Raw genomic sequence first — 114666 nt, 5'->3', positions numbered from 1 at the left:
CACGGTCATGGCGCTGGCCGGCCATTGCGGTACATAGCCGAAGGTCGGCTTTATGCCGAAGGTGCCGGTAAAGGCGCAGGGGATGCGAATCGAGCCACCGGCATCGCTACCTTGGTGCAGCACCCCCAGGTTCAGCGCAGCGGCTGCCGCAGCACCACCCGACGAGCCGCCAGCGGTCAGCCGGGTATCCCAAGGGTTGCGGGTGATGCCGTACAGCGGGTTGTCGGTCACGCCTTTCCAGCCGAACTCCGGCGTTGTGGTCTTACCCACCAGCACGGCACCGGCTTTACGCATGAACGCGCTGAAGGGCGCATCGATGTCCCATGGCCCGGCGCTCGACGTGGTGCGTGAGCCCTTGCGCGTGGGCATACCACAGGTCAGGGTCAGGTCCTTGATCGAGGCGGGTACGCCATCCAGGCGGCCACACGGCTCGCCACGTTGCCAGCGTTGTTCGCTGGCGTGGGCGGCGGCGCGTGCACCTTCGCCGTCGACATGGCAGTAGGCGTTGACCGCCGGGTTGTGCAGGTCGATGCGCGCGAGCACATCGTCGACCACCTCGACAGGTGACAGTTGGCGGCACTGGTACAGCTCGAGCAGTTCGACGGCGGTGAACTCGCTAATCGCGGTTTTCTGGGGCATCTCAACGGGCTCCCGGGTTGGCGGCCTGGAACATGGCGCGCAACAGTACGTCGCAGCCGTCGGCCAGGTCTTGCGGCGCGGCATTTTCGATTTCGTTGTGGCTGATGCCACCTTCGCACGGTACGAAGATCATCCCTGCCGGGCCCAGCTCGGCGAGGAAGATTGCGTCGTGGCCGGCGCCGCTGACGATATCCATATGGCTCAGGCCCAGTTCGCGCGCACCCTGGCGCACGGCGTCCACACACTGCTCGGCGAAATACAGCGGCGGGAAGTCGGCGGTCGGCGTCAGCGCGTAGCTCAGCCCGTGCTTCGCGGTGCTGGTTTCGATGGCTGCACGCACCTCATTGACCATGGCGGCGAGGTGCTCGGGGTCGAGGTGGCGCAGGTCGATGGTCATCTGTACCTGGCCGGGGATGACGTTGCGCGAGCCCGGGTGCAGGGTCAGGCAGCCGACCGTGCCGCAGGCGTGCGGCTGGTGGGCATGAGCCGTGCGGTTGACCGCAGCTACCACCTCGGCGGCGCCGACCAGGGCGTCCTTGCGCAGGTGCATGGGCGTGGGGCCGGCATGTGCCTCGACGCCAGTCAGCACCAGGTCGAACCATTTCTGGCCCAGGCAGCCCTGCACCACGCCGATGGTGGTGCGCTGGTCTTCCAGCACCGGGCCCTGTTCGATGTGCGCTTCAAAGTAGGCACCTACGGCATGCCCGGTGGGCACGCGTGGGCCGGCATAACCGATGCGCTGCAGCTCGGCACCGACCGACATGCCCTGGTCGTCGAGCTTGTCCAGGGTTTCCTGCAGGCCGAACTTACCGGCGAACACGCCCGAGCCCATCATGCAAGGCGGGAAGCGCGAGCCTTCTTCGTTGGTCCACACCACCACTTCCAGCGGGGCTTCGGTGGTCAGGTTCAAGTCGTTGAGCGTGCGCACGACCTCGAGGCCGGCCATCACCCCGTAGCAGCCGTCGAACTTGCCGCCGGTGGGCTGGGTGTCGATATGGCTGCCGGTCATTACCGGTGGCAACGACGGGTTACGCCCTGGGCGGCGGGCGAAGATGTTGCCAATGGCGTCGATGCTGACTGTGCAGCCGGCCTCTTCGCACCAGCGCACGAACAGGTCGCGGGCCTGGCGGTCGAGGTCGGTGAGGGCTAGCCGGCACACGCCACCCTTGGCGGTGGCGCCGAGCCTGGCCAGGTCCATCAGCGATTGCCAAAGGCGCTCGCCGCTGACCAGTGCGCCTTGGCCGAGCAGGTGCTGCGAGGGATCGATTCGGGTGTTCATGGGCGTTCTCCTTTCAGGCGCTCAGGGCCAGGTAACGGTTCTTGATGCTCGGGTCCTCGCGGAATTGCGTCGCGCTGCCCTGATAGGCGACGCGGCCCTGTTCCAGCACGTAATGGCGGTCGGCGAGGGCATCGCAGACCATCAGGTTCTGTTCCACCAGCAGGATCGACAGGCCTTCTTCCTTGATGCGCCGCAGGATCTTCACCAGTTCGTCGACGATCACCGGGGCCAGGCCTTCGGTAGGTTCATCGAGGATCAGCAGCTTGGGGCCGTTGAGCAGGGCGCGGGCGATGGCCAGCATCTGCTGCTCACCGCCAGACAGCGCAAAGCCACCGTTGCGCCGCCGTTCCTTGAGGCGCGGGAACATGGCGTACACATCCTCAAGCTGCCAGCGGCTACCCTTGCGTGCGGCGATCTTGAGGTTTTCTTCCACGCTGAGCTGGCGGAAGATGCCGCGGTGCTCCGGCACCAGGGCAATGCCGAGCCGGGCAATATCGAAGATTTCGCGCCCCACCAGCTGCTGGCCGTTGAAGCTGATCTGCCCTTGGCGTGGGCGGACAATGCCCAGGATGCTGCGCAGGGTGGTGGTCTTGCCGGCACCGTTGCGCCCGAGCAAGGTCACCAGCTCGCCGGCTTCGACCTTGAGCGAGACACCTTCGAGCACATGGCTCTTGTCGTAGTAGGAGTGGATCGAATCGACGTTGAGCATCAGGCGGCCTCTCCAAGGTAGGCGGTGCGTACGCGTTCGTCGTTGCGCACCTGTTCAGGGGTACCCTCGACCAGGATCTGGCCGTGGCTCATCACCGTAATGCGCTGGCTGATCGACATGACGATGCTCATGTTGTGCTCGATCAGCAGCACGGTGTGGTCGCGGCCAAGGTCGCTGATGAGGTCGGTCATCACCGGGATGTCGTCGATACCCATGCCCGAAGTGGGTTCGTCGAGCATCAGCAGGGTGGGCTTGGCGCAGATCGACATGCCCACTTCCAATACGCGTTGCTGGCCGTGCGAGAGCTCGCCGGCCAGCGTATCGGCGCGGGTGCTCAGCTTCAGGCGCTCCAGCACCTGGTCTGCGGTGTCCCAGTGGCTGCGCTTGTGCTCGACACTGCGCCAGAAGTTCAGCGCACCCAGGCCATCACGGCCTTGGGCTGCCAGGCGCAGGTTCTCGCGTACCGAGAGGTTCTGGAACAGGCTGGTGAGCTGGAACGAACGCGCCATGCCCAGCGCCACGCGCCCGTGGGAGGGCTTGCGGATGATGTCCTGGCCGTTGAACAGGATCTTGCCCGCAGTGGCCTGGCGTTCACCGGTCAGGCAATGGAACAGGCTGGTCTTGCCGGCGCCGTTGGGGCCGATAACGGTGTGGATGGTGCCGGCGCGGACCTTCAGGTCGACGCCCGCGACCGCCTTGAACGGCCCGTAGGCCAACTCCAGCTGGCGGGTTTCCAGAAGGTAGTCGCTCATCACAGGGTCTCCTTGGTCTTGGCCTGGGGCTTGTCATTGGCGTTGCGGGTGGCCAGCAGGCGCTTGCCCAAATCGGCCAGTCCGCCCCACAGGCCGCCACGCATGAACACCACCACCAGAATCAGGATTACCCCCAGCAGCATCAGCCAGCGTGGCCACAGCTCCGACAGCACGTCGCCCAGCAGCACGATGGCACCTGCGCCCAGCAACGAGCCGAACAGCGAGCCGGTGCCACCGACGATGGTCATGATCAGGATGTTTTCGCTCATCATCAGGTCGATGTTCGACAGCGGCGCAAAGTGCAGCAGCATGGCGTACAGCGCCCCGGCGATTCCGGTGATGGCACCCGACAGCATGAACACCACGATCTTGAAATGGCGGGTGTCGTAGCCAATGGCCGCGGCGCGGGTTTCGTTTTCGCGGATGGCCAGCAGGGTGCTGCCGAACGGCGAGCGGATTACCCGCAGGGCACCGGCGAAGATCAGCAGGAACAGCACCGCGACGAACGCGTAGAAGTGCCGCGGGTCGGCCAGGTCCACCAGTACATGGCCGGCAATTTCGATGTTCGGGCGTGGCACTTCGAGCAGGCCGTTGTCGCCGCCGGTCCAGCCGCTGAGTGTGTAGGCCAGGAAGTAGGCCATCTGGCTGAACGCCAGGGTCAGCATGACGAAGTAGATGCCCGTGCGGCGGATCGCCAGAGCGCCCACCAGCAGCGCCAGGAAGGCGCCGAACACGGCCGCGCCAAGCAGCGCGGCGAACATGCCCCACTGCAGGTGGATCATCAGCAGCGCCGCGCCGTAGGCGCCCACGCCGAAGAAGATCCCCTGGCCGAACGACAGCAGGCCGGTGTAGCCGAGCAGCAGGTTGCAGGCCAGCGCAGCCAGCGCAAAAATCAGGATCTCGGTGGCCAGGGTGGCCGACGGCAGCAGCAGTGGCAGCGCCACCAGGCTGGCGACGACCAATAACAGCAGGGCCGGTGCGCGGCCTTTGGCGATGGGTAACGGGTTTTTCTCGCTCATGTCAGGCTCTCCCGAACAGGCCATAGGGACGGACCAGGATGACCGCAGCCATGGCGCCGTAGATCATCAGGCTGGCGCCTTGCGGCCAGAGGCTGGCCATCATGCTTTGCACCACACCCACCAGCAGGCCGCCGACCAGAGCACCGCCGAATGAGCCCATGCCGCCAATCACCACCACCACGAAGGCGATGCCGAGGATTTCCGGGCCGACGAAGGGTTGGGCGCCACGCAGCGGTGCGAACAACACACCCGCCACACCGGCCAGGCCTACGCCCAGGGCGAATGTCAGCGAGAACAGGCGGAAGATATTGGTGCCCAGCAGCGATACGGTTTCGGTGCTTTCGCTGCCGGCCCGCACCAGTGCACCAAAGCGGGTGCGCTCCAGCAGTAGCCACAAGCCCAAGCCGATCAGTGCGGCGAAGCCGATCAGGAACAGGCGGTAGTAGGGGTAGATGAAGTCACCCAGGATCAGCACTCCGCGCAGCTCCGGTGGCACGGCGATGCTTTTGCCCACCGGGCCCCAGATCAGCACCGAAGCTTCCTGGATGATCAGTGCGATGCCGAGCGTGACGAGGATCTGGAAGGTGTGCGGCAGGTGGTAGATACGCTTGATCAACAGGCGCTCTACCGCCCAGGCCAGCGCGGCCACCACCAGTGGCGCGATCAGCAGCGCCAGCCAGAAGTTGCCGGTAATGGCTACGGCGGTGTAGCACAGGTAGGCGCCAAGCAAGAAGAACGCGCCGTGGGCGAAGTTGACGAAGTTGAGCAAGCCGAAAATGATCGTCAGGCCTACGGCGATGAGGAAGTAGATCATCCCCAGGCCCAGGCCGTTGAGCAGTTGGAACAGGTACAAATCGAGCATGAGCGTGCCCTCGACAGCGCGCGGTGCGGCTGCCTGTACGAGTGTTTGTGACTAACGCCGCGGCTTCAGGCCAAGGCGCAACCGGTGTGGTCGACCTCGACGAACGAGCGGCCCGAGCTGATGACTTCAGCCAGGTCGTCCTCGTCGCGCATCTGCCCCTGGGGCTTGCCGCGCAACAGGTAGTAATCCTTGAGAACCTGATGGTCGCCCGGGCGGATCAGCTCGTCGCCGGTCGGGCCCTGGAAGCGCATGCCCTGCAACGCCGCAGACACGGCGGCGCCGTCCAGGCTGCCGGCCTTGATGATGGCCTCAAGCATGACCTTGGTGCCGATGTAGTCCGCGGCCAGGGGGTAGTTGGGGTTGATGCCATAGGCCTTGCGGGTGGCGGCGACCAGTTGCTTGTTCAGCGGTGTATCGACCTGGTGCCAGTACTGCGCACCCAGGTACACACCTTCGAGTACGTCGCTGCCCAGCTCCTGGAACTGGTCGAGGCCGGCAGACCACACCATCAGTACTTTCATCCGGTCCTTGATGCCAAAGTTCACGGCCTGGCGCAGGGCGTTGGAAGCCTGGCTGCCGAAGTTGAGCAGAACCAGCACGTCAGGCTTGGCGGCGATGGCGTTGGTCAGGTAGCCGGAAAACTCCTGCTCCTGAAGCGAGTGGTAGCTGTTGCCGATGTGTTCCACGCCGAGCTCGGCGAACACCTTGCGGGCGTTGTCCAGCAGGGCATCGCCGAACACGTATTGCGGGGTAATGGTGTACCAGCGTTTTGCCTGGGGCAGTTGGCTGATCATCGGCACCAGCGTTTCGCGGATAGCGCCATACGTGGGCACCGACCAGCGGAATGTCGAGGCGTTGCAGTCTTTGCCGGTGATTTCGTCGGCGCCCACAGGCGTCATGAACACGCCGCCTGCCTTGTGGATTTCCTTCGACACCGCCAGTGCCGAGGACGACAGGGTGCAACCCTGGAAAAAGCGTGCGCCATCCTGGCCGATGGCTTCCTGCACCTTGCGCACTGCCTTGCCGGCGTTGCCCTCGGTATCGATGACCTTGTACTTGAGCGGGTGGCCGAGTAGCTGCGGGTACTCGGCGATGGCCAGGCGCGAGCCCATGTCGGCGTACTTGCCGTAGCTGGCGAAGGCGCCAGACATGGATTTGAGCCCATAGAAGGTCAACGGTTGGTCGGCGAATGCCCGGTGCGCTCCCAGCGGGAGGCTACCTAGGGCACCCAGGGCAAGGCCTGCCTTGAGCAGGGTACGTCTTTGCATGAGTAACTCCTTGGTTGTGGTTATTTGGCAGGAGTGGCAATGACAAAGCGGGTACGGCCGGGCCTGTGTGCAGGCCTCTTTCCAGGCGCATCAGTGGTGGTGGTTGAACTCCAGCAGGAAGTTGCGGGCAACCTCGCCTTCCAGCGCGGTCATGTGGTGTTCGGCGTCGCACATGTGTTCATGCATCAGCCGGCGTACAGCGGGCTCGTCGCTGGCGCGCAGGGCGCTCAGCAATCGCTTGTGGTAGTCGATGTTGGCTGCGGCGAACTGCTGGCGCTTGGGCAGGTAGGCCTTTTTCAGTACCACCAGGTCGCGCAGCAGGTCGTTGAGGAACACGGCCATGAACCGCAGCAATGGGTTGGGGCAGCGGTCGGCCAGCAGGGTGTGGAACTCAAGCTCGGCCAGGCGCTGCTCCCGCTGGCCTTCTTCGCTGTCTTCCGGCGCGCTGCAAAAGTCGATATTGGCCTGCAGCGCGGCGTAGTCGGCTTCGCTCAGCTTGCCCATCACCGACACCGCCAGTTCGACCTCGATGACTTTGCGCAGCTGATAAACCTGCTCGCCGTCCAGGTGCTGGAAGTGCAGATAGTTGCGTAACGCACGGCTGGCCGGCTCGGTGCCTACTTCGTTCAGGTAGGCGCCGCCTGTCGGGCCGGTGCGGGTGCTGACCAGGCCCTCGACCTCCAGCGCCTTGAGTGCTTCGCGTGCGGTGCCTTTGGAACATTCGAAGTGCTCCATCAACTCTCGCTCGGTGGGCAGACGATCGCCGGGGTGCAGTGCCTCGGTGACGATCGAGCGCTTGACCGATTCGACGATCACATCGGACAGCTTCTGGCGCTTGCGTTTGGGTTTGAGCATTTCGCTATTTTTCATATTTATGCGGATAAATAGGATTTAGCGAGTTTTGCCAGGGCGGGTCAATGCTGGTGGCGCAGGAGGGGTCGTAAATGGTGTGAAAGGGTCGGGGAGGGATACGTGTCGACGCGCCTATCGAGTGTAGGAGCGCCCCTGCAAGGCCGCTCCTACAAAGGCTTTGTGTTCAGCCCTGGCGGCCTGGGCCTTGCTGCAGGTGCGCCTGGCTGCAATACCACTCTTTGCCCTGCTGCAGCGCCCGGTCGTTGGGCAGGTGCACGCCGCAATGGGCGCAGCGCACCATTTGCAGTGGCGCATCCAGTTTCGCCTCGGGGTGCGACTGTTGGCTGACTTTGAACTTGCGCCACAGCCAGAACGCGGCGGCGATCAGGGCGATCCAGAAAAGTAGGCGAACCATGGTGACCAGCTTGTCGATTGAAGAAGCTGACAGTCTAGGACGCGGCCAATAAAAAAGGGAGGCCCAAGGCCTCCCTTTCATTTACCGCCGTGTGTCAGTCGAACAGACCAAAGGTCATGTAGCTGAACAAGGAACGGTCTTTTTCGGCTTCTTTCGGGCCTTCCGGCACGATCGGGTCACCGTTTTCGTCTTTCGGCAGCAGCTCTTGCGGCATCTCGTCACGCGCGTCCTGGAACTGCTTGACCACGTCCTGGTTGGCGCGGGTTTCGCCTGGCGGCAGCGGGGTGTCGGTTTCGATCAGGCCCAGGGTGGCCTTGGACAGCCAGCCGCGCCCGTCAGACTCGGTCTGCTTGGGCTGGAACTCGCCGTCAACCAGGCTCGGGTGGTCCGGGTAGTTGAGCTTGAGGGTTTCCAGGCTGCTGGCGGCCAGCTCGTCCAGGTGCATCTTCTGGTACGACTCGACCATCACCGCCAGGCCGTCGCCGACCGATGGGGTTTCCTGGAAGTTCTCTACCACGTAGCGGCCACGGTTGGCGGCGGCCACATAAGCCTGGCGGCCCAGGTAGTAGTCGGCCACGTGGATTTCGTACGAGGCCAGCAGGTTGCGCAGGTAGATCATGCGCTGCTTGGCGTCGGGCGAGTAGCGGCTGGTAGGGAAGCGGCTGGTCAGCTGGGCGAACTCGTTGTACGAGTCGCGGGCGGCACCCGGGTCACGCTTGGTCATGTCCAGCGGCAGGAAGCGCGCCAGCAGGCCACGGTCCTGGTCGAACGAGGTCAGGCCTTTCAGGTAGTAGGCGTAGTCGACGTTCGGGTGCTGCGGGTGCAGGCGGATGAAGCGCTCGGCAGCCGACTTGGCAGCCTCGGGCTCGGAGTTCTTGTAGTTGGCGTAGATCAGCTCGAGCTGCGCCTGGTCGGCATAGCGGCCGAACGGGTAGCGCGATTCCAGGGCCTTGAGCTTGTTCACGGCGCTGGTGTAGCTGGAGTTGTCCAGGTCAGCTTGCGCCTGCTGGTACAGCTCGGCTTCGCTGAGGTTCTCGTCAATGACCTCTTTATTAGAGGAACAGGCCGCGGTAAGCCCGAGGATGGCGATCAGCAGCAGGTGTTTCACTTGCATGGCGGCTTGCGTCCCTTTGACGGCCGCTGTCTTGGGCGGTGCCGTCCTGTTATGATGAGCGCCCCGGCCAACCCCGGGACAAAAGAAGCCGTATTTAACCACAAGCTCGCAGCCGAAACCAAAGGCTGTGCGCCCGCCGAATCGAGCATGTCCGAGATCATTCAACTTAGCGCAGAGGTACCGTCCGAACTGGGCGGCCAACGCCTCGACCAGGTCGCCGCCCAATTGTTCGCTGAGTACTCGCGTTCGCGGCTTACTTCGTGGATCAAAGAGGGCCGCCTGACGGTCGATGGCGCCGTTGTGCGCCCTCGAGACACCGTCTATGGTGGCTCGCTGCTAGCACTGCAGGCCGAGCAAGAGGCCCAGGGCGAGTGGATCGCAGAAGATATCGAACTGGATATCGTCTACGAAGACGACCACATCATGGTGATCAACAAGCCTGCCGGGCTGGTTGTGCACCCAGCCGCCGGTCATGCCAGCGGTACGCTGCTCAATGCGCTGCTGCACCACGTGCCAGACATCGTCAACGTACCGCGCGCCGGTATCGTTCACCGGCTGGATAAAGACACCACCGGCCTGATGGTGGTGGCCAAGACCTTGCAAGCGCAGACCCGACTGGTCGAGCAGATGCAAAGCCGCAAAGTCAGCCGCATCTACGAGTGCATCGTGATTGGTGTGGTCACTTCCGGTGGCAAGATCGATGCCCCGATCGGCCGCCACGGCGGTATGCGCCAGCGCATGGCAGTCACTGACGGCGGCAAGCCGGCGGTCAGCCACTACCGTGTGCTCAAGCGCTTCCGCTCGCACACCCACGTGCGGGTGAAGCTGGAAACCGGCCGTACCCACCAGATTCGTGTGCACATGGCCCACGTTGGCTTCCCGCTGGTCGGCGACCAGACGTACGGTGGGCGCTTCCGCATTCCACCGGCAGCCAGCCCAACCATGGTCGAGGCGGTGAAAACCTTCCCGCGCCAGGCGCTGCATGCGCGCTTCCTGGCGTTGGCTCACCCGATCACCGGTGAAATCATGAAGTGGGAATCGCCACTGCCTGATGACTTCCTCTGGTTGCTGTCGCTGCTGAACGAAGACCGCGAGAGCTTTATCGGATGAGTGGCCTGACGCAGTCGCTGCTGTTTCCCGACTGGCCGGCCCCGGCCTCGGTTCGCGCCTGTGTCACCACCCGTCAGGGCGGCGTCAGCCTGCCGCCTTACGAAACCTTCAACCTTGGCGACCACGTAGGGGATGACCCTGCTGCGGTTGCCGAGAACCGCCGTCGCCTCAGCGACACGTTCGCCATCCAGCCGGCCTGGCTCAAGCAGGTGCATGGGCTGGTGGTGGCGGATGCCGACCCGGCCGTGGTGGCCGAGGCCGATGCCAGCTGGACCGACCAGCCTGGTATTGCCTGTACCGTGATGACCGCCGATTGCCTGCCTGCGCTGTTCTGCGACCGGGCCGGTAATCGCGTGGCGGCGGCGCATGCAGGCTGGCGCGGGTTGGCTGGTGGCGTGCTGGAAGCCACCTTGGACCGCCTGGCGGTGCCGCCTGAAGAGGTGCTGGTGTGGTTGGGGCCGGCCATCGGGCCACAGGCTTTCGAAGTGGGGCTGGAAGTGCGTGATGCCTTTACCGCCCTGCACCCGCAAGCCGCCCGGGCATTTGTCGACGGCGAACGGCCAGGCAAGCTGATGGCGGATATCTACGAGCTGGCGCGCATTCGCCTGGCTGCCTGTGGGGTAACTGCCGTGTATGGCGGCGGCTTGTGCACGGTCAGTGATGCGCGGTTCTTCTCCTATCGCCGTACCCCGCAGGGTGGGCGGTTTGCCTCGTTGGTCTGGCTGGATCCTCGCTAGCCTGTACCGGCCTCTTCGCGGGTGAACCCGCTCCCACAGGTACTGCACCGTTCTCAAAACCGTTGAAATCCCTGTGGGAGCGGGTTTACCCGCGAATGCCCCAGCACCAATCCAACAGGTTGACCCCGGTCAACCCCGCTACGCTTGAATCTTCCAGAATCAGCCTTATCTATAAGGTCATCTCAGGCAGGTTTCTTCATAAACAGGCGCTGTCCATCGCTCCGACCTGCCCTTTAAAGGAAGGTACACCATGCGAATAGACCGTTTGACCAGCAAGCTGCAATTAGCAATATCCGATGCTCAATCCCTGGCCGTTGGCATGGACCACCCAGCCATCGAGCCCGTGCACCTGATGCAGGCACTGCTTGAACAGCAGGGCGGTTCGATCAAGCCGCTGCTGATGCAGGTTGGCTTCGACATCAACACCCTGCGCCAGGCACTGGTGAAAGAGCTCGACCAGCTCCCGAAAATCCAGAACCCCACCGGCGACGTGAACATGTCGCAGGACCTGGCGCGGCTGCTTAACCAGGCCGACCGCCTGGCCCAGCAGAAGGGCGACCAGTTCATTTCCAGCGAACTGGTGTTGCTGGCTGCCATGGACGAGAACAGCAAGCTCGGCAAGCTGCTGTTGAGCCAGGGCGTGAGCAAGAAGGCCCTGGAAAACGCCATCACCAACCTGCGTGGCGGTGAGGCAGTGAATGACCCCAACGCCGAAGAGTCGCGCCAGGCGCTGGACAAGTACACCATCGACCTCACCAAGCGTGCCGAAGAAGGCAAGCTGGACCCGGTGATTGGCCGTGACGACGAAATCCGCCGTACCGTGCAGGTGCTGCAACGCCGTACCAAGAACAACCCGGTGCTGATCGGTGAGCCTGGCGTGGGTAAAACCGCCATCGCCGAAGGCCTGGCCCAGCGCATCATCAATGGTGAAGTGCCTGACGGCCTCAAGGGCAAGCGCCTGCTGGCGCTGGACATGGGCGCGCTGATTGCCGGTGCCAAGTACCGCGGCGAGTTCGAAGAGCGCCTCAAATCGCTGCTGAACGAGCTGTCCAAGCAGGAAGGCCAGATCATCCTGTTCATCGATGAGCTGCACACCATGGTCGGCGCCGGTAAAGGCGAAGGCGCCATGGACGCCGGCAACATGCTCAAGCCAGCCTTGGCACGCGGCGAGCTGCACTGCGTTGGCGCCACCACGCTGAACGAGTACCGCCAGTACATCGAGAAGGACGCCGCCCTGGAGCGCCGCTTCCAGAAGGTGCTGGTAGAGGAGCCGAGCGAGGAAGACACCATCGCGATCCTGCGTGGCCTGAAAGAGCGCTACGAAGTGCACCACAAGGTGGCCATCACCGACGGTGCCATTATCGCAGCGGCCAAGCTCAGCCACCGCTACATTACCGACCGCCAGCTGCCGGATAAGGCGATTGACCTGATCGACGAAGCGGCCAGCCGCATCCGCATGGAGATCGACTCCAAGCCGGAAGTGCTCGACCGCCTTGATCGCCGCCTGATCCAGCTGAAGGTGGAATCGCAGGCGCTGAAGAAGGAAGAAGACGAAGCGGCGAAAAAACGCCTCGAGAAGCTGACTGAAGAAATCGAGCGGCTGGAGCGTGAATATTCCGACCTGGAAGAAATCTGGGCATCGGAAAAGGCCGAAGTGCAGGGCTCTGCGCAGATCCAGCAAAAGATCGAGCAGGCCCGCCAGGAACTGGAAGCCGCCCGTCGCAAAGGCGACCTGAGCCGCATGGCCGAGCTGCAGTACGGGGTAATTCCCGACCTGGAGCGCAGCCTGCAGATGGTCGACCAGCACGGCAAGACCGAAAACCAGTTGCTGCGCAACAAGGTGACTGAGGAAGAAATTGCCGAGGTTGTGTCGAAGTGGACCGGTATTCCGGTGTCCAAGATGCTGGAAGGCGAGCGCGAGAAGCTGCTGAAAATGGAAGCGCTGCTGCACCAGCGCGTGATCGGCCAGAACGAGGCGGTAACCGCTGTGGCCAATGCCGTGCGCCGCTCGCGTGCCGGGCTGTCCGACCCGAGCCGGCCAAGCGGTTCGTTCCTGTTCCTCGGCCCTACCGGTGTGGGCAAGACCGAACTGTGCAAGGCGCTGGCCGAGTTCCTGTTCGACACCGAAGAGGCGATGGTGCGCATCGACATGTCCGAGTTCATGGAGAAACACTCCGTGGCTCGCCTGATCGGTGCACCACCAGGGTATGTAGGGTATGAAGAGGGCGGTTACCTGACCGAGGCCGTACGGCGCAAGCCCTACTCGGTGGTGCTGCTGGACGAGGTGGAGAAAGCCCACCCGGATGTGTTCAACGTGCTGCTGCAGGTGCTGGAAGACGGCCGCCTGACCGACAGCCACGGGCGCACCGTGGACTTCCGCAACACCGTGATCGTGATGACCTCCAACCTGGGCTCGGCGCAGATCCAGGAACTGGTAGGCGACCGCGAGGCACAACGTGCGGCGGTGATGGATGCAGTGGGCGCGCACTTCCGTCCGGAATTCATCAACCGTATCGACGAAGTGGTGGTGTTCGAGCCACTGGGCCGCGAGCAGATCGCCGGCATTACCGAGATCCAGCTGGGCCGCCTGCGCAGCCGTCTGCTGGAGCGCGAACTGTCGCTGAGCCTGAGCCCGGAGGCGTTGGACAAGCTGATTGCCGTGGGTTACGACCCGGTGTACGGCGCACGGCCGCTGAAGCGGGCTATCCAGCGCTGGATCGAAAACCCGCTGGCGCAGCTGATTCTGGCTGGCCAGTTTGTACCGGGCACGTCGATTACCGCCACGGTGGAAGGCGACGAAATCGTCTTCGGGTAATGTGCTTCACCATGAGCCCCGCTTTTGCGGGGCTTTTTTTTGCGTTCTCACAGGCGCTTTGGGGCCCCTGTGGGAGCGGGTTTACCCGCGAAGAGGCCAGCACAGCCCAGTAAAACCGGGGCTTTCGGGGAATTCAGGATAACTTGCTGAAATTTTTGAAATTTTTGCTTGCATCAAAATTCGAGTGACCCTAATATACGCCGCGTTGTCAGGCACTAAGCGAATCACCAGCAACACCGGTGACCGCAAAACAACTTACAAATCAGTAAGTTGAATGAAAAAAAGTGGTTGACAAGCAAAACGAAGAATGTAGAATAGCCGGCCTCAGCAGCGACAAAGCGAAAGCAGCGAAGCTAAAGAGTCCGAAGCGAACACAGCCTTCGGAGTAGCACATCGGTAAGTTGTACCGAAGTTCAGTTCCGCGATAGCTCAGTCGGTAGAGCAAATGACTGTTAATCATTGGGTCCCTGGTTCGAGTCCAGGTCGCGGAGCCATCTCGGGGTGTAGCGCAGTCCGGTAGCGCGCCTGCTTTGGGAGCAGGATGTCAGGAGTTCGAATCCCCTCACCCCGACCATTTTCCGGGTCGTTAGCTCAGTTGGTAGAGCAGTTGGCTTTTAACCAATTGGTCGTAGGTTCGAATCCTACACGACCCACCATGTAAAGAAGGGCATCTCCAAGAGATGCCCTTTTTTTTGAAAGACCCGGGGTGTAGCGCAGTCCGGTAGCGCGCCTGCTTTGGGAGCAGGATGTCAGGAGTTCGAATCCCCTCACCCCGACCATTTTTAGGGTCGTTAGCTCAGTTGGTAGAGCAGTTGGCTTTTAACCAATTGGTCGTAGGTTCGAATCCTACACGACCCACCATGAATAAAGGGCATCTCGAAAGAGATGCCCTTTTTCTTTTGCCTCAAATTTAACCCGCCTCTTACTGCAACACAGGCCCTTGTAGGAGCAGCCTTGTGCTGCGAAAGGGCCGGTACGGCAAAAGATTTTCTCTGCTGGTAATGGCCTCTTCGCAGCACAAGGCTGCTCCTACAGGTCAGTGCATTGCCTGCAGGAGCGGGTACCTGTCAGTGCAGCTTCAGGCGTGGCTCGGTACCCCGGCCTATCTTGCTCCCCAGCATCATCAACGCCGTACGGAAGAACCCATACAACGCCATCTGGTGCATGCGGTACAGCGACACATAAAACATCCGCGCCAACCAGCCTTCCAGCTTCACGCTGCCCATCAGGTTACCCATCAGGTTGCCCACCGCCGAGAAGCGCGACAGCGACACCAGCGAGCCATAGTCCTTGTACTCGTAGGTCGGCAGCGTCTTGTTCTCCAACCGCGCCTTCAGGCTCTGCGCTAGCATCGAAGCCTGCTGGTGCGCCGCCTGGGCACGTGGCGGCACATTGCGGTCGCTACCCGGTTGCGGGCAGGCGGCGCAGTCACCGAAGGCGAAGATGTTGTCGTCGCGGGTGGTTTGCAGGGTAGGGCGCACCACCAGCTGGTTGATGCGGTTGGTTTCCAGCCCATCGATATCCTTCAGGAAGCCCGGCGCACGGATACCCGCCGCCCACACTTTCAGGCTGGCCTGGATCACTTCGCCGTCCTTGGTTTTCAGGCCGTCCTCGGTCACTTCACTGACCGCCGCGTTGGTCATCACCTTCACCCCGAGCTTTTCCAGGGTCTTGTGCACCGGCACGCTGATGCGTTCCGGCAGCGCCGGCAACACCCGCGGGCCTGCCTCGATGATGGTGATGTGCATGTCCTTGGGCTGGATGCGGTCCAGGCCATAGGCCGCCAGTTCGTGGGCCGCGTGGTGCAGCTCGGCCGCCAGTTCAACACCGGTGGCACCGGCGCCGACGATGGCTACGCTGATCTGCTCGCTGGCCACGTCGCCGGCGTGGGCGCGCAGGTAGTGGTTGAGCAACTGCTGGTGGAAACGCTCGGCCTGCTTGCGCGTGTCGAGGAACAGGCAATGCTGCGCCGCGCCCAAGGTGCCGAAGTCGTTGGTGTTGGAACCCACGGCAATGACCAGCGTGTCGTAGCCCAGGGTGCGCGCAGGCAGCAGCTCGCGGCCCTCATCATCGAGGGTGGCGGCCAGTTGAATCTGCTTGCCTTCACGGTCCAGGCCGCTCATGCGCCCCAGCTGGAAGTTGAAGTGGTTCCACTTGGCCTGGGCCACGTAGTTCAGTTCGTCTTCCGAGGAGTTCAGCGAGCCGGCGGCCACTTCGTGCAGCAGTGGCTTCCAGATGTGCGTGAGGTTGGCGTCGACCAGGGTGATTTCGGCCTGCTTGCGCTTGCCCAGGCTTTTACCCAGGCGGGTCGCCAGTTCCAGGCCGCCGGCGCCGCCGCCGACAATCACGATGCGATGAGTCATGGGGATATCTCATAAGGTTTACGGAATTCGTGGCCCTGGGGGGCGGCCGCAAACTGCACGAGGGGAGGGCGAGCGCGAAGCAGCTCATAGCACCAGTCCACTCAGCAGGCGGCTGATGAGACCCAACCCGATGGTCACGGCCAGCACCAGCGCAAGGAGCAGCCACGGCCGGAAGGGCCTGCGCTCGACTTGGTGCTGGGGGGCTCGCAGATACTCATCGACACGACGCTGATCTTCTGGATTCAGGCGGCTGGTCATGGTGGGCCTCGTCAGGTAGACGTATGTGACTGCGCAAACGCTACAGCGTTCGTGCAGGCGCTTTGAACAAATGATAATGCTTTCTATCTCTGGCGCCGAGTGTACGCCATCGCAAACACTCGCTGCACTGGATCAAAGACTGATGCCCACATCAAAAACAATGCTGCGCCCCAGGTTGCCACGCAGGAAGTCCGGCGCGTCGGGGTGGGCGAACAACACCCGGGCGAACGTCGGCCCCACCAGCGACAACGAGCGCCAGCCCTGGCGCAGGTATTCGGTGGGCGGCGGGAAGTGGGTGTTGAGGTCCAGCACTTCGCGCTTGAGGCTGGAGAAGGCGATGATGTCCAGCTCGTTCAGCTCCAGCCCGCGTTCCCGGTAGTTGTGCGCCTTCTTGCGCAAGGTCGGCGCCAGGCGCGCCAGCAGCTCGGTGGCACTGATGCGCCGCGGCCGCGCTTCACGGCGCACCAGTTGTGCCAGGGAAAACGCACTGCGCCGGCGCTGCAGCTCTTCGCGCCACTCATCATTCAGCCGGCGGCCCTCATCGAGCACAAAAAACACCTCGAAGGCCGCATCGCGGAACAGCACATCTGGCGGCTCTTGCCCGGCCGGGGTGAAGTCCTCGCTGCGATAGGGGATGTTCAACCCCTGCAACAGTCGCTGGCACACCCAACGCTCCCGCTCCCACTTGCGGGCGTTGGAGAGAAAGGCATTGGCTTGTTCGGCCTGGATGGTAAGCAGGCGCAGGTAGTCTGAGTCATCCATGCAGACAAGCTTAGCCGGTAAACCATGACGATAAGGTGCTGAATTTGAATGGTGTAAACTTGTTTTATCCACAGCAATGACAGGGGTATACCTCAGGTGATCAGCGCGCAGGTGTTGTCCGGCACCACCCTTACCCTGGGCTGGCTGGGTTTTGTGCCGTTGCTGATCTGGGCGGTAAGCCGGGTGCGCTGGGTTGAACTGTTCACCGACCGGCGCCGCCAGCATTTGCTGTTTGGCACGGTGTTCTGCCTGTTTGCGCTGTGGTTGGTGAGGCGTGATTTCGATACCGGGGTGTCGTACCACTTCATTGGCATGACCGCGGTCACCCTGTTGCTGGACTGGCCGCTGGCGGTGCTGGGCGGCTTCATGGCCCAACTTGGCTTGCTGGCGCTGGGGCGCCAGGACTTGGCAGCGCTGGGGGTGAATGGCTTGTTGCTGATTGGCTTGCCGGTGCTGATTACCGAGGTATGCGCGATAGTGGTCGAGCGCGCCCAGCCGCGAAACCTGTTTGTTTATATCTTCTGTTCGGGGTTCTTCCCGGCAGCGCTGACCGTACTGGTTTGCGTGCCTGCGGCGCTGGGGTTGTTGTGGCTGGATGGGCGTTTTGCCCTGCCGGAGTGGCTCAGCGACTTTGTCGGCTACCTGTGGCTGATGATGTTCCCCGAGGCGTTCATCAACGGCATGGTGATCAGTGCGCTGGTGGTGTTTTGCCCGGAGTGGCTGGAAACCTTCAACCGCACACGGTACCTGCAGGCGCCCTGGAAGGAAGATGAGCGATGAGCATGCGGCGGCTCTGCCATCACATCTAAAACCTGACACGGTCTTTGTAGGAGCAGCCTTGTGCTGCGAAGAGGCCATTGCAGCCGACGACAATCTTTAGCCTTACCGGCCTCTTCGCAGCACAAGGCTGCTCCTACACGGGATGCGCCAGCCTGAGTGATGGTGCACGACAGTTGCTTCCACATGACCCGGCGTAGCCTTGAAGACGGCGGATTTAACTCAGTGCCGCGGCTCCAGATCCCCCGAATACAGCTCATCTTCGGACTCTTCCGACCCCGCAATCTTGTGCTCCTCGGCCGCCCAGGCCCCCAGGTCGATCAGCTTGCAGCGGTCCGAACAAAACGGCCGGAACGCGCTTTTCTCAGCCCATTCCACTGGTGCGCCACAAGTAGGGCAATCGACGGTCAACGGCTGGCTCATGGCTGGCCTCCTTTCAAAGTCAGGTAAAAGTGGTGCAGGCGGTCAATCTGCTCATGCAGCGCGGCCAGGTCGCCGTCGTTGACCACCACATCATCGGCATGGCGCAGGCGTTCCTCGCGGGCCAGCTGGGCCTGCAAAATAGCCTGCACCTGTTCGGCACTGGTGTTGTCCCGCGCCAGGGTACGGGCTATTTGCAGCTCCTGCGGCGCGTCGATCACCAGCACGCGCTGGGTTTTTTGATCCTGGCCCGACTCGATCAGCAGCGGCGACACATACACCGCATACGGTGACTGCGCCTTGGCCAGGTAGCTGAAAATCTCCTGCCCGATCAGCGGGTGCAGCAGTTGCTCCAGCCATTTGCGCTGCGCCGGGTCGGCGAAGATCAGCTGGCGCAGGGCGGCGCGATCAAGCTGGCCGTCGGCCTGCAGCACACCCGGGCCGAAGCGCTCGACGATGCTGGCCAAGGCCGGGCGGCCAGGTTCGACAACCCAGCGCGCCGCCTGGTCGGCGTCGACCAGGTGCACGCCAAGCTCGACGAAGCGCTCGGCAGCAGCGCTCTTGCCGCTACCAATGCCGCCGGTCAGGCCGAGAATCCAGGGGGTAAAGGCTGCAGTGGCCATCAGTATCCAAGCAGTTGCATGTAAGAGGCGTATATTTCATCACCCCAGAGCACAGCAATCCACCCCGCAATCGCCAGATAAGGGCCAAACGGTATCGCCGTACCCATCGCATGCCGGCGCAAACGCAGCAGGCACAGGCCCACCACCGCCCCCACCACCGACGACAGCAGCAGCGTCAACGGCAGCACCTGCCAACCGCCCCAGGCGCCGATCAGCGCCATCAGCTTGAAGTCGCCATAGCCCATGCCTTCCTTGCCGGTGACCAGCTTGAATACCCAGTACACCGTCCACAGGCTGAGGTACCCGGCCACCGCGCCCCACAGCGCCTCGGCCAGTGGCACATACAGGCCAAAGTCGTTCACGATCAGCCCAAGCCACAGCATCGGCAGCACCAGCGCATCCGGCAGCAACTGGTGGTCCGCATCGATCAGGCTCAGGGCCAGCAGGCACCAGGTCAGCGGCAGTGCCAGCAAGGCCTCGGCCGACGCGCCAAAGCGCCAGGCCACCACCAGCGACAGCAGCGCGCTGGCCACCTCCACCAGCGGGTAGCGTGGGCTGATACGGGCCTTGCAGGATGAACAACGCCCGCGCAACGCCAGGTAGCTGAGCACCGGAATGTTCTCCCACGCGCGAATCTGATGCGCGCAATGCGGGCAGCGGGAGGCCGGCAGGCACAGGTCGAAGCGTTCGTGCTGCGCAACCGGCAGCCCCAATACCTCTTGCGCTTCACGCTGCCATTGCCGCTCCAGCATGATCGGCAGGCGATACACCAGCACGTTGAGAAAGCTACCCACCAGCAGGCCGAGCACCGTGGCCAGGGTGAGGAAGTACGCGGGCTGCTCAGCCAGCAAAGTCCATAAAGTCATGTTCAGATCAAGCTACCCAACTGGAAGATCGGCAGGTACATCGCCACCACCAGGCCACCCACCAGCAGGCCCAGGATCAGCACGATGGCCGGCTCCAGCAGGCTGGTCAACTGGTCCAGCGCCTGGCTGACCTGTTCCTCGTAATGGCTGGCGGCTTTATCCAGCATCCGGTCCAGCGTGCCGCTGGACTCCCCGATGGCCGTCAGCTGCACCAGCAGCGGTGGAAACAGCGGCTCGCCCGCCATCGCCTGGTTCAGCCCCTGCCCATTGGCCATGCCCTGGCGCAGCCGCAACACCGCCTGCTCATGCAGCTCGCCCCCGGTTACCCGGGCCACCGTGCCCAGCGCATCCAGCAACGGCACCCCGGCGCCGTACGACGTTGCCAGGCTACGCGCAAACCGCGCCAGCGCCGCCTCCCGCAGCAGCTTGCCGAACACCGGCAAGCCCAGCACCCGCCGAGATATCCACAGGCGCGCTGGCGCATGCTGCCGGTACAGCTGGCGCACGGCCAAACCCAGCACCACCCCTATCACCAGCAACAGCGGCGCAAACCGGCTCAGCCCTGTGGACAAGTCGATCACCCACTGGGTAAATGCCGGCAACGCCGCGCCCATGCCCGCGAACATGCTTTCGAACTTCGGGATCACCTCCAGCAACAAGATCGCCGATACCCCCAACCCCGTCAGCAACAGCAGCAGTGGATAGACCATCGCCTTGCGCACCTTCTTGTGCAGCACCCGATGCTGTTCCAGCATGCCCGCCAGTTGCTCCAGCTGCCGGTCCAGCGTGCCGGACTGCTCGCCCACCCGTACCAGGTTGCAGTACAACGCATCAAACCATGCCGGGTGACGTTGCAACGCATCCGCCAGCCCCAGGCCCGACGCCACATCCTGTTTCAATCTACCCAGCAACGCCGCCTGCGCCGCATCGCAACCACTGCGCCCCATTACCTCGAACGCCTGCAACAGCGGCACCCCGGCCTTGAGCAGCGTCGCCAACTGCCGGCTGAACCCCGCCGGGTCCGCCGTCGCCCGCCGCTTCGGCAAACTGAACGCCAGCCCGCTGGCCGGCCGCAAACTGGCCACCGTGATGCCCTGGCGAATCAGCCCGGCGCGTACATAAGCCGGGCTGCGCCCAGGCGTTTGGCCGCTGACCGGCGTGCCATTGGCATCGGTGCCGTGCCAGCGGTAAAGCAGTGAAGTCGAAGCCATGCAAAGGTCCTTTTATTGCCCCGGCGACAAGCCTGGAAACAGCTTGCCGCGTCCATGCAAGGGCGCGCGTCCGTGATGCTCACTAGAGTAGTTCAGCGAAGATGACGCCCAAGCGGGCAGGGGTGACAAAAGGTGTCTGTTCAGGCCTACTGCGCCGCTGCCGGTTGGGGCGCAACTGACCTCAATGTGTAAGCGAATCAAAAAGGAACTACGTTCATGAAAGGGCAACGCGGTATCACCCTGATCGAACTGATGATCGTTGTCGCGATCATCGGCATTCTGGCGACCATCGCCTTACCGATGTACACCAACCACCAGGCCCGCTCCAAGGCTGCGGCCGGGTTGCTGGAAATCAGCGCGCTGAAAACGCCGATGGATTTGCGGTTGAATGACGGGAAGGACGTAGCGGGCGTGGCCGAACTGGGTGGCCAGCCGGCGACGGCGCATTGTGCGATCACGGCCGAGGGCAAGGCGGCGGATGGCAGCGGGAAGATTGCCTGCACGCTGGTGGATGCACCGGCCAATGTGGTGGGCAAGGCACTGACCCTGACGCGCTCGGCCAGCGGCTGGGCGTGCACCACCGACATCGAGGAAGACCTGGCGCCCAAGGGGTGCAAGGGGGCTTGAGGGCAGGGCAATAAACTAGCGGAAACAGGGGTTTGCGTTGCGGGTGTGAGCAGTGGTACGTTGCGCTACACGCCGGTGTAGCTCAGTCGGTAGAGCAGCGCACTCGTAACGCGAAGGTCGCAGGTTCGATTCCTGTCTCCGGCACCAGTTCAGGTTCCAGCGAAGGCTACCAAAATCTCTGGAACCCCCGTAAAACCCGCCTTCTGGCGGGTTTTTTCGTTATGGCGTTCCGTCGGATTCCGACAGCTGCCAGCCGATTTAGGGGTAACGTTTGGGATAATGTCGATTCGATAAAGGGGTTTACCCTTATGGCTCGTACTACTGTTCCCCTGACTGACACCGCCTGCCGCTCGGCCAAGCCTACTGACCGCCCATACAAGCTTTTTGACGGTGACGGTCTTTACCTCCTCGTTTACCCCAATGGACGCAAAGGCTGGCGCTTCCGGTATGTGAAACCGGATGGGCGAGAGGGGCTGACCTCGTTTGGCAACTACCCCGTCATCGGTCTCGCAGATGCTCGACAGAAGCGTCTGGAGACTAAGCGGATGCTGGCTGAGGGCATTGATCCGATTGCGTCCAAGCAGCAGGCCAAGGCCGAGGCGGTTGTCAGAGGCCACACATTCGAACGCGTTGCCTTGGACTGGCATAAGGAAATGTCGGTGAAGTGGGCGCCTGGCCATTCGAGGACCGTGCTGAGTCGTTTGAAGACTCACGTATTCCCGCTGCTCGGCGCACGGGCCATCGTTGATCTGGATACCTTCGACCTCATGCAGCCGCTTGAGGCGATCAAGACGCGCGGCACGATTGATGTGGCTTTGAGGGTACAAAACTACCTGCAGAGCATCATGCGTGAGGCGAAGCGGCTACGGCTGATCAAGGTGAACCCTGCATATGACCTTGAGGGCTTCATCAGCGCGCCACGGGTTACGCATCGGCCTGCACTCCCGCTCTCTCGTTTGCCTGAGTTGATGGACCGCATCGAGAACTACAAGGGACGTGCGCTCACTCGGCTGACCGTCATGCTGTCGCTGCATGTGTTCGTGCGCTCTAGCGAATTGCGCTTCGCACGTTGGAGCGAGTTCGACCTGAAGCGCGGTATCTGGGAAATACCTGACACGCGGCCCGCTTTGGATGGCGTCCCGTATTCGACCAGAGGCACGAAGATGGCGGGCGACATCTGGTCCCGCTTTCGCCGCAAGCGGTGGCGTTGCTCGAACAGATTCATGGGATCACGGGGTACTTCGATCTGGTGTTCACCAGTGACGCTCGCTCGTGGAAGCCAATGTCCGAGAACACGGTCAATAGCGCTTTGCGGAACATGGGCTACGACACCAAGACCGAAATTTGCGGGCATGGCTTTCGCTCCATGCCCTGCAGTGCCTTGGTCGAATCCGGGCTGTGGTCAGAGACGGCTATCGAACGGCAGATGAGCCACAGGGAACGCAACAATGTTCGGGCGGCGTATATCCACAAGGCCGAGTTCCTGGAGGAACGGCGAATGATCATGAGTTGGTGGAGTCGTTATCTCGAAGCCAACAGGCGAGAGCATATCTCGCCGCATGAGTTCGCGAATCAGACTGGGGCAAACGTTTCTAGCCTAAGAGCAAGGCGTGGCGCAGTCGAGTGAGTGCACGGCTTTGAAGTTTCGATGATCCGGTTTCCATGCGGGTCCATCCAAACAGGGCTGCAAAGCCGCCCTGTTTGGATGGACCTCACCTAAAAAATTAAAAGCACCCAATCGGCCACTGGAAACCACGGGATTCCGTACACGCCCCATGCCATTTTCAACTGCAAAATCCGGCGGGCGAGTCGCTTGACCCTCCCGGATTGCGGGCGTAGAAAAGACAGTGCAAAGGCTGTCGTTGACAGCACCTCAGGTGACCAGAGCCTTCAAGGTCACGCCGCTCTCGCGGTGGTTCTCCCCAAGGGCGATTCGCATCCGGCAGCTCGCCCGCTCACTACCCATGTGATGGATGCTCTTACACATATAGCGCTCATGCGCCAGATACACCGTACCTCGCTGCCCTGCAGCAACCTATCCGCTTGGCCGAATCTTGCGCCAACTGGTGCCCGTCTCTTTTCCTGAAAAGAGACGGGCACTTCTACAGCTGCTGCAGCCCTGATCGCACAAGGCTTTGCGGCATTCCCCCTCGTGACAATTGGCGTGACAAACGCCGATATCACCAGCAACAGCCATGTAGATGATGGTGCCGCAGACCAAGGAATGGACTGCACCTGACTGACAGTCAGGCATGCCCCGGTCATCGCATTGCTGCGTTCACCCGGCTCAGGATCTTCAGACGTTGGTCTAGTCAGCCAGTGCTGCCTCCACCCGCCCACCGGCAACGGTGTTCAGGAGGCCAGATCATGAGATGCCCTTGCTCCCGGACGTAAGGAGCCGCCAGTCCCGCGCTAGAGGACATCCCCACAGGTCGCAGGGGCCTTGATCCCTGATAACACTCAGCATTCTTGGCGGGATGACGTGGGGCGAGGACTGGAGAGCAGAAGATGAGGTGACCAATATGGCATTGGTGGGTAGACGCGATGGCCGCAATTTCGGCTATGGCAGACAATTGAGCTATGCAGGGCCGCAGGCGCTGAAAGATATGTTCGGCGGCAGCCACTACGGCACGGTGAGCTCCCTCTGATGAGGGGGAAGCTCCTTGGTGGCAAGAATACGTAACCGGACTCTCACTCCGCTGTGGGTCGAAAGCGGCACCTGCTCCTCAGGCTAGGCAGAGCTCGGCCCTACGACGCTCGTGACTAAGGTTAGTGTTGGATCAATAGACGGGCAGAAGTCTGTGGTGGCATGCTCCAGTTTAGATGTATCACTGTGATGGCCTCACCAGAAGGGACGCCAGCACCTAACTCAAGCGCTGCGCGAGCGCGTACTTTAAGTCTTCGCGAAATACGGTGCACAATCAAATCAAACAGGGAGTTAAGATCTGAATGACAAAAAATAATGATCCACAATCATTGTTGGTAACTGTACATGAGCCTTTATCGCTTGATTGGAATGAAGACAAGCTAGTTATCGAAAAAGCCGCTGGGCAGCCTACGCCGGCTGATGAGTACTATAATCTTGCGAGGGCAATTCACGCATTGTTCGATAATCTCACCTACGGCACTGCAGCGCAGCCAAAGCACCCCCAGAGGAAAGGTCTGCTGCGGAAGGTCCACGATGAGCTTTATCCCATCGCTCATTTCGCGAACCTCTATTTCAAAATTCCGAAAAATGTTGTCATCCAATGGGTCGACGGTAATCAGCAGCATGATGCCATAGTTAAATATATGGGAGAGGGATCAAATCAATCCGATATTCGATTTCTCGAGGTCACTACGCTTCAGGGGAAAGAAGATTTCGACGAACTAAAAGAACTATCGGAAAACCCCAATTTAACGATGATGGTCAACGGATCAGCCCAAGAAAAACATAGTAAAAAGATTGAGCAGTTGACTAGGGTTCTAAAGAAAAAATCAAAAATTCATTATCCGGAAAACACCGCTCTTTTGGTCTATACGGACGAAGAAAGATTTCGGCAGTTTTATTTTGGGGTCTCACCGCCAACGATCGATAAAAAATCAGATTACCAAGCAGCCTTTCACGCCTTGGCACCATCGCTTAAAAACTTTTCTCACGTCTTTATTTTTAGTAAAAGTGAAATCTATTCTGCATGGACATCGGGCTCGTAATTTTAGGAACGCACCGACGGATAAATGTAACCGATGCTTAACTAGTCAGGGTCGAGTTGGAATCCACTAAAGACGTGTAAGGGAATGGCTTTTTCTAGTGGGGAGAGGTTTCGTTCTGCTTCTAATAGTGCGCGTCGAGTGATTATTTGCGACAATATTCTCACCTGTGTATCTCTGTTTGGAGTAAGTATGCGAGTGTTATCTAAGTATCAAGTGCCATCGAATTTTAGTGAAAAGCAAATTGAAGCAGATTTAGCTACTTTTTTTGGATTATGTAGTCTTGGTGAAGAGGAGCCGCCATTTAGGCTGTTGGATGTAGACGAGCAAATTTTCGGAGCGGATAAAAAATTTGATGGTGTTATCCCTATCTTCATGCAGTTCAAAAAATCTACTGGATTGCTATCCCCACTAGAGTACCCAGTCTCCCAAAAAAAAGGGCGAAGCCGCTTAGAAGATATACGAGAGTGGCGTCATGCCCAAGGGTTTGACGAGTGCCGGTCTCTCTATTTCAAACTACATGAGAAGGCCAAAACAGCAACTGAATATCAGCACAATGTTTTACTTTCGTATGAGCGCCCACCCAAGACTAGGGCAATTTACGTGGCGCCGCTGTCACTTGATAGTGATACATATTTCACTCAATTAACTGAGTCCGCACGAGGCATGATGTGGCCATATTACCATCGTTTTGCCTATGAGGTTAGACAAGGGAAGGAGCTAGTATATTTTTTTGAAGTTCCATTTCTGAGAGCACATATTTCTATACCTCCTCATGAACGAGTAGAAGATGCAAATCACTTTTATTCATTTTCTGAAACAGCAACCAATGTGTCTTGGCACTCTCCGCTTCTAATAAGTGATGGACCATCTAGGTTGTCTGATTATCTAGGGCGTATGATCAGAGAAATATTGTTAGGCCCTGAGAACGACACATCACTTGAAAGCGCTGCAAAACACGTTGCGGATGTTGCTGAGAGCTATGGTTTTGGTGAATCATCCGGAAGATTCGAAAGCCCTCTGGAAATGTTGAAGCAGCATGGGAGATGGATTAACAAAACATTTGGCATAAAACAGTTTTTGTTTTGTTATAAGAAGGATCATCGGCACCTACAGGGCCGCATCAACTAGATATTTCTGGCGCTAAGTATGCATTCCCTTCCATGGCTGCTTCCGCGAAGTGACTTGGGAACCGATTAAGCCGAAAGATGCACGGAGGGGGCTTGCTAGAGTTGGTTGGATTGCTCCTGGCTCGCTTGGGTCCTCAACTCGAAGCATCGCCCCCTTTTAGGTTTGTGCGCAATACGATTTCACTCTATGGCCCGGCAGTTTCATTTTGGGGAGATGGGCAATCAAACTTACGGACAGCCGTTTGCGAACTACCTGACAGGTGATTCACATCGACTTTAGTCCAAGCGAAGGCTGCCCATTTCCGAATGCAAGTCCCTTGACGACGCAATTGGTAATCGGTATGAATCGACCCAGATCGGTCACCGATTAAATAAAAATCCTGCTTCTATCGGCCTATTTAAAAATTTATTTATGCCTGTAAATCACTTGTTCTCCTGTTTTCGGGGCGGTAGATTAGCGAATTGTTCGCGCAAGCCTCTAGCTGTATATCGCAAAACTTCCAATATTTCTAAATTCCGATATTTTTATTTCGGTATTATGAATTGTTTCACATACTGGGTTGAATGACTCTCCAAAAGACATTACACGCTCCAGTATAGATGCGTTTGACTCTTTGAGAACGCTATAAGTTTCTCTAACTGCCTCGGCAGCACTCAAGCCCTGTAAGAATTTAAGTAGAAGCGCTCCTGAAATATAAGCGTAAAGTGGCCGGACTGGCCAAAGATGAGAAATAATAATTTGGTTTCCGTGAGCCAAGGCTGCTGATATTCCACTGTTATATGGATTGAAGCTTAGTTCTGCGGTTGCGCCATCACAGATATTAAGATATATGGTTCTTCTATGGTTGGCTGTGTTGGTTGCTGATTTTAGATCTGCCAAATATATTTTTCGAGTTTCTGAAAAGTGGATGTGTGCTGTTTCAGGGTTCCAGTGATCATAATTACCATGGGCTGATATGTAAAAATGAGTATTTGTTCGGTCTTTAAAAAGCGCTAGAAATTCTTTCGTTTTTGGATCGATGACGATATTGGCATTATCGCCAAATTGACTTTCTATAAAGGTTTTTTCACGCTCAAAGGTGAATGTTGACGATGAAAGCATGAATACAAATTTCTTATTTTCAGGCTCATCTAAAAGGTTTTCCATGCTGACGGAAATTATTGGTGGTGTGATGTTTAGAGAGCATAAGGCACTTTGGATAGGATGATTATGCGAAGGTATGAGTGTCATCAGGTTAAATTCTTCGTAGATGCCGTTATCCAACGCGTAGTGATCAATCACAGAGTTGCGAAGTTCATCCAAGCTATCCCCGATTATGGGGCACCCAAATCGATCTAACTCGATGTTGGTAGTAAGGTTGTCCTCCCCTAGTAAAGATATAGATATTGCGTTTAAGCGATTTGTAGCGTTGATTAGCTCCTTATAGCTTTGTGCGTTATCAGCTTTAGGTAATGTGATTTTGTCAGAATTTGATAGCGCCACAACAGCACTAGGCGTATTAGGGAAAAGAAATGCATGGCTGCACCAAAAATTTCCAAAGTCAAAATTTGACTTGAGGATTCTTATAAGAGCCAGTAGGTCGGTATAGTTGTTTTCATTAATCAGCTTTAAGATAACGGGTTGAAGAAGACCCATTTTGGTTTTGCGATACTTTGATAGCTCGTTCCAATTTAGTATGGAGAGTATGTTGTTTAGGGTTTTGCGCGATGAGTTTACTTCGGCGTAGTAGTTGATGTGTGTTTGAAGTTTTAGGAAGGGATGGAATATATCGCTATTGTAGTAAGCGTATTCTACATTGTATATGAGGTCGGAGTTGCCTTTATTTATGGCGCCAGACAAAAATAGTGCTCGCACTACTCGATCATATTTTTTATGCAGGTGCATATTTTTTATATGGTTTAGTGACAGCTCTTTGAATTCTGGGTCGTAGAAATTTGCCCAGCTAGCCATTTGTATTTTTGCATTTAGGCTCCGTTCATTTAAGGGGTCGCAAAGATTTAAAATATGCCAACATGGCAACCATATCTGAGCTGCAAGATGCGGGCATGCCGCCATTTCGCGAAAATAGAAAAAAATTATCTCAATCCAATAGAGCAGTATGGCTGGCTCCCGACTTATCTGACGGTGTAACCTTGAATCAAGAAGCATGTGGATGTGGTCTGGATTGAGTTCGGCGGATTTAGCAGCTACTTCGTTCCCTGAAAAGAATGAAAATATGGGGTCGCTCAGTGCTGATATTTTTGAGTCGCCCCAAAGTTTGATTGTTTTTTTTATTTGTTTTACGTAAAAATCCGGTGGTGAATATGAGGTTTCTAAAATATCTTTTTCCTGCTCCTGCATCATGCTCGTCACTTCTATTTTAATGGTTGAGTTTTTTGTCTGGCTGCATAGTGAAATCCAGTTTGGGCCAGAGTTATGAAAAATCAGGATATCGCTGGTGGTGTTTTGCGCCCGCTGGTCAGTGAAAAAACAAAAACAAAAGTAAATGGCCCTTCATATTTTATTGTTTATCTTTTCATGGGTGGATTTTACACTTTTGGGAATGCACTATTCAATGGAGAGTCCTGCTTTCGGGTTTTATCGAACGCCAACTTCTGGCCGGTAGCCGCCTTTCGAAGGGCAGCAACATGGTGGCAGCTACCACCCTCAAGAAGAGCCAGAGGCTAGGCTCTGTATGTAAAGTATTGAGACGAAGGTCAGACAAGGCGAAAACAGCCGAGGCATGCTCGGAGTCGCGCTCGACTCTACGGTTGTAAATGATCATTCCGAGGCTGTTCGTAGTGGTCAACTCATTCCGGACACAGTTTTGAGTTTTTCTTCAGCTTTCGCCGGAGCCAGTCCATCGTTGAATTGATGGGGGCGAATCCAGTTGTAGTGGCTCATCAGGTACTGGCTAATGTCTCGTTGGGCTTGCTGCCCGGTCAGGTAGCCCGTGGTCGGTATCCACTCTGACTTCAAGCTGCGAAAGACTCGCTCCATCGGCGCGTTATCCCAGCAGTTTCCTCGGCGGCTCATGCTCTGGCGCATGCGATAGCGCCACAATCTCTGGCGGAATTGACGGCTGCCATATTGCGACCCCTGGTCGGAATGGAACAGTAGCCCTTGAGGCTTACCGCGTTGTTCGTAAGCCACGTCCAGCGCTTTGACCACGAGGTCTGCGTTCGGTTTTTCTGACAGGGCCCAGCCCACGACTCTGCGTGCATAGAGATCCAAGACAACTGCCAGGTAGTGCCATTTGCCCTGCGCCCACACGTAAGTGATGTCGCCACACCAGACCTGATTTGGCGCTTCGACATCAAACGCCCGGTTCAAAATATTCGGAATGTCTGGCCACTCCACTGTGGCCTTTTTGTACGTATGCGACCCTGGCTGCTTGCTGACCAACGCCAGCTCACGCATCAGACTGCGCACCTTGAATCTCCCGATCTCCTCACCCTCATCTCGCATCATCATCTTGATACTGCGACTGCCGGGCGCACTTCGTCCCTGCGTGAACAGTTCATTCACTCGACTGCGCAACCTCAGTCGCTCAACGTCTGGTGTTCGCCTTCTATGGCGATGTGCGTAGTAACTTGAGCGAGTGACTCCGAACACTTCGCACAACCAATCAACGGGCTCATGGGCGCTGAACTGACGGATCAGCGAATACGCTCGAGATCTTCCGACATCAAGAGCGCGGTAGCCTTTTTTAGTATCGATTTCTCGCGTTCGAAGCGCGTTATCCGAGCTTCGAGCTCTTGGATTTTTTGCTGCTTTGGCGTCAACGCTTTGCTGGCCGGCGTGATGCCGCCACGCTCCTGCTGAAGCTGGTTAACCCAACGGCGTAGGGCAGACTCGACCAAGCCAAGCGAACGGGCAGCTTCGGCATGACTGTAACCTGATCGAGCACCAGGCAGGCAGCTTCGCGCTTGAATTCAGGGGTAAAGGTACGGCGTTGCTTGGGCATCAGACACCTCTCTGTGGCGAGCATTCTCGCCTAAATGGGTGTCCGGTTTCATTAGACCACTACAAAGCTATATGCAGTTAAGCGCTATCTGGGTCGAGAAGGAATGGCTTTTCATCGCTTTCATGTGCGTGGTCAAGTAGATCGTCACAGCCAATGGGATGAAATGAAGCTAGCTGCGATGAGCTACAATTGTTCCCCTGCTCAAATTGTAGATGTCGAGATTTAAAATTTTTTGCAGAGCAGCGAAGCGAAGTAAATAAATTAAGAAATTCAAGTTGGCTGCAGTGCGTAACTTTCCGCACGATAAACTGAGATTTAAGCTCTGAGGCGAAGGGGTTGGTGTTCACTTGGTGAAAGTGGACACCGTTCATCCTAGCTATCCAGGCTTTTAATCGCCTAAATATCCTGCTAGTAAAAAAATCTAAATTTGCAGGGTGCGTAGGCTGCAGGTTTAATGATTAAGTTAATTAAGTGGTGGCTTATTTCACAGTTCACGAATCACTTGCTCTGGAGCGATGTCATTACCACTTGCGTCGCAAAGGGGGAAAATCTTCTTACAAGGCTTACAGTAGTAGCCCCTTCCTGATTGATAATCGCCATAACCGGAGATAGGTATCCTGCAGCTCGGGCAATGCGGGTTTTTGCTGTCATCCCAATAGATTCCGTATTTCAGTACGAGATCCGGCTTACGATTAAAAGCCCAAAAAATGATAACCAAAATTATGTTTAATGCGAGTGATGCCAGCAGTAGGGAGACTAAGGTGGATTGTGGTACGCTCGTTTCTAAAGCTGGAATGACCACTGGAGCTAGCTGGATTCCAGCCCAAATAATTATCGCGCTAGCTGACAGCGCGAGTCCTTCAGCGGTTTTGGATACAATGGATTCTTTAATTTTCTCGGCAATTTTCATGTGTTGGTCTTGTAAATGGTAGACTTGATTAGTTCTGAACTTCAATGCGGGGTCGTCTTACTCAAATGCCACTGCCCATCGTTCGAAGTTTGGTTTGAAGTCACCATTTTTCAACATTTTCATCTCGGCCTTTAAAAGTTGTTGATCAAGAAGGTTAAGGTTCAGATTCAGCCAGTTACAGGCTTGGTGGAAGTCATTGATTTCCTTTTCTCCGATATTTATCTCTAGCCCCGTGTTGGTGTATATTGGGTAGTTCTTTGATTTTATAGATAGTAATACGTCTTCGATGTGACTAAGTAAGGTTGTGCCTGAGAATGGAGATAGGCCAAGCAAGTCATGGCGAAGTTCATAATCTCGCCTCGTGCGCTTGGGGTGGGACCAATATCTCGCGTGTAGTAGTTTTAACCTTGCTTCGTAATGTTTTATTACTTCCGTGTTTACAAAGTCTTTAGTGGATTCTTTGAGCTCTTCAAAATTTGCTAGCGTGATGTTGGTGTTTTTCACGCTGTTAATGGCACCTTTCTGGAATCCCTTATTTGAAATTATGAAGCCCCTATCAGCGCCTAAATCTTGCACGATGCTTAGCAAGGCCATTACTTTTTCTTTTGGAACATTAGTAGACCAGTCCTTTGCTTCTACAATCCAAATCATATCTTTTCCAAGAAACTTTGGATTTACTAACACGTCAATATCATGGCTTGCACGTGCTCCTTGGATTTTTATGTTTGTGCGGGCATTTGCCCCTAGAGATTCGAAGTGTTCCTTGATTTGTTCTTGAAATTTATGCCACTTGGCGTCCTCTCTTGCTTTTCTCATGTGTAATTTGATCCTATTATATCTATCATGAATTATCTGGGCGTGCTTCAGTAAGTAATAAGTCCGACTGCGTTAGAGAACAGTCTGGCTAAAATTTTTAGTTAGGGTCATAATTGAACAAGCAAGCTGCGAGTAGTTCGGTCGGTGTATAGACGCCGTACCTTCCTTTCTGTCGTCCTGACTCCGAAATCAAGTGAAGATTTTTACGCGCACGGGAGCTCAATACATAGAGGAGCTTGCTTGCAGCGACATGTCCGTTCACTTCATTGAAGTGCGGTACCATGCCCTCCAATAAGCCAAAGGCGATGACGACGTCGAACTCGGCGCCCTTGACACCATGGATGGTGGATACCGTGATGCCGGTTCGCTCACGAAAAACTTTTTTGAAGAATGATACTTGATTGATGTACGTTGCCCCTTCCTTCTGTAGCCTATCTATTCGCGCTGCTGAGCTGCTGAAAAATGCCTCTCGGTGGGCCAATAGCGTAGGATGGATCTCCAGTGAGATATCGAGCCTCTCGAGCAGCTCGTTGAAGGCCTGGTCCAAGTAGCGAAGTCCGTCCGTTTCATCGACTGTGAGTGCGTTACTCTCCCGCAGCAAACTGCGGGGAGTCAGTGTTTTGGTGTCGATGCCGAAACTATCGAGGTCTTTGATGATGTCGTTTGCCCAGCGCATGCGCTTAACGAGGAGCGTGGGGGAGGAGTCCGTCAGTAAAATCTTGGAGACTTTGAACCAGAAATTATCGAAGTTGTTACTGAAAGGGACGAGGCCTGGGCCATCAAATTGTTGGTCAGGCAACATCGTCACTAGTTTTCGGGTCGTGGAGGCAAGTAAAACCCACTGTGGAGCGAGAACGCATATGTTTTCGGGGGAGTGACCGTTGGCGAGACTCGCCCGAATCAACCTGACAATCTCGTCATGCACATCGCTGCGTGTCACGTTTTGATTGTATGTAACCTGGCTGGGAAACTTGGCATATTTGCCAGCGCCGTTGATTTTTGTTGCGTGTACGCTGTAGTTCGAGAAGTAGCTGATAATTCGATCACTGGAGCGGTAGTTTAGGCTGAGTGCCAACTCTTTAATAGGAATCCCGGCGCGAGTACGAAATTCTTGCGCCTGCATAGCGTAGCCACCCAGTGAGCCATAGATAGCTTGATTCGGATCCCCAACGATGAGTGTTTTGGTCTGTCCGCGTCCAGCGCGGAGTATGGAAGTCACAAGAGTGTACTGGATCTGTTTGGTGTCCTGATACTCATCTACAAGGATGTAGGAAAACACTCGCGAGAGCAGTACTGCAATGTGGGCTCTGTCCTGCATCAAATTGTGGGCATGCCAAAGGATTAGTTCGAAATCGATCTGTCGGTTCGTTGAAAGCTCATCGAAATACGCTTTCAGAATTTTATGAATGATATGGTGTTTTCCCGGGTCTACACAGCCAAGCTGATACCCCGTCTCAGTAACGTAGTAATCGCAATCCCAATGAGTGATACCTTTATACGGAGCACACAGCCTCTCCAGTAGACGTTCACGATCATGTGGGTCGATCACGCGGTAACCGTGCGCAAGTTCAGGAGAATAGATGCCGTATGGCTTGAGGATCCACTCTAGACAGAACGCATGGATCGTACCGATCCATAAACCCGAAGTGTCGACTCCTAAGTCCTCGATACGCTCTTGAATCTCATCGGCAGCGCGGTGGGTGTAGGTAATAGCTACGACAATCCGCTTGTCAGTCCGACGAGATAGTTCGTAGGCAATTTTGTAGGTCAGGGTGCGGGTTTTACCACTGCCAGGGCAAGCGATCAAAAATATGCTCGACGGCTCGATCACTGCCGCCGCCTGCTCAGGATTGAGGTCTCTTGGGTCCCAGGCGAACATCACGGCATCTCCGCTAAGAATGCATCAATGGCGTCTCCCGGTAGCATGAGTGCGATTGCTATTCTGAGTTCTGCCAAGCCTATATCCCTTTGCGCAAAACGCTCAACTTCAATAAGAAATGCCTGCTTCGCTGGCGAATTTAATATATCCGAACCGAATCGATATTCGGCACGATGTTGAAGAATTCTGGCGAGAAGGGGGAGAGGAAATGTGCCATGAGCAAAATGAATGGCCTGCATGATGTAGGCTGGAATCTGGACTTGGGGGGTGAGGTACTCAGCGAGCAAGAGGGCGAACCACCCCTTGCCCTCTTGCTTGGCCATGGTCAGCGTGCGACGGCCCATTTGTTCAAGGTCTTCGGATTGGAGTTGCTGCTTCGCCTCCTCCTTAGTTCCCTCGTCCTTGTAGATTTTTGGAATAGTTTCAACAACGGCCTCATGGTTACCGGCTGCGACAAAGTCGACCTCGAAGGTGTGTTTGGCGTAGAAGGTTGCAAGCCATGGGTTTTCTGTAGTGAACTTGGTCAGATCGGCCTGGCGTTCTAAACCGGCTTTCTGTGACCCAGCGGCTTTGGCCTTTATCTTTGCTATACCTTCCGTATCAGTTGTCTGTACGGTGATGTCAAAGAAAGCCTGGTCCAAATCAGTGACGATGGCACATCGTTTTTTAATGCGGAGATTATGGAAGAGGACCGCAACATTTTTGAAGCCTGTGCTGCGAATGTTGATGACACTGATGCCCAACTCGTCAACGCTTACTCCCAGTACCTGCTTAAGGAGGATTGGTATCAGAATTTCCTCTACATCACCCTCGACAAGTATCACACTTTTGGCGAAAAGCAGATTGCTGCGCACCGCATCCAGGTAACGCTGGATACTGTTGATTTGGGTGGGCTCAAGCCCCCTGGCAGGCTGATAGGCCTCGCAGAACGAACCATGACGGCCCAAGATATTGACATTGCTTACATTGCTGACTTCGGAAATGTGAGTGGAGTGAGTGGTGTAGATGATCTGCGCATCACTGTATGCGATGCGGTCGAACAGGGTTTTTTGAATGTGTGTATGGATGTGCGCTTCCGGCTCCTCGATCAGGAGGAAATTGGCCATGGCCAGCTTTTCGCGCTGGTACTTGAACTCCAGAAGTTTGAGCGTCAGATAGATGAGGTTAGCTCCGCCAAGGCTCAGCTCATGAATTGCACCTTCGTACCCTTCTTCTGACTCACCCACGAAAAGTCGAAGAGACTGAAAAAGCTTATCGGCTTCTTCTGGCAGATCGGATTTGATCGAGAGTGACGCTGGCGAGTAGGTTTCACCCGCGGCGTCTTTGATGGTCTCGCGAATGTGGTTGCGAACTGACTGAACGTCCTCTAGGCCTTCGATCGAGGTATTGAGTTCGCGGACCATCTCGGTGATTGGTTCCATCGTCGAGGGATTGATTTCTCCACTCTTGCTCTTGAGCAGGGTGAGTAATGGGTTAGTGCGGTTGTTGTGGAACTCAGAAACTACATCGCGCAAGGCTTGGATGAAGGTCAGCGATACCTCTTTCGTGACGGAAAGGAAGCCGGGCACCTTCGCCCCGATTTCTGGAAACTCCGTCTCTGATGAGAAATCGCACATATCGAAATCGCCGACGATACCTTTGTATACCGCAGGATTGCCAAAGTCGGCCCAGCTCCGCCCTGTGAAAATCGTTTCGTAATCATCTATCGTGATTGCGTCACGGATCTCCGAGAGTTTCCCATATTCAAACGTTCCCAAGGCTGCGAGCTTCAACCTGATTTCTTTCTTAGGCCGGAAAATCAGGTTATAGGTGGCCTTATGAATCGGCCCATCATCCACAGGAGCGGTTCCATGGAGGAAGAGTGCTTGGACGGATTCATCGGTGGTGATCTCCTCGAACTCCATGCTGATGATGATCCAGTGGCCCTGCCATTGGTCGAGTGAACGGCTAAAATCAGACTCATCTAGGCGATAGGCAGCACGCACCATGGTGTCGTCGAGCAGAAGGCGGATAGCTCGCAGAATGTTAGATTTACCGGAGCCGTTTTCCCCGATAATGGTGTTCACTCCCTTGTGAAACCGAAGAGACGTATTCTTGAAGTTTCTGTAGTTGACCAGGGTCAGTTTGGAAATATGCATATTTCTCCGGCCTGCCGCTCCTTGAGCAGCCTTAGGTTTTTGCCCTCGATCGTAGCGCAGCTGCTGCATAACTGCGACTGGCGAATGGCCATCTATTACAGAAAGACGGCCTGGCACGATCGTCCGCCATGGTGGACAGCTGTCGGTCGCGCTGACCGCCTAAGGCCCACTGTTGCCCCTCGTATGAGCCGTCCGAATCCACTAATTAGCGGCTTGGCTATACCTTTTACCGTATTGGATGAGGACGGCACTCACGACGGAGCAGCAACACCGTTACACTCCCCGCTCAATCGCTACATGTACTGAGCTGCACATTGTGCTCATAAAAAGTGCATATAAATCAATGCATTATGTCTAGTGAAACACTTGATACACTTGTAACCCTCCCAAAGCTCCAGCAGTAATCTAACCCCTCGCCCGGTCAATGGCAGAACCTCCAGCGTGGATCGGTTCTGAAGACTGGTTGTGGGATTGGCTCGTGCTATGCCGGGGGGACCCTGTGTTAACCCCTGCGATACGGGGCAGGAAACCCGCAGCTCTTTGCTAGCGGCAGGTCCTTCAGCTTAGTGAACTGGTGAACTAGGTGAACTCGACCGATGACAGGATCCCCTGTGGCTTTCAGGTTCTTACCACAGGAAGGCGAGATCGCAAAGGTCGTGGTCTAACGATCATCGGGGGGGTTGGATCCGTGCGATTACCATGGTAAAGGGTGTGACCGCAAAGGTTGTTGCGACAGAATCCCCACACCTCTGGACCCACAAAAAATATGGACATAATGCTTCGCGACGTGCTGTATCGGATCGACCACCCAGCGCTTTCTGGCGTCACGTTGTTGGGTGGCTTAATTGACCGTGGTGCTGGGTTTATTGGGATCAAGGGTAGTGGTCCGAAGCTACAAGGGACTCTCTACTTCAGCCCATGGCCTCGCGACCTTCCTCAGCAGTATCGAGATCAGATAACGGTCAAAGGTATGATGGTTCAGTTTCCAGATGGTACTGAATACCCAATCTACAAGGCTGATGCTGAAAGGCCTTCGAAGAAAGCCGAACGCGATCAAATGGCCCGGCACTACCGTCATCAGTTCAGCGCTAAGGCCGAGGAGATCTCTGGAGTTATTACGGCTGCCCTTGGTGACAGGTCCAGCCCGACAGCTGAAAAGATTTTGGCCGGCTACCTAAGCAATCTCCAGCGCAACCCGGAGCGTGATATGAGAATGCCTGAGGTGATGGGATACCTGCGCGGCTTGGAGGCTGCGTCGATCCTGAGTGATCAGCAGCGAACCGAACTCAGTGCTGCGTTTAAGGAGCTTGCGGCTTTTGGCGCTTCTTGGAACAGCTTCAGTGACTCGCGCTGACGGCAATCATGGCACTATCACGAATGATCCATAGCAGAGATCAGCTGGGTGCATTTGTGGCTCGATCCGCACTCCAGATTGATGATGCTTTATTGTTTTTTTCAAAGTTCTGCTTAATTGGAGAGAAGTGAATGGCTTGGACAATTGAAGATGCCCTTAACGATGAGAACCTTGACGATGTTGAAAGAACTCAGAGAGGTTATTCATTCAGACTGAAGGGGATATCGACAACGATTCATGTGGTTCTTTATGTGAATGCCCAGAAGGGTGGCTTTAATTTTCACCTAAGCCATCTCATCAAAGCACCTGGGCAAGCTACGGTGTATACACCCAATGGGCTTCGAGGGGAGTACGAAGCCTACACCTTGCACTCGGCAATAAGCGCACTAACTGCTTTCTACAGTGTTGCAGTGAAGGAGGGGCATGAACCTTCTGAGAGCTGGTTGGTTGAAAACGACAAGGGGATATGACGGACGTCTGCCTGGTGAAAGAGGGGTGTAGGGCTGCTCAGCGGTGGATTTTTATTTAGGGATACGTTTAGGGATACGGATGGGTTTTTGAAACCAAAAGGTCCCTATTTTTATGGTATTTATGCCCTATATTCGATTCCTGTCTCCGCAACACATTTCTGCAGAAGTCATCCTTCAAATTGATCGTGACATCAGCCCGCGCACCCCGACTTTTCCTACGATATCCAGCGGCTATTCGCATAGCCTTGAACCTTGCATTGCAACCCCCGGAGCGATACCGTACCCCTGTCGCGGCCAATTCCGCGACCGGGTTTGGCGACCCGAACGAAAAGGCGCATCGGCGCCCCCGACCACGATTGCAGGCGCTTTTTTTGCGTCCGCAGTTTCGTGTAATGGCGGCTGTGCGTGGGAGACCTTCGGGTCTGCCGAGTTCCTTTTCCTCGGTTCGCCAACCTGCGTACAGCTGCCACCCTAATCGTTTGGCGACGGTTAGCGTGGTGCTTCAATCGAAAAGGACCGCATGCATGCTCATCTCAAGTCCGTTCAGGATCCTCGCATTCGTTCTCCACCGTTGTTCCTCGACGGTCCTCAGCTATTTCACCGTCAGCCAATCCCGCTGGGTCTCCGTCCAATCGGAGGTGCGTCATGACTGACCAAGAACGCCTGTCCAACATCCAAAGCTACGCCTGGACCCTCGAACTGCTAGGCGAGGCCTTGGTCCAGCACGATGAAATGCTGGAGTGCGAACACAACCCGCAACTGAGCTTTCGCAACACGGCCGGGATCCATCAGGCTATTCGGATCATCAGCCGGTTGGCCAGTGAGCAGTGTGGGAAGGTGATGGAGCGAAACGGCCATGAGCTGGAGGGTTAGGCGAGGTTGTTAATGAGGGGTGGGCCAGATATCTGGGATGCAGATGGCCCCCTCTGTTGAAGGCCGCTGGTAGGTTATGCCTGCCAGGTCGGGGTATGGGGCTGCTGGGCAGCCCATCGCAGGCAAGCCAGCTCCTACACGGACCGCATAAGTCCTAGAATGCGTGCGTTATCTGTGGCGAGCCATTTCCTACGAAACGCGCAGTCCTTTCGTACCCTCGAAAACTTGCGAAAACAGCCACCCGGGAATAAAGTCCTCCCGTCGCCGAAGCATCGGTGACGCGACCTTGGCCGGTCGGAATCGAAAGGCGCATCAGCGCCCAGTCTTCATCGCAGGCGCTTTTTTTGTGCCCGCGATGTCGTGTTATGGCGGTGGTGCGCGGGACACCTTCGGGTGTGCCGGGCTCCTTTCGTCCCGGTCGGCCAACCCGCGTACTGCTGCCACCTTAACTTGCTTGGCCGCGAGCGGTGGCAGTTCCATCACGAAAGGAACTCATGCATGACCACCGTAAATCCGTTACAGACCCTCGCATTCGTTCTCCTCCGTCGTTCATCGACGACCCTCAGATATTTCACCGTCAGCCAATCCTGCTTCGTCTCCGCACAATCGGAGGTGTGCCATGACTGACCAAGAGCGCCTGTCCACCATCCAAAGCTACGCCTGGACCCTCGAACTGCTAGGCGAGGCCCTGGTCCAGCACGACGAAATGCTGGAGTGCGAACACAACCCGCAACTGAGCTTTCGCAACACGGCCGGGATCCATCAGGCGATTCGGATTATCAGCCGGTTGGCCAGTGAGCAGTGTGGGAAGGTGATGGAGCAGAATGATGAGGATCCAGCCGGTTAGCCGGAGCCGCGGGAGGGGAGCCGAGCAGTATCGCGAATAGGTGCGTTACGGCTGAAATCGTGGGGCCGCGTTGCGGCCCTTTCGCGACACAAGGCCACTCCCACAAGTACTGCATAAGCCTGAAGCCTGGGTGGTCCCTGTGGGAGCGGGCATGCCTGCGAAGAACCCAGCGCGGTGGATGGCACCGGCTTCGCCGGTGTTCGCGGCTAAAGCCACTCCCACATGTACTGCATAAGCCTGAAACCTGGGCAGTCCCTGTGGGAGCGGGTTCACCCGCGAAGAACCCAGCGTGGTGGATGGCACCGGCGAAGCCGGTGTTCGCGGCGGTTCGGCGCTCCGACACGCCCGCTCCCACAGTGATCGCGCAAACTCTTAGATTTTGAACAAGTGCCCGTGTCTGGGCCTGGAAAAACTGCAGGGTCGTAGGCCGCGATTTTTCCAGGCCGGCGCTAGCCTCAGAAGTCCCAGCGGGTAGTGAACATGACGTTGCGTGGTTCACCGTAGATAGCCGAGTTATAGAACCCGACGTTGGTGTAGTAATACTTGTCGAAGATGTTGTTGAGGTTGACCGTCGCCGACAGGTTCGGGGTGATCTGGTAGCCGGTCATCAAGTCCACCACCCAGTAGGATTCCTGGACAACGTCCTCGTTTCTTCCCTTGGGGCTGTTCCAGATTTGCTGCCAGGCTTTGTTCTGCCAACGCGCACCGCCGCCGATGGTGACTTTGTCCAGGTCGCCGGTGAGCTTGTAGGTGGTGTAGAAGCTCAGTTGGTCTTCAGGCTCGAAGGTGGACAGCTTCACGTCGTTGCTGTCGCGCACCACCTTGTGGGTATAGCCGCCCTGCACCTGCCAGCCGGGGGCCAGTTCGCCGGACACTTCCAGCTCGTAGCCCTTGGTGGTGGCCTTGCTGCCCTTGAACGCGTAGTTGGGTGGGGTAGGGGACTGGTTGTTGAAGGCGTCGTCGGGCACCGAGCGGTTGGTTTCCTTGACCTCGAAGTAGGCCAGGCTGGCGTTCAGGCCGCCGTCGAAAAACTCGCCCTTGATGCCGATTTCGTAGTTTTCGCCTTCATCCGGCTCGATCAGTTTGTTGTCGCGGTCGCGGTTGTAGTTTTCCTGGGGCATGAACACGTCGGTGTAGCTGGCGTAGACCGAGAAGTTTTCGTTCAGGTCGTAGATGGCGCCGGCGTAGGGAATGAAGCGCCCGGACTCGGTGTAGGTCGGGGTCAGGCCGGTCAGGCTGTAGTTGACCACGCGGCCGCCCAGCAGCACTTTCAGGTCGTCGGTGACGTTCAGGCGGGTGGTGAGGTACACGCCGGTCTGGCGGATGACGTCGTCGGTGTACTGCGACACTGGCCCCCAGTCGGGCTTGGGCAGGTTGCCGTGCCAGTTGTTGTAGTCCACGCGGTTCGGTACCGAGAAGGTTTCGTCCCAGTAACCCTTGCCCTTCCAGTGGGCCTTGCTGATCGAGCCGCCCAGCACCAGGTCGTGCTCGCGGCCCAGCATGCTGAACGGGCCGCTCACGTACAGGTCGGCGGAGTCGCTGGTGGTGTCGCCCTTGTAGCGCTGCGCGTTGATTTCGGCGCTGCCGTCAGTCTGCGGCTGGTCGAACTGGATGGCGCCCATCTGCGCATCGTAGCCATTGTACTTGTGGTCCAGTTGCAGCTTGGTCACCCAGCCGTCGCCCAGGTCGTGTTCCAGGGTGGCGAACACGGTGCGGGTGTACTGCTGCCAGCTGCTCCAGTCGGTCGAGTTGCTGAACGAGCGCTTGGCGTCGTTGCGCTCGCCCCTGGAGTTGAGCAGCGGAAAGCTGCCGGACCAGGTGGAGCCCTTGGGGTCGTTGTCCTGGTAGTCGGCGCCCACGGTCAGCAGGGTGTCGGGGGACAGGTCGAACTCGAGGATGCCGTAAAACACCGAGCTCTGGCTGGAGTAGCGGTCGATGAACGAGTGCCTGTCCTGGTAGGCAGCCACGGCCCGGCCGCGCACGTTGCCGGTTTCGGTCAGCGGGCCGCTCACGTCCAGTTCGCTGCGGTAGTTGTCCCAGGAGCCCGCGCCCAGGGTGACGTGGCCGTGGAAGTCGGCTGTCGGCTTCTTGCGCACCAGGTTGATGGTGCCGCCCAGTGAGCCTGCGCCGCTGAGCAGGCCGGATGCGCCCTTGAGCACTTCGATGCGGTCGTAGATCGCCATGTCGCTCAGGGTGTTGCCCGCCGAGTAGGCGACGTTGCGCACGGCGGAGGGGATGCCGTCGTACTGGAAGTTGTTGATCGAGAAACCGCGCGAATAGTAGTTGGTGCGGTCGGTGTCGTAGGCCGACACGGTGATGCCCGGGGTGTGGCGCATCACGGCGTCGACACTGTTCAGGGCAAAGTCATCCATGTGCTGGCGGGTGACCACGCTGATCGACTGCGGGGTTTCCTTAGGCTTGAGTACCAGGCGGGTGGCCGTGGCGATGGTGCCAGGCGTGTAAGAGCCTGTGCCCTCGGTGACGGTGCCCAGTTGGTTGCTGACGATATTGGTCGCGCTCAACTCCATGGCACCACCGATATCGGCGTCGGTTTCCAGCGTGTAGTTGCCACCGCTGTTGAGGGCCCGAAGGCCAGTGCCGGACAGCAGCAGGGCTAGGCCATCTTCAACGGAATAGCTGCCGTTCAGCCCGGCGCTGCGCTTGCCGGCGGTGAGCTGGGCATCGGCCGAAAGCAGGATGCCGGCCTCGCTCGCGAAGCGGTTCAGCGCCTGGTCCAGGCCACCGGCAGGGATGGCGTAGGTGTGTGATTGCTCGCTGGCGCCAGCCGGCGTTGCGGCCAGGGCAAGCAGCAGGGGCCCGCCGCAGAGCAAGCCGGCAAACAGGGCGTGACGAACCGCATGGCTCAATCGAGAACGGGAAGGTGTGGGCAGATACGGCATTCTGAATGTTCCTCTTGAGAATGCTTCTTGGTTGAATTCAAGAGGTATCCCGAACGAGTTGGCAAAACCGACAATGGGCAGCAGTAATTTTTTTCATTCAGACCGGCCGGTGCCTGCGACGCCTGTTACGCGGGGCTGATCGTGGTCCAGAAGCGTGTCAGCCTGTGCACTTTTACCGGCAGCGACTGCTCAAGTGCCGTCAGTACGCGGTCGGTGTCCGCCAGGGGGAAAACGCCCGTCAGTGGCAGGGCGGCGACGGCGGGGTCGCAGCGCAGCCTGCCGGGGCGATGGCGGGACAGTTCTGCGATGAACTGCCCCAGTGGCATGCGCTCGGCGATCAGCCGGCCATCGTGCCAGGCGATGGCGTTGAGGTTGGCTGGCGCGATGTCGCCGAACCGGGTTGCGGAAAACCAGCAGCCTTGTCCGGCTTGCAGCCGTTTGGCACGTGCCTGACGCGGGCGCAGTTCCAGTTCGCCCTCGAACAGGTCGACCTGAATGTCATTGTCACGTTGGTACACGCAAAAGCGCGTGCCCAGCGCCTGAATTTCCCCGGCAGCGGTGTCCACGATCAAGGGGCGTTGCGCCGGGTCATGGCCGCTGTCGAGCAGTAACTCCCCGGTGAGCAGGCGAATGCGCCGCTCGCTGGCGCTGAACAGGACATCCACCGCGCTACCGCTGTTCAGGCTAAGCCGGCTGCCATCGGCCAGCGTGCGCTGCAGGCGTTCGCCAGTGCCGCTGCGCAGGTCGGCCATGGCCTCGCGCCAGGGGAGCTGTGATTGCATCAGATAGCTGCCCCCGCCCGCCAACAGCAGCGCGCCCAGCAGCTTCAGCGTCTGACGGCGGCGTGCATCGGGCTGCTCGCGCAGCACGGCAAGCGCGGTCTCCGCTGGCACACCGCTCAGGGTGCTTTGCAGATGCTCCAGGCGTTGCCACGCCCGATCATGTTCCGGGTTTTCAGCGCGCCATTGCGCGAAGCGACGCTGTTGATCTTGGTCCAGTTCACCACTCCAGCGCAGCATCAGCCAATGGCTGGCCTGCTCGACAATGGCTGCGGCGATGGGCGCTTCGCTGGCGTTTTTCATTCGGCGTACAGCACCTGATAGCAGGCGGTGATGGCCCGCAGCATGTACTTTTGCACCGAGCTGACACTGACTTCGAGGCGTTCAGCGATCTGGGGGTAGGTCAGCCCTTCGAACTGCGACAGCAAAAACGCCTTGCGCACCTTCGCTGGCATGCTGTCGAGCATGGCGTCGATCTGCATCAGGGTTTCGATCACGATGGCGCGGGTTTCCAGCGACGGGCTTTCCGGCTCGGGCAGGGCGGCGAGGCTTTCCAGGTAAGCCTGTTTGATCCGTTGTCGGCGCCATTGGTCGATGACCAGGTTGCGGGCGATCTGGGCCAGGAACCGGCGCCCATCGTTCTGCTCCGGCAGGCGCCGTGTTACCAGCAGGCGCAGGAACGTGTCCTGGGCAATGTCCGCCGCCCGTTCACGATCACCCAGGCGCAGACGCAGCCAGCCTTGCAGCCAGCCGTGGTGGTCGCGATAAAGGCTATCGAGGGGTTGCAAAGGCGCGTCGGTGGGCACTTTCCTCTTCCCATGAATTAGGTGCAGATAGGAATCAGTTGCAATTGTAGAGTGGACAAGGTGCTTTTGGAAGCAGCCGAGGAGGAATGGGCTAAACGTCGCCGTCGCCGCCAGGCGGGGCGTTCCTTGCCAGGCATCACCTTCGGGTGGCCTTTTCGCCTCACCGGGCAATACTTCTCTGTATATGCAGGCGTGTTCCTGGTGGCGCGCGCCGCTGGGAGGTGTCAGGTGAACAAACTTTCAATCGTGGGCGCCGGCTTGGTCGGCGAGGCGGCGGCGCAGATCATCGCCCGGGACGAGTTGTGCCGTGAGCTGGTGCTGATGGATGTGCAGGGTGAGCTGGCGCAGGGCAAGGCGCTGGACGTGTGGCAGGCCGCCGTGGAATCAGGCTCCGATACCCGGGTGTACGGCGGGGCCAAAGCCGACATGCTGGAGGGCTCCGAGCTGGTGGTGATTACCGCAGGCGTGCCGCGCAAGCCCGGCCAGTCGCGCCAGGATGTACTGAGCATCAACCTGCCCATTCTCGACAGCATCATGGCCGACATCAAACAGCATGCGCCGGCAGCGACGGTGCTGGTGGTGTCCAACCCGGTCGACGTGCTCACCTACCGCGCCTGGAGCGTCAGCGGCCTTGGCCGCGACAAGGTGTTCGGGCAGGCGGGGGTGCTGGATACCGCGCGCATGAAGTGTTTCATCGCCGAACAAACCGGGTTTTCTGCCCGGGATATCACCGCGCTGGTGCTGGGCGGGCATGGCGACAGCATGGTGCCGCTGATGCGCTATTGCCAGATCGGCTCGGTGCCGCTGTCGCACTTCCTGTCCAGTGAACAGATCGAGCAGATCGTCGAGCGCACGCGCAAGGGTGGCGGCGAGATTCTGGGCTTGAAGAAGCTGGGCAGCGCCTGCGATGCGCCGGGCGTGGCCATCGCGCAGATGGTGGATGCCATCGCCAATGGGCGAAACCGCATCTTGCCGGCGGTGGCGATTCTGGAGGGTGAATACGGGCGCACGGACATTGCCATGGGCGTGCCCTGTGTACTGGCAGAGGCAGGCCTTACGCGGGTGATCGAGTTGCCGCTGGATGCGCAGGAGCAGACGATGTTCGACCATTCTGCAGATCAGGTGACGCGGGATATTGCCGAGATGAAGGCGTTGTAAGTGAGGGGCGCGGTTTCAGCGCGTTCGCCACAACGTTTTTAGCGCCTGTGCGATCGAGCGCCGCCCGCGCGGCGCATCGCGAGCTACGCTCGCTCCTACGTTTGTTTCGGGCCAGTAACGCCCGTGGCAGGCGCGCGCGACCGCCTTGTTCGTACGACACGATATCCCGCCATGCGCCAAGGCGTACGCGCGCAAATCCCCCAGGAAAAATTGGCCAGAAACAAACGTAGGAGCGAGCGTAGCTCGCGATGCGCCGCGCGGGCGGCGCTCGATTCATGCCCCCCTGAAAAACTCAAGGGAAACCCCAGAACAGTTGGCCTCGCCCCCAATTGCTCATATCCATTCATCCAAGCTACCATTGCTAATAATTCCTATTAGCATAATGGCGTCTCCCATGAATGCCCCGTCCAGCCCCCCAGCCCCTGGTTTCGAACTGGAGCAACTCTACCGTTCCCACCACGGCTGGATCCGCCAGTGGCTGCAGCGCAAGCTGGGCAATGCCCACGATGCGGCGGAGTTGGCGCAGGATGTGTTCGTGCGGCTGCTGACCAAACCACGTGCCTTCAATGACCACGAGCACGCCCGTGCGTACCTGGGGCGCATGTCGCGCAATGCGTGTGTGGACTTCTGGCGGCGGCGGCGGGTGGAGCAGGCTTATCTGGAAGTGCTGGCAGCCCAGCCCGAGCAACTGGCGCCTTCGCTGGAGCACCAGGCAGTCATCCTTGAAACCCTTGGGCAACTGCAGGCCATGTTCGAGCGCATGCCCAAGCGGGTGGCCGAGGCGTTTTCCATGGCGCAGTTGCAGGGCATGAAGCAGCGCGAAATCGCCGAGCAGTTGGGCGTGAGCGAGCGCACCGTGAACAGTTACCTGGCGCAGGCCATGTACCAATGCCTGCTGCTGGAAGCCGAACTGGATGACTCGCTGGCATGAGCCGGGTGCCACTCGACCATGCCGTGCTGCAGGCGGCTGCGGGATGGTTCGCGCGGTTGCACGCGGCGCAGCATGACGCCGCAACCCAAGAGCAATGGCATGCCTGGCTAAGCGAGGATGCGCGCCATCGCCTGGCCTGGTCCTACGTAGAAAACATCAACCAGCGCTTCGGCAACCTCGACGGCCAGGCAGAGCAGGCGCGGCAGGTATTCGACAGCGTTCGCCGTGGCCAGCAGTCGCGCCGGGCCGTGCTTGGCAGCCTGTGTGTGGCAGGTACTGCGGGGCTGTTGGGGTGGGGCGGCTGGCAGCGCGGTTGGGTGGACTCACCGCGTGCCTGGTTCGCCACTTACCGCACCGGCCTGGGTGAGGTGCGGCCGCTCACGCTGGCCGATGGCAGCCAGCTGTGGCTGAACAGTGGGACGGCGCTGGATGTGCAGTTCGATGAAGGCGTACGGCAATTGCGCCTCTACCGCGGCGAAATCCTGATTGAAACCGGCAGCGACCCTCGGCCCTTTGCCGTCGTCACGCAGGCAGGGCGCATGCAGCCGCTTGGCACACGGTTCAGCGTTCGGGATCAGGGGCTGGCAACTACCTTGAACGTGTTTGAAGGCGCGGTGCAGGTAACCTGTTCCGGCAGTGGTGTGCAAACCACCCTGGGCGCCGGGCAAAGGGTGGTGTTCGACGCACAGCAGGCTGGCGCGTCGACGGTTGCACAAGCCCTGCGCCAGGACTGGAGCCGCGGTGTGCTGGTGGCCGAAGACATGCCATTGGGCCAGGTAATCGACGTTCTGCGCGACTACCGCCATGGCCATCTGGGCATGGACCCTGCGCTGGGCAACTTGCGTGCAGTGGGTACCTTCCCGTTGCTGGAAACGGACCGCACCTTGGCCATGCTCGAGCGTGCGTTGCCCATTCAGGTGGTGCGCACCTTGCCTTGGTGGGTTTCCATCGAGGCCCGCTGAAAAATTTTCAAAATTCTTTTTCTGGTTTTGCGACGCTCATGCGCTTGGTGGGATGACGCTACTTCATCCTGCTGACGGAAGGACCCCTTTCATGCTGCTTCGCGACACTGCTTTCTCACGCCATCATCCCCTGGCGCTGGCCATTCTCCTTGCCCTTGGCAGTCATGTAGCTTGCGCCCAGGCCGACAGCAGTGCGGCGGCCCAGGGCGTGGTGTTCGACATCCCGGCCGGGCCGCTGGCACGGCAACTGAACCTGCTGGCCAGCCAGGCCGGGCTGCTGATCGGCGGTGATGCCACGCTCACCGCCAACAAGCAGAGCCAGGGGGTGCACGCCACCAGTGTGGAGCAGGCGCTGGCGCAGATGCTGGCTGGCAGCGGTGTGGAGGCGGTGCGCACGGGCGAGCGGGAATTTCAGCTGGTGCGTCAGGCCGAGGGCGCAGCCGGGGCCGTGACCCTGGGCAGCACCACCATCTCCGGTCAGGGCCTGGGCGACTTGACGGAGGGCACTGGGGCCTACGCTACCGGGCGTTCGTCCACCGCCACCAAGCTGGCGATGAGCCTGCGCGAAACGCCGCAGTCGGTCACTGTGGTCACCCGCCAGCGGATGGATGACCAGAACATGAAAAACCTCGACGACGTCATGCGTAACGCCACCGGCATCACCATCATCAAGAACGGCAGCGAGCGCTCGTTGTACCAGGCCCGTGGGCAGACGGTCGAAAACCTGCAGATTGACGGTGTGCCGACCAACATCGGCAACCCCTACTCGATGGACACCATTTCCAAGCCCAACACCGACATCTACGACCGCGTCGAAGTGGTGCGGGGCGCCACCGGCCTGATGGAAGGCGCGGGTAACCCGTCGGCTTCCATCAACCTCGTCCGCAAGCGGCCCACGGCCGAACGCCAGGCGTTGATCGAAACCTCGGTCGGCTCATGGGACGACTACAAGACCATGGTCGACCTGTCTGCACCGCTGAACGAAGCCGGCACCCTGCGAGGCCGCTCGGTCATCACGTACAACAACGCCAACAGCTACCTGGACACTGCCCAGAAAGAAAACCAGCTGTTCTACGGCATCATCGAGGCCGACCTGGATGAGTCGACCCTGGCCACCTTCGGGTTTAGCTACCAGAAAGACCGCAACTCCGGCTATGACTGGTCGGGCCTGCCCAGCCAGGAGAGCGGCGCGTTCTACCCGGTTTCGCGCTCTACCTCGCTGACCGGCGACTGGAACCATCTGGACAAGCGCAATACCACCGTGTTCGCCGATATCCAGCACACCTTTGCCAACGGCTGGAAGGGCGTGGTGGCCGTGAACCAGATGTGGGCCAAGTCGGACTTTCTGGGTAACTACACCTACCCGGGGGGTGGCACCGACCTGTTCACCCTCAACCCGCGCCACTTTCACTTCGATGATACGCAGACCAGCATCGACGGCTATTTCACCGGCCCGTTCCAGCTGCTGGGCCGCCAGCATGAGCTGATCGTGGGTGGCAACTGGAACAAGGACGACTTCGACTATCACGGCGGGCGCGATGCCACCTACCGCTACATCATCGACATGAACAACCTGGCAGCGTACGACCCACCCAGCCCGACCGCCCTCAACGTCAACCAGTGGCAATACAACCGCACCCAGGAACAGAAGGGCGTGTATGTGGCCAGCCGGTTCAGCCTCACCGACAGCACCACGTTCATCCTTGGCAGCCGCCTGAGCTGGTACAGCCACGATTCGCTGGACGATACCAATGGCGTGCGTGAACCCTCAGACCACAAGCACTTCTCCAAAAGCGGCGAAGTCACCCCTTATGCGGGCCTGGTGCAGGACCTTAACGAGAACTGGTCGGCCTACGCCAGCTACACCGAAATCTTCAAGCCGCAGAGCGCGCAGGACCCGGATGGCACCACGCTCCTGCCGATGACGGGCAGCAACTACGAGATCGGCTTGAAGGGTGAGTTCCTGGACAAACGCCTGCAAACCGCCATCGCGCTGTTCCAGGCCGACCAGACCGGCCGTGCCGAGCGGGTGACCTGTGCGCAGACCTGGGCTTGCTACCGCGCATCCGACAAGGTGCGCAACAGAGGTATCGAGCTGGAATTGACCGGTGAGGTGCTGCCGAACTGGAATGTTTCGGCGGGGTACACCTATACCCAGTCCAAGTACATCGCTGGCGAGCAGAAAGGCGACGACTTCAACGGCGCCACGCCACGTCACCTGTTCAAGGTTGCGACCGACTATCGCCTGCCAGGTGCGCTCAACCAGTTGCGTGTAGGTGGCAGCTTCTATGCGCAAAGCACGATGACCCAGACCGAGGTTGGCAAGGACTACAAGATCCAGCAGGACGCCTACCACCTCACCAACCTGCATGCGATCTACGAGATCAACAAGCACCTGGAAGTGCAGTACAACCTGGATAACGTGTTCGACAAGAAGTACTACCAGACCCTGGGCAACCCCAACTACTGGAACTTCTATGGCGAGCCGCGCAATTTCAACCTGGCGTTGCGGGCCAGGTTCTAAGTGGCAGGGTAAAGTGCAGGGGCGGCCTTGCAGCCCCTGCACGACAGAGGCTGCCCCTACCGCTGATAAGCCTTGCCGAAATGCCGCTCCAGCCGCGCCTGCACCAGCTCCAGCATGATCGACAGCACCCAGTAGATCACCGCCGCTGTGGTCAGCATCTCCAGGTAGCGATAGCTCGAACGCCCGTAGGATTGCGCCAGGAACATGACCTCCCAGACGCCCATCACGGAAATCAGCGAGGAGTCCTTGAGCATCGAGATGAACTGGTTGGCCGTTGGCGGAATGATTACCCGCATGGCCTGGGGCAGGATGATGTGGCAGAAGGTCTGCCGCGTGCGCATGCCCAGGGCCAGGGCTGCTTCACGTTGCCCGCGAGCGACCCCCAGGATACCGGCACGGAAGATCTCGCTCAGGTAGGCGCCATAGTTCAGCGACAACGCGATGATGCCGGCACTGATGGCGCCGGGTACCAGGCCCAGTTGCGGGAGACCCAGGTAAATCAGCAAGATCTGGATCAGCAGCGGTGTGCCGCGGAAGAACGAGGTGTAGAAGCTGGCAATACCCACCAGCACGGCGCTGTTCGACAACCGCGCCAGCGCGGCGGCAAAGCCCAGCAGCACCGAGACAACCATCGAGCACAGGCACAGGAACAGGGTCAGCGCCGCACCTTGCAGAAAACCGTTGGGCCCCAGCTTTAAGCCGGCGAGGTTCGGAAACTTTTCCAGAATGATCGAGAACTTCAGGTCGAAGCTCAGGAAAAACGCGATGAACAGGCCGAACAGCGCCAGCCAGGTCAGCAGTAACCGGGTACGAAAGCTGAACAGGCCTGCGCCCGTGGGCTTGACCACGGGCTTGGGGGAGGGAGGGAAGCTGCTCATTTGCTGATATCGGCGCCAATCCATTTTTGCGACAGCTTGGCCAGGGTGCCATCAGCCTTAAGCTCGGCAAACACCTGGCGCACCTTGGCGTCCCACTCGGGGTCGCCTTTTTCGATGGCCACCGAGTTCGGTTCCTCATACAGCGGGGCGCCGGCCAGCTTGAAGCGCTGGTCCTGGTTCAGGCGCGGTTGCGCGGTCACCAGGTTGGTGAGGATGGCATCCAGGCGCACGCCAGCACCCAGGCCCAGGTCCTGGAAGGCGACATTGTCGGTGTCGTAGGGCGCAGCCTGTACGAAGTCGAAGGGGTATTCGATCTTCTTGTCCTCGGCGCCTTCGATGACCAGGTTCTTGTTCAGGTAGCTCTCGTAGCTCGATGCGCTGGTCAGGCCCACCTTGCGGCCCTCCAGGTCCTTGGCGCCATGGATGCGCTCATCCTTGGCATTGACTACGATCACCGCCGGTGAGGCGTAGTACTCCACCGGGAAGTCGAACACTTCGGCGCGGGCCTTGCTCGGGGTCATCGAGCAGATGCAGATGTCGTAGCGGCCGCTCCAGCGGCCAGCGGCAATCACGTCCCAGGACGGGGTTTCCAGACGCAGCTTGACGCCGAGCTTGTCTGCCACGGCCTTGGCCACGTCCACGTCAAAACCGTCCAGCTGGTTCTGGTCGTTGAGGAAGGAAAACGGCGGGTAGCTTTCCATCAGCACGTTGACCAGTTCCTTGCGCGATTCAACCCGCTCCAGCGTGGTGCCAGCAAAGGCCTGGGAAGCAGTGGCGAGCAGCACGAGGCCCGCACCGAGCACGGTAGAAAATCGCATGTACATACCTGATATGTTGGGCAAAGGAGTGATAGGGTATTAAATAGTTATAAATACCAATGAACTAATGAATTTTAGTCATAAGAACCTTCAGAGAAGTTATATGAAAGAACGAGCGATGGTCATTCTCGACGGCGGCATGGGCCGTGAACTGCAGCGCAGCGGGGCGCCGTTCCGGCAGCCGGAGTGGTCGGCGCTGGCGCTGAGCGAAGCGCCGGAGGCGGTGGTTGGCGTGCACGCAGCCTTCATCGCCGCCGGTGCACAAGTCATCACCAGCAACAGTTATGCGGTGGTGCCGTTCCACATCGGCGAGGAGCGCTTTGCCAAGGAAGGGCAGCAACTGGCCAACATCGCCGGCCAACTGGCGCGGCATGCGGCCGATAACGCTGCGCACCCGGTGAAGGTGGCAGGCTCCTTGCCACCGCTTTTCGGCTCTTACCGCCCGGACCTGTTCCAGCCTGAGCGCGTGGCCGAGGTATTGCTGCCACTGCTGCAAGGCCTGGCCCCTCATGTGGACTTGTGGCTGGCAGAAACCCAAAGCTCGATTGCCGAAGTGCGGGCCATCCATCAGCACCTGCCTGAAGACGGCCGGCCGTTCTGGGTGTCGTTCACCTTGCAGGATGAAGAGGTGGACGCTGTGCCCCGGCTGCGCTCCGGCGAGCCGGTAGCCGATGCCATCGAGGCCGTGGTCGGCCTGGGTGCTGCGGCGGTGCTGTTCAACTGCAGCCAGCCAGAAGTGATTGGCGCTGCAATCGATGTCGCCCGCGAGGTCACCCGGCAGCACAACGCCGACATCGCAATCGGTGCCTATGCCAATGCCTTCCCGCCGCAGCCGAAGGAAGCCACCGCCAACGATGGCCTGGATGAGCTTCGCGAAGACCTTGACCCGCCGGGTTACCTGGCCTGGGCCACCGACTGGCGCGAGCGCGGCGCCAGTCTGGTAGGTGGCTGCTGTGGCATCGGCCCGGAGCACATTGCCGAGCTCAAACGTAACCTGGGCTGATCTTCCAGCGCGGGTCTGGCGGGAAAGCGCAGCGGTTATTTTTGGGAAATGCCTGAACTGACGGTAAGGTTTGGGCATCTCTCATTCACCACGCGGCGAGGGTGGTCGAGTCTTGACCACTCCTTCGTGATGCGCAGCGCTGAACACCAGGAGTAATACTGCCTATGAATGCAGAGCAACAACGCAGGAGCACCATCAACCCGCCCGTTTTCTTTACCAGTGCCATTCTGGTGCTGCTGTTGGTGCTGTACGCCACTGTCTTCCAGGAGCACGCCCAGCGTGTGTTCGAAGACGTGCAGCAATGGATCATCACCAACGCCAGCTGGTTCTACATCCTTACCGTGGCGTTGGTCCTGATCAGCGTGGTGTTCCTGGCGGTCAGCCGTTACGGCGATATAAAGCTGGGCCCGGACCACAGCGAGCCGGACTACCCCAACAAGAGCTGGTTCGCCATGCTGTTCTCCGCAGGCATGGGTATCGGCCTGATGTTCTTCGGCGTCGCCGAGCCTGTGATGCATTTCATCAGCCCCCCGGTCGGTGAGCCAAATACCATCGCGGCAGCACGTGAAGCCATGAACATCACGTTCTTCCACTGGGGCCTGCATGCCTGGGCCATCTACGCCATCGTCGCGCTGATCCTGGCTTACTTCAGTTTCCGCAACGGGCTGCCGTTGACGCTGCGGTCGGCGCTGTATCCCTTGATTGGCGAGCGCATCTACGGCCCGATCGGGCATGCTGTGGATATCTTTGCCATTCTGGGTACGGTGTTTGGCGTGGCCACTTCGCTTGGCTACGGCGTGCTGCAGATCAACAGCGGCCTGCACCAGCTGTTCGGTTTACCCGTCAGCACCACTGTGCAAGTTGTTCTCATCGCCGTCACCTGCGCCCTTGCCACGCTGTCGGTGGCCAGCGGGCTGGATAAAGGCATTCGCATTCTCTCCGAGCTCAACCTTGGCCTGGCAGTGATCTTGATGCTGTTCGTGCTGGTCGTTGGCCCGACTGTGTTCCTGCTGCAGGCCTATGTTCAGAACACTGGCGCTTACCTGTCCGATATCGTCAACAAGACATTCAACCTGTTCGCCTACGAACCCACCGACTGGATCGGAGGCTGGACCCTGCTGTACTGGGGCTGGTGGCTGTCCTGGTCGCCTTTCGTAGGGCTGTTTATCGCGCGTATTTCCCGTGGCCGCACCATTCGCGAATTCGTCTGCGGCGTGTTGTTCGTACCGGCAGGTTTTACCCTGCTGTGGATGACTGTGTTCGGCGACACCGCCATTCACATGATCCTGCACGGGGGTGTGAAGGAGCTGGCGGCGGTGGTCGATCAGGACAGTTCGCTTGCGCTATTCGCGTTTCTCGAACACTTCCCGTGGTCGACAACGGTATCGGGGCTGGCGGTGCTGATGGTGGTGGTGTTCTTCGTCACCTCCGCGGACTCCGGGGCGCTGGTGGTAGACATGCTTGCCTCGTCGGGCAAAGGCCACTCGCCGCTGTGGCAGCGGGTGTTCTGGTCGGTGACCATGGGCGCAGTTGCCATTGCCTTGCTGCTGGCCAACGGCCTGAAAGCGCTGCAGGCAGCCACCATCGCCAGTGCCTTGCCATTCGCGGTGATCCTGCTGGTGGCGATCTGGGGCCTGTTCAAGGCCCTGGGCCTGGATGCCACCCGTCGCGGCCTGCGCACCCAGTCGCTGCCTGGCCAGCGCCAGCACCGACAGAATCACGGTGGCTGGCAACGGCGCCTGCGCAACATTGCCATGATGCCGCGCAGGGCCCACGTTACCCGCTTTATCAATGATGTGGTCAAGCCTGCCTGCGACGAAGTGGCCCAGGAGCTGCGCAAGCAAGGCTACGAGGTTACGGTAGATGAACGCGACGATGGCCGGGTCACGCTCGAGCTTTCCCACGCGGGCGAGGGCCGCTTCAAATATGAAGTGCGACCGCGTGCGTACAATACCCCGAGCTTCGTCATTCGCGAATCTGACGATAACAGCGATGCACGCAAGTATTTCCGCGCCGAGGTGTATCTGCGTGAGGGGGGGCAGGACTACGACGTGATGGGCTGGAGCCGCGAAGATGTGATTGGCGACATCCTGGACCAGTACGAGCGACACCTGCACTACCTGCACGTGGTCAGTTGAGCCCCTTACGTGCGGGCCAGGCGAGGTATGGCCCGCACGTAAACCAGCTCGCACACCAGCTCCACCAGCGTCTGGGTGATCACCGCAGCTGCCGCCAGGGTGCGCAGATGCTCTGGCAACGCCAGCGCCAGCGGCAGCACCACCAGTGAATTGCGGGTCGATGCGCTGAACATCACCGAACGTGCTTCGGTGGCCGGCAGGCGCAGCAGCCGCGCCGAAATGAACCCGAGCGCTGGCGCCAGCAGCGCGAAGCCGAGATACACCGGAATCACCGGCAACAAGCGGTCGATATCACGCAGCACCACGGCAATCTGCGAAGCGATCACAACCACCAGTACCAAGGCCATCGCCGGCACGGGCAACCACGCCAAGGCGTCATTCCAGGCCGCGACTGTGCGCGAGCGGCGGGCACCCAGGCTCGTGAGCACGGCCAGCAGCATGGGCAGCACGATCAGCAGCACGAAGGCTTCCACGAACGGGGTGATGGAGATGGCCACGTTGTGGCTGTCCCCCAGCATCAGGGCCAGGTAGATCGGCAGCAGTGCCAATTGCACCAGCAATAGCACGGGGGTGGCGGCCAGGGTCAGGCGTGAGTCGCCTTTGCCGATGTGGGTGAACACCACCACGTAATCGATGCAGGGCGTAAGCAGCACCAGCAAGGCACCGACGAGAATCGCCGGGTGCTCGACCAATCCGCGTGTGATGGCCCAGACCAACAGCGGCACAAGAATGAAGTTGGCGAGCAGCAGGGCGCCCATGAAGCGGCGATTGCCCAGGCCTTGGCGCAGGTCGAGGAAAGGGATTTGCAGAAACATCGCGTACATCAGTACGGCGATGGCCGGGGTGACCACGGCTTCCAGATACCGCGCGCTGTCAGTGGCCACCAAGCCGAAGGCGACGGCTGCGAGCACGGCAGCGAAGTAGATCGGGATCTGGTGGGTCTCGAGTTGTTCTCTGGTCAAGGTGTGGCCTGTGGTTGGTAATGGGGAATCAGCTTGGACTGAGCCCAAGTACTGAAGGCAAGCATATTACCCGCGAACACCGGCGTAGCCGGTGCCATTCACCTCGTTGCCTTCTTCGCGGGTAAACCCGCTCCCACAGGGACCGCGACAGGTCAGCGAACCGGGTTCATGAAAAACCAAAAAGCCCGGCACTGGGCCGGGCTTTTTCACTTCAGGCTGGCGCCAATCAGTTGCCGTAAACCGGCAGCTGCTTGCAGATGGCCTTGACCTTCTCACGTACGGCGTCGATCACCGCTTCGTTGTTCAGGTCAGCCAGGATGTCGCAGATCCAGCCAGCCAGCTCTTTGCACTCGGCTTCCTTGAAACCACGGGTGGTAACGGCTGGGGTGCCGAAACGCAGGCCCGAGGTGACGAACGGCGAACGTGGGTCGTTCGGTACCGAGTTCTTGTTGACGGTGATGAAGGCTTTGCCCAGGGCGGCGTCAGCGTCCTTACCGGAGATTTCCTGCTTGATCAGCGACAGCAGGAACAGGTGGTTCTGGGTGCCACCGGACACCACATCGAAGCCACGCTCGATGAATACGCTGGCCATGGCCTGGGCGTTTTTCACGACCTGCTGCTGGTAAGTCTTGAACTCAGGCTGCAGGGCTTCCTTGAAGCAGATGGCCTTGGCGGCGATCACGTGCTCCAGCGGGCCGCCTTGGGCGCCCGGGAACACAGCCGAGTTCAGCTTCTTCTCGATGTCGGCGTTGGCACGGGCCAGGATCAGGCCGCCACGTGGACCGCGCAGGGTCTTGTGGGTGGTGGTGGTGACCACGTCGGCGAACGGAACAGGGTTCGGGTACACGCCAGCGGCAACCAGGCCGGCAACGTGGGCCATGTCGACGAACAGGTAGGCACCGACCTTGTCGGCGATGGCGCGGAAGCGGGCGAAGTCCAGAACCTGCGAGTAGGCCGAGAAGCCGGCAACGATCATCTTCGGCTTGTGCTCGACAGCCAGGCGCTCGACTTCGTCGTAGTCGATCAGGCCGTTGCCGTCGATGCCGTACTGGATGGCGTTGTACAGCTTGCCCGAGGAGCTGACGGAAGCACCGTGGGTCAGGTGGCCACCGTGGGCCAGGCTCATGCCCAGGATGGTGTCACCGGCCGACAGCAGGGCCAGGTAGACAGCGGCGTTGGCCTGGGAACCAGCGTGCGGCTGGACGTTGGCGTAATCGGCGCCGAACAGTTCCTTGGCACGGTCGATGGCCAGTTGCTCGACGATGTCGACGTACTCGCAACCACCGTAGTAACGCTTGCCCGGGTAGCCTTCGGCGTACTTGTTGGTCAGGACCGAGCCCTGAGCTTCCATGACTGCCGGGCTGGTGTAGTTTTCCGAAGCGATCAGCTCGATATGCTCTTCCTGGCGCAGGGCTTCTTGCTGCATGGCTTCGAAGAGCTCGGCGTCGTACTTGGCAATGGTCAAATCACGGCTGAACATGGCGGTCCTCAAGGATCGGGGTAGTTTGGGTGGGCATTCTAACCGATTGATTCGCGGCTGGCATATGAAGTGGCATCAAGTCGCGGACCAATGGGGCTCATGTTGCATCCCGCGCCGTGTCTGGTCTGGGCGGGTGCCGGAGTTGACCCAGAAGTCCGTTTTCACGGCGCTGATCTGAAGTCGTTCGCAAGACCTGTAGGAGCAGCCTTGTGCTGCGAAGAGGCCATAACGGGTGCAGCTTTTCTTTTGCCATGCCGGCCTCTTCGCAGCACAAGGCTGCTCCTACAGGTAATCGCGTCACGGCAGTGACATGTGCAGCGGGTCAATGGAACATGAACAGCGTCTCGTTGGCGAACTGTGCCTCGAACTGATGCGCCGGCATCGGCCGCCCGAACAGGTAGCCCTGCACCTCGTCGCAGCCATGCTCGCGCAGAAACTCCAGCTGCTCGTGGGTTTCCACGCCCTCGGCGATTACCGCCAGGTTGAGGCTGTGGGCCATGGCGATGATCGCCCGGGCAATCTGGGCGTCCTGCTCGCCTTCGGGCAGGCCGTCGACGAAGGTGCGGTCGATCTTCAGCACGTCGATGGGGAACTGCTTGAGGTAGTTGAGCGATGAGTAGCCGGTGCCGAAGTCGTCCACCGCAATGCTCAGGCCGAGGTTTTTCAGGCTGGCCAGAATCTGCAGCGCCTCGCTCACCTCGCGCATCAGGATACTTTCGGTCAGTTCCAGCTCCAGGCAGGCCGGCGGCAGGCCGCTTTCTTCAAGTATGTTGGCAATCCGCGTGCCCAGCTGGCCGTCGGAGAACTGCCGGGCCGAAATGTTCACCGACACCTTCGGCACCCGCACCTTGGCTTTGTGCCAGGCCTTGAGCTGGCGGCTGGCCTCGCGCAATACCCAGTCGCCCACGTCCACCACCAGACCCAGTTCTTCTATCACCGGGATAAAGTCGCCCGGCGGCACCAGGCCACGGGTCGGGTGCCGCCAGCGCAGCAGCGCTTCGGCGCCGGTCAGGCGCTTGCCGTCGCCGCTGAACTGCGGCTGGTAGTAGAGGATGAATTCGTTCTGCTCCATGGCGTGGCGCAGGTCGCTTTCCAGCTCCAGGCGCTCCAGGGCGCTGGCGTTCATCTCGGCCTGGTAGAACTGGAAGTTGTTCTTGCCGCGTTCCTTGGCGTGGTACATGGCGGTGTCGGCGTTCTTCATCAGCTGGCTCAGCTCGCTGCCATCCTGCGGGCTGAGGGCGATGCCGATACTGGCGGTGACGAAGAACTCGCGGTTTTCCAGCACGAACGGCCGCACCAGGCTGCCGAGGATGTTCTCGGCCACGTGGATGGCGCGGTTGAGCGCCAGTTCACGGCTGGGGCGCGGTTGCAGCAACAGGGTGAACTCGTCGCCGCCCATGCGTGCCACGGTGTCGTCGTCATCCACGCAGGCCAGCAGGCGCAGGGCCATGTCCTTGAGCATGCGGTCGCCAGCGGCATGGCCGAGGGAGTCGTTGATTGGCTTGAAGCGGTCGAGGTCGAGGAACATCAGCACCACCCATGCCTTCTGCCGCTCGGCCTGCTGCAGGGCGTTGTACAGGCGGTCCTGGAACAGCGTGCGGTTGGGCAGGTGGGTGAGGGCGTCGTAGTAGGCCAGGCGGTGGATGCGCTGTTCGCTGGCCTTGCGCTCGCTGATGTCGGTGAAGAAGCACACGTAGCTGGCCAGGTCGCCTTCGTCGTCCAGTACCGCGGTAATGCCGACCCAGGCCGGGTAGTGGTCGCCGTCACGGCGCTTGAGCCACACCTCGCCCTCCCAGCTGCCGCGCTGGTGCAGTTGCTTGACCACATAGCGCAGGTGGCCTTCCTGCTGTTCGTCGACGGTGAGCATGCCCGGCAACTGGTCGAGCACCTCACTGACGGCATAACCACTGACGCGGCTGAACGCCTCGTTGGCCTGCACGATATAGCCGGCCGGGTCGGTGATGAGAATGGCCGAAGTGGAATGCTCGAATACCGTCGCGGCCATGCGCAGGTCTTTTTCCGCACGGCGTTGCTGGCTGATGTCACGGCCTACCCCAAGCACGCCTTCAAAGCGCTGGTCATCGTCCCACACCAGCACCAGGCGCAGTTCGATGGGGATCTTGCGGCCATCGCCGCGCAGGCAGTCGAACACGAACAGCTGGGTCGGCAGCTGGCTGCGCAGCTGGGCCAGTTGAACCGGGTCGCCCATGGCCTTGCTGACGCGCTCCATCAGGCTGTAGATGCCGGTGAGCTGGGCCGGGTTGGCGATGATCGACTGCCAACCGTTGGCGAAGATCCAGTCGGCCTGGTAGCCCAGCACGCTCTGCACCGAAGGGCTGACATAGTTGAGCTTGAGCAGGCTGTCGGTGGAGAAGATCACGTCGCTGATGCTTTCGGCGAGCATGCGGTAGCGCTGTTCGCTGTCACGCAGCGACTGGCTGGCCTCGATCTGCACCGTCACGTCCTTGCCCACGCCGATGATGCGTGTAACCAGGCCTTCGGCGTCACGGGTCAGCACCTGCTCGCGGATGTCATAGCAGCGCCAGCCGCCATCACGGTGGCGGAAGCGCAACTGGCAGTGCAGCGGTTGGTCATGGCCGCTGTCGCGCTGTTGCTGGCGCAGGGCCTGATAGTGCGCGGCGTCTTCGGGGTGCAACAGTAACTCCCAGAAGCGGTCGCCCATCTGCGCCAGCTCGGTGCGGTCGTAACCCAGGGTCTGGCCCAGGTGGCGATTGCTGAAGATCATCCGTTGGCTGAGCACGTCCTGCACGTACAGCTGGTCAGGGACGGTGCGCACCACGTCCGACCAGAAGCTTTCGCGCTCCAGCAACGACAGCTCCACCTGCTTGCGGCTGGTGATGTCGCTGATGCTGAGGATCACCGCCTGGTAGTCGCGGCGCTGCTGCGGCATGCGGGCCATCAGCCACAGGTGCAACTCGCCGCCCAGTGGCGCCGGCAGGCGTACTTCCAGCTCCAGCAGCGGGCGTTGTTCGATCAGCGCGTCGATCAGTTGCATACCGACGCTGTCGCGGCCATCGCCAGTGCCGTCAATCAGCCGCTGCCAGGCACCTTCGTGGCACTCGATGTTCAGCAACTGGCGCGCCACCTGGTTGACCTCGGTGATTTTCAGCTCCAGCAGCAGCGAGCGGCGCAGGTTAGGGTCCAGGGCCAGGCTGTGTTTGAGCGCGGCGCGGTTGCGCAGGTGGTAGCGGTCGAGCTGGCCGGGCAGGCTGGACAGGTCGAGCACACACAGGGCCACGCCGGTGCCTTCGAAAATTTCCTGGTAGCGCCGGCGGTCTTCTTGCAGCGCGCGCTGGCGGCGGCGCATGTTGATCAGGGCCAGTACCGGCAGCAGGGCGCAGAACAGCACCAGCAGGCACTTGCCGATCAGCGCGGGCAGCAGTTTCTGTTGGGTCAACTGGGCGTCGAACAGGCCGCGCAGTTGCCAGGTGCTGTTGTCGATAAAGGCCAGCATCACGCTCTGTAGCGGCTCGCTGCCGGTGTCGGTCGGCGCGTGGCGCTGCAGTACCTCGCCGCTGCGGCTGTTTTCCAGCAGCCACAGGGGGTGGCCGGCGCCATCGAGGTGGACGGTGAGGGTGCTGTAGTAGTCCGCCGACAGGCGCAGCAGCCAGTAGCCACGGTCCTGCTCTGGGGACTGGCGCAGCAGCAGGTAGAGGGTGCGGTTGTCGGCTGAATTGGTGAAGAAGTACGGGCGGCCCTGGTTCAGCGTCAGCAACTCGTCAAGCAACTGGCGGTCGGGGCTGCCGGCCAGGCTGTCGGCGCGCAGTTGTCCGGCGCTGTCCAGCCAGGCCACGCTCTGCAAGGCGGGCAGGCGTTCGCGCAAGGTATCCACCAGGCTCGGCAGGGCGGCTGGCGTCGGCGTATTGACGTAAGGCTGCAACACATTTACCGCCTGCTGCGCCTTGAACGCCATGTTCAGGCCCAGGTGGTCGGCCAGTTCCGCAGTGGCGTCCAGGCTTTGTTTGCGCAGGTCGGCCTGGGTGTGGTTGAACTGGGCAAAAAGCTGCCACAGCAGCAGGCCCAGCAGGATCAGGGCCAGCATCGCCAGCGCACCCTTGACCGACCCGCGCAGGGTAGCGGCGGGCGCCTGGGGCGCGGTACGCAATGTCGACGGATGATTAAGGTTGGTCAAGCGTTGATCCTGCGATTGGGCTGGCGATGGCAGGGAAGGATCATGCACGGTGTGTGCCGGTGTCTGGTTGGCGCACAACGGTGGCGCACTATAAGGCCGGACACCTGAAACCGGCTAGCATGCCTAGGATTATGGCAAAGTGCCAGCCATGTTGACCGATGGAGGTCGCCCGGTGGTTCGGCAAGCCCCTGCGACCTGTGCGAGAATAGCGCCCGCTATACATGACAACGCATCGGAGATGTTCGGTTTTGGTTACTCACTTTTCCTCCAATGGCCTCGATTCCGCCTGTGGGCGCAGCAGTCAGACCCTTGTCAGCACTGCCGTGACCGAGGACGTATCCTGCAAGTCTTGCCAGCGCTCGCTGGTCAAACCTGACGCTGCCACCAGCGCCAAGAGCAAAGCACCATCGCTGGCTGAACTGCGCAAGACCGCCAAGGCGGCAGCAGCACCAACGCCGGCAGTGGCGGCGGCCAAGCCTGCTGCCAAGGTGGTCGGCACTGTGCCTGCGGCTGCCAAACCGGCCAATGTGGCCAACGTGGCCGAGCCGCAACCTGCCCGCAGCGGTGGCTTCAGCGTGAAGGCCGCCTGGGCCGCGCGCCTGGCCGAGCAGGGCGACCGTTGCCGGTTGCCGCGGGGCAAGGGCAAGCAGCGTAAGGTCTGAGCCTTCCGGGCTTGCTGTACTGGCCCTTTCGCGGCTAAAGCCGCTCCCACAGGTACTGCATTGCCCTTGAAGGCAGTGATACCCCTGTGGGAGCGGCTTTAGCCGCGAAAGGGCCGGCACAGGCAGCAGATTCCTCCCACGGACAACACCGATCCCACCCCACCCTCGGCCCCTCCTATGCAACGCCGCGCGTTGGCGTAGAATGGTCGTCTTTGTCCAATGACACCCGAACACACATCCCCTGGCCCCGTGCCGGGGCGATCGTCGATGTCTTTACCTATCTGAATTAGAGGGCTTGGTTTTGGCTCAATACGTCTACACCATGCATCGGCTGAGCAAGGTCGTGCCGCCGAAGCGGGAAATTCTCAAGAACATCTCCCTGTCGTTCTTCCCGGGCGCCAAGATTGGCGTGCTCGGCCTGAACGGCGCCGGTAAATCGACCCTGCTGCGGATCATGGCGGGCGTCGACAAGGAATTCGACGGCGAAGCCCGTCCGATGCCCGACATCAACGTCGGTTACCTGCCACAGGAACCGCAACTGGACCCGACCAAGACCGTGCGTGAAGTGGTCGAGGAAGCGGTCAGCGTGATCAAGGACGCCCAGGCGCGCCTGGACGAGGTCTACGCCGCCTACGCCGACCCGGATGCCGACTTCGACAAGCTGGCCGCCGAGCAGGCCAAGCTGGAAGCCATCCTGCAGGCCGCCGATGGCCACAACCTGGAGCGCCAGCTGGACGTCGCCGCCGACGCCCTGCGCCTGCCGGCCTGGGACGCAAAAATCGAGCATCTGTCCGGTGGTGAGAAGCGCCGTGTGGCCCTGTGCCGCCTGCTGCTGTCGGCCCCCGACATGCTGCTGCTCGACGAACCGACCAACCACCTGGACGCCGACTCGGTGGCGTGGCTTGAGCGCTTCCTGCACGACTTCCCGGGCACCGTGGTAGCCATTACCCACGACCGTTACTTCCTCGACAACGTCGCAGGCTGGATCCTGGAACTGGACCGCGGCGCCGGCATCCCGTACGAAGGCAACTACTCGGGCTGGCTGGAAGCCAAGTCGGACCGTCTGGCGCAGGAATCCAAGCAGCAGAGCGCCCACGAGAAGGCCATGAAAGAGGAACTGGAGTGGGTGCGCAAAGGCGCCAAGGCTCGCCAGTCCAAATCCAAGGCCCGTCTGCAGCGTTTCGAAGAAATGCAGTCGCAGGAATTCCAGAAGCGCAGCGAAACCAACGAGATCTACATCCCGGCTGGCCCGCGCCTGGGCGACAAGGTCATCGAGTTCAAGAACGTCTCCAAAGGCTACGGCGACCGCGTGCTGATCGACAACCTGTCGTTCGCCATGCCAAAAGGCGCCATCGTCGGCGTGATCGGTGGTAACGGTGCCGGTAAGTCGACCCTGTTCCGCATGCTGATGGGCAAGGAACAGCCGGACTCGGGCAGCATCGAGATCGGTGAAACCGTGCAACTGGCCTGCGTGGACCAGAGCCGCGAAGACCTGGACGGCGCCAAGACCGTGTTCCAGCAGATTTCCGACGGTTCCGACCAGATCCGCATCGGCAACTACGAGATCCCGTCGCGTACCTACGTTGGCCGCTTCAACTTCAAGGGTGGCGACCAGCAGAAGTTCGTCAAGGACCTGTCCGGTGGTGAGCGTGGCCGCCTGCACCTGGCCCTGACCCTGAAGGAGGGCGGTAACGTCCTGCTGCTCGACGAACCGTCCAACGACCTCGACGTCGAAACCCTGCGTTCGCTGGAAGAAGCCCTGCTGGACTTCCCGGGCGCCGCGATCGTGATTTCCCACGACCGTTGGTTCCTGGACCGTGTGGCTACCCACATCCTGGCGTATGAAGACGACTCGAACGTGATGTTCTTCGAGGGCAACTACACCGAGTACGAAGCCGACCGCAAGAAGCGCCTGGGCGATGCTGCTGCCCAGCCGCACCGTGTACGGCACAAGAAACTGGCTCAGTAAGCCGGTTTTCTGATGCACAGGAATGGGGCCCTTGGTGGCCCCATTTTTGTGCCTGGCTCCCAGGTAAAAACGGCTGATCAGGTGCATGCTTTGTATACACTTATATAAAACGCACCAAATAATTTCAAAAAAACGACATTTCGCCCTATTCCAGTGCGATTGCTTCTTGGTACATTCCTGAAAAAACCAATAAGTCCAAAACTTCGGTGAGATGTCTACCATGATCGAATCTGTCGACAATTTCCTTGCACGCCTCCAACAGCGTGACCCTGGCCAAGCGGAATTCCACCAGGCGGTGGAAGAAGTGCTGCGCACCCTGTGGCCATTCCTCGAAGCCAACCCACACTACCTGCAATCGGGCATTCTCGAGCGTATGGTCGAGCCTGAGCGCGCGGTGCTGTTCCGCGTGTCCTGGGTCGATGACCAGGGCAAGGTGCAGGTCAACCGCGGCTACCGTATCCAGATGAACAGCGCCATCGGCCCGTACAAGGGCGGCCTGCGCTTCCACCCGTCGGTGAACCTCAGCGTGCTGAAGTTCCTGGCCTTCGAGCAGGTGTTCAAGAACTCCCTGACTTCGCTGCCCATGGGCGGCGGCAAGGGCGGCTCGGACTTCGACCCGAAAGGCAAGAGCGACGCCGAAGTGATGCGCTTCTGCCAGGCCTTCATGAGCGAGCTGTACCGCCACATTGGCGCTGACTGCGACGTACCGGCCGGTGACATCGGCGTGGGTGCCCGCGAAATCGGCTTCATGTTTGGCCAGTACAAGCGCCTGGCCAACCAGTTCACCTCGGTGCTGACCGGTAAAGGCATGACCTACGGCGGCAGCCTGATTCGCCCGGAAGCTACCGGCTTCGGCTGTGTGTACTTCGCCGAAGAAATGCTCAAGCGCCAGGACAAGCGTATCGACGGCCGCCGCGTGGCGGTTTCCGGGTCGGGCAACGTGGCCCAGTATGCGGCGCGCAAAGTGATGGACCTGGGCGGCAAGGTGATCTCGCTGTCCGACTCCGAAGGCACCCTGTACGCCGAAGCCGGCCTGACCGATGCCCAGTGGGACGCGTTGATGGAGCTGAAGAACGTCAAGCGTGGCCGCCTGAGCGAGCTGGCCGGCCAGTACGGCCTTGAGTTCCGCAAGGGCCAGACCCCGTGGAGCCTGCCGTGCGACATCGCCCTGCCGTGCGCCACGCAGAACGAGCTGGGCGCCGAAGACGCCCGCACCCTGCTGCGCAATGGCTGCATCTGCGTGGCCGAAGGCGCCAACATGCCGACCACGCTCGAAGCTGTGGATATCTTCCTGGACGCCGGCATCCTGTATGCCCCGGGCAAAGCCTCCAACGCCGGCGGCGTAGCCGTGTCGGGCCTGGAAATGTCGCAGAACGCCATGCGCCTGCTGTGGACTGCCGGTGAAGTGGACAGCAAGCTGCACAACATCATGCAGTCGATTCACCATGCTTGCGTGCATTACGGTGAAGAGGCGGATGGGCGTATCAACTACGTCAAAGGTGCGAACATCGCAGGCTTTGTGAAAGTGGCTGATGCCATGTTGGCTCAGGGCGTCGTCTGATTCGAGATCGCTGGGGCCGCTTTGCGGCCCTTTCGCGGCACAAGGCCGCTCCTACAGGGGACCGCGACAACCTGAGTGATGGAGCAATCCTGTAGGAGCGGCCTTGTGCCGCGAATGGGCTGCAAAGCAGCCCCCAGGGCCCTCAATCTTCTCCCTCGATCTCGACCACTTCGATCACCTGATCCCCCACCGGCCGCCGCCAAACCACTTCATCCCCAGCCCCCGCGCCCAACAACGCTCGCCCAAGCGGCGACCCCCAGTTGATCAACCCCCGCCCGGCATCCGCTTCATCCTCGCCCACCAGCTGCACCACCTGCTCCTGGTCCTGCACATCGACAAACCGCACCCGGCTACCAATCTGCACCTTGCTGCGTGAAGTCGCTGCCGGCACCACCTGTGCACTCTGCACCCGCGCATTGAAGTAACGCAGGTCCCGTTCGGCATCGGCCAGCCGTTGCTTGTCGCCACGCTCGCCCTGCGCCTGCAGCTCGCTGCGCAAGGCATTCAGCTCGGCCGCGCGGGCCTGCAGCTGGCGCAGGCCGTTGGCGGTGACGTAGTTGGGTTGTTCGCTGACGCGTCGCTCGACCGGCTGGTCGGCCTGGGCGGCAGCCTGGTCTTCGTTGACGAATGCTCGGCTCATGCAGGGCCTCCTTGTGCAGGAGACCATCATGGCAGGCCGCCGGTTTCAAGGGATGTCCGATTGCGACTCAGTTGTGACGATAAGCCTTGGCGGCGCCACGGTCCTTTTCCTGCTCCCACTCGCGGTCGCGCTGGTCCCAGAAGCGCTCGTGGTACTCGCGCTGTTCTTCACTGTTCTGCATGGAGTGGCACTGGCGGAAGCCATCGTCCCAGCCGGTTTCGTACTGGCGCTCGTGCAGGTAGCGCGGCACGTTCTTGCTGAACCCGCCCACCATCAGCCCGGCCGCCTGGCGGCCGCTGCTGCAGCCGTCCTGAAAGCCATCGGCATAGGCAGGGGGATAACCATGGTTGAGCATCTGCTCGTGGGTGGTTTCGCAACCTGACAGCAACAACGCAATGCACACGCCGAACCAGTACCGCGACATAACCACCAGACCCTCCCGTTGATAGGGGGAAGTCTAGGTGGCGATTTGTCGGGGAGGTGTCAAAACAGTGTCAAAGAGTTGGTTAGGATCACCCACTCGCCTGTACCGGCCCTATCGCCGGCAAGCCAGCTCCCACAGGTACTGCACAGGCCTTGAAGTCTGCAGATACTCTGTGGGAGCTGGCTTGCCGGCGATGGGGCCGGTACAGGCAGCCGACAGAGCTCAGTAGTGATACCACTTCAGCTCCAGCATCACCTCGTTCTGCGCCGTAGCCAGGTGGCTGAACTCGCGCGAGGCACTCAGCCGCAGCCCCAGGTTCTGGCTGATCTCCCACTGCTGGTTCAGGCTCACACTGCGCCGCACTTCGCCATTGGTGAAGTAGTCACCTTTGGCCTCCAGCGTCAGGTTGCCCAAGCCGTTGCGCCACAGCAGCCCGCCATTGAACCCCGCCGCCGGGGCAATGAACTGTGCGAAGTCGTTGTGATGCTCGACCCGCACCGTACCCAGGGCAAACCCCAGCAACCCGTCGGCCAGTTGCCAGGTGCCACCGGCGCCGCCGTTCACGTGGCTTACCAGCACTTCGTCATCATGCTTGCCCGGCACCCGCTCCAGGCCGCCGGCCACTTGCCACGACCAGGGTTTGAGCAGTTCGTTACGGGGTGTCAGCGAGCGAATGGTGGCCAGGTCCAGGCGCTGAACCTGCCAGTCATTACCCTCGTACTGGCGCACCTTCAGCTGCAGGATCTCGATTTGTGCCCCCAGCGGGAAGCCGTAGGCATTGTCGTTCAGGTCGTGGTAGGCCATGCGCAGGCCGTACTCGGCGTAGGCGCGGTCTTCGCGTGTGCCCACGCCCAGCTGCCAGGTGCGCGAGTCGTGGCCGTCTTCGGGCAGGCCGGGGCGCTCGATCTGCAAGGGCGGCGGCGGGTTGCTGTTGATCGCCCGCAGCAGCTCGAAGCTGCGTGTCGCCTGCCCGGGGTCGCGTTCCTGGCCATTGGCCCGGTAGCGCTCCAGGCGATAGGCGGCGTCTTGTATCAACGCCTGGCGTTCGCGGGGCAGGGCCTTGAAATCAGGGCTCTGCAACTGTGCGGTGTCGGCGCTCACGGCCAGCACCTGACGCTTTTCGTCGTGGTCCAGTGGCTCTGCCCGGGCCAGCAGTTCACGTTCGCGTGAGGGGCGGTAGGTTTCGCTGGCGACCAGGCCGGACTGCTTCACGGCCTTCACCGTATCGGTCGGGATGGCGGTCAGCGGGAACTGCGAGGTCAGGTCCAGGCTCGGCCGGGCCACTTGCAGCAGCTCCAGCAGGCGATACGAGCAGTTTTCGTCGAAGAAGAAGTAGTCGAACTGGATCTGCTTCAACTCCCACACATGCTCGACCATGCGCCCGGTTTCTTCGGGGGTGAGGTCCAGCTGGTATTCCCACAGGTCGCGGTTTTCCAGGCTGCGGTATTCGGACAGTTTTTCCTGGTAGGGCATCAGCGCGAACAGCCCTGGGTAGCCGCCCATCAGGCCCTTCCAGGCGTACAGGATGCTGTTGTCACTGCCTTCGATGTAGGCGCCGAAGTTGATCGCATAGCTCAGCAGGGTGGTGTCGTCGTTGCGCGTGCTGGACTGGTCGATGCGCAGCAGGGTGTGGCCGAACATCGACGACGGGCTGTTCAGGTAGGCCGCCGGAAAGATCAACGCGGCGCTGTGCGGGTCGATCGACTTGTACCAGGTCTTGAACTCCTGGCAGTCCGGTTGCGGCAAGCCTTGCAGGTCAAGCTGTTCGCGCAGCCAGCGGGTGCGGGCGGGGAATACACATTGGGCGTGCTTGTCGCCGAGGCTGGCCGGGGCATACAGCGCTTCGACCGTGGCTTGCAGCTCTTGGTCGGGGTGGTGCGCACCGTCCTTGGCAAGGAAGAACGCATCGTCGTCCACATAGCTGCGCCAGCCACCGAGCTTGGCGGTTTCGTAGTGACCAATGGCGAGCCAGTAAGGGGTGTTGGCCAGTTGCTGGAGACGGCCTTGGTCCAGCACGGGCGCGGCATGAACAGGGGCGCAGGCACACAGCGCCAGGGAAACGAGGCGTTTGAGCATATCGGGCAACTACTTCTTGACGATGCCGAAAAAGGCGAAACCCGCCCCGGGGGAGGGGCGGGAGCAGCTGCGCTTAGGCCTCGGTAGCGTACTTGGCCAGGCGTGGGTCGCTCTTCAGAACGGCCAGGGTGTTGCTGTGGACAGTTTCAGCCGTGACGTCGGCGCTGGTGAAGATCTGGTTGAAGTGCTGGTGGGCGACCGACTCGAAGTAGCCACGGTCTTCCGGGGCCACACCGAGGACCACGGCATAGGTGGTCAGTGCTTCACCCTGGCCCATGGCCATGTCTTCGGAAAGCTCGTTCATCATGCCGTTCATGGCAAACCAGGACTTGCCGCCGTAGGTCAGCGAAGCCTTGGTGGAGCAGCCGTTGGTGCCGGAGGTCATGCCGAAGGTGGCGTTGCCGGAAGTGCCGTTGGTGGTAGAAGCCAGGAAGTGTGCCGGAGTGCCGCGCTGGCCTTCGAACAGCATGTTGCCCCAGCCGCAGTTCGGGCCGCCAGGCGCTTCGGCCATGGCGTTGAGCGAGACCACGGTGAACAGAGTACCCAGAAGAATCCGTTTCATAGCATTTGTTCTCTTTGTCTTAACCAAGGGTCAGGGTTTCTGGCAACTCGGTTGCCAGGTCGGGAAAGCATTTCACCCACCCGCGCAGCTTGGAGTTTAGGCACGATCTAAAGGTTGCGTTGTTGATTGCGAAAAATTTGCTGTTGCATGACCTGCACTGGCTGCGACCTGCCGCGATATAAAGTCCGGTAGAGCCTTGCAAGGCGCGTTGGGGCAGCGCCAGAATGCTGTTCATCTGCCCGCCGAAGTAAGGAAACCCAATGCCCGATCCTGTCGCTGCGCGCCTGCGTCTCGCGCCTGAAGCCCTGACCCGGCGTTTCTCCCCCGAGCAGTTTGCCTTTACCCATACCGACGATCTGGAGCCGTTTCGCGGAGTCCTGGGCCAGGAACGTGCTGTCGAGGCCCTGCAGTTCGGTGTGGCCATGCCCCGCCCCGGTTACAACGTATACGTGATGGGCGAGCCCGGCACCGGGCGCTTCTCGTTCGTCAAGCGCTACCTCAAGGCCGAGGGCAAGCGCCAGAAAACCCCGGCCGACTGGGTCTACGTCAACCACTTCGATGACACCCGCGAACCCCGCGCCCTGGAATTGCCGTCGGGCAGCGCCGGTGCGTTCATTGCCGACATGGGCGGGTTGATCGACAACCTGTTGGCCACCTTCCCGGCCGTGTTCGAGCATCCGTCGTACCAACAGAAGAAAGGCGCCATCGACCGCGCCTTCAACCAGCGCTACGACCGCGCCCTGGATGTGATCGAGCGGGCCTCGCTGGAAAAGGACGTGGCGTTGTACCGCGATGCCAGTAACGTCGCCTTCACGCCGATGGCGGAGGGCAAGGCGCTGGACGAAGCCGAGTTCGCCCAGTTGCCGGAAGCAGTGCGCGAGCAGTTCCACGAAGACATCGCCTTGCTTGAGGAACAGCTGAACGAAGAGCTGGCGAGCCTGCCGCAGTGGAAGCGCGAGTCGAACAACCAGCTGCGCCAGCTCAACGAAGAAACCATCACCCTGGCCTTGCAGCCCTTGCTGGCGCCGCTGTCGGAAAAGTACGCCGAGAACGCAGCGGTGTGCGCCTACCTGCAGTCGGTGCAGCTGAACCTGCTGCGCACCGTGGTCGAGCAACTGGTCGACGACAGCAAGACCGACGCCGCCGCGCGCAAGCTGCTGGAAGAGCAGTACGCCCCAAGCCTGGTGGTCGGCCACCATGCCGCCGGTGGCGCGCCAGTGGTGTTCGAGCCGCACCCGACTTACGACAACCTGTTCGGCCGCATCGAGTACAGCACCGACCAGGGCGCGCTGTACACCTCGTATCGCCAGCTGCGCCCAGGCGCGTTGCACCGTGCCAACGGCGGTTTCCTGATCCTTGAAGCCGAGAAAATGCTCGGCGAGCCGTTCGTGTGGGATGCGCTCAAGCGTGCGCTGCAGTCGCGCAAGCTGAAGATGGAGTCACCGATCGGTGAGCTGGGCCGTGTGGCCAGCGTCAGCCTTCAGCCGCAGATGATTCCGCTGAACGTGAAACTGGTGATCATCGGCTCGCGCCAGCTGTACTACGCACTGCAGGACCACGACTCGGACTTCCAGGAGATGTTCCGGGTGCTGGTGGACTTCGACGAAGACATGCCCATGGTCGATGAGAACCTGGAGCAGTTCGCCCAGTTGTTGCGTACCCGTACCAACGAAGAGGGCATGGCGCCGTTGACCAGTGACGCGGTAGCGCGCCTGGCCACCTACAGCGCCCGCCTGGCAGAAAACCAGTCACGCCTGTCTGCGCGTATCGGCGACCTGTTCCAGCTGGTCAGCGAAGCCGATTTCATCCGTCAGCTGGCCAGTGACGAAATGACCGACGCCGGGCACATCGAACGTGCGCTCAAGGCCAAGGCCACCCGTACCGGGCGCGTTTCGCAGCGGGTGCTGGACGACATGCTGGCCGGCATCATCCTGATCGACACCGAAGGGGCGGCCATCGGCAAGTGCAACGGCCTGACCGTGCTGGAAGTGGGCGACTCGGCGTTCGGTATGCCGGCGCGTATCTCTGCCACCGTGTACCCGGGTGGCAGCGGCATCGTCGACATCGAGCGCGAGGTCAACCTTGGCCAGCCGATTCACTCCAAGGGTGTGATGATCCTCACCGGGTACCTGGGCAGCCGCTATGCCCAGGAATTCCCGCTGGCGATCTCCGCGAGCATCGCGCTGGAGCAGTCCTACGGTTATGTGGACGGTGACAGCGCCTCGCTGGGCGAAGCCTGCACGCTGATCTCGGCCTTGTCGCGCACGCCGCTCAAGCAGTGCTTCGCCATTACCGGTTCCATCAACCAGTTTGGTGAAGTGCAGGCGGTGGGTGGGGTGAACGAGAAGATCGAGGGCTTCTTCCGCCTGTGCGAGGCGCGTGGCCTGACCGGCGAGCAGGGGGTGATCATCCCGCGTGCCAACGTGGCCACCCTGATGCTCGACGAGCGTGTGCTGCAGGCCGTGGAGAACGGCATCTTCCACGTCTACGCAGTCAGCCAGGCCGATGAGGCGCTGAGCCTGCTGGTGGGCGAGGAGGCCGGTGTGCTCGATGACCAGGGGGTGTTCACCGAGGGCAGCGTCAATGCCCGGGTGGTGGAGCGCCTGCGTGAAATCGCCGAGATGATCAGCGAGGAAGACATCGAGAAGGCAGAAAAAGAACGCCTGGAAGAAGTGATTGCCCAGGCCAAACCGGCCTGAGTCAATAAACCGGCGCTGGCGGCGATGTGCTACCGTTCAGCGCCGGTTTTCCATCTTTCTGGGCTGTTATTCTATGCTGGAACTTAAGGACAGTATCAGCGTTCAGGATGGAAACAGCCTGGTGCTCAGGCTGAACAAGGCTTATTGGAGGGGACGCGGCCATGCGCAACCTCAGCCTCACACGCCAGTGCCTGGGCCTGGTGACCCGCATCGAATGCAGCATTCGCCCACTGGCCGGGGATAACGGCATGTGGACGCTGCTGTTCGCCGCCGGCATGGCCGGTGAGCAACCTTCCGCAATCAAGGCCCAAGGCCCGTTTCATGGGCCGATGGTGGCCGAATCGGTGCTCAATGCCATTGTCGACAGCCTGACCTTGCATGGTTACCAGGTGTCCGAAGACCCGCAGATCTGGTGTTTGCATTTGCAGGCGCAGTTGCGGCGGATCAACGGCGAGCGGTGCCGGAACCTGGGGGATTACCAGTTTCATCCTGAGACCTGATTGATGCAGGGGGCCGCCTTGCGGCCCATTCGCAGCACAAGGCTGCTCCGACAGGAGATCGCGGTCCCTTGTAGGAGCAGCCTTGTGCTGCGAATGGGCTGCAAAGCAGCCCCCATTCACCGGGCTTTTGCTGTAACAGGTGGCTGGCTATACTCGCTGTCGTTTTTTTAGTCACCTGACGAGTCCCAAACCCTCCATGGAACGTATTCTCGAAAACGCGATGTATGCCTCGCGCTGGCTGCTCGCACCGATCTACTTCGGCCTGTCCCTCGGCCTGCTGGCCCTGGCGCTGAAATTCTTCCAGGAAGTGGTCCACGTCCTGCCCAACGTCTTTGCCCTGAGCGAAGCTGACCTGATCCTGGTGATCCTCTCGCTGATCGACATGTCGCTGGTGGGTGGCCTGCTGGTGATGGTGATGATCTCCGGCTACGAGAACTTCGTCTCGCAACTGGACATCGACGACAGCAAGGAAAAGCTCAACTGGCTGGGCAAGATGGACTCCTCGTCGCTGAAGATGAAGGTGGCTGCGTCGATCGTGGCGATCTCGTCGATTCACCTGCTGCGGGTGTTCATGGATGCGCAGAACATCTCCACCGACTACCTGATGTGGTACGTGATCATCCACATGACCTTTGTGGTTTCGGCGTTCTGCATGGGTTACCTGGACAAGCTGACCAAGCACTGAGCCCGGTTGCGGCCTGCACCGCCCGTCTGTTGCAAAACGGACGGGCGGTGTCGTTTCTGGCTTGTGCTTTAGGCTCGCCTGTACAAAAAATGAGCACTCATGCGTGGTTCTCATCGCGAGGTGCTTACATGAACCTGCATCAGCTCAATCTCGAGGCCAGGGCTGGCCATGTCGACGAAGTGAACCTGATCGCCATCGAAGGCGGCGACTACCTCATTGAAGCCCGGCTCAAAGGGCGCGCACACCCGCTGTCTGACACCCGTGGCGAGCGCTTGCGCGTACACTCGGTGGAGGATGCCCGCAAGTTGCTGCAAACCATCCCCATGGTCTCGATGAACCTGGTGCACTGGTCGGTGCAGGATGAGATGTGCGGCATGGGCTCGCACCCCGAAGAAGACCTCAAGGTGCCGATTTCCCAGCGTTCGGCCTGGTAGCTGCTCGCAGCTTCCCAGTGTGCTAGGCTGCTCGCCCTTTTCATCAAGGGCGCGGCTGCACTGCGCCCTGCAGTGGAGCACGACAATGTCCGAACTCAATCTGTCTACCGACGAAACGCGCGTCAGCTACGGTATCGGCCGTCAGCTGGGCGGTCAGCTGCGCGACAACCCGCCACCAGGTGTTAGCCTGGAAGCCATCCTGGCCGGCCTGACCGACGCCTTCAACGGCGCCGACAGCCGCGTCAGCGAAGCCGACCTGTCGGCCAGCTTCAAAGTGATCCGCGACATCATGCAAGCCGAAGCGGCTGCCAAGGCTGAAGCCGCTGCTGGCGCTGGCAAGGAATTCCTGGCCGAAAACGCCAAGCGTGATGGCATCACCACCCTGGCTTCGGGCCTGCAGTTCGAAGTACTGACCGCAGGTGAAGGCGCCAAGCCGACCCGCGAAGACAACGTGCGTACGCACTACCACGGCACCCTGATAGACGGCACCGTGTTCGACAGCTCCTACGAGCGTGGCCAGCCGGCTGAATTCCCGGTTGGCGGCGTGATTGCTGGCTGGACCGAAGCCCTGCAGCTGATGAATGCCGGCAGCAAATGGCGCCTGTACGTGCCGAGCGAGCTGGCCTACGGCGCTCAAGGCGTTGGCAGCATCCCGCCGCACAGCGTGCTGGTGTTCGACGTCGAGCTGCTCGACGTTCTGTAATACCGCCGGGGCCGCTTTGCGGCCCATTCGCGGCACAAGGCCGCTCCTACAGGGGTACGCATATCCATGGGTAAATGCGTACCCCTGTAGGAGCGGCCTTGTGCCGCGAACGAGGGCGAAGCCCTCGCCAGATCTGTCAGTTCCAATCCGTTCCCATCGGGCGCAATGCCCGCGCATAGCAGAACAGAAACAAATTCCGCACCAACTCCTTCAGCACCCCCGGTTCACTCGAATTCAGCCCGCTCATGTCCAGGTCGCCCTGGTCACGCAGCTCATCGAGCGCTTCTTCTTCAAGCACCGCGCACACTTCGCCGGTTTCGCGATGAAGGATGCGCAGGTAGGGATGGGGGCGGTCAAGCCAGGCGTCAATCAGATAAGTCATGGCTATTCTCCTTGGAAACCAGTTCCAATGAGAATAATTCTTATTATCAGAATAGCAAGCGCCAATTGGCAGATTTTTGTGTAATCAGACTTTGCGAACGAACTCGGACTTCAGCTTCATGGCGCCGATGCCGTCGATTTTGCAGTCGATATCGTGGTCGCCGTCGCACAGGCGGATGTTCTTGACCTTGGTGCCGACCTTGACCACCAGGGACGAACCCTTGACCTTGAGGTCCTTGATCACGGTGACGGTGTCGCCGTCCTGCAGGATGTTGCCGACCGAATCTTTCTTCACCGCCTCGTCGCTGGCCGCTTCGGCGTCACCACTGGCCGACCACTCGTGGGCGCATTCGGGGCAGATCAGCTGAGTGCCATCCTCATAGGTGTATTCGGAGTTGCATTTTGGGCAGGCTGGCAGAGTGCTCACTTCGGTTCCTCAAACAAACAGACGGGCGGTTAAAAACCCACATTGTAAAAGGTATTTTCCCAGAAGTGATTATGTCCGGACAAAAGCATTCGCGGGTAAACCCGCTCCCACAGAATGTGCGCTACCTTTGAGGCTTGCGCGGTCCCTGTGGGAGCGGGTTTACCCGCGAAGAATTTGACTCGGTCTATCAGTGAGTACGAGCTACAGCAAACTCGCTCAGCTCGACCAGGGCATCCCGGTATTCGCTGGCCGGCAGCACTTCGAGGCAGGCAATGGCCCGCTTCACATAGTCGCGCGCCAGCTCTGCGGTGTACTTCAGCGCGCCCGACGCTTCGACCGCCACGCGGATCTGCTCCAGGTCCTCAAGGCCACCTTTCTGGATCGCCTGGCGTACCAGCGCAGCCTGCTCGGCAGTGCCTTCGCGCATGGTGTAGATCAGCGGCAGGGTAGGCTTGCCCTCGGCCAGGTCGTCACCGACGTTCTTGCCCAGGGTTTGCGAGTCGCCCTTGTAGTCCAGCAGGTCGTCGACCAGCTGGAAGGCCACGCCCAGGTGGTCACCGAAGGTGCGCAGGGCTTCGCGCTGCTCGTCGGTGGCTTCGGCCAGCGCGGCGGCGCTGTGGGTCGAGGCTTCGAACAGCATCGCGGTCTTGCCGCGGATGACCTCCATGTAGATTTCCTCGGTGGTGCTGGCATCGCGTACACGCGACAACTGCAGCACTTCACCTTCGGCAATCACGCGGGTGGCCTTGGACAGGATCTGCATGACCGGCATCGAACCCAGTTCGACCATCATTTCGAACGAGCGCGAATAAAGGAAGTCGCCCACCAGCACGCTCGGCGCGTTGCCCCACAGGGCGTTGGCGGTGGAGCGGCCACGGCGCATGCCGGACATGTCGACCACGTCGTCGTGCAGCAGGGTGGCGGTGTGCAGGAATTCGATGGTGGCAGCCAGCAGGCGCAGGTCGTCGCCTTCGCGGCCCAGGGCCTTGCCACACAGCAGTACCAGCAGGGGGCGCAGGCGCTTGCCACCGGCCGACGTGATATAGTCGCCGATCTTCGATACCAGCGGCACGCGCGAGGTCAGCTGCTTCTTGATGATCTCGTCGACGGCGCTGAAATCATCAGCCACCGCGCGGTAGAAGGTTTGGGGTTGCATCGGCTGCTCCAGTGAGGTTGCGCGGCATGCTAGGTCGCGGGTACCGGTGTGTCAAGGCGCGGTGCCAGCGGGCCGGGGGCGGCACTTGCAAGCAAAACCAGGGTTGCGTACAATCGCGCACCCTAACTTCCTGGGCAGCACCTGCCTTACGCAATTGCGCCGGGCCGTTCCAGCCTTGTGCAGCCATGCCAGCCAATACTCATCATATAAAGCGCTGGGTGAGCAGGATTATCGGAGAAATACCATGTCTTACGCAGTAATCGTTACCGGCGGCAAGCAGTACAAAGTCGCTGAAGGTGAATTCCTCAAGATCGAAAAACTGGAAGTCGCCACTGGCGAATCCGTGACTTTCGATCGCGTTCTGCTGGTCGCCAACGGTGAAGAAGTCACCATCGGTGCTCCAGTTGTTGCTGGCGCTAAAGTAGTGGCCGAAGTCGTTTCGCAAGGCCGCCACGACAAGGTTCGCATCATCAAGTTCCGTCGTCGTAAGCACCACATGAAGCGTATGGGCCACCGCCAGTGGTTCACCGAGATCAAAATCACCGGCATCCAGGCTTAATCCCCTAGATCCCCTGAATTTATTTGGAGAATTGAACCATGGCTCACAAGAAGGCTGGTGGTAGTACTCGTAACGGTCGCGACTCAGAATCTAAACGCCTTGGCGTGAAGATGTATGGCGGCCAGGTTATCAAGCCAGGCAACATCATCGTCCGTCAGCGCGGCACTGAATTCCACGCTGGCTACGGCGTTGGCATGGGCAAGGACCACACCTTGTTCGCCAAGATCGAAGGCGTGATCAAGTTCGAGAAGAAAGGCGAGTTCATGCGCCGTTACGTGAGCATCGTCGCCGCTTAATCGCGACGTCGCTCCAGAAGCCCCGTCATGCGACGGGGCTTTTTCGTTTGTGGTGAGCCTCTTGCAAAGCTGTTTGTCTGGGTTGCCGGCGTTGGTTTCTACGGTCGTACGGGGCCGCCGCGCTCATTTTTGCAAGAGCCTCATGTTTTTGATTCATTCAACTCGTCTACCGACGAGAGGCGGTTTTAATGAAGTTTGTTGACGAAGTATCGATTCGGGTCAAGGCCGGTGACGGCGGCAACGGTTGCATGAGCTTCCGTCGCGAGAAGTTCATCGAGAACGGTGGCCCCAACGGCGGTGACGGTGGTGACGGCGGCTCGGTGTACATGGTTGCCGATGAAAACCTGAACACCCTGGTCGACTACCGCTACACCCGTCACCACGAAGCCCAGCGCGGCTCCAATGGCGGCAGCACCGACTGCACCGGCAAGAAGGGTGAAGACCTGTTCCTGCGCGTGCCGGTCGGTACTACCGTGATTGACGCTTCCACCCAGGAAGTGATCGGTGACCTGGTCACCCCTGGCCAGAAGCTGATGGTCGCCCAAGGCGGCTGGCACGGCCTGGGCAACACCCGTTTCAAGTCCAGCACCAACCGTGCACCGCGCCAGACCACACCAGGCAAGCCGGGTGACCAGCGCGACCTGAAGATGGAAATGAAGGTGCTGGCTGACGTTGGCCTGCTGGGCCTGCCGAACGCCGGCAAGAGTACCTTCATCCGCTCGGTCTCGGCCGCCAAGCCGAAAGTGGCCGACTACCCGTTCACCACCCTGGTGCCAAACCTGGGCGTGGTCAGCGTCGACCGCTGGAAGAGCTTTGTCATCGCCGACATCCCCGGCCTGATCGAAGGCGCTTCCGACGGTGCCGGCCTGGGTATCCGCTTCCTCAAGCACCTGGCGCGTACCCGCGTGCTGCTGCACCTGGTGGACATCGCGCCGCTGGACGAAAGCAGCCCGGCCGATGCTGCCGAAGTGATCGTCAACGAGCTGACCCGCTTCAGCCCGTCGCTGGCCGAGCGTGAGCGTTGGCTGGTGCTGAACAAGTCGGACATGGTCATGGACGACGAGCGCGATGAGCGTGTTCAGGAAGTGATCGATCGCCTGGAGTGGGAAGGCCCGGTCTACGTGATCTCGGCTATTTCCAAGCAGGGTACCGACAAGCTCAGCCACGACCTGATGCGCTACCTCGAAGACCGCGCCGACCGCCTGGCCAACGACCCGGCCTACGCCGCTGAGCTGGCCGACCTCGACCAGCGCATCGAAGACGAAGCCCGTGCCCAGCTGCAGGCCCTGGACGACGCGCGTACCCTGCGCCGTACTGGCGTCAAGAGCGTGCACGACATCGGCGACGATGACGGTTGGGACGATGATTTCGAGGACGACGAAGACGGCCCGGAAATCATTTACGTGCGCGACTGACCGGTTGCAGTACACTAAACGCCGCTCTCTGGAGCGGCGTTTTTGTATCCACGGTATCTACAGATTCGACATAGGTTGGAAGAAGATGCGAAGCAAGGTGACGGGCGCCAAGCGCTGGGTCGTGAAGATTGGCAGTGCTCTGCTGACCGCCGATGGCAAGGGCCTCGACCGCGGCGCCATGGCCGTTTGGGTCGAGCAGATGGTCGCGCTGCGTGAGGCAGGCGTGGAGTTGGTACTGGTCTCCTCCGGGGCCGTGGCTGCCGGCATGAGCCAGCTGGGCTGGACGTCGCGACCGAGCGCGATGAACGAGCTGCAGGCCGCTGCCGCGCTCGGCCAGATGCGCCTGGTGCAGGCCTGGGAGTCGAGCTTCGGCGAGCACGGCAAGCACACCGCGCAAATCCTGCTGACCCATGACGACCTGTCCGACCGCAAGCGTTACCTGAACGCCCGCAGCACCCTGCGCACCTTGGTCGACCTGGGCGTGGTACCGGTGATCAACGAAAACGACACCGTGGTCACCGACGAAATCCGCTTCGGCGACAACGACACCCTGGCGGCGCTGGTGGCCAACCTGGTCGAGGCTGACCTGCTGGTAATCCTCACCGACCGCGACGGCATGTTCGACGCCGACCCGCGCAACAACCCCGAAGCCCAGCTGATCTACGAAGCCCGCGCCGACGACCCGACGCTGGATGCCGTGGCCGGTGGTACCGGTGGTGCCCTGGGCCGTGGCGGCATGCAGACCAAACTGCGTGCCGCACGCCTGGCCGCCCGTTCCGGTGCCCACACCATCATCATCGGTGGCCGCATCGAGCGCGTGCTGGACCGCCTGAAGGCGGGCGAGCGCCTGGGTACCTTGCTGTCGCCCGAGCGCGGCATGCTCGCAGCGCGCAAGCAGTGGCTGGCCGGCCACCTGCAGACCCGTGGCACCCTGGTGCTGGATGCCGGCGCCGTGCAGGCGCTGCGCCAGGCCAACAAGAGCCTGTTGCCGGTTGGTGTGAAGACCGTGCAGGGCAGCTTCCGCCGTGGCGAGATGGTGGTGTGCGTCGGCCCGGACGGTATTGAGGTGGCCCGCGGGCTGGCCAACTACAGCGCCCTGGAGGCGCAGAAGATCATCGGTCAGTCGTCTGATAGCATCGAGTCGGTCCTTGGCTATAGCGCCGAGCCCGAGCTGGTGCACCGCGACAATCTGGTGCTGGTATGAGCCTGTTCAAGCGGGTGATTGCCGTGGTGGCGCTGGCGCTGCCGATGCTGGCTGGGGCCGAGGAAGTTGGCCAGGTGTCCACTGTGTTCAAGTTCCTGGGGCCGAACGACCGCATCGTGGTCGAAGCGTTTGACGATCCCAAGGTCGAGGGCGTGACCTGCTACCTGTCGCGGGCCAAGACTGGCGGCATGAAGGGTGGCTTGGGGCTGGCGGAGGACCGTGCGGAGGCGTCGATTGCCTGCCGTCAGGTCGGGCCGATCAACTTCAAGGGCGAGCTGAAGGATGGCGAGGAAGTGTTCAAGGAACGCACCTCGCTGGTGTTCAAGACCATGCAGGTGGTGCGCTTTTTGGACAAGAAGCGCAATACGTTGGTGTACCTGGTGTACAGCGACCGCATGATCGAAGGCAGCCCGCAGAATGCGGTGACCGCGATTCCGATCCTGCCTTGGGCGCATTGATGTAATTGGGAGGCTTTGGCCTCCATTCGCAGCACAAGGCTGCTCCTACAGGGAAACGAATACCCCTGTAGGAGCAGCCTTGTGCTGCGAATGGGCCGCAAAGCGGCCCCAGATTCCTCAGGCCAACTCTTCGGCCTGATCCTCACGCACAACCTTCCTCACCTCATCCAGCCGGCTGATGAACTTCCAGTCCGCCTCGTCGATGTAGATGCCGTTCGGCCCGCTGCCACCTTCCAGGTCGATCGCCACGTGCGCCGATACCTGTGGCTTCACACTCGCCAGAATCGGTACGAAGCCCAGCTGCAAACTGGTCTCAAGCAGCGCCGCCTGGTTGCGTTCGTCGATGTCCGCTGCTTCGTCCAGGTAGTACGGCAGGCGGATGCGCCCGGCCAGGTCGCGGTCCATCAGGTGCAGCAACAAGTACATGTTGGTCAGCGCCTTGATGGTCATGGTGGTGCCGTTGGACGCAGCGCCGTCGATGTCGGCGTGGATGATCGGCTGGCCGTTGACCTTGGTGATCTCGAACGCCAGCTCGAACAGGTCTTTCAGGCCCAGCTGGTTGTGGTTGGCTGCCACAAGGCGTGCCAGGTATTCCTTGGCCTCTTCGTTCTTGTTGTCCTGCTCGGCGCTTTGGGTCAGGTCGAACACCGACAGGGTTTCGCCTTCTTCGTACTGGCCGGCGCTGTGGATGATCTGGTCGATGTGCTTGAGCGCTTCCTTGTTCGGCGCCAGCACCACGCGGAAGCTCTCCAGGTTGGAAACCTGGCGCTTGTTGATCTCGCGGTTGAACAGGGCCAGCTGGTGCTCGAGGCTGTCGTAGTCGCTGCGGATGTTGCGCAGGGTACGGGCGATGTCGGTGACCGCGGCGCGGCGTGCCTTGGCCAGGGTCAGGGCTTCTTCGGTACGGTGCGCATAGGCGTTCACCAGCAGCTGCAGGCGGCGCTCCATATCGTCTTCGCTGTCGAACTTGGCCACGCCTTTCAGGCGCACCTGGGCGTACAGCGCCTCGATCTGGTTGTCTACCCGTTGCAGGCCCTGCCAGCTGTCCTGGTAGTCGTTGAGCAGAGGGAGCAGGTTGTCCATCGAGTCGTCGATGGCTTCCATGAACGGGGTGCCGTAAGGCAGGTCGGCCGGTAGCAGCTGGCGACGGCGCAGGGCGTCTTCCAGGGTGCGCTGCTTGGACTCGAGGTCACCGATCTGGCGGCCGACCAGCTGCAGCTTGGCCGACAGCTGCTGGACGCGCTCGGTGAAGGCATCACTGGAGCGCTTGAGTTCGTCCTGGGCGGCTTCCAGTTGTGACAGCTGTTCCAGCTTCTCGGGCTCTTCGGCGGCCAGGGTTTCGCTGCGGCGGAAGTCTTCCAGCGCCTTCTGCGCGTCCAGCACCTGCTGGTACAGGGTTTCGGTCTGCGCCTTCGAGGCGGTGCGGTCGGCGGTTACCGCCTGCTGGGTCTTGAGCTGTTTCAGCTCTTTTTCCAGGCGCTCTTTCTGGTCGCGCAGGGCGGCGCGGTCGGCCAGGGCTTGCAGCGCCGGTGGGTCGATGTGGGTGAGGTCGATGGACAGGCCCGGGGCTTCGAAGCGCTCGCCCTTGAAACCGTCCAGCACCGCTTCCAGCGATTTTACCCACAGGGCGCTGTCGTCCAGCTCGATGCCACGGTCGCCCAGCGGTAGGCTGAACAGTGCACCGTTGAACAGGCGCATCAGGCGGTCGACGTCCTGCTGCGAGAACTCTTCGCGCAGGCGGGCGTAGCTGTTGTTGTCAGCGTGGTCCAGCTGCTGCTTGACCTGCTTCAGGCGTTTTTCCAGGTCGCGTACGCGCTCATCCAGGTCTTCGGCACTGAACTGGCGCGACTGCGCCAGGGCGCCGGCCAGTTCGTCGTGGGCATCCTTGGCCGCCAGCAGTTGCTGCTCCAGTACCTTGACGTCGTCGACCAGGGCAAAGCGGTGCTTGAGCACCGACAGCTCGCCCAGCCAGCGCTGGATACCGGTGATTTCACGCTCCAGGCGCATCAGCTCCTGGGTGCCGCCGCGCTGGTCGTTCTGCAGGCGGTCCTGCTCGCCACGGTAGTGCTCGGACTGGATGACCAGCTCTTCCTTGCGCGCCATGGCGTATTCCTGCCAGGTGCCCAGCAGGGTATCGAGCACCGGCGAAATGCGGTGCAGCTTGCCGCGCAGGATGTCGCGCTGGGCGACACCACCGGCCAGGGCCTCGACCAGCGGGCCGGCAGCGACCAGGGCGTTGTAGTCCTGTTCCATGCGGCGGACGTCGCGGAAGGCTTCCTCGCACGCGGCGATGTAGTCGACGCTGCCCGAACGCAGGCTGTGCTCGAAGGCATCAAGGAACAGCTGCTTGAGCTTGGCCGCGGTGATTTCGCGCATGTGCAGCAGGTTGATGAACAGCGCGCGGAAGGTTTTCAGGCTTTGCTCGCTGGTGGAGCGCAGCGGGATCATGGTCAGGTCCAGCGGCACCGAAGTGTGGCCGCCAACCAGCAGGCGGCGCAGTTCGTCCGGCTTCAGCTCGTAGGCCTTGATGCCCAGCCGCTCCAGGTTGGTGAACAGCTCTTTCTGGCGCAGGCAGGTGTCGTTCTTCTGGTAGTGGGCCAGGTCCAGTTCGCCTTTGTAGGCGAAGAACTGGTGGCCGAAACCGCCGCCCGGGCCGCGGCCGACCACGCCGATCACGTGCGGGCCGTGGGGCAGGCTCAGTTCGCAGAGAATGTACGAGGTGTCGCTGGCGAAGTAGAAGCGGCGCGACTGCTCGAGGCTGTACTTGCCGAAGCTCATGTCCGACATGCGTGCCAGGATCGGGAACTGAAGGGCGTTGATCGACGCCGATTTACCCAGGTTGTTGGCGCCGTAGACCGACAGCGGGTGCTCCAGCGGGAACAGGCCAAGGCTGTAGCCGGCGGTGTTGAGCAATGCAAAGCGGCGAATGCCGTAGCGTTCCTGGCTCATGCGTCAATCTCCTGTTGCTCTTCGCGGATGGCCCGGGCCAGGGCGTCCTCTTCGCTTTCGTCGCCTTCAAAGGGCGTGAGGTCGAGCGGATCGTCGGTGCGGTTGAGTTCTTCGGCGCTTTCTTCCTCGACCAGCACCGGGGTCGGCAGCGGCAGGACGCTGTGCAGGGTGGCGGCCAGGTCGCGGTCCTGCTGCACCGAAAGGCACACATCGAGGAAGCGGTGCATCGGCGGTAGGAAGCGGTAGATGCCGCCTTCTTCATGGGCGAAGCCGAGCTGGGTCATGCGGCGCAGGATTTTTTCTTCCAGCTCTTCCACGGTCTGCACTTCGGCCTGCAGGAACAGGTCGCGGTACTTGTCCAGCAGCGAGGGCAGTTCGTCGCGGCCGATGCTGCCGCCATCCAGCACGGCCATCGGGTCACGGCCCTGGTCGGCCAGGTGCTCGACCAGGATGAAGGTGAACAGCGACAGGCGCTGCGCGGTCTTGTTGACCTGCGCGGCGGTCATGTCCGGCACGAAGTAATAGAAGCCGCGGGTATCGCACACCAGCTCGAAGCCCAGGGCCTTGAACAGCGTGCGGTACTGGTCCTGGAAGTTCGACAGCTGCGCGTACAACTCGGGGTCGCGGCGGCTGACGTGGAAGCCTTTGAACAGCTCGCGGAAGATCGGCGCGAGCTGGGACAGTTCGGAAAGATCAAGATGCATGGGCTGGGCTCGCGTTGGGTTCGGTCGGCGCGCGGGTGGCGTCTTCGCGGCTGGAGGTCAGGGCGAACGAGCGCAGGCTGACCAGGTGTTCCTGGGTGGTGTATTCGCGGCGGTCGAGGCGTTCGCGCTTGAAGCGCTTTTCCCGCGACAGGCGCGAGAACCAGTACAGCAGTTCGTCGGTGGCGCCTTCCGGTTCCTGCTCCAGCAACCAGACCATCAGGTCGGGCAGCGGCAGGGCCCGTTCGCAGCGTTCGGCCATTTCCTTGACCGTGCGCGGTGCACGGGGCAGGTCGCCGGACTGGGTCTTGTGGGCCTTGGGGAAGCGCGCCGGCTTGGGCTCGAAGCGCGCCAGGGCGTACACATAGGCTTCGACCTGGCTGGCACTGCCGAGGAAGGTGCTTTGCGGGCGGGTGAACATCGGCATGGCCGCCTGCGGCACGGCGTCGATGCCCTTGCGCCGGATCACCGACAGGGCCAGCGCGGCGCCACGGGTCACGGCGTTGTGCCGGCGGGCTTCTTCACGCAGCGGCAGCAGCAGTTCACGGGCGTGGCGCAGGGTCAGCTGGGCGCTGGTCTGCATTTCCAGGATGCGTGCGTGGGTGCGCAGCAGCATGTCGTCGTCGACCAGGTGGCCCAGGCGGGCCTGTTCGCCCAGCAGCTTCAGCAGCACGGTCTCGACCTTGCGCACGCCCTGTTCGAAGGCGCCGTCGGCGTTCACCAGCTGGATCATCGGCTCGACGTATTCGTCCCAGGTGGCCAGTACTTCGGCGTAACGCTGGCGCAGCGGGATCTGGCGGTTGCTGGTCTTGGCCCGCTCGGCCACGGCGACCAGTGCCTGTTCGTCGTTATCGAGCTTTTTCAGCACATCGCGCACGCGCATGTCGAGCAAGCGCAGCTGGCGCGCCAGGTCGTCGCTGTCGCGGTTGTCGAAGGCGTCCTGGATATGGCCGGCCAGGCGTTCGAGGTGGCGCAGGTAGGCTTCGATCTCCAGGCACAGGCCCAGCCGGTGTTCGCGGCGCAGGTAGGCGAGGAAGTCGTGGATCTGCGCGTTGAGCTCGAAGCGGTTCGGGCTCTTGGCCACCGGGACCAGGATGTCCAGGCGGATCCACACGTCGAGTAGCTGGGTGATGTCCTGCGGGGTGCTTTCGAGCTGCTGGCGGGCCACATGCTGGCGCAACTCGACCAGGCTCAGGGTGCCCTGGTCGAAACGCTCGCACAGCGGCTCGATCAGGGCCCAGTGTTCGGCTAGGGCGCGCAGGACGCGCTTGGGTTCGATCATTGGCTTCGACTCGTTGCCAAGAAAAAGGGGGCGATTGTACTGCATCCGGGGGGGAGGTTTTCACCCCTTGGTCTGTAATGAGACATAACCTTTTTGTTTGTGTGTGTATGGCGTTGGTCTTGTGGTGGTTATGAGATCGAGCGCCGCCCGCGCGGCGCTCGGTCTGATAGGCGCTGCAAAAACCACGGCGTACACGTTAGAATGCCCAACTGTCTTGACGCCCTCCGGATACCCGCCCCTTGCTGACCGAACCCCGTCGCCGCGCCTACCTTTCCGCCATGCAAGTGGTGCACTGGCTGCCGCGCGCCGAACTGCCGTTCGCCGCACCGTCGCGTCCCGAGCTGCTGCTGCCGGTGGCGCCGGTCGAGGACATCGATTTCGAGGTCAGGCCGGCACCGGCTGCAAACGAAACGCCCGTCAGCCCCCAGGCCCGCTCCGGTGAGCGGCCGAAAATCGAGATCCCGCGCCCGGGCAGTGCGCCCAAGCCTGCCGCCAAGCCCGTCGAGGCCGAGGAGCAGCCCGCACCGCCACGCCCGGCCCCGGTACCGCCACCGCCACCGCGCTTCTCGCTGCAGTTGCTGCGCGCTGGCAGCTGCCTCCTGCTGGTCGAGCTGACCACCGGCCAGCCGTTCCAGAGTCGCGACCCGTCCTACCTGCTGCTCAAGGACATGCTGCGCGCGGCAGGCCTGCCAGACGCCCCGCAGATCATTGGCGAACCGGTGCGCTGGCCGTTGCTGGTACGCGGCAACATGGACCAGGGCCCGGAAGCTGCGCGCGATTTCGTCCAGGGCTTTGTCCAGGCGCGCCTGGAAGACGCCCCGAGTACCTGCCTGTGGCTGATCGGCTTGCCGGCACTGCGCTTTGCCGCCAATGCCGATGCCGAGGCCTATTACCAAACCCTGAAGCTGGATGGCCTGGGCGATGCCTGGGCGTTGCCGGGCCTTGAATTGTTGATGGACGAGCCGCAGCGCAAGGCGGACGTCTGGAAAGCCATGCGCCAGCTGATGGCGCGCTGGAAGAGCGTTGAATGAGTGAATCGATCAGTTTCCGCCCGATGACCGAGGCGGATCTGGAAGCCGTACTGAAGATCGAATATGCCGCCTTCAGCCACCCCTGGACCCGCGGGATCTTTCAGGATGCGCTCAAGTCGTACGAAGTCTGGCTGATGTTCGATGGCCAGCAGCAAGTCGGCCATGGTGTGATCAACGTGATCATCGACGAGGCGCACCTGCTCAACATCACCGTCAAACCGGAAAACCAGGGCCGCGGCCTGGGCCTTCGCCTGCTGGAGCACTTGATGGCCCGGGCCTACCAGCTCAATGGCCGTGAGTGCTTCCTGGAAGTGCGCGCCAGCAACCAGTCGGCCTATCGTTTGTACGAGCGCTACGGTTTCAACGAAATCGGCCGCCGCCGCGACTATTATCCGATTGCCGGTGGCCGTGAAGACGCCCTGGTGATGGCCTGTACCCTGCTTGAGGACTGACCTCGCATAGTCGGCGCCATCCACCGCGTAGCTTGCTTTGTTCTCTATGCAGGGATGGATAAGGAATGAAAAAACTGCTTCTGGCGGCAGGCCTGCTGATGGCGGGCACTGCCCACGCCGACGAACGCGACCTGTGGATGTTCGCCCAGTGGGCCGGCGACCATCAAACCCGTCCCTTCCGTGAAATGCTGGTGGATGCTCGCCTTTACGGTGTAGTGCCTATCCACCAACTGCTGCGTTCGGCCTCGGACTGGAAGCTGTGCCACGCGTCGCCCTTCGCTGTGCCGCCTGCCAGCAACTGGCCGGCTGTGCGCTCGACCCTCTCGCTGATCAAGGTGCTCGACGGCCAAGACATCCTGCGCCAGTTCGAGGTGGTTTCGGCCTATCGCGACCCGCGTCTGAACACGTGCGCAGGCGGTGCTGCCAACAGTGCCCATACCCGCGCCTTTGCCGTCGATATCCTGCTGCCGGCCTGGGCCGACCCCAACCCGCTGTGCCGTTTCTGGCAGCAGCATGGCCAGGCGTGGAGCATGGGCCTGGGGCGCTATCCGTCGGGGCGCATCCATCTGGATACCGCGGGCTATCGCACCTGGGGCGGCGATGGCAGCGCGGGGTCGTCGTTCTGCATCAAGCCCAAGTGAACCAGGCAGCGCTGGCACTCGCTCATTACCCACTCTGCGAAGCGCTGGCGCTTGCCGTTGTCGTCCAGGGGCTGTGGGCTAAGCAGGTGATAGGCCGAGCCATCGCGCACAAAACCGAACGGCGCCTGCAACTGCCCGCTGTCGAGTTCGTCGCGCACCATCAGGGCTGAGGCCATGGCCAGGCCCAGGCCGGCGCTGGCGGCCTGGATCGTCAGGTAGAAGTGCTCGTAGTCGCTGCGTTCGTTGTGGCGCGCCTGCTGGCCGCTGAGGCGCAGCCAGGTGGGCCAGGCAGCGGGGCGGGTGGTGCTGTGCAGCAGGCGTTGGCCGTCGAGCTGGGTGGGGGAGGTGGGGTGGCACACCGGGCCGATCCATTCGTCGCAGATTTTTTGATTGAACAGCTGGTTGTCCCAGTGGAAGTCGTCGCGGCGGATGGCCAGGTCGACACCGCTGCGGGCGAAGTCCAGCGGCCCGCCGGCGGCCACCAGGTGCAACTGCAGGTCGGGGTGGTCGGCATGGAAGCGGGGCAGCCGCGGGATCAGCCAGCGCATGGCGATGGTCGGCTCGCAGGACAGCACCAGCACATTGTCGCGGGCCTGTTGTTGCAAGCGCTGCACGGCGCCTTCCAGCTGTTCGAAAATCGCCTGGGTGGTGCCTTGCAGGGCACGGCCGGCGGAGGTGAGGAAGATGGCCCGGTTACGGCGTTCGAACAGCGCCACGCCAAGGCTTTCTTCAAGCAAGCGTATTTGGCGGCTGACCGCGCCGTGGGTGACGTGCAGGTGCTCGGCGGCGCGCACGAAGCTCTCGGTCTGGGCGGCGATGTCGAAATAGCGGAAGGCGTTGAGCGGTGGCAGTTTCATGGTATCCCTCTCGGCCTGTGCCGGCCTCTTCGCGGGTGAACCCGCTCCCACAGGTAAAGCGCATTCCTTGAGTCTGGTGGGGCCCTGTGGGAGCGGGTTCACCCGCGAAGAGGCCGGCACAGGCTCTACATATCTGTGAGTAAAGCTATCAGATAAGCCTCACTATAAATCGATTTTTCATTGTTCATAAGCGCTCGATAATCACCCGGTCTGTGCATTTTCATCGCCTATCGAGAGCCCTCAGCATGACCGAACTCATCGCCGTCGCCCTGTTCACTTTGCTCGCCGTCATCAGCCCTGGCGCCGACTTTGCCATGGTCACCCGCAGCAGTTATGCACAGGGCCGCAAGGCCGGGCTGGCGGCTGCCGTGGGCATCGCCCTGGGGGTGCAGGTGCACGTGCTGTACACCGTGTTGGGCATCGCCGTGATCATCAGCCAGAGCCCGGCCCTGTTCCTTGCCATGAAGGTGCTGGGGGCGGGTTACCTGATCTACCTGGGCTACAAGTCGCTTACCAACACTCAGCGCATCTCCCTCGAGGGTGGCAGCCAATCGGCCGCCAGCGCGTTGCAAGCCCTGCGCACGGGCTTTCTCACCAATGCCCTCAACCCCAAGACCATGTTGTTCGTCATCAGCGCTTTCACCCAGGTGGTACAACCGGGCAGCTCGCTGAAGCTGGCTTTTACCTACGGCGCGTTCATGTCTTTTGCCCATTGGCTGTGGTTCAGCCTGGTGGCGGTGTTTTTCTCCAGTACTGCCTTGCGCAAGGCGATGATCGACCGGCAAGTGCTGGTGGACCGCGTCATTGGGCTGGCACTGATCGGCCTTGGTCTGGCAGTGGCGGTGACCGGAATACGTTGAAGGGGCGATTGCATGTTGGGGTGATGGCCATTTAGAATAGAATCATTCCCATTTGCGAAGTCTCGCGATGAAACCTACCCCACCCGTCGCCGCAGAGGTTTGCCTGTGAGCCCGGAAATACTTCACGAAGCCGCCGAATGGCTGGTGCGTCTTGACGACCAGCCCAGTGGCCGCGACCGTGAAGCGTTCCGTGTCTGGTTAGCGCAGGACAGCGAGCATCTCGAAGCCTTCCAGCGCATGCAGGAAACCTTGGCCCCCTTGCAGGTGCTAAAGCAGCAGCGCCTTGCGAGCCCGGTCCTGAGGGTAGTCGCCGTGGTCGTGGTCGTGGTTACGGCATTGGCGTTGGCGTTGGCGTTGGCGTTGTAGCGCCAGCAAGCGTCAGCCTTTCTGTATTCGAGAGTCTTGCCAGACGACCACTTTTTCGCAGGCAAAGAAAAAGGGCTTACCTTGCGGTAAGCCCTTCGTCTTGTTTGGTGGCTACACAGGGACTTGAACCCCGGACCCCAGCATTATGAATGCTATGCTCTAACCAACTGAGCTATGTAGCCGATGGCGCGCATTATTCTCTTGAACGGACCCTCTGTCAACACTCATTTCAAAAAAAATTTGCACGCTTTCAAAAACTTAGCCGTCGGCCGTGGTTTCAGTGCACCACAAGCCAGTGCCCGAGCACGCCCTGAAGCTGAAGATGCTGGGCGCCCGCCAGCGATTGCAGGCTTTCGCCAGGGCGGTCGAGGTTGAAATTACCGCTCACGCGCCGGTGGGCCACTTGTTCATCCATTATCCACACCCGCTGCCCCTGGTAAGCGGCAAGGCGCTGCAGTACCTGCCCCAATGGCATGTCGGTGGCTTTCAGGCGGCCGTTGCGCCAACTGTCGACGGTTTTCAGGTCAGCCTTCTGTACCGGGCCGATGCGTGTGTCATCGAAGGTGACTCGCTCACCTGCCGAAACCATGCGTTGTTCTCCGCCTTGGGTGACCATGGCCTTGCCACTGAGGACGACGAGTTCATCATGACCAGCATGGCGGGCTACCTGCAGGCGGGTGCCATACACCTGGATGCGCGCATTGCCCACGTCCACTTCCATCGCCCGCCCGTCGAGCACGACTTCGAGATACACCTGGCCCTGCACCAGATGCAACTGGCGGGTGCGGCCGCGCAGGTCGACGTTCATTGCGCTGGCGCTGTCCAGGTTCAGGGTGGTGCCATCCGCCAGGCGGGTGCTGCGCCGCTCGCCCACGTCGGTGTGCAGCTCGCTGGCCAGGCGCTGCATCAGGGGCCAGTACAGATAGGCAACGGCGCCCAAGCCGAGCAGGAATACGAGCGCCAACCATTTGCCCAGGTGGCTGCGGCGTACCGCAACGTGACGTGGGCGAGGGCGGGCGGGTGGTGGTTGCAGCTGTTGCCAGAACGTTTCCAGCTCGGCGTAGGCGTGGGCGTTTTCGGGTACCTGGCACCAGGTGGAAAATGCCTGGCGCTGGGCTTCGTCGCAACCGGGCTGGCGCAATAGCGAAAACCACTCCAGCGCTTCCTGCTGTGGGTCGGGCTGCTGCAGCTGCATGGCGGGCATCGGGCTCATGGTGTCGGTCTGCTCACGATAGGGGCCGTTTCGCCCAACGATGACAGGGGTATGGGTCAAGGATGCTAATTATATTGAGAACCATTTTCAAGTACGTTGCGACGGAGGGATAAAAAAGGTAGCTATGTATCTATTTGTTTCCTGATAATCGGATCCCAAACTGCGGACGGAGATTCAGGCACATGGCCACCAGTAGCGCCTCCACGGCGTCCACCAGCGCAGCGGCGAGCCAAGCGACGCCGCTGGTAATGCGCATCATCGGTTTCTGCGCCCTGGCGCACCTGATCAACGACCTGATCCAGTCAGTGCTGCCGGCGATCTATCCGATGCTCAAGGCCAATTACGACCTGAGCTTCGCCCAGATCGGCCTGATTACCCTGACGTTCCAGATCACAGCTTCGCTGCTGCAACCTTGGGTCGGCTTCTTTACGGACCGCCGGCCTGCGCCGAACCTGTTGCCGCTGGGCACCCTGTGCACGCTGGTGGGCATCGTGATGCTGGCCTTCGTCGGCAGCTTCCCGATGATTCTGCTGGCTTCGGCGCTGGTGGGCATCGGCTCGTCGACATTCCACCCGGAAACCTCGCGTATTGCGCGCCTGGCCTCTGGCGGGCGCTTCGGCCTGGCCCAATCGACCTTCCAGGTGGGCGGCAACACCGGTTCTGCACTGGGCCCGCTGCTGGCGGCGGCCATCGTCATTCCGTTCGGCCAGACCCACGTGGCCTGGTTCGGCCTGGCCGCGTTGTTCTTCCTCGGTGTCACCCTGATGCTGCGCGGCTGGTACAAGGAACACCTCAACCAGGCCAAGGCGCGCAAGGCGGTGCAGGCCACCCATGGCATTTCACGCAATCGGGTGATCGCGGCGCTGATCGTGCTCGGCCTGCTGGTGTTCTCCAAGTACTTCTACATGGCCAGCTTCACCAGCTACTTCACCTTCTACCTGATCGAGAAGTTCGACGTGTCGGTGGCCAGCTCGCAGTTGCACCTGTTCCTGTTCCTGGGTGCGGTGGCGGCGGGTACGTTCTTTGGCGGCCCGATCGGTGACCGCATCGGGCGCAAGGCCGTGATCTGGTTCTCGATCCTGGGTGTGACGCCATTCACCTTGGCGCTGCCGTATGCCGACCTGTTCTGGACCACGGTACTGAGCGTGGTGATCGGCTTTATCCTGGCTTCGGCGTTTTCCGCGATCGTGGTGTATGCGCAGGAGCTGGTGCCGGGTAGCGTTGGCATGATCGCCGGGATCTTCTTCGGGCTGATGTTTGGCTTTGGCGGTATTGGCGCGGCGCTGCTGGGGTATGTGGCGGACCTGCGCGGTATCGAATATGTGTATGGGCTGTGCTCGTTCCTGCCGTTGTTCGGTTTGTTGGCGGTGTTCTTGCCGTCTACAGGTAAACGCTGAGATCGCTGGGGGCTGCTTTGCAGCCCATTCGCAGCACAAGGCTGCTCCTACACGGAGCGCGTGCTGCGAATGGGCCTTGTACAGGCCTTCGGGCGATTGACGAGCCCCCCTGAGGTGGCTAGAGTGCCGCCTCTTTTTACCCACCACCTGCGTAGTAGCCAAAGCAATGCGCCGTAACCCGTCCCTCCCACATGCCCGCCAGCCTGCCCTCCAGGCCCTGCGTCGTGCCTGGCCGAGCGACACGGTGCTCAAGCGTCGCCGCAGCGTGCTGTTTGCCTTCACCTTCTCGCCACACCCCGCCTGAACTGATCTGCGCTTTTGCGTCGCTCGCCACCCCGGCGTGCGCGCCTGTGTCTGCACATCTTTTCGGTTTGCAAGGAGTGGTACATGAACATGCGTTTGCTGGCGGGCCTGTTGTTCGCCGTTTCAGTCGTGGGCTTCAGCCTGGGGGCCAGCCTGCCGCTGGTGTCGTTGCGCCTGCATGAGGCCGGGGCCAGTACCCTGGAAATCGGCATCATCTCGGCCATCCCCGCTGCGGGCATGATGCTCTCGGCGTTTCTGGTCGACGCCTGCTGCCGCCACCTCACCCGGCGCACCATCTACCTGCTGAGTTTCAGCCTGTGCACCATCAGCATTGCCCTGCTCGAATCGGCCTTCGGCTCGATGTGGTTGCTGGCGCTGCTGCGCCTGGGCCTGGGGCTGGGCATGGGCATCGCCATCATCCTCGGCGAGTCGTGGGTCAACGAGCTGTGCCCTGAGCACAATCGCGGCAAGATCATGGCCCTTTACGCCACCAGCTTTACCGGCTTCCAGGTGCTGGGCCCGGCCATGCTCGCGGTGCTGGGCGCCAACAGCCCGTGGATCACCGGTGTGGTCACCGCCTGCTATGGCCTGGCGTTGCTGTGCATCGTGCTGACCGTACCCAATGACCATGTCGAACATGAGGAAGACGACAAGAGCTTTGGCCTGGCCGGCTTCTTCCGCGTGGCACCGGCGTTGTGCGTGGCGGTGCTGTTCTTCTCGTTCTTCGATGCCGTGGTGCTGTCGCTGTTGCCGGTGTACGCCACCAGCCATGGCTTTGCCGTGGGCGTGGCGGCGCTGATGGTGACGGTGGTGTTTGCCGGCGACATGCTGTTCCAGCTGCCGTTGGGCTGGCTGGCCGACCGGGTGGAACGCACCGGGCTGCACCTGGTATGCGGGCTGGTGGCGATGTCGATTGGCATCGGCCTGCCGTGGCTGCTGAACATGACGTGGCTGCTGTGGCCGCTGCTGGTGGTGCTGGGCGCGGTTGCGGGGGGCATCTATACCCTGGCGCTGGTACTGATCGGGCAACGTTTCAAAGGCCAGGACCTGGTCACTGCCAATGCCAGCGTGGGTTTGCTGTGGGGCGTGGGTAGCCTGATCGGCCCGCTGGTGAGTGGCGCGGCGATGGATGTAGCCCCACATGGCCTGCCCATGGCGCTGGCGCTGATGGCCGGGTTGTTCGTGTGTTTTGCCCGGCAATCGTACCGGCGCGCGGGCCGGATGCGCGCCGTGGCAGACTGACATCCTGCGGGCGTACGCGATACCTGTAGGAGCAGCCTTGTGCTGCGAAGAGGCCGGTAAGGCTAAAGATTATCTTCGGCTGCAATGGCCTCTTCGCAGCACAAGGCTGCTCCTACAAGGACAGCGCAGCCCTCGAATTATTCAGGCCGCGCCGATGCTTACCCAATAGCGCGTTTTGTAGTCGACGCGCACCGGCAGGCTGTGGGTGAGCAAGTGCAGAATCTGACCGGTATCGGCCAACTGATAGGTGCCTGACACCTTCAGGTTCGCCACTTCAGGGGCGCAGCGCATCAGGCCAGGGCGGTAGCGGGCGAGCTCTGCGACAAACTCGGCCAGTGGCATCTGCTGCACGCTGAGCACGCCGTCGATCCAGCCCCAAGGGTCACTGTGCACCGTCACCGCCTGGACACTGCCATTGGCCCCGACCTGCAAGGTTTCGCCCGGCTGCACCTGCCGCGGCGAGGCCGAAGTGGGGAACAGCGTAACCTCACCACGACGTACCGCCAGCAGCAGGCCCTGGTTGTTTTCGCGCAGCAGCAGTTGGCCGTTGAGGGTGGTCAGCGGGCCGATGCGGGTGTCGATATGGAACGGGCGTATATCGTTGGGGTTGCTGTCCAGGCTGACCTCGCCACGTACCAGTTCCAACTGGCGTTGATCGGCGCTGTAATGCAGGTCGATGGCGCTGGCAGTGTTCAGCTGTATGTGGCTGCCATCGCTGACTTGCCACTGGCGCCGTTCACCTGTGGCGGTGCTGCTGTCGGCCAGCAGCTGCGGCAGGCCCAGAGGTTCGCGCGCGGCCCAGCCCAGGCTGCCGCCCACGGCCAGCAGCCCAAGCAGCTTGAGGTGGTCGCGGCGGCTGCTGCGCTGGCGCTGGCTGCCGTCCAGGGTGCGCCGGCTCAGGTCCTTGGGCAGCCCGGCCAGTTCGTCGCCGAGGTGGCTGACCCGTTGCCAGGCCAGCGGGTTGTGCGGGTGGCTGGCCAGCCAGTGCTGGAATTGCTGCTCGGTACGCGGGCTGGGGCGGTCGAAGCGCAGCTTCACCAGCCAGTCGATGGCCTGGTCGACCTGCGCCTGCGCCGGCGCGGTGTCATGCATCGGCATAACGCAACCGGTAGCAGGCGCCCAGGGCTTTGGCCAGGTCGCGCTCGACGGTGGCTCGGGACACTTCCAACTGCTGGGCGATCTGCACGATGCTCAACCCGTCCAGTTGAGCCAGCAGAAACGCCTGGCGAACACGCGGTTTCAGCTGGTGCAGGGCACGGTCGAGGCGGTCCAGGGCATCGAGAATCACCAGCCGGTGCTCTTCGCTGGGTACCTCGGCTTCGGGCAGGTGGGCCAGGCTTTGCTGGTAGGCGTGTTCCAGTGCACGGCGGCGGAACTGGTCGATCATCAGGCCACGGGCGATGCTGCTGAGGTAGGCGCGGGGCTCTTTCAGCGGCGAAACCTGACGGGCCCGCAACAGGCGCACGAAGGTATCCTGGGCCAGATCGGCGGCATGCTCGCTGCAACCTACCCGGTTGCGCAACCAGCCGCGAAGCCAGCTATGGTGGGCCTGGTAGAGCAGAGCGACCTCGGTCGGCTTGAGCGTGTCGTTGATCTGCATCGTAGCGAAGGCCCGGTCCTGTGAATTGCGCGACTGTGAATAGTTCTCAATTCTATGCGGCGATAACGGCACAGGGCAATGGTATGCCAGGAATTCGCCGCGCAAGAACCGGCGTTTACCCGATGAACGGCTGGGCTAAGCTGGACCTGCATTTACCCTGTTGGAGGCGCCATGATTCTGGCCGACCTTACGCCCGAGGCCTACTGCGAGGCCACTGAATACCTGGCAGCGCTCGACCCGGACTGGTCGCGGCACATTGCTGCAACCGGGCCCTGCCTGCACCAGGCCACGCCGGGGCGTGAGCCCTATGAGGCGCTGGTGCGGGCGATTGCCTACCAGCAGTTGCATGCCCGGGCTGCCGAAGCGATCCTTGGCCGGTTGCTGGCGTTGTTCCCGGAGGTTGCGTTCCCGACGCCGCAGCAGTTGCTGACGGTCAGCCCGGAAACCCTGCGCGCCTGTGGTTTTTCGGCGAGCAAGCTGGCGACGATCCAGGGCATTGCTCAGGGCCGGCTAGAGGGCCTGGTGCCGACGCGGGAAGAGGCATTGGCCATGGCTGACGAAGCACTGATCGAACGCCTGGTGGCCTTGCGCGGGGTAGGGCGATGGACGGTGGAGATGCTGCTGATCTATAGCCTGGAGCGTTCGGACATTCTGCCAGTGGACGATTTTGGCGTGCGTGAAGGGTATCGGCGGTTGAAGGGGTTGGAGAAGGCGCCGACACCGGCGCAGATGCGCTCCCTGGGCGGCGGGTGGCGGCCGTTTCGCACCGTGGCGGCCTGGTACCTGTGGCGTGCCTGAGGCTCTGGCATTGCCTGTACCGGCCCTTTCGCGGGTAAACCCGCTCCTACATGGATTGCGTAACGTTGTAGGAGCGGGTTTACCCGCGAAGAGGCCGGTACAGGCGACAACTTATCTGGATGCTGACCCATGAATCTCTACACCACCCCTGACCAGCGCTGGCAAGCCGTCGAGTCCCGCGACTCCAGCGCCACCGGCCACTTCGTCTACGCCGTGCGCACCACGGGCGTCTACTGCCACCCCGGCTGCAAATCACGCATGGCCAAGCGCACCAACGTCGAATTCTACGACACCTCCGCTGCCGCCGAAGCCGCAGGCTACCGGGCCTGCAAGCGTTGTATCAGCAAGGCCAGCACCACCCGGCACAGCCAACTGGTCACCCGCGCCTGCCGCCTGATCGAAACCAGCGACCCCGCGCCCAGCCTCGACCAGCTCAGCGCGCAACTGGCCGTCAGCCCCTTCCACTTGCACCGGCTGTTCAAGGCCGAAACCGGCGTTACCCCCAAGGCCTACGCCACCGCCTTCCGTGCCCGGCGCCTGCGTGCGCACCTGGAAGACGGCCAGCGTTCAGTCACCGACGCCATCTACGATGCCGGCTACAACTCCAACAGCCGCTTCTACGAAAGCGCCGACCAGCGCCTGGGCATGCGCCCCCGGCAGTATCGCGCCGGCGGCGCAGGGGCAACCATCCACTTCGCCCTCGGCCAGTGTTCGCTGGGCGCAATCCTGGTGGCCCAGAGCGAGAAGGGCATTTGCGCGATTTTGCTGGGCGACGACCCCGAGGGCCTGCTGCACGACCTGCAGGATCAGTTTCCCAAGGCCCACCTGATCGGTGGCGACAGCGCCTACGAGCAGTTGGTCGCCGAAGTGGTGGGCTTTGTCGAGGCCCCGGCGCTGGGCCTGGCGCTGCCGCTGGATGTGCAAGGTACGGCGTTTCAGGAGCGCGTGTGGCAGGCGCTGCGCGAGGTGCCGGCCGGCAGCCGGGTCAGCTACACCGACATTGCCGAGCGTATCGGGGCGCCCAAAGCGGTGCGCGCGGTGGCCATGGCCTGCGCGGCCAACCACATCGCGGTGGCCATCCCCTGCCATCGGGTGGTGCGCCGGGACGGCGATATCAGTGGCTACCGTTGGGGTGTCGAGCGCAAACAGCAATTGCTCAAGCGAGAGACGGCACTCTCCTGATTGCCTGAAGCCGCGTAGAATCCCCCGCCAAATCGAGTTGTAAAGAGGAAACTTCGATGAGGCGTGTCAGCCTTGCCCGTTATTGCCCAGGCCTGATGGCCCTGCTGGCCCTGATGCTGGTTATTGCCAGCCCGGCCTGGTCGGCCCCGGCCACGCCACTGTCCAACCTGGCCGCTGCCGAAGCGCCAGCGCTGGATGAAAACGCCAGCATCGAACAGCTGAGCGACCGGCTGGACCTGATCCGCCAGGGTGTCACCAGCGAGGCCAACGACGACTTGCTGTCGCAGTTGCGCCTGGCAGCGATGCAGGTTCAACGCCAGGCGGATGCATTGAGTGCGCAGCGCACCGCCGACGTAGGCAAGCTCGACGACAAGCTGAAGGTCATCGGCCCGGTCCAGCCGGACGAGGCCGTCACCCTGACCCAGCAGCGCAAAGCGCTGGAGGCGGAAAAAAAGGCACTGGTCGCCCAGCAGGATCAGGCCACCAAGCTGACCCAGTCGGCCCGCGACCTGTCCACGCAAATCGTCAACCTGCGCCGCAGCCAGTTCAACTCGCAGATCACCAGCCGCGCGGCCTCGCCACTGAGCCCGGCGTTCTGGCAGAGCATCATCCGCCCTACCCAGGACGACGTGGCGCGCTTGCGTGACCTGCGCGGCGAGGCGGCCGATGCCATCGGCAGTGCCTTCAGCGCCGAAAACCGCTGGCTGTTCATTACCAGCCTGGTGGCGGCGATTCTGGTCTGGACCTTGGTGCGGCGCGTGCTCGAGCGTTTGCTGGCCAGTGCCATGGTTGGCTGGTTGCCCGAGGGCCGCCTGCGCCGCAGCGCCTTGGCCCTGGGCGTCAGCCTGGCAACCCTGGGTACCATTGCCGGTTCTGTATCGCTGCTGCGCTGGGGACTGGAGAGCAGTGCCGAGCTGGGTTCGGATATCGCCAGCCTCACCAACCACATTCTCACCCTGGTGGTGTTCAGCGCCTTCATCACCGGCCTGGGCCGTGCCATGCTGATGCTGCAACGGCCGTCGTGGCGCCTGCCGGCGATCCATGACGAAGTCGCCAGCGCGCTGGGCTGGTTCCCGAAGGTGCTGGCATTGGCACTGATGGTCATGATGACCATGGAGCGCATGAACAGCGTGATCGGCGCCAGCCTGGCGCTGACCGTGGCCGTCAACGGCCTGACCGCGCTGGTGGTGGCGTTGATCTTTGCCGGCGCACTGGTGTGTTACCGCCGCACGCTGCGCAAGCATGATCTGGAGCGCCCCACGGGCCTGGCCGGGTTGATCCCGTTCGTGATGGTCATCTGGTTGGCCTTGATCCTGCTGGCGCTGCTGACCGGTTACCTGACACTCGCCTATTTCCTTACTGCCAAGCTACTGTGGGTCAGCCTGGTGGTCACCTGTGCCTACTTGCTGACGACCTTCTTCGGCGACCTGTGCGAAACCCTGCTGTCGCCACGTCAGCCGGGCGGCCTGGCGCTGGCCTCGACCCTGGGCCTGGCCCCTCGCCACCAGGCGCAGGCCAGCACCGTACTGGCCGGCATCGGCCGCACCATTGTGCTGTTCCTGGCGCTGCTGCTGGTGTTGATGCCGTCGGGCACCAGCCCCAGCGAACTGCTGCTGAGCCTGGGCGACTGGGACGGCACCGGTGGCAAGCTGCTCGGCAACCTGAACATCGTGCCGCAGGACATCCTGCTGGCGCTGGGGATCTTCTTCGGCGGCCTGTTCGCCATTCGCGTGGTCAAGCGCTGGCTGAGCGATCGCCTGCTGCCGGAAACCGACATGGACGCCGGCATGCGGGCTTCGCTGGTGACCCTGGTGGGTTACCTGGGCTTCCTGTTCCTGGCCATGCTGGTGATGTCGACCCTGCGCATCAACCTTACCAGCCTGACCTGGGTGGTCAGTGCCCTGTCGGTGGGTATCGGTTTCGGCTTGCAGCAGATCGTGCAGAACTTCATCTCCGGCCTGATCCTGCTCACCGAGCGCCCGGTCAAGGTGGGCGACTGGGTCAGCCTGGCGGGTGTCGAGGGTGACATTCGCCGCATCAATGTGCGTGCCACCGAGATCCAGATGTCCGACCGCTCGACGGTGATCGTGCCCAATTCGCAGTTCATTTCGCAGAACGTGCGCAACGTGACCATGGGCAATGCGCTGGGCGTGGTCGGCATTACCCTGACCCTGCCACTGGAGACCGATGCCAACCAGGTACGCGAGCTGTTGCTGGCGGCGTACCACGAGCATGAGGCCATTCTGGATGCGCCAGCCACTTCGGTGTCGTTCAAGGACCTGACGGCCAGTGGCATGGTGATTGGCGTCAGTGGTTACGTGGCGGGGCCGCGGCAGGTGTCGGGCACCCGCAGCGACCTGCTGTTCACCATCCTTGGGCGACTGCGTGATGAGGGTATTCCCCTGTCTTCGCCGCAGAGCATGGTGCTGGTGCAGGAAGGTGCGCGCCCGGCTGACGAGTCGGTGTAAAGAGCGGGGGCTGCTGCGCAGCCCTTTCGCGGCACAAGGCCGCTCCTACAAGGGATCGCGTGCCCTGATAGTTCGCATCCCCCGTAGGAGCGGCCTTGTGTCGCGAAAGGGGCGCACAGCGCCCCCGAATTCAATGCTGCTTGGCCTGCTTGATCCGCAGCAGAATCACCAACAACACCAGCAGTACTGGCGGCGCCATGGCCAGCAACCCATCCCGCGCCGTCAGCCCCAACCCCAGCACATTCAGCCCGCCATACAGCAGCTTGAACAAGTTCAGCAGGTAGTAGGTGATGGCAATGATCGACAGGCCTTCCACCGCCCGCTGGATCTTCACCTGGGCATCGGCCCGGGCATTGAGGCTGCGCAGGATCTCGGCGTTCTGTTCTTCCATTTCTACCTGCACCCGCGCCTGCAACAGGTCGCCCAGGTTCGCCACGTTCTTCGCCAATTGCTCCAGCCGCTGCTCGGTCGCCGCGCAATAGCGCACAGTCGGCTTGAACCGACGCTCGATGAACACCCCCAGGCGTTGGCAGTCGCCCACATGGCTTTCCCGCAGCTCGCCGAGGCGCTCGAACACCAGTTGCGCATAGGCCTGGGTGGCGCCGAAGCGGTGGCGGGTTTTCACCGTGTGGCTGACCACCTGGCGTGACAGGTGGGCAATGGCGTCCAGCAGCCCTTTGGAGTCATGGCCGTCGCCCCCGGCACTGCGCTCCGAGAGGGTGACCAAGGTCTTGTCGAAGGTGTCCAGTTCGAGGCTCAGGGCCTTGGCTGTGGCCAGGGTCAGCGAGGCCATCATGCGGTACGTCTCGATTTCCAGCAGACGACGGATCATGCGGCCCTGGCGGTAGGCATTGAGGCGGCGGTTGATGAACAGGAAACGGTTGGTGCCATCTTCGGTCAGGCGGAAATCGCTCCACACCACCGCATCGCCCCCGCCAACGCACGAGCCGCAGGGGTCCTTGAAGCCGTAGTGGGCCAGGTTCAGGTCCTGTTCGTCACGCACCAGCACCTGCACGGCGTTGATGACCTGCGCTGCCTGCGGGGCAATCGCCTCGGCCAGCACCGGCGGCAGGGGCTGCCATTCGGTGTCGGCGGCAGCGCAGGGCACCACCAGGGTCAGGGTGAAGAACTCGGTGTGCCGTTCCCACTTGAACGGGTGGCCATCCAGGTGGGTGATGCCTTGGGCCGCCGCACTGTCCAGGGCAGCCGGGCAGCAGCGTTGCAGCAGGGCTGCGCACGCGGCATCACCGCCGAGCAGGGCCAAGTGGAAGACATGCGCCGGGCCGTCGAAATACAGCGACGGGCGGGCGTGCAGTTCGTTGTGCAAGGCGGTGCGTTGAGGGTGCATGGGTGGTCCGGCCTGGTGTTGTGATTATGGGGGTACCAGGAGGTGGGACTTTGCGGGGGGAGTGGAAAGTCACGCGGGGGAGGATTTTCTGTCGCCTGTAGCGGCCTCTTCGTCCCACAGGTACTGCACAAGCCTGAAGCCTGCGCGATCCCTGTGGGAGCGGGCATGCCCGCGAAGAACCCAGCGCGGTGGATGGCACCGGCTTCGCCGGTGTTCGCGGGTAAACCCGCTCCCACAGGTACTGCGTTAAGCCCGAAGCCTGCGTGGTCCCTGTGGGAGCGGCGGTGCGGCGGTCCGATTTACCCGCGAATGGGCCGCAAGGCGGCCCCTTGCGGTATCAGCCGAGGCAGCGGGTCACATGCTTGACCGATTGGTAGGCCGACAACCCCCAAGGCCCCAGCTCGCGGCCGATACCGCTACCCTTGGTGCCGCCCCATGAGGTTTCGACGAACACTGCCTGCACCGAGTTGATCCACACATGGCCAACCTCCAGCGCGTCGGCCACGCGCTCGGCGCGTTCAAGGTCGGCAGAGCACACTGTTGCCACCAGCCCGAAGCGGCTGTCGTTGGCCTCGGCAATCGCCTGTTCTTCACGGGCAAACCGGCGTGCGCACAGCACCGGACCAAAGATTTCCTCGGTCCACAGGCGGCTGTGTTTCGGCACATCGGTATACAGCGTAGGGCTGACGAACCAGCCGTCGCGGTCCAACGCCTTGCCACCGGCCAGGCACTGCAAGCCTTCTTCCCGCGCCGTGGCGAAGTAGCTGGCCACCTTCAGCCACTGGGCCTGGCTGGTCAGCGGGCCCATGTCGACCTCTTCGGTCAACGGATTGCCAACCCGCAGGTTTTCCAGTGCCGCCTGCAAGCGTGGCAGCAGCGCATCGGCAATACCGTCCTGCACCAGCAGCCGCGAAGTGGCCGAACACATCTGCCCGGCGTTCCAGCTGATGCCGGCGACAATCCACTCCACCGCCTGGTCGACATCGCAATCGTCGAACACCACGATGGCAGACTTGCCGCCCAGCTCCAGCGTCACCGGCCGGCACTGTGCCGACGCGCTGCGCATTACCTGGCTGCCGACGCTGTTGCTGCCGGTGAACGACAGTTTGTCCAGGCCGTTGTGGTTGCTCAGCGCAGCACCGGTCTCGGCCTTGCCGTTGACGATGTTCAGCACCCCGGCCGGCAGGCCCAGGGCGTCGGCGATCTGGCCGTAGGCCTGCTCGATCAGCGGGGTGACCTCCGACGGCTTGAGCACCACGGTGCAGCCGGCAGCCAGTGCCGGGGCAAGCTTCCAGGCGCTGGTCACCAGCGGGAAGTTCCACGGCACGATCAGTCCGACAACGCCCACCGGCTCAAGACGAGTGCGGGCAGTGAAGCCTGGGGCGGCCAGCGGTACGTCGCGATTTTTCGCAGGCAGTTGCTCGGCCAGCTCGGCGTAGTAGCCGAAGGTGGCGATGGCGTCGTCCAGGTCGATCTCGGCTTCGTGGCGCGGCTTGCCGTTGTTGCGCATCTGCAAGGTGATCAACGCTTCGCGGCGTTGCCCGAGCTGTTCGGCAAAGCCGCGCAGGTAGGCAGCGCGTTCGCTGGCGCTGGTGGTTTTCCAGGCGGGCAGGGCGCTGCGCGCGGCCACTACGGCCTGGTCGACCTGGGCCACGCTGGCGGCCATGAATTCGGCGAACGGTTGCCCCAGTGCAGGGTCATTGACGCTGATGCAGTCGCTGCCTTGGCCTTCGACCCAGCGGCCGGCGATGTAGTGGGAATTGGTCATGGTCGGTTTCCAGTCAGGCCATTTCGGCAGTGGTCACAGGCGTGTGCGCGGTGCTTTTGCAGCGCACCCAACGCGGGCCCCGGGGGCCATACACGCCAGAAGGTTCAGGGAACAGGTTGAGCAGCAGCAGGTACAGCACACCGGCCAGGCCCAGGGTGACCGGCAGGCTCAGGTCGATGCCGCCAGCCAGGTCGCCCAGCGGGCCGACGAACTGCCCTGGCAGGTTGACGAAGCACAGGCCGACCGCCGCGCTGGGGAGCCAGGCGCCCATGCCGCGCCAGTTCCAGCCGTGCAGGAACCAGTAATGGCCGCCACGCTGGCCGCGGGTGAAGACCTGCAGGTCATCGGCGTGGTAGAAGCCGCGGCGGGTGATCAGGCCGAGGATCATGATCACCATCCACGGGCTGGTGCAGGTGATGATGAGTACCGCAAAGGTCGACACGCTCTGCACCAGGTTGAAGGTGAAACGGCCGACGAAGATGAAGCCGATCGCCAGCACACCGATCAGCAGCGTGGCGCCGGCGCGGCTGAGCAGTCGCGGGAACACGCTGGACATGTCCAGGCCCGTGCCATACAGCGCAGTGGTGCCGGTGGACATGCCGCCGATCACTGCAATCAGGCACACCGGCAGGAAGAACCAGCTTGGCGCCACCGCCAGCAGGCCACCCACATAGTTGTTGGCGGCGATGTAGTCCGGTGCCTGGGTCGCGACCAAGGTGGCGGTGCACAGGCCGAACAGGAACGGAATCAGCGTTGCGCCCTGGGCGGCAATCACCGCCAGCATGATGCGCGCCTTGGGTGTTGCACGCGGGATGTAACGCGACCAGTCGCCCAGGAAGGCGCCGAACGACACCGGGTTGCTCATGGCCAGGATCGCAGCGCCGACGAACGCTGCCCAGAAGCCCGCCTGGCCGTGGTTGACGCTACCTGCGTAGCCGGCGTCGAACGGCCCGGCAAAGGCGACGATGCCCAGCAGGAACAGCAGGCTCGAAGCCCACACGGCAATCTTGTTGACCCACAGCATGAAGCGGAAGCCGAAGATGCACACCACCAGTACCAGCACCGCGAACAGGCCGTAGGCCAGGCCCAGGGTGAGGTCGGTTTCCGGCAGGCCGGCCAGGCGCTTGGCGCCGCCGACCAGGGCATCGCCCGAGCTCCACACCGACAGCGAGAAGAACGCCACCGCCGTGAGCAGCGACAGGAACGAGCCGACGATACGCCCGTGCACGCCAAAGTGCGCACCTGACGACACGGCGTTGTTGGTGCCGTTAAGCGCACCGAACAACCCCATCGGCGCAAGAATCAGCGCGCCCACGGCAACGCCGAGCAGAATTGCCCACACGCCCGCCTGGAACGACAGCCCGAACAGCACGGGGAAGCTGCCCAGCACGGCGGTGGCGAAGGTATTGGCACCGCCGAAGATCAGGCGAAACAGGTCCAGCGGGGAGGCGTCGCGTTGATCGTCGGGGATCTGTTCGACGCCGTTGGTCTCGATACCGGTCGAGTGGCTCATGGTGATGCTCCAGCGCGGTTGTTGTGGGCCTGCGCGTGCGCGGGCCTTCTTGTGGGTGCGATGGCAGGGCGGCAGGGCCGCGTAAAAAGGTGATCAGGCCGGGGAGACGACCGACAGGTGCTCGTGGCAGGCCAGCCACTGGTCACCCTGGCGGCGGAAGACGATGGTCTCGCGTTCGCTCAACTGGTGTTCTTCGCCGGCGATGCGGATATGCGTGGCCACATCGTGCATGAAGATCGCCAGATCACCTTGCAGGCTCACGTGGGCATTGCCCGACTGGCAGGCAAGCACGGCAAAACCTTCGGCCTGCCACTGGGCCCAGAGCTCTTCGTAGGCACGGCGCGACAGCAGCGGTTGCGGCAAGGTGTGGAAAAGGAACGTGGCGTCTTCGCTGAAGCAGGCGAAATAGCGGGCGGTGTCGTTACTGGCAAACGCGGCAACGAGGTCGGCGGCGGCTTGGCGCACCTGAAGTGTCTGGTCCACGGGAGTGGCCTCACGGTTTTTGTGATTATGGTGAAGCGATTCTGGTGGTGGTTGGCGAGGGGACAAATCGCTGAAGGCAAATAATCAGTTCAGGAATTTGTGAAGTGATGGCGGCGAACCGGTAACCGTGGTTAGCAGCAAGCTCCCGGGTTGGTACAGCTTCTGTAGGAGCGGCCTTGTGTCGCGATCGGGCCGCAGGGCGGCCCCAGCAATTTCTGCAGTGAAGCTGAAATCCCGGGGCCGCTGTGCGGCCCGATCGCGACACAAGGCCGCTCCTACAGGAATCGCGTCAGCCGTCATGGCGAAGGCTGCTGTCATCTGGCTGCAACGTTTTTTCAGCAACATTTCTGCCATCTCCCCGTGCCTCATTGCGAGTTCGAATGGGCCATCCCGCGCTGCACCTGCCACAGGACCACGACCTGTTCGGCCTGCTCTACGCCTTCGCCTTTCGCCCCGGCCAGCCAGGGCGTGAAATCGATTCTGCGCAGTTGCTGCTCAAGCTCGGCCAGCCGCTGGAGCCTGGCGAGTTTCTCTGGGTGCACCTGAACCTGGCCCACGCGGCCTGCGAGCGCTGGTTGCGTACCCACCTGCAGTTGCCCGAGGCCTATTTTGAAACCCTGCGCGAAGGCTCGCGCTCGACCCGTATCGAGCACGCCGACTCGGCGCTGCTGGCAGTGGTCAACGACGTGGTGTTCAACTTCGGCCTGGTGTCGTCGGACATTTCCACGCTGTGGGCCTGTGCCAGCAGCCAGTTGCTGGTAAGTGCACGTTTGCAGCCGTTGCATTCGGTGGACAAGCTGCGCTCGTCGGTCAAGCATGGCGAGCGCTTCCATTCGTCCATCGAGTTGCTGGTGCACCTGCTGCGCGACCAGGGCGATGTGCTGACCCAGATCGTGCGCGAAACCACCACCAGCGTCGACCGTATCGAAGACCAGTTGTTGTCCCAGCGCCTGAGCGACAACCGTGCCGAACTGGGCAGCATGCGCCGGGTGCTGGTGCGTTTGCAGCGCCTGCTGGCATTGGAGCCGGGGGCATTGCTGCGGCTGCTCAACCGCCCGCCCGAGTGGTTGCAGGAACAGGACATACGCCAGCTGCGCGCGGCCACCGAAGAGTTCACCCTGGTCATCAGCGACCTCACCGCCCTGGGCGAACGGATCAAGCTGCTGCAGGAAGAAATCGCCGCCAAGGTCAACGAGCAGACTAACCGCACCCTGTTTACCCTGACCGTGGTAACGGTGCTGGCGCTGCCCATCAACATCATCGCCGGCTTCTTCGGCATGAACGTCGGCGGCGTGCCCCTGGCGGAAAACCCCCATGGGTTCTGGGTACTGGTGGCGTTGGTGGCGACCTTCACCGTGCTGGTGGGGCGCTGGGCGTTTCGTAAACGCCGTGAGTACTGACTCTTGAGCGCGGACCTGATTTTTTGTGGGAGCGGGCATGCCCGCGAAGCAGGCGACGCGGTGGATGGCACGGGCTTCGCCCGTGTTCGCGGGCAAGCCCGCTCCCACAGTGATCGCGCAAACTTGCAGATTTTGACCAAGACAGTTGCCCCCGCAAAGGACCGCGCACGCTCAGACGCTGTGCGAAACCTGACCCGACCGACGGCCCTCCCGCCCCACTATCCTTGCCTACGCTGATACTCCCAACCCGCTGAAGCAAGGAGATCCACCGTGACCTTCCAATACAAGCGTCTGGACAAGAACAACGTCGCCGTGCTGCTGGTTGACCACCAGACCGGCCTGCTCTCGCTGGTAAGGGACATCGACCCCGACCGCTTCAAGAACAACGTGCTGGCCCTGTCCGACCTGGCCAAGTACTTCAAGCTGCCGACCATCCTCACCACCAGCTTCGAGACCGGCCCCAACGGCCCGCTGGTGCCGGAACTGAAAGAGCAGTTCCCTGACGCCCCCTACATTGCACGCCCCGGCAACATCAATGCCTGGGACAACGAAGACTTCGTCAAAGCGGTAAAAGCCACTGGCAAGAAGCAGCTGCTGATCGCTGGTGTGGTCACCGAGGTGTGCGTGGCCTTCCCGGCGCTGTCGGCGCTGGAGGAGGGCTTCGAAGTATTTGTCGTCACCGACGCCTCCGGCACCTTCAACGAACTGACCCGTGATTCAGCCTGGCGGCGCATGGAGGCGGCCGGGGCGCAGCTGATGACCTGGTTCGGCGTGGCCTGCGAGCTGCACCGTGACTGGCGCAATGACATTGAAGGGCTGGGGACCCTGTTCTCCAACCATATCCCGGACTATCGCAACCTGATGACCAGTTACAACAAGCTGGCCAAATAGCGCCTCGTGGGGGCTGCAAGGCAGCCCCTCACCAATCTGCAAGCGAAGCGGCAAACCGTCATGAATCGGCCATACTGACTCTTCATTCGCCTTCAGGAGAGTGTCATGTCGAAGCCGTCCAGGAAGAAACCCACCCAGGAACAGCCAGAAAAACTGGGCGGCAAGGCCTACGAAAAAGCGCTCAAGCACCTGCATGTGGAGCTGGTGAAGTTGCAGGAATGGGTGGTGGCCAAGGGCCTGAAGGTATGCATCGTCTTCGAAGGCCGCGATGGCGCAGGCAAGGGCGGCACCATCAAGGCCATTACCGAGCGCGTCAGCCCGCGGGTGTTTCGCGTGGTGGCGCTGCCGGCACCGACCGAGCGGGAAAAAACCCAGATGTACCTGCAGCGCTACCTGGGGCATTTGCCCGCCGCGGGCGAGGTAGTGATCTTTGATCGCAGCTGGTACAACCGTGCGGGCGTCGAGCGGGTAATGGGCTTTTGCTCCGACGAACTCGTCGACAAGTTCCTCGCCGGTGTGCCCGTGTTCGAAAAGGTCATGGTCGAGTCGGGCATCATCCTCATCAAGTACTGGCTCGAGGTCAGCGCCGAAGAGCAGACCCTCCGCCTGCAGGACCGCATCAACGATGGCCGCAAGCTGTGGAAGCTTTCGCCCATGGACCTCAAGTCGTATACCCGCTGGGATGACTACACCCAGGCGCGTGACGACATGTTCGCCGCGTCGGATACCGCCTGGGCGCCGTGGTTCATGGCCCATTCCAACGATAAACGCCGCGCCCGCCTGAACATCATCAGCCATCTGCTCAGCCGGATTCCGTACAAGGACATCACCCGTGACCAGGTGGTGAAGCTGCCCAAGCGCGGCAAGATCGGCAAGTACAAGGCTGTGGCCTACCCGTTCAAGGTCGTCGAAGAACGCTTCTGAACCCCTCCCTGCGGGGAGCTGCGAGGGTACGAGCCCATGCCACATGACGGCAGCCTGTTGCAGGCGACTGTGGTGTTCCTGCTGGCCGTGGTGCTTCTGGTACCACTGGCGCAGCGTCTGCGGATGGGCGCTGTGCCTGGGTATCTGCTGGCCGGCATGCTCATCGGCCCCTCGGTGCTTGGCCTGCTGAACAACCCCGACAACGTGGCGCGTCTGTCAGAGATGGGCGTGGTGATGCTGCTGTTCGTCATCGGCCTGGAGCTCTCGCCCCGGCGCTTGTGGACCATGCGTAGGGCGCTGTTCGGTGTGGGTACGCTGCAAGTGGGGCTGAGCGCCGTGGTGCTTGGGCTGCTGGCCTATTGGCTGTTCGACCAGTCGCGGCCGGCCGCCATCGTGCTGGGCGTGGGCCTGGCGCTGTCTTCCACCGCGTTTGGCCTGCAGGTACTGGCCGAGCGCAAGGACCTGGGCAAGCCGCACGGCCGCCTGGCTGTGGCCATCCTGTTGTTCCAGGACATTGCCGCGATCCCGCTGATTGCCGTGGTGCCGTTGCTGGGCGGCGATGTCAGTACGGCCGATGAAGGGGCCTGGCCATTGCTGGCCGTGGCAGCTGGCATTGGGGTGCTGATCATCTTCGGCCGCTACCTGCTGACGCCGGTGTTCAAGTGGACGGTGGGTTCGGGCCTGCCCGAGCTGTCCACCGCCACTGCCTTGCTGGTGGTAATGGGCACCGCCTGGGTGATGGAGCATGTGGGTGTGTCGATGGCACTGGGCGCATTCCTGGCCGGCGTGCTGATGGCCGAGTCGCCGTTTCGCCACGAGCTGGAAACCCAGATCGAACCGATCAAAGGCTTGCTGCTGGGGCTGTTCTTCGTGGGCGTGGGGATGAGCGCCGACTTGCACCTGCTGTTGGGCATGCCGCTGGCGGTGTTGGGGCTGACGCTGCTGCTGGTGGGTATCAAGCTGCCGCTGCTGTATGGCCTGGGGCGCATGGCCGGTGGCCTGAATACGTCCCAGGCGCTGTGCCTGGGTGTGGTGCTGGCCTCTGGGGGCGAGTTTGCCTTCGTGGTGTTCAAGCTGGCGCGGGACCATCAGGTGTTGTCGCCACAGGTGCATGACCTGCTGGTACTGGCCATCACCCTGTCGATGGCCGTGGTGCCGTTGGTGATGATGGCCCTGGCGCGGCGGCTGGCTGATCCCCCTTCGACGCAGGCAACCCCGGAAACGGACCACTGAATCGAGACACACGACGAACAGAGCGTTCGGAGGTGCAGCATGCAACCGGGTATCAAGCTGGACAGTGCGCTGTCGCGGGGCCTGCTCGATGTGTTGATCAAGGCGGGTCTGGTGGCCGGCCTGGTGATATTTGCCTTCCAGGTGTTCCAGCCGTTCCTTGAGCTGATGCTGTGGGCGGTGATCCTGGCGGTTACCTTGTACCCGCTGCATTGCCGGCTTCAGCGCCGTACCGGGCTCAAGCATGGCTATGCGGCGACGCTGGTGGTGTTGCTGGTACTGCTCGTGCTGCTGGTGCCGATCTACCTGGTGGTGATGTCGATCGGCGAATCGGTGGACAGCCTGGTGACGTTGCTCAGGAGCGGGGCCTGGAGCGTGCCGGCGCCACCTGAGTCTGTGCAGGGGTGGCCGCTGATCGGGCCGAAGGTGTATGCGCTGTGGCTGGCAGCGTCCGAGAACCTGGCCAGTGTGCTGAACCAGTGGATGCCCCAGCTCAGGGGTGCCGGGCTTACAGTGCTGGGCGCAGCAGCCAGCGCGGGTGCGGCGTTCTTCCTGTTCATTGGCGCGATCATCATCTCCGGGGTCATCATGGCTTTCGGTGACCGTGGCGAAATAGCCGCGCAGCGTATCGCCATGCGCGTATCGGGTGAGGAGCGTGGCAAACCGTTGGCCAAGCTGTGCACCGCAACCATTCGCGCAGTGGCGCAGGGGGTGATCGGCATTGCCTTTATCCAGATGCTGCTGATCGGTGTCGGCTTCGTGGTCAAAGGGGTACCAGGTGCCGGCATGCTGGCCATCGTCATCCTCATGCTGGGGATTGCCCAGGCACCCGCCACCCTGGTGACGGTGCCGGTGATCATCTACGTGTTCAACGTCGAAGGCTTCACTGTGGCGACCATCATCTTCGCCATCTACACCTTTGTCGCCGGGCTGGCGGACAACGTGCTCAAGCCGCTGCTGCTGGGGCGAGGGGTGGACGTGCCGATGCCGGTGGTGCTGATCGGGGCACTGGGCGGCATGGCGGTCAAAGGCATCATCGGCTTGTTCATCGGCCCGGTGATCCTTGGCGTGACCTACGTGTTGTTCTGGCAATGGGTTGCGCTGCAGGTGCCGGAGCAACCGGCACCCCCTGCTGCCTGAGCCATGCCCAACCGCTGCTGTGGCCTTGGCCTGCTGATGGTGCTGGCCGGTTGCACCCAGGTTGGCCCGGATTTCGAAAAGCCCCGGGACCCGTGGCTGGACGGCTGGAGCACGCCATTGCTGGAGCAGGCAAGGCGTAGCGCCGCAACACCTGACCTGCGCCAGTGGTGGGCGGTGTTTGCCGACCCGATGCTGGATGCGCTGATTGCCGAGGCCGACGCCAACAACACCAACCTGCGCGTGGCTGGCCTGCGCATTGCTGAAGCCCGCGCCCAGTTGGCCATCGTGCAGACCGGGCGTTATCCACAGCTGCAGCAGCTGAGTGCGCAGAGCCTGTACCTGAAGCAGAACCAGTCCGGCACGGCCACTGCGCGCGACTCGGTGTTCTGGCAATCCAGTGTCGGGTTCGACATCGGCTGGGAAATCGACTTCTGGGGCCGCTTCAGTCGCGCCATCGAAAGCGCCGATGCCGTGTACTTCGCCTCTCAGGCCAACTACGCCGATGCCATGCTGCTGCTGCGTGCACAAGTGGCCGACACCTACTTTGCCCTGCGCACTGCCGAGGCGCGGCTGGCTATCGCGCAAGAGAACGGCAAGCGCCAGGCGCGCAGCCTGGAGATCACCGAGCGGTTGTTCCGCCATGGCGAAAATGACGAGCTCGACTGGCAGCAAGCGCGCACTCAATACCTGGCGACCCTGGCCACCATCCCCGAATTCGAGAACCAGCTCAACGCCTTGCGCAATGTGTTGTGTTCATTGCTGGGCCGCGCGCCCGGGCCGCTGCCGCAGCTGGAGGCCGGCCATGGCCAGCTGCCGTTGCCAGACCGCGCAGTGCTGCAGGGCGTACCTGCCAGCCTGCTGCAGCGCCGCCCGGATATCCGCGCGGCCGAGCAGGCGGTGGCGGCGCAGTCGGCGTTGGTCGGCGTGGCCGAGGCTGATCTTTATCCACAGCTGAGCCTGCTGGGCAGCATCGGCTGGACCTTTTTATCGGCCAGCCACCTGCCCAATACCTTCGACATCGCCGCCGGGCCCAGCCTGATCTGGAACCCGTTCGACTATGGCCGGCGCAAGAACGCCGTGCGGGTAGAGGATGCCCGCTTGCAGCAACTGATCGAGCTGTACCACCAGGGCGTGCGCGAAGCCGCCCGCGAGGCCGACGATGCGGCCAGTGGGCTGGTGCGTTCGCTGCAGAGTGCAGCCATTCGCGACCAGGCCTCCCAGGCTGCGCAACGCTCGCTGAACCTGGCCAGCTCGCAGTACCGCGAAGGCTTTGCCGACTTCCAGCGCGTGCTCGACGCCCAGCAATTGTTGTTGCAACAGCAGGACGGCTACCTGGTCAGCCGCGGCAATGCCGTCAGCAGCCTGGTGACCTTGTACAAGGCCCTGGGCGGTGGCTGGGACGCCAACCGCGCACCGATCGACCCGGCCACCCGCCAGCAGATGCAACAACGTACCGACTGGGGCGACATGCTCGACCCGCCAGCCCCCACCGCACATGCAAAAGGTAAAAGCCAATGAGCGACGCCACGCCCCCGCCAGCCCCTGATCGCGGCATGCGCTGGGTACTGCTGTTGATCGCCGTGAGCCTGCTCTGGTACCTGCTGGCCGACCGCTTCACGCCCTACACCCAGCAGGCGCGCCTGCAGGCCTACGTGGTACCGGTCAGCGCCGAGGTGGCCGGGCAGGTGAGGCGCGTGGCGGTGGGCAACAACCAGGAAGTGCGCCAGGGCGATGTGCTGTTCGAGCTGGACCAGGAGCAGTACCGTATTGCCCTGGCCCGTGCCGAAGCCGACCTGGACACGGTACGCCGGCAAATCGGCGCCCACACCGCCGGTATCGATTCGGCCCAGGCGGCGCTGGTGGCGGCCCAGGCCAACGAGCGCAAGGCGCGGCAGGATGCCGAGCGGCTCAAGCGTTTGATCGATGAGGACCCAGGCACGGTATCGGTGCGCCGCCTGGAAGGCGCCCAGGCTACCCGCGACCAGGCCATCAGCCAGGTGGCGGCGGCCCGTGCCGAAGTGGAGCGTGCCCGTGAGCAGCAGGGCGGGGCGCAAGATGACAACGCCCAGTTGCGCAGTGCCGCAGCCAACGTGGAAAAGGCTCGCCTGGACCTTGCCCGTACCGTGGTGCGCGCCGATGCGAACGGGCTGATCACCGACCTGCGTACCGACGTTGGCCACTATGTCGGGGCGGGCAGCCCGATGATGACCCTGATCACTATCCATGACGTGTGGATAAGTGCCGACATGACCGAGAACAACCTCGGCCGCCTGCGCCCGGATACTCCGGTGCTGGTGGTGCTGGATGCGCTGCCCGGCACCGTGTTGAAGGGGCGTATTCGCAGCATCGGTTACGGCGTTAGCGTGGGCCAGAGCACCCCGCCGGGCACACTGCCCACTGTGCAGAACAGCCGCGAGTGGCTGCGTTCGGCCCAGCGCTTTCCAGTGATTGTCGAGCTGGAGCGTGATCAGCTGCCGGACAAGCGTGGGCTGCGGGTAGGCGGGCAGGCCGAGGTCATGGCGCTGCCCAGCGAAGGCAACCCGCTGAACCTGCTGGGCCGGCTGTTCATGTGGTTGATGAGCTGGTTGTCCTATGCCTATTGAGTTGCGCCGCCTGCGCGCCCTGCGCCTGGCCTGGGGTGTGGCGCTGTGCCTGGCGGTGAGTTTTGCCATCGGCTTGCCGGTGCCGATCCTGGCACCGGTGTTCGCCGTGCTGTTGCTGGCCATGCGCAGCCAGCCACTGCCCCTGCGAGCGGCGCCGGCCTTGGCGGTGCTGGTACTGCTCGCCTGTGGCAGCGGGCTGTTGCTGATACCGCTGTTGCGCCACGCCCCGGTGAGCGGGGTGTTGCTGGTGGGCGTAGGCGTTTTCCTCACTTTGCGCTACGCCCTCAAGGGCGGCAACGGCCTGCTGGCCAACTTGCTGGTGGTCGGCCTGACCATGATCGCCGCCGCCGGCACCAGCGACTTCACCTTGGCGCTGTCGGTGGTCGAAGCGCTGGCCAAAGGCATGCTGCTGGCCGTGCTGGGCACGGCGCTGGCGCATGTGCTGTTTCCCGAACCTGCTGGAGCACCGGCGCAACCGGTACCACCGCTACTGGGCAGCGAGCATGTCAGCTGGGTGGCATTGCGCGCCACGCTGATCGTGATGCCGGCGTTTCTGCTGGCGTTGATTGCGCCGGACCAGTACATGCCGCTGATCATGAAGGCGGTAAGCCTGGGGCAGCAGGCCGGGGAAACCCGCGCGCGGCATGCCAGCCGAGAGCTGATCGGCTCGACCTTGCTCGCCGGCTTGTTGGCGATACTGATGTGGGGCGCGTTGGGCCTGTTCGTGCACCTGTGGATGTTCTTCCTGTGGGTGCTGCTGTTCGTCCTGTGGCTGGCGCGGCGGCTCTATCAGGCCGTGCCGAATCGGCACAGCCCGGCGTACTGGGTCAGTTGCCTGACGACCCTGCTGATCTTGCTGGGGCAGTCGGTGCAGGACAGTGCCGGTGGGCAGGATGTGTACAAGGCCTTTGCAGTGCGCATGGCCTTGTTTCTGGCGGTCTCGGTGTATGCCAGTGCCATGTTGATCTGGATTGATGGGCGCCGGATTCGGTCTGCCTAGATTCCTGTACTGGCCTCTTCGCGGGCAAGCCCGCGCCTACAGGACTGTGCGGGCACAGGAAATTCAGGGCTGCCAATCAACCCCACTCTCTTCCAGATAGGCATCCACAGCGGCACCCACTGTGGGGTGAAAGGCTTTCTCCCCCATATGCTCAAACAACCCGAACCGCCGCATCTTGTCCTTCACCGGGTCCTTCATCTCGGCAAACTGCAATTCAACCCCGCGTGCCTCCAGTGCCCGGTCCAGTTCGGCCAGCATGTCTGCCGAAGTGATGTCGATACTGGTCACCGGTTCCGCCGCTATCAGCAGCCGCTGCACGGGCGTCGGCGACTCGTTTACAGCCGCCATCACCGTGCTCTGGAACTGCTCGGCATTGGCAAAGAACAGCGGCGCGTCCCAACGCAGCAGCACCAGCCCCGGAATGCGTCGGGCCTGTGGATAACGCTGCACATCGTGGTACCCCCGGGTGCCATCCACCCGGCCCAGCACTGCATGGTGCGGCCGCCAGCCGTCCCACAGAAACTCGATCACGGCTATTGCCACCGCAATGCAGATACCGGGGATGGCGCCAAACACCGCCACGCCGACGAAGCAGGTGAACGACAGCCAGAACTCCCACTGCTGCATGCGGAATATACGTTTGAGGTCGGCGAACTCGAACAGCCCCAGTGCCGCGGCAATCACCACAGCCGCCAGGGCGCTGTTGGGCAGGTGCTGCAGCAGGTTGGGCGCCACCAGCAGCAGCAGGGTTACCGCCAGCGCACCGATAATGCCGGTGAGCTGGGTTTGTGAGCCGGCGGCTTCGGCCACCGGCGTGCGCGACGAGCTGCTGCTGATGGGGATGCCCTGGAACAGCCCCGAGGCGAGGTTGGCCATGCCCAGGCCAAACATTTCCTGGTTCGGGTTGACCGGCATTTTCAGGCGTGCGGCATAGGAGCGTGACAGCACACTGGTATCGGCGAACGACACCAGCGCGACCGCGATACCGCCAAGCAGCACCTCCACCAGGTCGATATCGCTGACCCAGGGCAAAGCGAAGTTGGGCAGCCCTTGCGGCAACTTGCCGAGCACTTTCACGCCTTGCTGGTCGAGCCCGAGCAGGCTCACCGCCAGCGTGGCCAGCACCACCGCAATGAGGATGCCTGGCACGCGCTTGAATGGCTTGAGCAGCAGGATCAGCGCCAGGCTG

At 61.3% G+C, this 114666-nt stretch carries 98 protein-coding genes, 7 tRNA genes and 2 pseudogenes (2 of these 107 only partly in view); 56 read left to right on the top strand and 51 right to left on the bottom strand.

Features of this window, described 5'->3' with window-relative positions:
- From ABOC32_RS28790 to ABOC32_RS28745, 10 genes are all read right to left on the bottom strand, one after another.
- Positions 1-639, bottom strand: the 5' end (the start) of a protein-coding gene (locus tag ABOC32_RS28790; protein ID WP_426809748.1) for an amidase. The gene continues 771 nt to the left of window position 1, outside the view; the window shows 639 of its 1410 coding nt (coding positions 1-639); the start codon lies at positions 637-639; the stop codon falls past the left edge of the window.
- A gap of 1 nt (position 640) precedes the next feature.
- Positions 641-1918: a Zn-dependent hydrolase gene (locus ABOC32_RS28785; RefSeq protein ID WP_426809747.1), complete on the bottom strand. Its 1278-nt coding sequence runs from the start codon at positions 1916-1918 to the stop codon at positions 641-643.
- Between the two features lie 13 nt (positions 1919-1931).
- On the bottom strand, positions 1932-2627 hold the full coding sequence (locus ABOC32_RS28780; RefSeq protein WP_234229752.1) for an ABC transporter ATP-binding protein: 696 nt from the start codon (positions 2625-2627) through the stop codon (positions 1932-1934).
- The gene (locus ABOC32_RS28775; RefSeq protein WP_426809746.1) at positions 2627-3379 is read right to left on the bottom strand and encodes an ABC transporter ATP-binding protein; all 753 of its coding nucleotides are present in this window, start codon (positions 3377-3379) and stop codon (positions 2627-2629) included. The genes ABOC32_RS28780 and ABOC32_RS28775 overlap by 1 nt, the downstream gene beginning before the upstream one ends.
- Entirely contained in the window at positions 3379-4398 is a 1020-nt protein-coding gene (locus tag ABOC32_RS28770) for a branched-chain amino acid ABC transporter permease (RefSeq protein ID WP_426809745.1), read from the bottom strand. The genes ABOC32_RS28775 and ABOC32_RS28770 overlap by 1 nt, the downstream gene beginning before the upstream one ends.
- A 1-nt stretch (position 4399) precedes the next feature.
- Entirely contained in the window at positions 4400-5260 is an 861-nt protein-coding gene (locus ABOC32_RS28765; protein ID WP_234229749.1) for a branched-chain amino acid ABC transporter permease, read from the bottom strand.
- Between the two features lie 65 nt (positions 5261-5325).
- A complete protein-coding gene (locus ABOC32_RS28760) occupies positions 5326-6528 on the bottom strand; it encodes an ABC transporter substrate-binding protein (RefSeq protein ID WP_234229748.1) in 1203 nt (400 codons plus the stop codon).
- Between the two features lie 90 nt (positions 6529-6618).
- Positions 6619-7383: a FadR/GntR family transcriptional regulator gene (locus tag ABOC32_RS28755; RefSeq protein WP_426809744.1), complete on the bottom strand. Its 765-nt coding sequence runs from the start codon at positions 7381-7383 to the stop codon at positions 6619-6621.
- A gap of 181 nt (positions 7384-7564) precedes the next feature.
- A complete protein-coding gene (locus tag ABOC32_RS28750; RefSeq protein ID WP_016484789.1) occupies positions 7565-7795 on the bottom strand; it encodes a PP0621 family protein in 231 nt (76 codons plus the stop codon).
- Positions 7796-7889: 94 nt separating this feature from the next.
- A complete protein-coding gene (locus ABOC32_RS28745) occupies positions 7890-8909 on the bottom strand; it encodes an outer membrane protein assembly factor BamD (protein WP_086978263.1) in 1020 nt (339 codons plus the stop codon).
- A gap of 147 nt (positions 8910-9056) precedes the next feature.
- Here ABOC32_RS28745 and rluD point away from each other — a divergent pair, with 147 nt between their 5' ends.
- The 8 genes from rluD (at position 9057) to ABOC32_RS28705 (ending at position 14432) form a co-directional block, all read left to right on the top strand.
- A complete protein-coding gene (gene rluD, locus ABOC32_RS28740) occupies positions 9057-10019 on the top strand; it encodes a 23S rRNA pseudouridine(1911/1915/1917) synthase RluD (protein WP_043202406.1) in 963 nt (320 codons plus the stop codon).
- The gene (pgeF, locus tag ABOC32_RS28735) at positions 10016-10756 is read left to right on the top strand and encodes a peptidoglycan editing factor PgeF (protein ID WP_426809743.1); all 741 of its coding nucleotides are present in this window, start codon (positions 10016-10018) and stop codon (positions 10754-10756) included. Before rluD ends, pgeF begins: the two co-directional genes overlap by 4 nt.
- 250 nt (positions 10757-11006) lie before the next feature.
- Positions 11007-13571: an ATP-dependent chaperone ClpB gene (gene clpB / locus ABOC32_RS28730; RefSeq protein ID WP_426809742.1), complete on the top strand. Its 2565-nt coding sequence runs from the start codon at positions 11007-11009 to the stop codon at positions 13569-13571.
- A 418-nt stretch (positions 13572-13989) separates the two neighbouring features.
- Positions 13990-14065 (top strand) — tRNA-Asn (locus ABOC32_RS28725).
- A gap of 3 nt (positions 14066-14068) precedes the next feature.
- Positions 14069-14145, top strand: a tRNA-Pro gene (locus ABOC32_RS28720).
- Positions 14146-14151: 6 nt separating this feature from the next.
- Positions 14152-14227 (top strand) — tRNA-Lys (locus ABOC32_RS28715).
- Positions 14228-14273: 46 nt separating this feature from the next.
- Positions 14274-14350, top strand: a tRNA-Pro gene (locus ABOC32_RS28710).
- A gap of 6 nt (positions 14351-14356) precedes the next feature.
- A tRNA-Lys gene (locus tag ABOC32_RS28705) sits at positions 14357-14432 on the top strand.
- 206 nt (positions 14433-14638) lie between these two features.
- Here the strand turns inward: ABOC32_RS28705 and ABOC32_RS28700 are convergent.
- The 3 genes from ABOC32_RS28700 to ABOC32_RS28690 form a co-directional block, all read right to left on the bottom strand.
- Complete coding sequence (locus tag ABOC32_RS28700; protein ID WP_234229745.1) at positions 14639-15934, bottom strand: NAD(P)/FAD-dependent oxidoreductase; 1296 nt, start codon at positions 15932-15934, stop codon at positions 14639-14641.
- A gap of 84 nt (positions 15935-16018) precedes the next feature.
- Positions 16019-16192 carry a DUF3094 family protein gene (locus tag ABOC32_RS28695; RefSeq protein WP_003247547.1) on the bottom strand — a complete coding sequence of 58 codons (174 nt, stop codon included), beginning with the start codon at positions 16190-16192 and terminating at the stop codon, positions 16019-16021.
- A 132-nt stretch (positions 16193-16324) separates the two neighbouring features.
- On the bottom strand, positions 16325-16954 hold the full coding sequence (locus tag ABOC32_RS28690; protein WP_016501581.1) for a DUF1780 domain-containing protein: 630 nt from the start codon (positions 16952-16954) through the stop codon (positions 16325-16327).
- A gap of 96 nt (positions 16955-17050) precedes the next feature.
- On the opposite strand from ABOC32_RS28690, the gene ABOC32_RS28685 reads away from it, so the two are divergent.
- Positions 17051-17734, top strand: coding sequence for an energy-coupling factor ABC transporter permease (locus ABOC32_RS28685; RefSeq protein WP_426809741.1), 684 nt, complete (start codon positions 17051-17053; stop codon positions 17732-17734).
- Positions 17735-17953: 219 nt separating this feature from the next.
- Here the strand turns inward: ABOC32_RS28685 and yacG are convergent, their stop codons facing one another.
- From yacG to ABOC32_RS28665, 4 genes are read right to left on the bottom strand one after another with little or no spacing between them, the layout of a single operon-like run.
- On the bottom strand, positions 17954-18154 hold the full coding sequence (gene yacG, locus ABOC32_RS28680) for a DNA gyrase inhibitor YacG (RefSeq protein ID WP_016501579.1): 201 nt from the start codon (positions 18152-18154) through the stop codon (positions 17954-17956).
- Complete coding sequence (coaE, locus tag ABOC32_RS28675) at positions 18151-18774, bottom strand: dephospho-CoA kinase (RefSeq protein WP_426809740.1); 624 nt, start codon at positions 18772-18774, stop codon at positions 18151-18153. The genes yacG and coaE overlap by 4 nt, the downstream gene beginning before the upstream one ends.
- A complete protein-coding gene (locus tag ABOC32_RS28670) occupies positions 18774-19640 on the bottom strand; it encodes a prepilin peptidase (protein WP_426809739.1) in 867 nt (288 codons plus the stop codon). Before ABOC32_RS28670 ends, coaE begins: the two co-directional genes overlap by 1 nt.
- Before the next feature lie 2 nt (positions 19641-19642).
- The gene (locus tag ABOC32_RS28665; protein WP_426809738.1) at positions 19643-20851 is read right to left on the bottom strand and encodes a type II secretion system F family protein; all 1209 of its coding nucleotides are present in this window, start codon (positions 20849-20851) and stop codon (positions 19643-19645) included.
- 216 nt (positions 20852-21067) lie between these two features.
- Between ABOC32_RS28665 and ABOC32_RS28660 the strand changes: the two genes are divergently transcribed.
- The 5 genes and pseudogenes from ABOC32_RS28660 to ABOC32_RS28640 all read left to right on the top strand — a co-directional run bounded on the left by ABOC32_RS28660 (position 21068) and on the right by ABOC32_RS28640 (position 26299).
- Positions 21068-21478, top strand: a complete 411-nt coding sequence (locus ABOC32_RS28660) for a pilin (RefSeq protein WP_426809737.1) — start codon at positions 21068-21070, stop codon at positions 21476-21478.
- Positions 21479-21549: 71 nt separating this feature from the next.
- Positions 21550-21625, top strand: a tRNA-Thr gene (locus tag ABOC32_RS28655).
- A 161-nt stretch (positions 21626-21786) separates the two neighbouring features.
- A pseudogene (locus ABOC32_RS28650) lies at positions 21787-23105 on the top strand (tyrosine-type recombinase/integrase).
- Positions 23106-24427: 1322 nt separating this feature from the next.
- A complete protein-coding gene (locus ABOC32_RS28645) occupies positions 24428-25171 on the top strand; it encodes a hypothetical protein (RefSeq protein ID WP_426809736.1) in 744 nt (247 codons plus the stop codon).
- A gap of 84 nt (positions 25172-25255) precedes the next feature.
- A complete protein-coding gene (locus ABOC32_RS28640; RefSeq protein WP_426809735.1) occupies positions 25256-26299 on the top strand; it encodes a hypothetical protein in 1044 nt (347 codons plus the stop codon).
- 477 nt (positions 26300-26776) lie between these two features.
- Here the strand turns inward: ABOC32_RS28640 and ABOC32_RS28635 are convergent, their stop codons facing one another.
- The 6 genes and pseudogenes from ABOC32_RS28635 to ABOC32_RS28610 all read right to left on the bottom strand — a co-directional run bounded on the left by ABOC32_RS28635 (position 26777) and on the right by ABOC32_RS28610 (position 35988).
- On the bottom strand, positions 26777-28642 hold the full coding sequence (locus tag ABOC32_RS28635) for a hypothetical protein (RefSeq protein WP_426809734.1): 1866 nt from the start codon (positions 28640-28642) through the stop codon (positions 26777-26779).
- Positions 28643-29083: 441 nt separating this feature from the next.
- Positions 29084-30245 (bottom strand): annotated as a pseudogene (locus ABOC32_RS28630) (IS3 family transposase).
- Positions 30246-30729: 484 nt separating this feature from the next.
- Positions 30730-31155, bottom strand: coding sequence for a hypothetical protein (locus tag ABOC32_RS28625; RefSeq protein ID WP_426809733.1), 426 nt, complete (start codon positions 31153-31155; stop codon positions 30730-30732).
- A 57-nt stretch (positions 31156-31212) separates the two neighbouring features.
- Positions 31213-31971: a restriction endonuclease gene (locus tag ABOC32_RS28620; RefSeq protein WP_426809732.1), complete on the bottom strand. Its 759-nt coding sequence runs from the start codon at positions 31969-31971 to the stop codon at positions 31213-31215.
- A 97-nt stretch (positions 31972-32068) separates the two neighbouring features.
- On the bottom strand, positions 32069-33850 hold the full coding sequence (locus tag ABOC32_RS28615) for a UvrD-helicase domain-containing protein (RefSeq protein ID WP_426809731.1): 1782 nt from the start codon (positions 33848-33850) through the stop codon (positions 32069-32071).
- Positions 33850-35988, bottom strand: a complete 2139-nt coding sequence (locus ABOC32_RS28610; protein ID WP_426811671.1) for an ATP-dependent nuclease — start codon at positions 35986-35988, stop codon at positions 33850-33852. Before ABOC32_RS28610 ends, ABOC32_RS28615 begins: the two co-directional genes overlap by 1 nt.
- Before the next feature lie 775 nt (positions 35989-36763).
- Between ABOC32_RS28610 and ABOC32_RS28605 the strand changes: the two genes are divergently transcribed.
- The 4 genes from ABOC32_RS28605 to ABOC32_RS28590 all read left to right on the top strand — a co-directional run bounded on the left by ABOC32_RS28605 (position 36764) and on the right by ABOC32_RS28590 (position 39532).
- Entirely contained in the window at positions 36764-37342 is a 579-nt protein-coding gene (locus ABOC32_RS28605) for a hypothetical protein (RefSeq protein ID WP_426809730.1), read from the top strand.
- A gap of 131 nt (positions 37343-37473) precedes the next feature.
- Positions 37474-37812, top strand: coding sequence for a hypothetical protein (locus tag ABOC32_RS28600; RefSeq protein ID WP_426809729.1), 339 nt, complete (start codon positions 37474-37476; stop codon positions 37810-37812).
- 645 nt (positions 37813-38457) lie between these two features.
- Positions 38458-38685 carry a hypothetical protein gene (locus ABOC32_RS28595; protein WP_043203578.1) on the top strand — a complete coding sequence of 76 codons (228 nt, stop codon included), beginning with the start codon at positions 38458-38460 and terminating at the stop codon, positions 38683-38685.
- 619 nt (positions 38686-39304) lie between these two features.
- Positions 39305-39532: a hypothetical protein gene (locus tag ABOC32_RS28590; protein WP_426809728.1), complete on the top strand. Its 228-nt coding sequence runs from the start codon at positions 39305-39307 to the stop codon at positions 39530-39532.
- A gap of 455 nt (positions 39533-39987) precedes the next feature.
- On the opposite strand, the gene ABOC32_RS28585 is transcribed toward ABOC32_RS28590, so the two are convergent.
- From ABOC32_RS28585 to ABOC32_RS28575, 3 genes are all read right to left on the bottom strand, one after another.
- On the bottom strand, positions 39988-42432 hold the full coding sequence (locus ABOC32_RS28585; RefSeq protein WP_426809727.1) for a TonB-dependent siderophore receptor: 2445 nt from the start codon (positions 42430-42432) through the stop codon (positions 39988-39990).
- 125 nt (positions 42433-42557) lie between these two features.
- On the bottom strand, positions 42558-43514 hold the full coding sequence (locus ABOC32_RS28580) for a FecR domain-containing protein (RefSeq protein WP_426809726.1): 957 nt from the start codon (positions 43512-43514) through the stop codon (positions 42558-42560).
- Positions 43511-44017: a sigma-70 family RNA polymerase sigma factor gene (locus tag ABOC32_RS28575; protein ID WP_426809725.1), complete on the bottom strand. Its 507-nt coding sequence runs from the start codon at positions 44015-44017 to the stop codon at positions 43511-43513. Before ABOC32_RS28575 ends, ABOC32_RS28580 begins: the two co-directional genes overlap by 4 nt.
- Before the next feature lie 228 nt (positions 44018-44245).
- On the opposite strand from ABOC32_RS28575, the gene ABOC32_RS28570 reads away from it, so the two are divergent.
- The 4 genes from ABOC32_RS28570 to ABOC32_RS28555 all read left to right on the top strand — a co-directional run bounded on the left by ABOC32_RS28570 (position 44246) and on the right by ABOC32_RS28555 (position 49592).
- A complete protein-coding gene (locus ABOC32_RS28570) occupies positions 44246-45175 on the top strand; it encodes a malate dehydrogenase (protein ID WP_426809724.1) in 930 nt (309 codons plus the stop codon).
- A 394-nt stretch (positions 45176-45569) separates the two neighbouring features.
- Positions 45570-46106 (top strand): sigma-70 family RNA polymerase sigma factor, encoded by a 537-nt coding sequence (locus tag ABOC32_RS28565; RefSeq protein ID WP_426809723.1) that lies wholly within the window; start codon positions 45570-45572, stop codon positions 46104-46106.
- The gene (locus ABOC32_RS28560) at positions 46103-47068 is read left to right on the top strand and encodes a FecR domain-containing protein (protein WP_426809722.1); all 966 of its coding nucleotides are present in this window, start codon (positions 46103-46105) and stop codon (positions 47066-47068) included. Before ABOC32_RS28565 ends, ABOC32_RS28560 begins: the two co-directional genes overlap by 4 nt.
- Before the next feature lie 91 nt (positions 47069-47159).
- Positions 47160-49592: a TonB-dependent siderophore receptor gene (locus ABOC32_RS28555; RefSeq protein ID WP_426809721.1), complete on the top strand. Its 2433-nt coding sequence runs from the start codon at positions 47160-47162 to the stop codon at positions 49590-49592.
- 56 nt (positions 49593-49648) lie between these two features.
- Here the strand turns inward: ABOC32_RS28555 and ABOC32_RS28550 are convergent, their stop codons facing one another.
- A complete protein-coding gene (locus ABOC32_RS28550) occupies positions 49649-50470 on the bottom strand; it encodes an amino acid ABC transporter permease (protein WP_426809720.1) in 822 nt (273 codons plus the stop codon).
- Positions 50467-51288, bottom strand: a complete 822-nt coding sequence (locus ABOC32_RS28545; RefSeq protein WP_426809719.1) for an ABC transporter substrate-binding protein — start codon at positions 51286-51288, stop codon at positions 50467-50469. Before ABOC32_RS28545 ends, ABOC32_RS28550 begins: the two co-directional genes overlap by 4 nt.
- Positions 51289-51406: 118 nt before the next feature.
- On the opposite strand from ABOC32_RS28545, the gene ABOC32_RS28540 reads away from it, so the two are divergent.
- Entirely contained in the window at positions 51407-52291 is an 885-nt protein-coding gene (locus tag ABOC32_RS28540) for a homocysteine S-methyltransferase family protein (protein WP_426811670.1), read from the top strand.
- Between the two features lie 164 nt (positions 52292-52455).
- The gene (locus ABOC32_RS28535; RefSeq protein ID WP_426809718.1) at positions 52456-54429 is read left to right on the top strand and encodes a BCCT family transporter; all 1974 of its coding nucleotides are present in this window, start codon (positions 52456-52458) and stop codon (positions 54427-54429) included.
- 5 nt (positions 54430-54434) lie between these two features.
- Here ABOC32_RS28535 and ABOC32_RS28530 read toward each other — a convergent pair whose 3' ends face one another.
- The 3 genes from ABOC32_RS28530 to ABOC32_RS28520 form a co-directional block, all read right to left on the bottom strand.
- Positions 54435-55391, bottom strand: coding sequence for an arsenic resistance protein (locus ABOC32_RS28530; RefSeq protein ID WP_426809717.1), 957 nt, complete (start codon positions 55389-55391; stop codon positions 54435-54437).
- 226 nt (positions 55392-55617) lie between these two features.
- The gene (glyA, locus tag ABOC32_RS28525) at positions 55618-56871 is read right to left on the bottom strand and encodes a serine hydroxymethyltransferase (protein ID WP_234229725.1); all 1254 of its coding nucleotides are present in this window, start codon (positions 56869-56871) and stop codon (positions 55618-55620) included.
- A 322-nt stretch (positions 56872-57193) separates the two neighbouring features.
- Positions 57194-61024: a sensor domain-containing protein gene (locus ABOC32_RS28520; protein ID WP_426809716.1), complete on the bottom strand. Its 3831-nt coding sequence runs from the start codon at positions 61022-61024 to the stop codon at positions 57194-57196.
- A 248-nt stretch (positions 61025-61272) separates the two neighbouring features.
- Between ABOC32_RS28520 and ABOC32_RS28515 the strand changes: the two genes are divergently transcribed.
- From ABOC32_RS28515 to gdhA, 3 genes are all read left to right on the top strand, one after another.
- Positions 61273-61686 (top strand): hypothetical protein, encoded by a 414-nt coding sequence (locus ABOC32_RS28515; protein WP_426809715.1) that lies wholly within the window; start codon positions 61273-61275, stop codon positions 61684-61686.
- Between the two features lie 301 nt (positions 61687-61987).
- Positions 61988-63655 carry an energy-dependent translational throttle protein EttA gene (gene ettA / locus ABOC32_RS28510; protein ID WP_043203612.1) on the top strand — a complete coding sequence of 556 codons (1668 nt, stop codon included), beginning with the start codon at positions 61988-61990 and terminating at the stop codon, positions 63653-63655.
- Between the two features lie 220 nt (positions 63656-63875).
- Positions 63876-65216, top strand: coding sequence for an NADP-specific glutamate dehydrogenase (gene gdhA / locus ABOC32_RS28505; protein ID WP_426809714.1), 1341 nt, complete (start codon positions 63876-63878; stop codon positions 65214-65216).
- 142 nt (positions 65217-65358) lie between these two features.
- Here gdhA and ABOC32_RS28500 read toward each other — a convergent pair whose 3' ends face one another.
- The 4 genes from ABOC32_RS28500 to ABOC32_RS28485 form a co-directional block, all read right to left on the bottom strand.
- Complete coding sequence (locus ABOC32_RS28500) at positions 65359-65856, bottom strand: GreA/GreB family elongation factor (protein WP_426809713.1); 498 nt, start codon at positions 65854-65856, stop codon at positions 65359-65361.
- 67 nt (positions 65857-65923) lie between these two features.
- Positions 65924-66280 carry a hypothetical protein gene (locus ABOC32_RS28495; RefSeq protein WP_426809712.1) on the bottom strand — a complete coding sequence of 119 codons (357 nt, stop codon included), beginning with the start codon at positions 66278-66280 and terminating at the stop codon, positions 65924-65926.
- 222 nt (positions 66281-66502) lie between these two features.
- Positions 66503-68356 (bottom strand): DUF4105 domain-containing protein, encoded by a 1854-nt coding sequence (locus ABOC32_RS28490; protein WP_426809711.1) that lies wholly within the window; start codon positions 68354-68356, stop codon positions 66503-66505.
- 73 nt (positions 68357-68429) lie between these two features.
- Entirely contained in the window at positions 68430-68918 is a 489-nt protein-coding gene (locus ABOC32_RS28485; protein WP_043198774.1) for a DUF3015 domain-containing protein, read from the bottom strand.
- Positions 68919-69178: 260 nt separating this feature from the next.
- Here ABOC32_RS28485 and ABOC32_RS28480 point away from each other — a divergent pair, with 260 nt between their 5' ends.
- The 5 genes from ABOC32_RS28480 (at position 69179) to ABOC32_RS28460 (ending at position 73939) form a co-directional block, all read left to right on the top strand.
- Positions 69179-71617 carry a Lon protease family protein gene (locus ABOC32_RS28480; RefSeq protein ID WP_426809710.1) on the top strand — a complete coding sequence of 813 codons (2439 nt, stop codon included), beginning with the start codon at positions 69179-69181 and terminating at the stop codon, positions 71615-71617.
- A gap of 161 nt (positions 71618-71778) precedes the next feature.
- A complete protein-coding gene (locus ABOC32_RS28475; protein WP_043198769.1) occupies positions 71779-72117 on the top strand; it encodes a hypothetical protein in 339 nt (112 codons plus the stop codon).
- 196 nt (positions 72118-72313) lie between these two features.
- Positions 72314-72802, top strand: coding sequence for a TIGR00645 family protein (locus ABOC32_RS28470; RefSeq protein ID WP_016501546.1), 489 nt, complete (start codon positions 72314-72316; stop codon positions 72800-72802).
- Between the two features lie 128 nt (positions 72803-72930).
- Entirely contained in the window at positions 72931-73236 is a 306-nt protein-coding gene (locus tag ABOC32_RS28465; protein WP_016501545.1) for a DUF6482 family protein, read from the top strand.
- Positions 73237-73321: 85 nt separating this feature from the next.
- Positions 73322-73939 (top strand): FKBP-type peptidyl-prolyl cis-trans isomerase, encoded by a 618-nt coding sequence (locus tag ABOC32_RS28460; protein ID WP_016484828.1) that lies wholly within the window; start codon positions 73322-73324, stop codon positions 73937-73939.
- A 136-nt stretch (positions 73940-74075) separates the two neighbouring features.
- Here ABOC32_RS28460 and ABOC32_RS28455 read toward each other — a convergent pair whose 3' ends face one another.
- From ABOC32_RS28455 to ABOC32_RS28445, 3 genes are all read right to left on the bottom strand, one after another.
- Positions 74076-74321, bottom strand: coding sequence for a hypothetical protein (locus ABOC32_RS28455; RefSeq protein WP_016484829.1), 246 nt, complete (start codon positions 74319-74321; stop codon positions 74076-74078).
- Positions 74322-74405: 84 nt separating this feature from the next.
- The gene (locus tag ABOC32_RS28450; protein WP_043198767.1) at positions 74406-74747 is read right to left on the bottom strand and encodes a zinc ribbon domain-containing protein YjdM; all 342 of its coding nucleotides are present in this window, start codon (positions 74745-74747) and stop codon (positions 74406-74408) included.
- Positions 74748-74934: 187 nt separating this feature from the next.
- Positions 74935-75903, bottom strand: a complete 969-nt coding sequence (locus ABOC32_RS28445) for a polyprenyl synthetase family protein (RefSeq protein ID WP_016501544.1) — start codon at positions 75901-75903, stop codon at positions 74935-74937.
- 244 nt (positions 75904-76147) lie between these two features.
- Here ABOC32_RS28445 and rplU point away from each other — a divergent pair, with 244 nt between their 5' ends.
- The 5 genes from rplU to ABOC32_RS28420 all read left to right on the top strand — a co-directional run bounded on the left by rplU (position 76148) and on the right by ABOC32_RS28420 (position 79835).
- Positions 76148-76462, top strand: a complete 315-nt coding sequence (rplU, locus tag ABOC32_RS28440) for a 50S ribosomal protein L21 (RefSeq protein WP_003247466.1) — start codon at positions 76148-76150, stop codon at positions 76460-76462.
- Positions 76463-76500: 38 nt separating this feature from the next.
- Positions 76501-76758, top strand: a complete 258-nt coding sequence (rpmA, locus tag ABOC32_RS28435; protein WP_003247464.1) for a 50S ribosomal protein L27 — start codon at positions 76501-76503, stop codon at positions 76756-76758.
- Positions 76759-76946: 188 nt separating this feature from the next.
- Entirely contained in the window at positions 76947-78173 is a 1227-nt protein-coding gene (gene cgtA, locus ABOC32_RS28430; protein ID WP_043198765.1) for an Obg family GTPase CgtA, read from the top strand.
- Between the two features lie 85 nt (positions 78174-78258).
- The gene (gene proB / locus ABOC32_RS28425) at positions 78259-79377 is read left to right on the top strand and encodes a glutamate 5-kinase (protein ID WP_426809709.1); all 1119 of its coding nucleotides are present in this window, start codon (positions 78259-78261) and stop codon (positions 79375-79377) included.
- The gene (locus ABOC32_RS28420) at positions 79374-79835 is read left to right on the top strand and encodes a CreA family protein (protein ID WP_049278050.1); all 462 of its coding nucleotides are present in this window, start codon (positions 79374-79376) and stop codon (positions 79833-79835) included. Before proB ends, ABOC32_RS28420 begins: the two co-directional genes overlap by 4 nt.
- 117 nt (positions 79836-79952) lie before the next feature.
- Here the strand turns inward: ABOC32_RS28420 and mksF are convergent, their stop codons facing one another.
- Genes mksF through mksB form a run of 3 tightly spaced genes read right to left on the bottom strand, consistent with a single transcriptional unit; the run spans position 79953 to position 84767 of the window.
- Positions 79953-82784, bottom strand: coding sequence for an Mks condensin complex protein MksF (mksF, locus tag ABOC32_RS28415; protein WP_086978224.1), 2832 nt, complete (start codon positions 82782-82784; stop codon positions 79953-79955).
- Positions 82781-83488 (bottom strand): Mks condensin complex protein MksE, encoded by a 708-nt coding sequence (gene mksE / locus ABOC32_RS28410; RefSeq protein WP_426809708.1) that lies wholly within the window; start codon positions 83486-83488, stop codon positions 82781-82783. The genes mksF and mksE overlap by 4 nt, the downstream gene beginning before the upstream one ends.
- Positions 83478-84767: an Mks condensin complex protein MksB gene (gene mksB / locus ABOC32_RS28405; protein WP_426809707.1), complete on the bottom strand. Its 1290-nt coding sequence runs from the start codon at positions 84765-84767 to the stop codon at positions 83478-83480. The genes mksE and mksB overlap by 11 nt, the downstream gene beginning before the upstream one ends.
- Before the next feature lie 239 nt (positions 84768-85006).
- Between mksB and ABOC32_RS28400 the strand changes: the two genes are divergently transcribed.
- The 3 genes from ABOC32_RS28400 (at position 85007) to ABOC32_RS28390 (ending at position 86891) form a co-directional block, all read left to right on the top strand.
- Positions 85007-85798: an energy transducer TonB gene (locus ABOC32_RS28400; RefSeq protein ID WP_426809706.1), complete on the top strand. Its 792-nt coding sequence runs from the start codon at positions 85007-85009 to the stop codon at positions 85796-85798.
- Positions 85795-86250 (top strand): ribosomal protein S18-alanine N-acetyltransferase, encoded by a 456-nt coding sequence (rimI, locus tag ABOC32_RS28395; protein ID WP_016484839.1) that lies wholly within the window; start codon positions 85795-85797, stop codon positions 86248-86250. The genes ABOC32_RS28400 and rimI overlap by 4 nt, the downstream gene beginning before the upstream one ends.
- 65 nt (positions 86251-86315) lie before the next feature.
- A complete protein-coding gene (locus ABOC32_RS28390) occupies positions 86316-86891 on the top strand; it encodes a D-Ala-D-Ala carboxypeptidase family metallohydrolase (protein ID WP_426809705.1) in 576 nt (191 codons plus the stop codon).
- Here the strand turns inward: ABOC32_RS28390 and ABOC32_RS28385 are convergent.
- The gene (locus ABOC32_RS28385; RefSeq protein ID WP_426809704.1) at positions 86831-87748 is read right to left on the bottom strand and encodes a LysR substrate-binding domain-containing protein; all 918 of its coding nucleotides are present in this window, start codon (positions 87746-87748) and stop codon (positions 86831-86833) included. The two genes, ABOC32_RS28390 and ABOC32_RS28385, sit on opposite strands and share 61 nt — an antisense overlap.
- A 245-nt stretch (positions 87749-87993) precedes the next feature.
- Between ABOC32_RS28385 and ABOC32_RS28380 the strand changes: the two genes are divergently transcribed.
- A complete protein-coding gene (locus ABOC32_RS28380; RefSeq protein ID WP_426809703.1) occupies positions 87994-88608 on the top strand; it encodes a LysE family translocator in 615 nt (204 codons plus the stop codon).
- Positions 88609-88713: 105 nt separating this feature from the next.
- A complete protein-coding gene (locus ABOC32_RS28375; RefSeq protein WP_426809702.1) occupies positions 88714-88974 on the top strand; it encodes a FecR/PupR family sigma factor regulator in 261 nt (86 codons plus the stop codon).
- 105 nt (positions 88975-89079) lie between these two features.
- Here the strand turns inward: ABOC32_RS28375 and ABOC32_RS28370 are convergent.
- Together ABOC32_RS28370 and ABOC32_RS28365 are read right to left on the bottom strand one after the other, a co-directional pair.
- A tRNA-Met gene (locus tag ABOC32_RS28370) sits at positions 89080-89156 on the bottom strand.
- A gap of 95 nt (positions 89157-89251) precedes the next feature.
- On the bottom strand, positions 89252-90178 hold the full coding sequence (locus ABOC32_RS28365) for a FecR family protein (RefSeq protein ID WP_426811669.1): 927 nt from the start codon (positions 90176-90178) through the stop codon (positions 89252-89254).
- A 191-nt stretch (positions 90179-90369) separates the two neighbouring features.
- On the opposite strand from ABOC32_RS28365, the gene ABOC32_RS28360 reads away from it, so the two are divergent.
- From ABOC32_RS28360 to ABOC32_RS28350, 3 genes are all read left to right on the top strand, one after another.
- Complete coding sequence (locus ABOC32_RS28360) at positions 90370-91584, top strand: MFS transporter (protein ID WP_426809701.1); 1215 nt, start codon at positions 90370-90372, stop codon at positions 91582-91584.
- Positions 91585-91750: 166 nt separating this feature from the next.
- On the top strand, positions 91751-91888 hold the full coding sequence (locus ABOC32_RS28355) for a hypothetical protein (protein ID WP_176393906.1): 138 nt from the start codon (positions 91751-91753) through the stop codon (positions 91886-91888).
- An 83-nt stretch (positions 91889-91971) separates the two neighbouring features.
- The gene (locus ABOC32_RS28350) at positions 91972-93129 is read left to right on the top strand and encodes an MFS transporter (protein WP_426809700.1); all 1158 of its coding nucleotides are present in this window, start codon (positions 91972-91974) and stop codon (positions 93127-93129) included.
- 141 nt (positions 93130-93270) lie between these two features.
- Here the strand turns inward: ABOC32_RS28350 and ABOC32_RS28345 are convergent, their stop codons facing one another.
- Positions 93271-94227, bottom strand: a complete 957-nt coding sequence (locus tag ABOC32_RS28345) for a FecR domain-containing protein (protein WP_426809699.1) — start codon at positions 94225-94227, stop codon at positions 93271-93273.
- The gene (locus tag ABOC32_RS28340; RefSeq protein WP_426809698.1) at positions 94214-94729 is read right to left on the bottom strand and encodes a sigma-70 family RNA polymerase sigma factor; all 516 of its coding nucleotides are present in this window, start codon (positions 94727-94729) and stop codon (positions 94214-94216) included. The genes ABOC32_RS28345 and ABOC32_RS28340 overlap by 14 nt, the downstream gene beginning before the upstream one ends.
- A 171-nt stretch (positions 94730-94900) precedes the next feature.
- On the opposite strand from ABOC32_RS28340, the gene ABOC32_RS28335 reads away from it, so the two are divergent.
- The 3 genes from ABOC32_RS28335 to ABOC32_RS28325 all read left to right on the top strand — a co-directional run bounded on the left by ABOC32_RS28335 (position 94901) and on the right by ABOC32_RS28325 (position 99177).
- The gene (locus tag ABOC32_RS28335; protein WP_426809697.1) at positions 94901-95527 is read left to right on the top strand and encodes a DNA-3-methyladenine glycosylase family protein; all 627 of its coding nucleotides are present in this window, start codon (positions 94901-94903) and stop codon (positions 95525-95527) included.
- A gap of 129 nt (positions 95528-95656) precedes the next feature.
- Complete coding sequence (ada, locus tag ABOC32_RS28330; protein WP_426809696.1) at positions 95657-96709, top strand: bifunctional DNA-binding transcriptional regulator/O6-methylguanine-DNA methyltransferase Ada; 1053 nt, start codon at positions 95657-95659, stop codon at positions 96707-96709.
- A gap of 56 nt (positions 96710-96765) precedes the next feature.
- Complete coding sequence (locus ABOC32_RS28325) at positions 96766-99177, top strand: DUF3772 domain-containing protein (protein ID WP_426809695.1); 2412 nt, start codon at positions 96766-96768, stop codon at positions 99175-99177.
- A 130-nt stretch (positions 99178-99307) separates the two neighbouring features.
- On the opposite strand, the gene ABOC32_RS28320 is transcribed toward ABOC32_RS28325, so the two are convergent.
- The 4 genes from ABOC32_RS28320 to ABOC32_RS28305 all read right to left on the bottom strand — a co-directional run bounded on the left by ABOC32_RS28320 (position 99308) and on the right by ABOC32_RS28305 (position 104289).
- Positions 99308-100525 (bottom strand): DUF3422 domain-containing protein, encoded by a 1218-nt coding sequence (locus ABOC32_RS28320; RefSeq protein WP_426809694.1) that lies wholly within the window; start codon positions 100523-100525, stop codon positions 99308-99310.
- A 337-nt stretch (positions 100526-100862) separates the two neighbouring features.
- Entirely contained in the window at positions 100863-102293 is a 1431-nt protein-coding gene (locus ABOC32_RS28315) for an aldehyde dehydrogenase family protein (RefSeq protein WP_426809693.1), read from the bottom strand.
- 13 nt (positions 102294-102306) lie between these two features.
- Positions 102307-103806: a purine-cytosine permease family protein gene (locus tag ABOC32_RS28310; RefSeq protein WP_426809692.1), complete on the bottom strand. Its 1500-nt coding sequence runs from the start codon at positions 103804-103806 to the stop codon at positions 102307-102309.
- Positions 103807-103899: 93 nt separating this feature from the next.
- Positions 103900-104289, bottom strand: coding sequence for a YybH family protein (locus ABOC32_RS28305; RefSeq protein WP_426809691.1), 390 nt, complete (start codon positions 104287-104289; stop codon positions 103900-103902).
- Between the two features lie 380 nt (positions 104290-104669).
- Between ABOC32_RS28305 and ABOC32_RS28300 the strand changes: the two genes are divergently transcribed.
- From ABOC32_RS28300 to ABOC32_RS28265, 8 genes are all read left to right on the top strand, one after another.
- The gene (locus tag ABOC32_RS28300) at positions 104670-105689 is read left to right on the top strand and encodes a transporter (protein ID WP_234227564.1); all 1020 of its coding nucleotides are present in this window, start codon (positions 104670-104672) and stop codon (positions 105687-105689) included.
- A gap of 270 nt (positions 105690-105959) precedes the next feature.
- Positions 105960-106580, top strand: a complete 621-nt coding sequence (gene ycaC, locus ABOC32_RS28295) for an isochorismate family cysteine hydrolase YcaC (RefSeq protein ID WP_043204063.1) — start codon at positions 105960-105962, stop codon at positions 106578-106580.
- Between the two features lie 105 nt (positions 106581-106685).
- Positions 106686-107504, top strand: coding sequence for a polyphosphate kinase 2 (gene ppk2, locus ABOC32_RS28290; RefSeq protein WP_426809690.1), 819 nt, complete (start codon positions 106686-106688; stop codon positions 107502-107504).
- A 36-nt stretch (positions 107505-107540) separates the two neighbouring features.
- Positions 107541-108737, top strand: a complete 1197-nt coding sequence (locus tag ABOC32_RS28285; RefSeq protein WP_426809689.1) for a monovalent cation:proton antiporter-2 (CPA2) family protein — start codon at positions 107541-107543, stop codon at positions 108735-108737.
- A gap of 39 nt (positions 108738-108776) precedes the next feature.
- Entirely contained in the window at positions 108777-109874 is a 1098-nt protein-coding gene (locus ABOC32_RS28280) for an AI-2E family transporter (RefSeq protein ID WP_426809688.1), read from the top strand.
- A 3-nt stretch (positions 109875-109877) separates the two neighbouring features.
- A complete protein-coding gene (locus tag ABOC32_RS28275; RefSeq protein WP_426809687.1) occupies positions 109878-111392 on the top strand; it encodes an efflux transporter outer membrane subunit in 1515 nt (504 codons plus the stop codon).
- Positions 111389-112477 carry an HlyD family secretion protein gene (locus tag ABOC32_RS28270; protein WP_426809686.1) on the top strand — a complete coding sequence of 363 codons (1089 nt, stop codon included), beginning with the start codon at positions 111389-111391 and terminating at the stop codon, positions 112475-112477. The genes ABOC32_RS28275 and ABOC32_RS28270 overlap by 4 nt, the downstream gene beginning before the upstream one ends.
- A complete protein-coding gene (locus ABOC32_RS28265; RefSeq protein ID WP_426809685.1) occupies positions 112467-113477 on the top strand; it encodes a DUF2955 domain-containing protein in 1011 nt (336 codons plus the stop codon). The genes ABOC32_RS28270 and ABOC32_RS28265 overlap by 11 nt, the downstream gene beginning before the upstream one ends.
- Positions 113478-113540: 63 nt before the next feature.
- On the opposite strand, the gene ABOC32_RS28260 is transcribed toward ABOC32_RS28265, so the two are convergent.
- Positions 113541-114666, bottom strand: the 3' portion of a protein-coding gene (locus tag ABOC32_RS28260) for a SulP family inorganic anion transporter (protein WP_426809684.1). Its footprint extends 587 nt past the window's final position; only the last 1126 of its 1713 coding nucleotides appear in the window; its start codon lies off the right edge, out of view; the stop codon is at positions 113541-113543.

This window comes from Pseudomonas sp. WOUb67, from assembly GCF_050058005.1.
Taxonomy (GTDB): Bacteria; Pseudomonadota; Gammaproteobacteria; order Pseudomonadales; family Pseudomonadaceae; genus Aquipseudomonas; species Aquipseudomonas putida_R.
Note: the sequence above shows the minus strand (reverse complement) of the source record. Positions and strands in the feature narration are given on the sequence as shown.

Coding starts and splice junctions, on each gene's coding strand:
- ABOC32_RS28785 (WP_426809747.1), bottom strand. CDS start 1,918: ATGAACACCCGAATCGATCCCTCGCAGCACCTGCTCGGCCAAGGCGCA.
- ABOC32_RS28780 (WP_234229752.1), bottom strand. CDS start 2,627: ATGCTCAACGTCGATTCGATCCACTCCTACTACGACAAGAGCCATGTG.
- ABOC32_RS28775 (WP_426809746.1), bottom strand. CDS start 3,379: ATGAGCGACTACCTTCTGGAAACCCGCCAGCTGGAGTTGGCCTACGGG.
- ABOC32_RS28770 (WP_426809745.1), bottom strand. CDS start 4,398: ATGAGCGAGAAAAACCCGTTACCCATCGCCAAAGGCCGCGCACCGGCC.
- ABOC32_RS28765 (WP_234229749.1), bottom strand. CDS start 5,260: ATGCTCGATTTGTACCTGTTCCAACTGCTCAACGGCCTGGGCCTGGGG.
- ABOC32_RS28760 (WP_234229748.1), bottom strand. CDS start 6,528: ATGCAAAGACGTACCCTGCTCAAGGCAGGCCTTGCCCTGGGTGCCCTA.
- ABOC32_RS28755 (WP_426809744.1), bottom strand. CDS start 7,383: ATGCTCAAACCCAAACGCAAGCGCCAGAAGCTGTCCGATGTGATCGTC.
- ABOC32_RS28750 (WP_016484789.1), bottom strand. CDS start 7,795: ATGGTTCGCCTACTTTTCTGGATCGCCCTGATCGCCGCCGCGTTCTGG.
- ABOC32_RS28745 (WP_086978263.1), bottom strand. CDS start 8,909: ATGCAAGTGAAACACCTGCTGCTGATCGCCATCCTCGGGCTTACCGCG.
- rluD (WP_043202406.1), top strand. CDS start 9,057: ATGTCCGAGATCATTCAACTTAGCGCAGAGGTACCGTCCGAACTGGGC.
- pgeF (WP_426809743.1), top strand. CDS start 10,016: ATGAGTGGCCTGACGCAGTCGCTGCTGTTTCCCGACTGGCCGGCCCCG.
- clpB (WP_426809742.1), top strand. CDS start 11,007: ATGCGAATAGACCGTTTGACCAGCAAGCTGCAATTAGCAATATCCGAT.
- ABOC32_RS28700 (WP_234229745.1), bottom strand. CDS start 15,934: ATGACTCATCGCATCGTGATTGTCGGCGGCGGCGCCGGCGGCCTGGAA.
- ABOC32_RS28695 (WP_003247547.1), bottom strand. CDS start 16,192: ATGACCAGCCGCCTGAATCCAGAAGATCAGCGTCGTGTCGATGAGTAT.
- ABOC32_RS28690 (WP_016501581.1), bottom strand. CDS start 16,954: ATGGATGACTCAGACTACCTGCGCCTGCTTACCATCCAGGCCGAACAA.
- yacG (WP_016501579.1), bottom strand. CDS start 18,154: ATGAGCCAGCCGTTGACCGTCGATTGCCCTACTTGTGGCGCACCAGTG.
- coaE (WP_426809740.1), bottom strand. CDS start 18,774: ATGGCCACTGCAGCCTTTACCCCCTGGATTCTCGGCCTGACCGGCGGC.
- ABOC32_RS28670 (WP_426809739.1), bottom strand. CDS start 19,640: ATGACTTTATGGACTTTGCTGGCTGAGCAGCCCGCGTACTTCCTCACC.
- ABOC32_RS28665 (WP_426809738.1), bottom strand. CDS start 20,851: ATGGCTTCGACTTCACTGCTTTACCGCTGGCACGGCACCGATGCCAAT.
- ABOC32_RS28660 (WP_426809737.1), top strand. CDS start 21,068: ATGAAAGGGCAACGCGGTATCACCCTGATCGAACTGATGATCGTTGTC.
- ABOC32_RS28645 (WP_426809736.1), top strand. CDS start 24,428: ATGACAAAAAATAATGATCCACAATCATTGTTGGTAACTGTACATGAG.
- ABOC32_RS28640 (WP_426809735.1), top strand. CDS start 25,256: ATGGCTTTTTCTAGTGGGGAGAGGTTTCGTTCTGCTTCTAATAGTGCG.
- ABOC32_RS28635 (WP_426809734.1), bottom strand. CDS start 28,642: ATGATGCAGGAGCAGGAAAAAGATATTTTAGAAACCTCATATTCACCA.
- ABOC32_RS28625 (WP_426809733.1), bottom strand. CDS start 31,155: ATGAAAATTGCCGAGAAAATTAAAGAATCCATTGTATCCAAAACCGCT.
- ABOC32_RS28620 (WP_426809732.1), bottom strand. CDS start 31,971: ATGAGAAAAGCAAGAGAGGACGCCAAGTGGCATAAATTTCAAGAACAA.
- ABOC32_RS28615 (WP_426809731.1), bottom strand. CDS start 33,850: ATGTTCGCCTGGGACCCAAGAGACCTCAATCCTGAGCAGGCGGCGGCA.
- ABOC32_RS28610 (WP_426811671.1), bottom strand. CDS start 35,988: ATGCATATTTCCAAACTGACCCTGGTCAACTACAGAAACTTCAAGAAT.
- ABOC32_RS28605 (WP_426809730.1), top strand. CDS start 36,764: ATGCTTCGCGACGTGCTGTATCGGATCGACCACCCAGCGCTTTCTGGC.
- ABOC32_RS28600 (WP_426809729.1), top strand. CDS start 37,474: ATGGCTTGGACAATTGAAGATGCCCTTAACGATGAGAACCTTGACGAT.
- ABOC32_RS28595 (WP_043203578.1), top strand. CDS start 38,458: ATGACTGACCAAGAACGCCTGTCCAACATCCAAAGCTACGCCTGGACC.
- ABOC32_RS28590 (WP_426809728.1), top strand. CDS start 39,305: ATGACTGACCAAGAGCGCCTGTCCACCATCCAAAGCTACGCCTGGACC.
- ABOC32_RS28585 (WP_426809727.1), bottom strand. CDS start 42,432: ATGCCGTATCTGCCCACACCTTCCCGTTCTCGATTGAGCCATGCGGTT.
- ABOC32_RS28580 (WP_426809726.1), bottom strand. CDS start 43,514: ATGAAAAACGCCAGCGAAGCGCCCATCGCCGCAGCCATTGTCGAGCAG.
- ABOC32_RS28565 (WP_426809723.1), top strand. CDS start 45,570: ATGAATGCCCCGTCCAGCCCCCCAGCCCCTGGTTTCGAACTGGAGCAA.
- ABOC32_RS28560 (WP_426809722.1), top strand. CDS start 46,103: ATGAGCCGGGTGCCACTCGACCATGCCGTGCTGCAGGCGGCTGCGGGA.
- ABOC32_RS28555 (WP_426809721.1), top strand. CDS start 47,160: ATGCTGCTTCGCGACACTGCTTTCTCACGCCATCATCCCCTGGCGCTG.
- ABOC32_RS28550 (WP_426809720.1), bottom strand. CDS start 50,470: ATGAGCAGCTTCCCTCCCTCCCCCAAGCCCGTGGTCAAGCCCACGGGC.
- ABOC32_RS28545 (WP_426809719.1), bottom strand. CDS start 51,288: ATGCGATTTTCTACCGTGCTCGGTGCGGGCCTCGTGCTGCTCGCCACT.
- ABOC32_RS28540 (WP_426811670.1), top strand. CDS start 51,407: ATGGTCATTCTCGACGGCGGCATGGGCCGTGAACTGCAGCGCAGCGGG.
- ABOC32_RS28535 (WP_426809718.1), top strand. CDS start 52,456: ATGAATGCAGAGCAACAACGCAGGAGCACCATCAACCCGCCCGTTTTC.
- glyA (WP_234229725.1), bottom strand. CDS start 56,871: ATGTTCAGCCGTGATTTGACCATTGCCAAGTACGACGCCGAGCTCTTC.
- gdhA (WP_426809714.1), top strand. CDS start 63,876: ATGATCGAATCTGTCGACAATTTCCTTGCACGCCTCCAACAGCGTGAC.
- ABOC32_RS28500 (WP_426809713.1), bottom strand. CDS start 65,856: ATGAGCCGAGCATTCGTCAACGAAGACCAGGCTGCCGCCCAGGCCGAC.
- ABOC32_RS28495 (WP_426809712.1), bottom strand. CDS start 66,280: ATGTCGCGGTACTGGTTCGGCGTGTGCATTGCGTTGTTGCTGTCAGGT.
- ABOC32_RS28490 (WP_426809711.1), bottom strand. CDS start 68,356: ATGCTCAAACGCCTCGTTTCCCTGGCGCTGTGTGCCTGCGCCCCTGTT.
- ABOC32_RS28485 (WP_043198774.1), bottom strand. CDS start 68,918: ATGAAACGGATTCTTCTGGGTACTCTGTTCACCGTGGTCTCGCTCAAC.
- ABOC32_RS28480 (WP_426809710.1), top strand. CDS start 69,179: ATGCCCGATCCTGTCGCTGCGCGCCTGCGTCTCGCGCCTGAAGCCCTG.
- ABOC32_RS28475 (WP_043198769.1), top strand. CDS start 71,779: ATGCGCAACCTCAGCCTCACACGCCAGTGCCTGGGCCTGGTGACCCGC.
- ABOC32_RS28470 (WP_016501546.1), top strand. CDS start 72,314: ATGGAACGTATTCTCGAAAACGCGATGTATGCCTCGCGCTGGCTGCTC.
- ABOC32_RS28465 (WP_016501545.1), top strand. CDS start 72,931: ATGAACCTGCATCAGCTCAATCTCGAGGCCAGGGCTGGCCATGTCGAC.
- ABOC32_RS28460 (WP_016484828.1), top strand. CDS start 73,322: ATGTCCGAACTCAATCTGTCTACCGACGAAACGCGCGTCAGCTACGGT.
- ABOC32_RS28455 (WP_016484829.1), bottom strand. CDS start 74,321: ATGACTTATCTGATTGACGCCTGGCTTGACCGCCCCCATCCCTACCTG.
- ABOC32_RS28445 (WP_016501544.1), bottom strand. CDS start 75,903: ATGCAACCCCAAACCTTCTACCGCGCGGTGGCTGATGATTTCAGCGCC.
- rplU (WP_003247466.1), top strand. CDS start 76,148: ATGTCTTACGCAGTAATCGTTACCGGCGGCAAGCAGTACAAAGTCGCT.
- rpmA (WP_003247464.1), top strand. CDS start 76,501: ATGGCTCACAAGAAGGCTGGTGGTAGTACTCGTAACGGTCGCGACTCA.
- cgtA (WP_043198765.1), top strand. CDS start 76,947: ATGAAGTTTGTTGACGAAGTATCGATTCGGGTCAAGGCCGGTGACGGC.
- proB (WP_426809709.1), top strand. CDS start 78,259: ATGCGAAGCAAGGTGACGGGCGCCAAGCGCTGGGTCGTGAAGATTGGC.
- ABOC32_RS28420 (WP_049278050.1), top strand. CDS start 79,374: ATGAGCCTGTTCAAGCGGGTGATTGCCGTGGTGGCGCTGGCGCTGCCG.
- mksF (WP_086978224.1), bottom strand. CDS start 82,784: ATGAGCCAGGAACGCTACGGCATTCGCCGCTTTGCATTGCTCAACACC.
- mksE (WP_426809708.1), bottom strand. CDS start 83,488: ATGCATCTTGATCTTTCCGAACTGTCCCAGCTCGCGCCGATCTTCCGC.
- mksB (WP_426809707.1), bottom strand. CDS start 84,767: ATGATCGAACCCAAGCGCGTCCTGCGCGCCCTAGCCGAACACTGGGCC.
- rimI (WP_016484839.1), top strand. CDS start 85,795: ATGAGTGAATCGATCAGTTTCCGCCCGATGACCGAGGCGGATCTGGAA.
- ABOC32_RS28390 (WP_426809705.1), top strand. CDS start 86,316: ATGAAAAAACTGCTTCTGGCGGCAGGCCTGCTGATGGCGGGCACTGCC.
- ABOC32_RS28385 (WP_426809704.1), bottom strand. CDS start 87,748: ATGAAACTGCCACCGCTCAACGCCTTCCGCTATTTCGACATCGCCGCC.
- ABOC32_RS28380 (WP_426809703.1), top strand. CDS start 87,994: ATGACCGAACTCATCGCCGTCGCCCTGTTCACTTTGCTCGCCGTCATC.
- ABOC32_RS28365 (WP_426811669.1), bottom strand. CDS start 90,178: ATGCCCGCCATGCAGCTGCAGCAGCCCGACCCACAGCAGGAAGCGCTG.
- ABOC32_RS28360 (WP_426809701.1), top strand. CDS start 90,370: ATGGCCACCAGTAGCGCCTCCACGGCGTCCACCAGCGCAGCGGCGAGC.
- ABOC32_RS28355 (WP_176393906.1), top strand. CDS start 91,751: ATGCGCCGTAACCCGTCCCTCCCACATGCCCGCCAGCCTGCCCTCCAG.
- ABOC32_RS28350 (WP_426809700.1), top strand. CDS start 91,972: ATGAACATGCGTTTGCTGGCGGGCCTGTTGTTCGCCGTTTCAGTCGTG.
- ABOC32_RS28345 (WP_426809699.1), bottom strand. CDS start 94,227: ATGCCGATGCATGACACCGCGCCGGCGCAGGCGCAGGTCGACCAGGCC.
- ABOC32_RS28340 (WP_426809698.1), bottom strand. CDS start 94,729: ATGCAGATCAACGACACGCTCAAGCCGACCGAGGTCGCTCTGCTCTAC.
- ABOC32_RS28335 (WP_426809697.1), top strand. CDS start 94,901: ATGATTCTGGCCGACCTTACGCCCGAGGCCTACTGCGAGGCCACTGAA.
- ada (WP_426809696.1), top strand. CDS start 95,657: ATGAATCTCTACACCACCCCTGACCAGCGCTGGCAAGCCGTCGAGTCC.
- ABOC32_RS28325 (WP_426809695.1), top strand. CDS start 96,766: ATGAGGCGTGTCAGCCTTGCCCGTTATTGCCCAGGCCTGATGGCCCTG.
- ABOC32_RS28320 (WP_426809694.1), bottom strand. CDS start 100,525: ATGCACCCTCAACGCACCGCCTTGCACAACGAACTGCACGCCCGCCCG.
- ABOC32_RS28315 (WP_426809693.1), bottom strand. CDS start 102,293: ATGACCAATTCCCACTACATCGCCGGCCGCTGGGTCGAAGGCCAAGGC.
- ABOC32_RS28310 (WP_426809692.1), bottom strand. CDS start 103,806: ATGAGCCACTCGACCGGTATCGAGACCAACGGCGTCGAACAGATCCCC.
- ABOC32_RS28300 (WP_234227564.1), top strand. CDS start 104,670: ATGGGCCATCCCGCGCTGCACCTGCCACAGGACCACGACCTGTTCGGC.
- ppk2 (WP_426809690.1), top strand. CDS start 106,686: ATGTCGAAGCCGTCCAGGAAGAAACCCACCCAGGAACAGCCAGAAAAA.
- ABOC32_RS28285 (WP_426809689.1), top strand. CDS start 107,541: ATGCCACATGACGGCAGCCTGTTGCAGGCGACTGTGGTGTTCCTGCTG.
- ABOC32_RS28280 (WP_426809688.1), top strand. CDS start 108,777: ATGCAACCGGGTATCAAGCTGGACAGTGCGCTGTCGCGGGGCCTGCTC.
- ABOC32_RS28275 (WP_426809687.1), top strand. CDS start 109,878: ATGCCCAACCGCTGCTGTGGCCTTGGCCTGCTGATGGTGCTGGCCGGT.
- ABOC32_RS28270 (WP_426809686.1), top strand. CDS start 111,389: ATGAGCGACGCCACGCCCCCGCCAGCCCCTGATCGCGGCATGCGCTGG.
- ABOC32_RS28265 (WP_426809685.1), top strand. CDS start 112,467: ATGCCTATTGAGTTGCGCCGCCTGCGCGCCCTGCGCCTGGCCTGGGGT.